General features: G+C 50.1%; 99 protein-coding genes and 2 pseudogenes (2 of these 101 only partly in view). 47 read left to right on the top strand and 54 right to left on the bottom strand.

The window, feature by feature from the left end:
- Positions 1-251, bottom strand: a pseudogene (locus tag AC4PME_RS05790) (Na+/H+ antiporter NhaC family protein) (its annotated part extends 40 nt beyond the left edge of the window); the annotation flags it as partial.
- A 227-nt stretch (positions 252-478) separates the two neighbouring features.
- Here AC4PME_RS05790 and AC4PME_RS05785 point away from each other — a divergent pair.
- Positions 479-916, top strand: coding sequence for a hypothetical protein (locus AC4PME_RS05785; protein WP_490707930.1), 438 nt, complete (start codon positions 479-481; stop codon positions 914-916).
- 83 nt (positions 917-999) lie between these two features.
- Here AC4PME_RS05785 and AC4PME_RS05780 read toward each other — a convergent pair whose 3' ends face one another.
- The 3 genes from AC4PME_RS05780 to hslR form a co-directional block, all read right to left on the bottom strand.
- Complete coding sequence (locus AC4PME_RS05780) at positions 1,000-2,562, bottom strand: phosphoenolpyruvate carboxykinase (protein WP_491044787.1); 1,563 nt, start codon at positions 2,560-2,562, stop codon at positions 1,000-1,002.
- Between the two features lie 417 nt (positions 2,563-2,979).
- Entirely contained in the window at positions 2,980-3,879 is a 900-nt protein-coding gene (gene hslO / locus AC4PME_RS05775) for an Hsp33 family molecular chaperone HslO (protein WP_303572402.1), read from the bottom strand.
- Positions 3,880-3,902: 23 nt separating this feature from the next.
- Positions 3,903-4,307: a ribosome-associated heat shock protein Hsp15 gene (hslR, locus tag AC4PME_RS05770; protein ID WP_491044788.1), complete on the bottom strand. Its 405-nt coding sequence runs from the start codon at positions 4,305-4,307 to the stop codon at positions 3,903-3,905.
- 113 nt (positions 4,308-4,420) lie between these two features.
- On the opposite strand from hslR, the gene gspC reads away from it, so the two are divergent.
- The 12 genes and pseudogenes from gspC to AC4PME_RS05710 all read left to right on the top strand — a co-directional run bounded on the left by gspC (position 4,421) and on the right by AC4PME_RS05710 (position 15,802).
- Positions 4,421-5,368, top strand: coding sequence for a type II secretion system protein GspC (gene gspC, locus AC4PME_RS05765; RefSeq protein WP_491044789.1), 948 nt, complete (start codon positions 4,421-4,423; stop codon positions 5,366-5,368).
- 21 nt (positions 5,369-5,389) lie between these two features.
- Positions 5,390-7,426, top strand: a complete 2,037-nt coding sequence (gene gspD / locus AC4PME_RS05760; protein ID WP_119503097.1) for a type II secretion system secretin GspD — start codon at positions 5,390-5,392, stop codon at positions 7,424-7,426.
- 2 nt (positions 7,427-7,428) lie between these two features.
- Positions 7,429-8,991, top strand: coding sequence for a type II secretion system ATPase GspE (gspE, locus tag AC4PME_RS05755; protein WP_491044790.1), 1,563 nt, complete (start codon positions 7,429-7,431; stop codon positions 8,989-8,991).
- Positions 8,992-8,994: 3 nt separating this feature from the next.
- Positions 8,995-10,215 carry a type II secretion system inner membrane protein GspF gene (gspF, locus tag AC4PME_RS05750; protein ID WP_474842111.1) on the top strand — a complete coding sequence of 407 codons (1,221 nt, stop codon included), beginning with the start codon at positions 8,995-8,997 and terminating at the stop codon, positions 10,213-10,215.
- Between the two features lie 8 nt (positions 10,216-10,223).
- Positions 10,224-10,649: a type II secretion system major pseudopilin GspG gene (gspG, locus tag AC4PME_RS05745; RefSeq protein WP_442858472.1), complete on the top strand. Its 426-nt coding sequence runs from the start codon at positions 10,224-10,226 to the stop codon at positions 10,647-10,649.
- 11 nt (positions 10,650-10,660) lie between these two features.
- On the top strand, positions 10,661-11,299 hold the full coding sequence (gene gspH / locus AC4PME_RS05740; protein ID WP_474848591.1) for a type II secretion system minor pseudopilin GspH: 639 nt from the start codon (positions 10,661-10,663) through the stop codon (positions 11,297-11,299).
- Positions 11,296-11,667: pseudogene (gspI, locus tag AC4PME_RS05735) on the top strand (type II secretion system minor pseudopilin GspI); the annotation flags it as partial. The gene gspH and the pseudogene gspI, both read left to right, overlap by 4 nt.
- A 95-nt stretch (positions 11,668-11,762) precedes the next feature.
- Positions 11,763-12,392, top strand: coding sequence for a type II secretion system minor pseudopilin GspJ (gspJ, locus tag AC4PME_RS05730; protein WP_491044894.1), 630 nt, complete (start codon positions 11,763-11,765; stop codon positions 12,390-12,392).
- On the top strand, positions 12,389-13,381 hold the full coding sequence (gene gspK / locus AC4PME_RS05725; RefSeq protein ID WP_474842117.1) for a type II secretion system minor pseudopilin GspK: 993 nt from the start codon (positions 12,389-12,391) through the stop codon (positions 13,379-13,381). Before gspJ ends, gspK begins: the two co-directional genes overlap by 4 nt.
- Positions 13,381-14,574, top strand: coding sequence for a type II secretion system protein GspL (gene gspL, locus AC4PME_RS05720; protein WP_491044791.1), 1,194 nt, complete (start codon positions 13,381-13,383; stop codon positions 14,572-14,574). Before gspK ends, gspL begins: the two co-directional genes overlap by 1 nt.
- Positions 14,574-15,047: a type II secretion system protein M gene (locus tag AC4PME_RS05715; RefSeq protein WP_119503552.1), complete on the top strand. Its 474-nt coding sequence runs from the start codon at positions 14,574-14,576 to the stop codon at positions 15,045-15,047. The genes gspL and AC4PME_RS05715 overlap by 1 nt, the downstream gene beginning before the upstream one ends.
- Positions 15,047-15,802, top strand: a complete 756-nt coding sequence (locus AC4PME_RS05710; protein ID WP_474842119.1) for a type II secretion system protein N — start codon at positions 15,047-15,049, stop codon at positions 15,800-15,802. Before AC4PME_RS05715 ends, AC4PME_RS05710 begins: the two co-directional genes overlap by 1 nt.
- Before the next feature lie 58 nt (positions 15,803-15,860).
- Here the strand turns inward: AC4PME_RS05710 and AC4PME_RS05705 are convergent, their stop codons facing one another.
- Positions 15,861-16,325: an HPP family protein gene (locus AC4PME_RS05705; protein WP_491044792.1), complete on the bottom strand. Its 465-nt coding sequence runs from the start codon at positions 16,323-16,325 to the stop codon at positions 15,861-15,863.
- A gap of 38 nt (positions 16,326-16,363) precedes the next feature.
- On the opposite strand from AC4PME_RS05705, the gene AC4PME_RS05700 reads away from it, so the two are divergent.
- A complete protein-coding gene (locus AC4PME_RS05700) occupies positions 16,364-16,975 on the top strand; it encodes a TetR/AcrR family transcriptional regulator (protein ID WP_491529515.1) in 612 nt (203 codons plus the stop codon).
- A gap of 54 nt (positions 16,976-17,029) precedes the next feature.
- Here AC4PME_RS05700 and AC4PME_RS05695 read toward each other — a convergent pair whose 3' ends face one another.
- The 3 genes from AC4PME_RS05695 to yrfG form a co-directional block, all read right to left on the bottom strand.
- Complete coding sequence (locus AC4PME_RS05695; protein ID WP_490707921.1) at positions 17,030-18,406, bottom strand: NAD-dependent succinate-semialdehyde dehydrogenase; 1,377 nt, start codon at positions 18,404-18,406, stop codon at positions 17,030-17,032.
- Positions 18,407-18,601: 195 nt separating this feature from the next.
- Complete coding sequence (gene yjjX, locus AC4PME_RS05690; RefSeq protein WP_119503107.1) at positions 18,602-19,147, bottom strand: inosine/xanthosine triphosphatase; 546 nt, start codon at positions 19,145-19,147, stop codon at positions 18,602-18,604.
- A gap of 1 nt (position 19,148) precedes the next feature.
- Positions 19,149-19,832, bottom strand: coding sequence for a GMP/IMP nucleotidase (gene yrfG / locus AC4PME_RS05685; protein WP_119503553.1), 684 nt, complete (start codon positions 19,830-19,832; stop codon positions 19,149-19,151).
- 70 nt (positions 19,833-19,902) lie between these two features.
- Between yrfG and nudE the strand changes: the two genes are divergently transcribed.
- The 3 genes from nudE to AC4PME_RS05670 are packed head-to-tail and all read left to right on the top strand — an operon-like array spanning position 19,903 to position 21,873.
- Positions 19,903-20,466: an ADP compounds hydrolase NudE gene (gene nudE, locus AC4PME_RS05680; RefSeq protein WP_491044794.1), complete on the top strand. Its 564-nt coding sequence runs from the start codon at positions 19,903-19,905 to the stop codon at positions 20,464-20,466.
- A gap of 4 nt (positions 20,467-20,470) precedes the next feature.
- The gene (gene cysQ, locus AC4PME_RS05675) at positions 20,471-21,307 is read left to right on the top strand and encodes a 3'(2'),5'-bisphosphate nucleotidase CysQ (RefSeq protein WP_491044795.1); all 837 of its coding nucleotides are present in this window, start codon (positions 20,471-20,473) and stop codon (positions 21,305-21,307) included.
- Positions 21,304-21,873 carry a YceI family protein gene (locus AC4PME_RS05670; RefSeq protein WP_119503110.1) on the top strand — a complete coding sequence of 190 codons (570 nt, stop codon included), beginning with the start codon at positions 21,304-21,306 and terminating at the stop codon, positions 21,871-21,873. The genes cysQ and AC4PME_RS05670 overlap by 4 nt, the downstream gene beginning before the upstream one ends.
- A gap of 62 nt (positions 21,874-21,935) precedes the next feature.
- Here AC4PME_RS05670 and AC4PME_RS05665 read toward each other — a convergent pair whose 3' ends face one another.
- The 3 genes from AC4PME_RS05665 to AC4PME_RS05655 form a co-directional block, all read right to left on the bottom strand.
- A complete protein-coding gene (locus tag AC4PME_RS05665; RefSeq protein ID WP_491044796.1) occupies positions 21,936-23,159 on the bottom strand; it encodes an NHL repeat-containing protein in 1,224 nt (407 codons plus the stop codon).
- A 159-nt stretch (positions 23,160-23,318) separates the two neighbouring features.
- Positions 23,319-25,325: a glucans biosynthesis glucosyltransferase MdoH gene (mdoH, locus tag AC4PME_RS05660; RefSeq protein ID WP_491044797.1), complete on the bottom strand. Its 2,007-nt coding sequence runs from the start codon at positions 25,323-25,325 to the stop codon at positions 23,319-23,321.
- Positions 25,312-26,958 carry an OpgD/OpgG family glucan biosynthesis protein gene (locus AC4PME_RS05655; protein ID WP_491044798.1) on the bottom strand — a complete coding sequence of 549 codons (1,647 nt, stop codon included), beginning with the start codon at positions 26,956-26,958 and terminating at the stop codon, positions 25,312-25,314. Before AC4PME_RS05655 ends, mdoH begins: the two co-directional genes overlap by 14 nt.
- A gap of 436 nt (positions 26,959-27,394) precedes the next feature.
- On the opposite strand from AC4PME_RS05655, the gene AC4PME_RS05650 reads away from it, so the two are divergent.
- Positions 27,395-27,937 (top strand): outer membrane beta-barrel protein, encoded by a 543-nt coding sequence (locus tag AC4PME_RS05650; RefSeq protein ID WP_119503113.1) that lies wholly within the window; start codon positions 27,395-27,397, stop codon positions 27,935-27,937.
- A gap of 177 nt (positions 27,938-28,114) precedes the next feature.
- The gene (locus tag AC4PME_RS05645; RefSeq protein ID WP_491044799.1) at positions 28,115-28,996 is read left to right on the top strand and encodes a LysR family transcriptional regulator; all 882 of its coding nucleotides are present in this window, start codon (positions 28,115-28,117) and stop codon (positions 28,994-28,996) included.
- A gap of 390 nt (positions 28,997-29,386) precedes the next feature.
- On the opposite strand, the gene AC4PME_RS05640 is transcribed toward AC4PME_RS05645, so the two are convergent.
- The 5 genes from AC4PME_RS05640 to AC4PME_RS05620 all read right to left on the bottom strand — a co-directional run bounded on the left by AC4PME_RS05640 (position 29,387) and on the right by AC4PME_RS05620 (position 33,361).
- Positions 29,387-29,587 (bottom strand): hypothetical protein, encoded by a 201-nt coding sequence (locus tag AC4PME_RS05640; RefSeq protein WP_474864910.1) that lies wholly within the window; start codon positions 29,585-29,587, stop codon positions 29,387-29,389.
- A gap of 130 nt (positions 29,588-29,717) precedes the next feature.
- Complete coding sequence (locus AC4PME_RS05635) at positions 29,718-29,951, bottom strand: YheU family protein (protein ID WP_303572428.1); 234 nt, start codon at positions 29,949-29,951, stop codon at positions 29,718-29,720.
- A gap of 7 nt (positions 29,952-29,958) precedes the next feature.
- Positions 29,959-30,978 (bottom strand): hydrolase, encoded by a 1,020-nt coding sequence (locus AC4PME_RS05630; protein WP_491044801.1) that lies wholly within the window; start codon positions 30,976-30,978, stop codon positions 29,959-29,961.
- Positions 30,979-30,981: 3 nt separating this feature from the next.
- The gene (locus AC4PME_RS05625) at positions 30,982-31,470 is read right to left on the bottom strand and encodes a TIGR02444 family protein (RefSeq protein ID WP_161599196.1); all 489 of its coding nucleotides are present in this window, start codon (positions 31,468-31,470) and stop codon (positions 30,982-30,984) included.
- Entirely contained in the window at positions 31,454-33,361 is a 1,908-nt protein-coding gene (locus tag AC4PME_RS05620; RefSeq protein WP_491044895.1) for an ATP-binding cassette domain-containing protein, read from the bottom strand. Before AC4PME_RS05620 ends, AC4PME_RS05625 begins: the two co-directional genes overlap by 17 nt.
- Positions 33,362-33,486: 125 nt before the next feature.
- Here AC4PME_RS05620 and AC4PME_RS05615 point away from each other — a divergent pair, with 125 nt between their 5' ends.
- Entirely contained in the window at positions 33,487-33,693 is a 207-nt protein-coding gene (locus AC4PME_RS05615; RefSeq protein WP_119503119.1) for a YheV family putative zinc ribbon protein, read from the top strand.
- A gap of 214 nt (positions 33,694-33,907) precedes the next feature.
- Entirely contained in the window at positions 33,908-35,050 is a 1,143-nt protein-coding gene (locus tag AC4PME_RS05610) for a DUF748 domain-containing protein (RefSeq protein ID WP_491044802.1), read from the top strand.
- A 41-nt stretch (positions 35,051-35,091) separates the two neighbouring features.
- On the opposite strand, the gene AC4PME_RS05605 is transcribed toward AC4PME_RS05610, so the two are convergent.
- The 3 genes from AC4PME_RS05605 to AC4PME_RS05595 form a co-directional block, all read right to left on the bottom strand.
- Positions 35,092-35,787 (bottom strand): transposase, encoded by a 696-nt coding sequence (locus tag AC4PME_RS05605; protein ID WP_150154341.1) that lies wholly within the window; start codon positions 35,785-35,787, stop codon positions 35,092-35,094.
- 122 nt (positions 35,788-35,909) lie between these two features.
- Positions 35,910-36,140, bottom strand: a complete 231-nt coding sequence (locus tag AC4PME_RS05600) for a SlyX family protein (protein WP_303572434.1) — start codon at positions 36,138-36,140, stop codon at positions 35,910-35,912.
- Positions 36,137-37,102 (bottom strand): WD40 repeat domain-containing protein, encoded by a 966-nt coding sequence (locus AC4PME_RS05595; RefSeq protein WP_491044896.1) that lies wholly within the window; start codon positions 37,100-37,102, stop codon positions 36,137-36,139. Before AC4PME_RS05595 ends, AC4PME_RS05600 begins: the two co-directional genes overlap by 4 nt.
- Positions 37,103-37,323: 221 nt before the next feature.
- Here AC4PME_RS05595 and fkpA point away from each other — a divergent pair, with 221 nt between their 5' ends.
- The gene (gene fkpA / locus AC4PME_RS05590) at positions 37,324-38,106 is read left to right on the top strand and encodes an FKBP-type peptidyl-prolyl cis-trans isomerase (protein WP_303572435.1); all 783 of its coding nucleotides are present in this window, start codon (positions 37,324-37,326) and stop codon (positions 38,104-38,106) included.
- 63 nt (positions 38,107-38,169) lie between these two features.
- On the opposite strand, the gene AC4PME_RS05585 is transcribed toward fkpA, so the two are convergent.
- The 3 genes from AC4PME_RS05585 to AC4PME_RS05575 form a co-directional block, all read right to left on the bottom strand.
- Positions 38,170-39,252, bottom strand: a complete 1,083-nt coding sequence (locus AC4PME_RS05585) for an alkene reductase (protein ID WP_119503125.1) — start codon at positions 39,250-39,252, stop codon at positions 38,170-38,172.
- Between the two features lie 15 nt (positions 39,253-39,267).
- Positions 39,268-39,831 (bottom strand): type 1 glutamine amidotransferase domain-containing protein, encoded by a 564-nt coding sequence (locus AC4PME_RS05580; protein ID WP_119503126.1) that lies wholly within the window; start codon positions 39,829-39,831, stop codon positions 39,268-39,270.
- 153 nt (positions 39,832-39,984) lie between these two features.
- Positions 39,985-40,275 (bottom strand): hypothetical protein, encoded by a 291-nt coding sequence (locus AC4PME_RS05575; RefSeq protein ID WP_119503127.1) that lies wholly within the window; start codon positions 40,273-40,275, stop codon positions 39,985-39,987.
- Positions 40,276-40,459: 184 nt separating this feature from the next.
- Between AC4PME_RS05575 and greB the strand changes: the two genes are divergently transcribed.
- Positions 40,460-40,945, top strand: a complete 486-nt coding sequence (greB, locus tag AC4PME_RS05570) for a transcription elongation factor GreB (protein WP_119503128.1) — start codon at positions 40,460-40,462, stop codon at positions 40,943-40,945.
- A 43-nt stretch (positions 40,946-40,988) separates the two neighbouring features.
- Here the strand turns inward: greB and AC4PME_RS05565 are convergent, their stop codons facing one another.
- Entirely contained in the window at positions 40,989-42,062 is a 1,074-nt protein-coding gene (locus tag AC4PME_RS05565) for an aromatic ring-hydroxylating oxygenase subunit alpha (RefSeq protein ID WP_202980684.1), read from the bottom strand.
- A 22-nt stretch (positions 42,063-42,084) separates the two neighbouring features.
- A complete protein-coding gene (locus tag AC4PME_RS05560) occupies positions 42,085-43,038 on the bottom strand; it encodes a PDR/VanB family oxidoreductase (RefSeq protein ID WP_491044803.1) in 954 nt (317 codons plus the stop codon).
- A 137-nt stretch (positions 43,039-43,175) separates the two neighbouring features.
- Here AC4PME_RS05560 and AC4PME_RS05555 point away from each other — a divergent pair, with 137 nt between their 5' ends.
- From AC4PME_RS05555 to AC4PME_RS05545, 3 genes are all read left to right on the top strand, one after another.
- Complete coding sequence (locus tag AC4PME_RS05555) at positions 43,176-43,637, top strand: MarR family winged helix-turn-helix transcriptional regulator (protein ID WP_202980685.1); 462 nt, start codon at positions 43,176-43,178, stop codon at positions 43,635-43,637.
- Between the two features lie 159 nt (positions 43,638-43,796).
- Complete coding sequence (locus tag AC4PME_RS05550; protein WP_491044804.1) at positions 43,797-46,139, top strand: Tex family protein; 2,343 nt, start codon at positions 43,797-43,799, stop codon at positions 46,137-46,139.
- 105 nt (positions 46,140-46,244) lie between these two features.
- Entirely contained in the window at positions 46,245-48,770 is a 2,526-nt protein-coding gene (locus tag AC4PME_RS05545) for a response regulator (protein ID WP_491044805.1), read from the top strand.
- A 33-nt stretch (positions 48,771-48,803) separates the two neighbouring features.
- On the opposite strand, the gene AC4PME_RS05540 is transcribed toward AC4PME_RS05545, so the two are convergent.
- From AC4PME_RS05540 to bioH, 7 genes are all read right to left on the bottom strand, one after another.
- A complete protein-coding gene (locus AC4PME_RS05540) occupies positions 48,804-49,667 on the bottom strand; it encodes a putative metalloprotease CJM1_0395 family protein (RefSeq protein WP_491044806.1) in 864 nt (287 codons plus the stop codon).
- 16 nt (positions 49,668-49,683) lie between these two features.
- Complete coding sequence (locus AC4PME_RS05535) at positions 49,684-50,016, bottom strand: hypothetical protein (protein ID WP_119503133.1); 333 nt, start codon at positions 50,014-50,016, stop codon at positions 49,684-49,686.
- 168 nt (positions 50,017-50,184) lie between these two features.
- Positions 50,185-56,325: a pectinesterase family protein gene (locus tag AC4PME_RS05530; protein WP_491044807.1), complete on the bottom strand. Its 6,141-nt coding sequence runs from the start codon at positions 56,323-56,325 to the stop codon at positions 50,185-50,187.
- Between the two features lie 98 nt (positions 56,326-56,423).
- On the bottom strand, positions 56,424-59,390 hold the full coding sequence (locus AC4PME_RS05525; RefSeq protein ID WP_491044808.1) for a TonB-dependent receptor: 2,967 nt from the start codon (positions 59,388-59,390) through the stop codon (positions 56,424-56,426).
- A 155-nt stretch (positions 59,391-59,545) separates the two neighbouring features.
- The gene (locus AC4PME_RS05520; protein ID WP_491044809.1) at positions 59,546-60,856 is read right to left on the bottom strand and encodes a pectate lyase family protein; all 1,311 of its coding nucleotides are present in this window, start codon (positions 60,854-60,856) and stop codon (positions 59,546-59,548) included.
- A gap of 5 nt (positions 60,857-60,861) precedes the next feature.
- Positions 60,862-61,602 (bottom strand): helix-turn-helix domain-containing protein, encoded by a 741-nt coding sequence (locus tag AC4PME_RS05515; protein WP_491044810.1) that lies wholly within the window; start codon positions 61,600-61,602, stop codon positions 60,862-60,864.
- A 154-nt stretch (positions 61,603-61,756) separates the two neighbouring features.
- Positions 61,757-62,554: a pimeloyl-ACP methyl ester esterase BioH gene (gene bioH / locus AC4PME_RS05510; protein WP_491223607.1), complete on the bottom strand. Its 798-nt coding sequence runs from the start codon at positions 62,552-62,554 to the stop codon at positions 61,757-61,759.
- A gap of 18 nt (positions 62,555-62,572) precedes the next feature.
- Here bioH and AC4PME_RS05505 point away from each other — a divergent pair, with 18 nt between their 5' ends.
- Entirely contained in the window at positions 62,573-63,298 is a 726-nt protein-coding gene (locus tag AC4PME_RS05505; protein ID WP_491044811.1) for a ComF family protein, read from the top strand.
- Here AC4PME_RS05505 and AC4PME_RS05500 read toward each other — a convergent pair.
- On the bottom strand, positions 63,287-65,875 hold the full coding sequence (locus tag AC4PME_RS05500; RefSeq protein ID WP_491044812.1) for a M14 family metallopeptidase: 2,589 nt from the start codon (positions 65,873-65,875) through the stop codon (positions 63,287-63,289). The two genes, AC4PME_RS05505 and AC4PME_RS05500, sit on opposite strands and share 12 nt — an antisense overlap.
- 126 nt (positions 65,876-66,001) lie before the next feature.
- Between AC4PME_RS05500 and nfuA the strand changes: the two genes are divergently transcribed.
- Together nfuA and AC4PME_RS05490 are read left to right on the top strand one after the other, a co-directional pair.
- The gene (nfuA, locus tag AC4PME_RS05495; RefSeq protein ID WP_119503141.1) at positions 66,002-66,580 is read left to right on the top strand and encodes a Fe-S biogenesis protein NfuA; all 579 of its coding nucleotides are present in this window, start codon (positions 66,002-66,004) and stop codon (positions 66,578-66,580) included.
- Positions 66,561-66,824 (top strand): hypothetical protein, encoded by a 264-nt coding sequence (locus AC4PME_RS05490; RefSeq protein ID WP_490707893.1) that lies wholly within the window; start codon positions 66,561-66,563, stop codon positions 66,822-66,824. Before nfuA ends, AC4PME_RS05490 begins: the two co-directional genes overlap by 20 nt.
- Here the strand turns inward: AC4PME_RS05490 and AC4PME_RS05485 are convergent.
- A complete protein-coding gene (locus AC4PME_RS05485) occupies positions 66,781-68,109 on the bottom strand; it encodes an MATE family efflux transporter (RefSeq protein ID WP_442858474.1) in 1,329 nt (442 codons plus the stop codon). The two genes, AC4PME_RS05490 and AC4PME_RS05485, sit on opposite strands and share 44 nt — an antisense overlap.
- A 21-nt stretch (positions 68,110-68,130) precedes the next feature.
- On the opposite strand from AC4PME_RS05485, the gene AC4PME_RS05480 reads away from it, so the two are divergent.
- Positions 68,131-69,216: a polysaccharide deacetylase family protein gene (locus AC4PME_RS05480; RefSeq protein ID WP_232373441.1), complete on the top strand. Its 1,086-nt coding sequence runs from the start codon at positions 68,131-68,133 to the stop codon at positions 69,214-69,216.
- On the opposite strand, the gene AC4PME_RS05475 is transcribed toward AC4PME_RS05480, so the two are convergent.
- Genes AC4PME_RS05475 through AC4PME_RS05450 form a run of 6 tightly spaced genes read right to left on the bottom strand, consistent with a single transcriptional unit; the run spans position 69,213 to position 73,664 of the window.
- Positions 69,213-69,815: a GNAT family N-acetyltransferase gene (locus AC4PME_RS05475; protein WP_303572457.1), complete on the bottom strand. Its 603-nt coding sequence runs from the start codon at positions 69,813-69,815 to the stop codon at positions 69,213-69,215. The genes AC4PME_RS05480 and AC4PME_RS05475 overlap by 4 nt on opposite strands.
- 5 nt (positions 69,816-69,820) lie before the next feature.
- On the bottom strand, positions 69,821-70,468 hold the full coding sequence (locus AC4PME_RS05470) for an SCO family protein (RefSeq protein WP_491044813.1): 648 nt from the start codon (positions 70,466-70,468) through the stop codon (positions 69,821-69,823).
- Positions 70,465-71,382: a heme o synthase gene (cyoE, locus tag AC4PME_RS05465; RefSeq protein ID WP_491044814.1), complete on the bottom strand. Its 918-nt coding sequence runs from the start codon at positions 71,380-71,382 to the stop codon at positions 70,465-70,467. Before cyoE ends, AC4PME_RS05470 begins: the two co-directional genes overlap by 4 nt.
- A complete protein-coding gene (locus AC4PME_RS05460) occupies positions 71,375-72,376 on the bottom strand; it encodes a COX15/CtaA family protein (RefSeq protein WP_119503145.1) in 1,002 nt (333 codons plus the stop codon). Before AC4PME_RS05460 ends, cyoE begins: the two co-directional genes overlap by 8 nt.
- 14 nt (positions 72,377-72,390) lie before the next feature.
- The gene (locus AC4PME_RS05455; protein WP_119503146.1) at positions 72,391-72,948 is read right to left on the bottom strand and encodes a redox-active disulfide-containing membrane protein; all 558 of its coding nucleotides are present in this window, start codon (positions 72,946-72,948) and stop codon (positions 72,391-72,393) included.
- A 5-nt stretch (positions 72,949-72,953) separates the two neighbouring features.
- The gene (locus AC4PME_RS05450; protein ID WP_490707890.1) at positions 72,954-73,664 is read right to left on the bottom strand and encodes an SURF1 family protein; all 711 of its coding nucleotides are present in this window, start codon (positions 73,662-73,664) and stop codon (positions 72,954-72,956) included.
- 30 nt (positions 73,665-73,694) lie between these two features.
- Here AC4PME_RS05450 and AC4PME_RS05445 point away from each other — a divergent pair, with 30 nt between their 5' ends.
- Entirely contained in the window at positions 73,695-73,904 is a 210-nt protein-coding gene (locus tag AC4PME_RS05445; RefSeq protein WP_119503148.1) for a DUF2909 domain-containing protein, read from the top strand.
- A 21-nt stretch (positions 73,905-73,925) separates the two neighbouring features.
- Here the strand turns inward: AC4PME_RS05445 and AC4PME_RS05440 are convergent, their stop codons facing one another.
- The 4 genes from AC4PME_RS05440 to coxB are packed head-to-tail and all read right to left on the bottom strand — an operon-like array spanning position 73,926 to position 78,143.
- Complete coding sequence (locus tag AC4PME_RS05440; RefSeq protein ID WP_119503149.1) at positions 73,926-74,804, bottom strand: cytochrome c oxidase subunit 3; 879 nt, start codon at positions 74,802-74,804, stop codon at positions 73,926-73,928.
- A gap of 21 nt (positions 74,805-74,825) precedes the next feature.
- Positions 74,826-75,416, bottom strand: a complete 591-nt coding sequence (locus AC4PME_RS05435) for a cytochrome c oxidase assembly protein (protein WP_119503150.1) — start codon at positions 75,414-75,416, stop codon at positions 74,826-74,828.
- A gap of 9 nt (positions 75,417-75,425) precedes the next feature.
- On the bottom strand, positions 75,426-77,048 hold the full coding sequence (gene ctaD, locus AC4PME_RS05430) for a cytochrome c oxidase subunit I (protein WP_119503151.1): 1,623 nt from the start codon (positions 77,046-77,048) through the stop codon (positions 75,426-75,428).
- A gap of 9 nt (positions 77,049-77,057) precedes the next feature.
- The gene (gene coxB / locus AC4PME_RS05425; RefSeq protein WP_491044897.1) at positions 77,058-78,143 is read right to left on the bottom strand and encodes a cytochrome c oxidase subunit II; all 1,086 of its coding nucleotides are present in this window, start codon (positions 78,141-78,143) and stop codon (positions 77,058-77,060) included.
- A gap of 408 nt (positions 78,144-78,551) precedes the next feature.
- Here coxB and AC4PME_RS05420 point away from each other — a divergent pair, with 408 nt between their 5' ends.
- Positions 78,552-79,124, top strand: a complete 573-nt coding sequence (locus AC4PME_RS05420; RefSeq protein ID WP_119503152.1) for a YceI family protein — start codon at positions 78,552-78,554, stop codon at positions 79,122-79,124.
- A 109-nt stretch (positions 79,125-79,233) separates the two neighbouring features.
- The gene (locus AC4PME_RS05415) at positions 79,234-80,373 is read left to right on the top strand and encodes a serine hydrolase domain-containing protein (RefSeq protein ID WP_491044815.1); all 1,140 of its coding nucleotides are present in this window, start codon (positions 79,234-79,236) and stop codon (positions 80,371-80,373) included.
- A gap of 101 nt (positions 80,374-80,474) precedes the next feature.
- Here the strand turns inward: AC4PME_RS05415 and lexA are convergent, their stop codons facing one another.
- Positions 80,475-81,101, bottom strand: coding sequence for a transcriptional repressor LexA (gene lexA, locus AC4PME_RS05410; RefSeq protein ID WP_119503154.1), 627 nt, complete (start codon positions 81,099-81,101; stop codon positions 80,475-80,477).
- An 84-nt stretch (positions 81,102-81,185) separates the two neighbouring features.
- Positions 81,186-82,055 (bottom strand): LysR family transcriptional regulator, encoded by an 870-nt coding sequence (locus AC4PME_RS05405; RefSeq protein WP_491044816.1) that lies wholly within the window; start codon positions 82,053-82,055, stop codon positions 81,186-81,188.
- Between the two features lie 102 nt (positions 82,056-82,157).
- On the opposite strand from AC4PME_RS05405, the gene AC4PME_RS05400 reads away from it, so the two are divergent.
- The gene (locus AC4PME_RS05400) at positions 82,158-83,093 is read left to right on the top strand and encodes an AEC family transporter (protein ID WP_491044817.1); all 936 of its coding nucleotides are present in this window, start codon (positions 82,158-82,160) and stop codon (positions 83,091-83,093) included.
- Here AC4PME_RS05400 and AC4PME_RS05395 read toward each other — a convergent pair.
- The gene (locus AC4PME_RS05395; protein ID WP_491044818.1) at positions 83,074-84,375 is read right to left on the bottom strand and encodes an MFS transporter; all 1,302 of its coding nucleotides are present in this window, start codon (positions 84,373-84,375) and stop codon (positions 83,074-83,076) included. The two genes, AC4PME_RS05400 and AC4PME_RS05395, sit on opposite strands and share 20 nt — an antisense overlap.
- A gap of 42 nt (positions 84,376-84,417) precedes the next feature.
- Positions 84,418-85,437, bottom strand: a complete 1,020-nt coding sequence (locus AC4PME_RS05390) for a LacI family DNA-binding transcriptional regulator (protein WP_491044819.1) — start codon at positions 85,435-85,437, stop codon at positions 84,418-84,420.
- Positions 85,438-85,813: 376 nt separating this feature from the next.
- Between AC4PME_RS05390 and AC4PME_RS05385 the strand changes: the two genes are divergently transcribed.
- The 5 genes from AC4PME_RS05385 to AC4PME_RS05365 all read left to right on the top strand — a co-directional run bounded on the left by AC4PME_RS05385 (position 85,814) and on the right by AC4PME_RS05365 (position 95,312).
- Complete coding sequence (locus tag AC4PME_RS05385) at positions 85,814-88,165, top strand: TonB-dependent receptor (RefSeq protein WP_491044820.1); 2,352 nt, start codon at positions 85,814-85,816, stop codon at positions 88,163-88,165.
- An 83-nt stretch (positions 88,166-88,248) separates the two neighbouring features.
- On the top strand, positions 88,249-89,913 hold the full coding sequence (locus tag AC4PME_RS05380) for a sulfatase family protein (protein WP_491044821.1): 1,665 nt from the start codon (positions 88,249-88,251) through the stop codon (positions 89,911-89,913).
- Positions 89,914-89,925: 12 nt separating this feature from the next.
- On the top strand, positions 89,926-91,590 hold the full coding sequence (locus AC4PME_RS05375) for a sulfatase family protein (RefSeq protein WP_491044822.1): 1,665 nt from the start codon (positions 89,926-89,928) through the stop codon (positions 91,588-91,590).
- On the top strand, positions 91,583-93,046 hold the full coding sequence (locus tag AC4PME_RS05370) for a sulfatase family protein (protein WP_491529513.1): 1,464 nt from the start codon (positions 91,583-91,585) through the stop codon (positions 93,044-93,046). Before AC4PME_RS05375 ends, AC4PME_RS05370 begins: the two co-directional genes overlap by 8 nt.
- Before the next feature lie 16 nt (positions 93,047-93,062).
- Positions 93,063-95,312 (top strand): tetratricopeptide repeat protein, encoded by a 2,250-nt coding sequence (locus tag AC4PME_RS05365; RefSeq protein WP_491044824.1) that lies wholly within the window; start codon positions 93,063-93,065, stop codon positions 95,310-95,312.
- Here the strand turns inward: AC4PME_RS05365 and AC4PME_RS05360 are convergent.
- Complete coding sequence (locus tag AC4PME_RS05360; protein ID WP_119503162.1) at positions 95,299-96,093, bottom strand: hypothetical protein; 795 nt, start codon at positions 96,091-96,093, stop codon at positions 95,299-95,301. The two genes, AC4PME_RS05365 and AC4PME_RS05360, sit on opposite strands and share 14 nt — an antisense overlap.
- A gap of 158 nt (positions 96,094-96,251) precedes the next feature.
- On the opposite strand from AC4PME_RS05360, the gene AC4PME_RS05355 reads away from it, so the two are divergent.
- The 3 genes from AC4PME_RS05355 to AC4PME_RS05345 all read left to right on the top strand — a co-directional run bounded on the left by AC4PME_RS05355 (position 96,252) and on the right by AC4PME_RS05345 (position 100,258).
- A complete protein-coding gene (locus tag AC4PME_RS05355) occupies positions 96,252-96,677 on the top strand; it encodes a DUF2177 family protein (protein ID WP_303572478.1) in 426 nt (141 codons plus the stop codon).
- Between the two features lie 114 nt (positions 96,678-96,791).
- Positions 96,792-99,242: a glycerol-3-phosphate 1-O-acyltransferase PlsB gene (gene plsB / locus AC4PME_RS05350; protein WP_491044825.1), complete on the top strand. Its 2,451-nt coding sequence runs from the start codon at positions 96,792-96,794 to the stop codon at positions 99,240-99,242.
- A 32-nt stretch (positions 99,243-99,274) separates the two neighbouring features.
- Entirely contained in the window at positions 99,275-100,258 is a 984-nt protein-coding gene (locus AC4PME_RS05345; protein WP_491044826.1) for a Kelch repeat-containing protein, read from the top strand.
- A 49-nt stretch (positions 100,259-100,307) separates the two neighbouring features.
- Here the strand turns inward: AC4PME_RS05345 and ilvA are convergent, their stop codons facing one another.
- From ilvA to AC4PME_RS05330, 3 genes are read right to left on the bottom strand one after another with little or no spacing between them, the layout of a single operon-like run.
- Positions 100,308-101,837: a threonine ammonia-lyase, biosynthetic gene (gene ilvA / locus AC4PME_RS05340; RefSeq protein WP_119503166.1), complete on the bottom strand. Its 1,530-nt coding sequence runs from the start codon at positions 101,835-101,837 to the stop codon at positions 100,308-100,310.
- Positions 101,834-103,684, bottom strand: coding sequence for a dihydroxy-acid dehydratase (gene ilvD, locus AC4PME_RS05335; protein ID WP_491044827.1), 1,851 nt, complete (start codon positions 103,682-103,684; stop codon positions 101,834-101,836). Before ilvD ends, ilvA begins: the two co-directional genes overlap by 4 nt.
- Positions 103,685-103,719: 35 nt before the next feature.
- The gene (locus AC4PME_RS05330; RefSeq protein ID WP_119503168.1) at positions 103,720-104,652 is read right to left on the bottom strand and encodes a branched-chain amino acid transaminase; all 933 of its coding nucleotides are present in this window, start codon (positions 104,650-104,652) and stop codon (positions 103,720-103,722) included.
- Positions 104,653-105,097: 445 nt separating this feature from the next.
- Here AC4PME_RS05330 and AC4PME_RS05325 point away from each other — a divergent pair, with 445 nt between their 5' ends.
- Positions 105,098-105,709, top strand: coding sequence for a trimeric intracellular cation channel family protein (locus tag AC4PME_RS05325; RefSeq protein ID WP_119503169.1), 612 nt, complete (start codon positions 105,098-105,100; stop codon positions 105,707-105,709).
- 78 nt (positions 105,710-105,787) lie between these two features.
- On the top strand, positions 105,788-107,308 hold the full coding sequence (locus AC4PME_RS05320; RefSeq protein ID WP_491044828.1) for a YifB family Mg chelatase-like AAA ATPase: 1,521 nt from the start codon (positions 105,788-105,790) through the stop codon (positions 107,306-107,308).
- Here AC4PME_RS05320 and ilvY read toward each other — a convergent pair.
- Positions 107,290-108,153, bottom strand: a complete 864-nt coding sequence (gene ilvY / locus AC4PME_RS05315) for an HTH-type transcriptional activator IlvY (RefSeq protein WP_491044829.1) — start codon at positions 108,151-108,153, stop codon at positions 107,290-107,292. The genes AC4PME_RS05320 and ilvY overlap by 19 nt on opposite strands.
- Before the next feature lie 155 nt (positions 108,154-108,308).
- On the opposite strand from ilvY, the gene ilvC reads away from it, so the two are divergent.
- Entirely contained in the window at positions 108,309-109,790 is a 1,482-nt protein-coding gene (gene ilvC, locus AC4PME_RS05310; RefSeq protein WP_119503171.1) for a ketol-acid reductoisomerase, read from the top strand.
- A 145-nt stretch (positions 109,791-109,935) separates the two neighbouring features.
- Here the strand turns inward: ilvC and AC4PME_RS05305 are convergent, their stop codons facing one another.
- Positions 109,936-111,900 carry an alpha/beta hydrolase family protein gene (locus AC4PME_RS05305; protein WP_491044830.1) on the bottom strand — a complete coding sequence of 655 codons (1,965 nt, stop codon included), beginning with the start codon at positions 111,898-111,900 and terminating at the stop codon, positions 109,936-109,938.
- Positions 111,901-112,128: 228 nt separating this feature from the next.
- Here AC4PME_RS05305 and AC4PME_RS05300 point away from each other — a divergent pair, with 228 nt between their 5' ends.
- The gene (locus AC4PME_RS05300) at positions 112,129-112,440 is read left to right on the top strand and encodes a hypothetical protein (RefSeq protein ID WP_491226063.1); all 312 of its coding nucleotides are present in this window, start codon (positions 112,129-112,131) and stop codon (positions 112,438-112,440) included.
- A 79-nt stretch (positions 112,441-112,519) separates the two neighbouring features.
- Here the strand turns inward: AC4PME_RS05300 and AC4PME_RS05295 are convergent, their stop codons facing one another.
- Entirely contained in the window at positions 112,520-113,734 is a 1,215-nt protein-coding gene (locus AC4PME_RS05295) for a multidrug effflux MFS transporter (protein WP_119503173.1), read from the bottom strand.
- A 420-nt stretch (positions 113,735-114,154) separates the two neighbouring features.
- Between AC4PME_RS05295 and AC4PME_RS05290 the strand changes: the two genes are divergently transcribed.
- Positions 114,155-115,343, top strand: partial view of an autotransporter assembly complex protein TamA gene (locus tag AC4PME_RS05290; RefSeq protein WP_119503174.1) — the 5' portion only. The gene runs 620 nt beyond the window's last position; only the first 1,189 of its 1,809 coding nucleotides appear in the window; its start codon is at positions 114,155-114,157; its stop codon lies beyond the right edge, outside the window.

The following is a 115,343-nucleotide window of genomic DNA, read 5'->3' as shown; positions in this document are numbered from 1 at the left end:
AGAAATATCAGCACCAGCAAGATAATGTTCTTGTTACCCGCCCCCTCGCAGAATTGCGCAATCTTCTCATTCAGAGTGAGCTTCTGATCCTTCGGGTTCAGCAGCAGGGCATATCCGGCTGCCAGGAAAAGGGCTACCAGAACTGGCATAGCGGTAATGTCGTCGCTGATAATGCCGGCAATCAGCATAGTGACAACAAAAAACAATATAGGCGTTAGCCCCAGAAATTGGGCAGGTGCTGACTTTTGCACGGGACCTCGTTGATTGTGCAGATGAATCCGGAAAGGATTTTATCGTAAACACGCTGTCCGGGTGAACGTAAAACAGCGGTAAAACAGATACTTTAGCCTATATTATTTCACGCTATCTTATGTAATCCTTCTGCATGACGATTTTCATCCGTCATACAGGCGAGCGGTAACCGGCATGGAGATACCCGGCTGGCACTGCACACAAGGAACAGAAGAAAAGGTGTAATATGAAGAAGTTAATCGGTGCTTTAATTATCAGCGCGTCGGCCCTGGGTGCCGCACCCGCGATGTCGAACGAATTAGGTAGTTGTCTGATCGATTCCTTAAACGGCAAAGAAAGAAAATCGCTGGCAAAATGGATTTTCTTTTCCATGGCCGCTCATCCTGAAATAAAAAGCTATGCCGAAGTATCGGAAAAAGACCGCCTTGAGTCTGATAAGGAAATCGGCGACCTGGTCACCCGCCTGCTCGCAAGCGACTGCCCGGCGCAGTTTAAAGTTGCCTCTGAATCTGATCCCATGGCACTCCAGCGTGCCTTCGAACTGGTTGGTCAGGTCGCAATGGGCGAGTTAATGCAGGATCCGGTGGTTACTGACGCTATCGGTAATTATTCCCACTTTATGGATCCGCAAGCCATTCAAAGCGCACTGGCCGGCGGGCAGTAACCGCCAGCCAGCAACTACATTGCAAAAAAAAGCCCGCAGACACACTGCGGGCAACAAGTCGACTAACGTCGGATAGAAAGCAGTCAGAAGCCGGGGCCGGCTTTCACGATGGCATCACTGACATCATATTTTTCGAAATTAGCTTTGAATTCCTGCACCAGATTTTCAACATAGGTTTGATAAGCCTGCTGGTCGGCCCAGGTTTCTGCCGGCACCAGCAATTTACTGTCGACACCCGGTACCGCTACCGGCACGTCCAGATTCAGACCATCAATATGGCGGGTTTCCACATTAGCCAGTTCGCCGGAAACGATGGCGTCGATTACCGCACGGGTAACAGGTATATCGAAGCGCTTACCGGTACCGTAGGGACCACCGGTCCAGCCGGTATTCACCAGGAACACTTTAGCGCCGAAACTCTTCACCCGCTTAATCAGTAATTCCGCATACACGCCGGCAGGACGCGGGAAAAACGGTGCGCCAAAGCAAGTTGAAAAAGTCGATTCAATATCAGCAGTGGACCCTATTTCTGTCGAGCCGACTTTTGCTGTGTAACCACTTAAGAAGTGATAGGCCGCAGCTTCTTCACTGAGCACAGAAACCGGTGGTAATACGCCGCTCACATCACAGGTGAGGAACACAACAGAGCGGGGCTCACCGCCCTTGTTCTCAGCCACACGCTTTTCGATGTGATCCAGCGGATAGGCGGCACGGGAGTTCTGTGTCAGGCTGACGTCGGCATAATCCGGGGTGCGTTTTTCATCCAGTACCACATTTTCCAAAATCGTACCGAAACGGATAGCATCCCAGATGACCGGTTCATTTTTCTGCGATAAATCGATGCACTTTGCATAACAACCACCTTCCAGGTTGAACACGCTTCCGGGCGCCCAGCCATGCTCATCATCACCAATCAGAAAGCGCTTGGGATCGGCAGACAATGTGGTTTTGCCGGTGCCGGACAGTCCGAAGAATAAGGTGACATCCCCTTGCTCTCCCACGTTGGCTGAGCAGTGCATGGGTAACACTTCTTCTGCCGGTAACAGGAAATTCTGTACACTGAACATGGCTTTTTTCATTTCACCGGCATAACGCATACCGGCGATAAGCACCTTTTTCTCAGCAAAATTCAGAATAACCACACCGTCACTGTTGGTGCCGTCACGCTCAGGATCGCAGATAAAACCGGGCACATTGAGGATCTGCCATGCCTCTTTGTTATCCGGATTCCACGTTGCGGGCTGAATAAACAGGTTGCGGGCAAAGATATGTTGCCATGCCGTTTGTGTTCGTACTTTTATTGGCAAAGCATGTGTAGGGTCAGAGCCAACCTGTAAATGAGAAAGGAAATGTTCCTGTGTATTTAAAAAAGCGTCTACGCGGTCCCACAATGCATCAAATTTATCTGCATCAAAGGGCTTGTTCACGTTACCCCAGTCAATGTCTGATTCCGTAGAAGGCTCTTTGACAATAAAGCGATCCGCAGGAGAACGACCTGTCCGGTGTCCGGTTTCTACTACCAGCGCACCATTGTCTGCAAGGCAGCCTTCGCCACATTTAAGTGCAATTTCTATTAACTCAGCTGACGTGAGATCAGTGAGCACGTTTACTGCTGTATCTGAATTTAAAAGTGGTGCCGCGGTCATTTTGGTAAGCCCTTTGGTAAGTTTACATTTTAACTTTCAAAAATCCTTTTCAATTCGATTGTATATAAAACAAGGGAAGAGACAACATCATAAATACAAATAGCAATTATTTTTTGATCTGAATGACGTTTTAAAGAAATAAACTTTCAGAATGAGTAAAGCATGAAAAAGTTGGAATGAAAAATAACTATTAATTTTCAATAAATTATGAAAATATCGAGGAGTTGTAACTTGATTGTAAAATCAAAAGACGGGTAACAAAATTTGGTTTACACACAATTAAACGTTGGTCGCCCTTTTCCGGAAGCAGGGCTTTGCGGCTGCGGCCTGAAAGCAGGACCTGCCGGGCTTAAGCGGCAGGCACTGTCGTATTTCCGTTTTTTTGCGAAGCGCTAACTCAGGCACTTCGCAGGGCTTTTACTGATCTTTACGGGTTTCCACAAACTGGCCATTGTGAATGGCTTCCACATCCACGCTGTCGAACAGATATTCAGAATGACAATACTGGCAGTGCATTTTAATGGCACCATCCTCTTCAATGATCTGCAGCAGCTCTTGTTTATCCACGTTTCTCAGTGCGTCAGCACTGCGCTGTTTGGAGCAGGAACAGGAGAATGAAACCGGGTGAGCCGGATACACTTCAACTTCTTCCTGGTGGTAAAGACGATACAGAATATCATTCACAGGCAGACCAAACATTTCATCTTCTTTCAGGGTTTCTGTCAGCTTGCAAACATGCTCAAAGTCAGTATCCTGCGCCACATTTGTTGCGGCAGCCTGACTGGGCAGAACCTGCAATAGCATACCCGCAGCACGGGCGCGGGTAGGTTCCTGCAAATCAGTCATCAGAATGATTTTCGTCGCCAGTTGTTCAGACTGCGTGAAATAGGCTTCCAGACATTCAGCAAGTGTAGGCTTATCCAGCCCTACAACCCCCTGATACCGTTCACCTTCTTCCGGCGTGATGGTAATCACCAGTACAGCATCTTTTACCAGTTCACCAAAGCTCTCAGGCAAAACCGTCAGCGTTTCATCCCAGCGGGCTACGCCACGAAGTTTGTATTCGTGGGTGGCGTTGATTACAGCGTAACTCACCGGCCCTTTACTCTGAATTTGCAAACCGATTTCGCCTTTGAATTTTAAAATTGCTGTCAGCAAACAGGTTGCCGCTGCCATTTCACTCAACAGGTGCTGGATTTGCACCGGATATTCCGTGCTGTGCACAATGGATTGCAGACTTTCTTCCAGCCTGACCAGCTCGCCGCGTACGTTTGCTGCATTCAACAAATAGCGATGTAATTCATCATAGTTGCTCATGAAATCTATCCTGTCTTAGCAGCTTACTGCTGCTTAAATTTAATAATCTGTCTGCGTTGTTTTTTGTCCGGTCTGTTGTCAGGACGCGGACTGTGAAACGCACTTAATTTGCGGGCCTGCTGATTGGATTCCCGCCGGGCAATACTTTCCGGTGTTTCCTCGTAAAGCGCTTCAGCGAGCGGTGCACTCAGGCGTTTATCACTCAGTCCCAGCACTTTTATTTCTTTTGTGTCCCATCCGGCCGGAACTTTTATCATGGCGCCGGGCTCTACGTTTCTGCCTGGCTTCGAACGCTGGCCGTTGTAATGCACTTTACCGGCCTGCACCATTTCCCGCGCCAGACCGCGGGTTTTGAACAGACGAACAGCCCAGAGCCACTTGTCCAGGCGGACATTTACGTCAGTATCGCTTTGATTACGATTGCTCATGTAATATTTTTGTCACTCTTTCGTTTTACTGTTGTGACCCCCGCCTCGACCGGGCTATGATGGGTCGGCTAGCTCTAAATCTATTATTAAAAAAGCAGTACCTTCGACAACGCATGACACTCGACAAATTGAATTCTCAGTCACTGGCACTTTTCTTCAGCCGGCATCAGAAACAAGTGCATCTCGCAATTGTTGTTTTGCTGAGCCTGTACCTGTTAGCGTTTGCTGCAAAACTCATCTGGCGAATTATACCCGAACCAGCCGGGCCTGCCACACCAGCCGGACTAACTTCACAGCCTGAACGCATTACCTCTGCGCAAGGTGGGGTCGATGTTGCCGGATTACAACAGTTGAACCTGTTCGGAACCGTCAACCGGACAGAACAGGCCGCAGACGAACAGCCGGTGACAGACGCGCCGGAAACAAAACTAAATTTAACGCTGACCGGCGTGGTAGTCAGTTCGCTCAAAGAAGAAGCCACGGCGATCATTGAAAACCGGGGCACCCAAAACGTATACGGTCTGGGCGAAAAAATAGAAGGGACTAACGCGACACTCGATCAGGTCATGAACGATCGCGTTATTATTAAAAACGGTATTCGCCGTGAAACCCTGATGCTTGACGGTGTGGATTACGACGAAGCAAACCGCCAGCGTACAGCACGCGCTGATGACAAACCCCGTGCCGCCGCCCCTGCGCCTAAACGCCGCATTCCGCCTCCGCCGCAAAATCAGGTGGAGCTGGATGAAGACGTCGCCTCATCATTACGGGAAAGCCCGGCAGATTTCATGGATTTCATCGCTATTACGCCCAAAATCGGTGATGGCCAGCTGGTCGGCTACGAAATCAAACCGGGTAAAAAACCAGATCTGTTTCAATCAGCCGGCCTGCAGGCGGGCGATGTTGTCATCCAAATCAACGGATTGGATTTGACCGATACCCAGCAATCAAAGGAAGCCATGAGTGAACTTCGTCAGGCCGATACCATAGAGCTGACGCTGACACGTGATGGTGAGTACATTACCTTGTATCTGGAAATCCCGGAGGCGGGTAATGACTAATAAAAACAGGAAGACAGACTCATGAGGCAAGAGAGCCGGACTTTATTCTCCCGGATTACTGCAGCTATCTGTGCTGCCGCGCTGTGCGTCTCTGCCACAGCCGCAGAGTACATGCCGAATTTCAAAGATACCGACATCAATGAATTCATTTCCATTGTTGGTAAAAACCTCAAGAAAACCATTATTGTCGAGCCCAATGTCAGGGGCAAAATCAGTGTGCGTTCATACGACATGCTCACTGAAGAACAATACTACCAGTTCTTTTTAAACGTACTGCAAGTCTACGACTTCGCTGTGGTAGAAATGCCCAGCGGTGTGCTGAAAGTCGTGCGCTCAAAGGAGGCGAAGACCTCCAATATTCCGGTTGTTGAAGGTTCGGCAATGGACGGTGACGAAATGATCACCCGCGTTGTACCCGTTTACAACGTCCCTGTGCGTGAATTAGCCCCAATCCTTCGCCAACTTAATGATCAGGCCGGTGGCGGCAACGTGGTTGCTCACGATCCGTCCAACGTGATGATGCTCACAGGCCGCGCGGCCGTGGTAAACCGCCTGGTGGAAATTATCGAGCGCGTGGACCGCGCCGGTGATGAAGAAGTGGAAATTGTTAAGCTGCGCTACGCATCGGCTTCAGAGATGGTTCGTATTGTCGACAGTATCAATAAATCGCAGGGCAAAGCCGCTAACACCGGCAAGTCAGAGCCCCGCGCTGTGGCAGATGATCGTACAAACTCAGTGATCGTCAGCGGTGATGCTAAAGCCCGTGCCCGCATTGTTAACCTGATCCAGCGTATGGACCAGGAGCTGGAATCAAGCGGCAATACCCGCGTTGTCTTCCTGAACTATGCCAAAGCAGAAGATCTGGTAAAAGTACTGCAGGGTGTATCTGCCAGCATTCAGGCTGAAGCACAGGGCGGCAACACACAAAGCCGTGGCAGTGCTAAACGTGATATCAGCATTGATGCCCATGAAGACTCCAATGCTGTGGTTATCACCGCTGAGCCGGACATGATGCGTTCTTTAGAAGAAGTTATCCGCCAGTTAGATGTACGCCGTGCGCAGGTACAGGTTGAAGCCATTATTGTTGAAGTATTTGAAGGCGACGGCGCAACTCTTGGTGTGCAATGGGTTACTGAAGAAGGCGGTGGCACCCAGTTTAACAATGGTGTTGTACCGGTTGGTTCACTGGCTGTGGCGCTGAAACAGGCAGAAGACACCACCACCACAGAAGCCTACATCACCGATGAAGGTAACGTGGTACAAATCGATTCCACCGAAGAGGGTGATTACACCGCCCTTGCAAGCCTGCTGAGCGGCGCCAATGGCCTGCTTGCCGGTATCATCAAAGACGGCTGGGGAGCCGTCGTTCAGGCAGTCAGTAACGATACCAACTCCAACGTACTGGCAACGCCTCACCTGACTACCATGGATAACGAAGAAGCCTTCTTTATCGTGGGTCAGGAAGTGCCTATCATTACCGGCACCACCACCGGCGATAATAATTCAAACCCTTTCCAGACCGTTGATCGTCAGGAAGTGGGTATCAAGCTGAAAGTCACCCCGCAAATTAACGAAGGTGATGCCGTTCAGCTGACCATCGAGCAGGAAGTATCCAGCGTCAGTGGCGCTACGTCTGTAGACATTTCTATTAACAAACGCCAAATCAAAACCACGGTCATTGTTGATGACGGCGGCACCATTGTACTGGGCGGCCTGATTGATGAAGATGTTCAGGAAAGTGTGTCTAAAGTACCGCTGCTGGGTGATATCCCAATTTTAGGTCACCTGTTCAAGTCTACCTCTACCAGCAAGCGTAAGCGTAACCTGATGGTGTTCTTAAAGCCTACCATCGTTCGTGACGGTGTGCGTATGAATGAAATCAGTCACCGTAAGTACAACTATATCCGTGCCCAGCAACTGAAGCGCCACTCTGAAGGTGTGTCGCTGATGCCATCACAGGAACAGCCTTCCATGCCGGAATGGGATGATGCGCTGGCGCTGCCTCCCTCTTTTGAAGATTACATTCTGGAAAAAGAGAAGAACAAGGATAACGATTGATCATGGCTGCGAATGAAGACCCGCTAGAGCAGGCTATCGCAGCACAGGAAGAAGCTATGGATAGCCTGCCGGATGATGAACTGGCAGAAGCAGCAGGCCCCCGCCAGCTGAGTTTCAGCTTTGCCAAGCGGCATCATGTGTTGCTGGAGACGAATACGGATCCGGCCACCCTGTATTACACCGAAGCCACGCCATTTGCGGTATTTGCTGAAGTGCGCCGCTTTTTCGGTGAGCCGTTTACCTTAACAGAAATTCAGCAGGACAAATTCGAAGGCTTGCTGACACAGGCATTCCAGCGTGACTCCTCGGCCGCCAAACAATTGATGGAAGATTTGGGGAATGAGAGCGATTTGTTCTCATTAGCCGAAGAATTACCGGATACCGAAGATCTTCTCGACAGTGAAGACGATGCGCCAATCATTAAACTGATCAACGCTATGCTCGGTGAAGCTATTAAAGAAGGCGCCTCGGATATTCACATCGAAACCTTCGAGAACCAGCTCATAGTGCGTTTTCGCGTTGACGGGGTATTGAGGGAAATTTTACGTCCCAACCGCAAGCTGTCTTCCATGCTGGTTTCCCGTATTAAAGTTATGGCCAAGCTGGATATCGCCGAAAAGCGCGTCCCTCAGGATGGCCGTATTACACTGCGCATAGCCGGCCGTGCGGTTGACGTGCGTGTATCGACCATGCCGTCCAATCACGGTGAACGGGTAGTACTGCGTTTATTAGATAAGAACAATGCCCGCCTGAATCTTGAAGATTTGGGCATGACCAAACGCAACCGGGATATCTTTTCATCGCTAATCCGTAAGCCTCACGGCATTATCCTGGTTACCGGTCCTACCGGTTCCGGTAAAAGTACCACCTTGTATGCGGGTTTAACGGAAATCAACTCGAAAGACCGCAACATCCTCACCGTTGAAGATCCTATCGAATTTGATTTACCCGGCATCGGCCAGACTCAGGTAAATCCCCGTGTAGATATGACTTTCGCCCGCGGACTGCGTGCGATCCTTCGTCAGGATCCGGACGTGGTGATGGTTGGTGAAATCCGTGATATTGAAACCGCGCAAATTGCGGTTCAGGCCAGTTTAACCGGTCACTTAGTGCTTTCAACACTGCACACCAATACCGCTGCCGGTGCCATTACCCGTCTTGAAGACATGGGCATCGAACCGTTTCTGATGTCTTCCAGTTTGCTTGCCGTGCTTTCCCAGCGCCTGGTCAGAACACTGTGTCCTGAATGCCGTATTCCGGTGAAGCCAAACGAACAGCAGGCGGAATTACTGAATCTGCCCGCCGGTGAGCCACTGCCGACCATTTATCAGCCCAAAGGCTGTACCGCCTGTAATCAAACCGGTTATCGCGGCCGGACAGGTATTCACGAACTGCTGCTGGTTGATGAACCTATCCGCGGCATGATGCACGATGGTAAAGGTGAGCAGGCTATCGAAAAATACATTCGCCAGACCACCCCCAGTATTCGCGAAGACGGCTGCCATAAAGTGCTGGCCGGTAAAACGTCGCTGGAAGAAGTGTTGCGCGTGACCCGCGAGGATTAATCCATGGCAGCGTTTTCATACAAAGCGGTTAACGCCAGTGGTCGCAACAAACAGGGCGTACTTGAAGGCGATAATGCCAGACAGGTACGTCAGCAATTGCGTGAAAAAGGGCTTATCCCCTTAGAAGTTGAACTGGTAGCGGAGAAATCCGGCGGGAAATCACAGGGCTTTTCTCTGTTCCGTCCGCGTATTTCAGCCGCGGATCTGTCGTTGATCACCCGTCAGCTCTCTACCCTCATTGAATCTGCCCTGCCTATCGAAGAAGCGTTACTGGCGGTGGCGGAACAAAGTGAAAAACCCCGTCATAAAAATATGATGATGGCAGTTCGCAGTAAAGTTGTAGAAGGTCACGGCCTTGCGGATGCCATGAACCAGTTCCCCGGGGTATTCGACGAACTCTACCGCGCTATGGTGGCAGCCGGTGAAAAATCCGGTCACCTTGACGTAGTATTAAACCGTCTTGCCGATTACACGGAACGAAGACAGCAAACCCGCAGTCAGATAACCCAGGCGCTGGTGTACCCGTCCATTATGCTGGTATTTGCCATTGGTGTTATTTCACTGCTGCTGACCATAGTCGTGCCTAAAATCGTGGGTAACTTTACCAACATGGGGCAGGAGCTGCCGGCCATCACTCAGTTTCTTATCGATTTGAGTGAATGGATGCAGAGTTACGGTCTGGTTGTTTTACTGCTGATTTTCATTCTGGTTGCCGTGGGTAACCGGCTTGTACAACAGCCCGCCATGAAGTTGAAATATCATCAGTTGATATTACGCTTACCCGTGGTCGGAAAAGTCAGTAAAAGCCTGAATACCGCGAGGTTTGCCCGCACATTGAGTATTTTGACATCCAGTGCGGTTCCGCTGCTTGAAGCCATGCGCATTTCAGCGGATGTACTGCAAAATCAGCATATCAAGAATCAAATTAACGAAGCTGCGGTCAATGTAAAAGAAGGCAGCAGTTTACGGGCAGCGCTGGATAACACCCGGATGTTTCCTCCGATGATGATGCACATGATTGCATCCGGTGAGAAATCCGGTGAATTACAACAAATGCTGGGCCGCGCTGCGGATAACCAGGAACGGGAATTTGAGACACAAGTCAGTATTTCCCTGAAAATTTTTGAACCTATGTTGATTGTGGTGATGGCTCTTGTGGTGCTGTTCATTGTAATGGCCATCCTGCAACCGATTTTAGCTATGAACAAAATGGTGAATATCTAATGAGAAAAATGAGAAGACATGCCGGTTTTACCCTGATTGAAGTCATGATCGTACTGGTGATCATCGGCATCATCGCTTCAATGGTATTACCCAACGTTATCGGCAACCAGGAAATCGCTCAGAAGAAAAAAGCAGCGGTAGACATTCAGCAGCTTGAAGGTGCTATTGCCATGTATAAAATGCAGGCAAACCGCTTCCCGACCACGGAACAGGGCCTTGAAGCACTGGTTCAGGCTCCGACTATCGAACCGATTCCGAAAAACTATCCCAAAGGCGGCATCATTCAGCGCCTGCCGGAAGATCCGTGGGGCAATCCTTACCAGTTCATGAGCCCGGGCGAAATGGGTGACTACGACATTTACTCTAACGGTCCTGACGGCGAACCGGGTACAGATGATGACATCGGTACATGGAACGTAAACGAATACCTGTAACGACTACGTGCATGAAACAGCCCCGGCATACATTACAGCGGCATTTGCAGTGCGGGTTTACTTTACTCGAACTGATGCTGGTAATGGCATTAATGGGGCTGGCTGCCACTTATGTGGTATTCAATGTTTTTACTGTCAGTCAGTCTGATCAATTAAAAAAAGAAGCTCAGCGCCTGCAAGTGCTGGTTGATATGGCCAGCGACTATGCCGTACTGAACCAGCGCCAGTTGGGATTACGCATCGAGCAGGCGGATCATGAATACTATTTTGTGTTTCTGAACGACGAAGACGAATGGCAAAAAATCGATGATGAGAAGCTGTATGCGCCTCATACCCTCGCGGAACCTTTCACCTTTGCACTGAACCTGGACGATCTTCCCTGGGATACAGAAGATCAGTTATTCGACCGTGAAGTATTCGATGAAAATTTCTCACTGGATGACGCCGGTGTGGAAATCGGAAACGAGGAAGATAAAAAGTTGCCGCCTCCGCAGGTTCTCATTATGTCCAGTGGTGAAATCACGCCGTTTACTCTGGTGTTCAGTTATGAACCCTCCTTCAGCACCGACGCACCGGCGTATTTTCAGTTATTAAATCAGGATGTGCCGCCGCTTACGCTTAATGGTCCGCTGGAGCAGCCACCAGAATGATCACACCGGTAAAACAACGGGGTATGACCCTGCTGGAAGTTATGGCGGCGCTGGTGATTTTTGCACTGGCCGGTACTGCGGTAATGAAATCAGCAGCGGAACATCTGAGCAGCGTGAGCAGAGTGGAAGAAACCACTTTTGCTACCTGGGTGGCCAATAACCGCTTAAATGAAATGAAACTCACCGACAAATGGCCGCCTGCGAATAACGCTAAAGGCACCATGGATATGGCGGATCGTACCTGGTACTGGCAGCAGAAAGTTACCAAAACCACCGATAACGATTTACGTGCCGTTGAAGTCAGCGTCGGACTGGACGATCAATACGAATTTTTTGAAACCTCGGTGACCACCTTTGTGGCAAAACCTGCTGAAATTGCAGCAACAGCCGGAACATCAAACTCCCGCGCCAACGGAACCAGCGGAACCAGCAGCGCCTCAGACGATGATAACGGGACACCATGATGCAACGGGGATTCACGCTGGTTGAAATACTCATTGCCATCGCTATCTTTGCCTTTATCGGCGTGGCGTCTACGGCAGTGCTGACCACGGTTATCGACAGCGATGAACTGTCTTCTGCCCGGTTCGAAAAGTTTCAGCGCCTGCAACGCGCAGTCACCACCATCGAGCGGGATATGCAGCAGGCTGTGCCACGGGCTGTACGCACCGACGGTCAGACAAACACCATTGTTATGCGTGGCGGTGAGTCAGATGAAAGCGATAATGACGGCCTCGCTTTTGTGCGCAGCGGCTGGCAAAACCCGCAAATGATGTTGCCGCGAAGTACTCTGCAGGCCGTGGCCTACCGTGTAAGAGACGGCAAACTGGAACGGCTGTACACCAATTACGTGGATAACGTAGTGGGCACAGAGCCGAAAGTGCGCGTGCTGCTGGAAGATATCAGCGAATTTAAAATTGAATTTATTGCTGATATTGATGAAGAGGAAAACTCCCTGTCAGACAACGACGAACTGAACTGGCGTGAGAGTTTTGTCGGAGCCACCCTGCCCAAAGCCATCGCGTTTGAATTTGTCAGCAATGATTTTGGCCGCATCCGCCGTGAATTTACCCTCAGCGGAGCCAGCCTATGAAGGGGCTTCAAAAGCAGCGTGGCGTAGCGCTTATCATCGTATTTATGATTGTGGCTATCGTCGTGGTTATAGCTACAGACATGGGCTCCCGCCTGCAAATACAAATTCAGCGGGCTGCTAACTTAAAAGATAACAATCAGGCTTACTGGTATGCCATGGGAGCAGAAGCCTTTGCCCGCAAGTCGATTAAAACCATTTTTGATGAAACCGGCGATAAAATTGTCATTACCCAGCCATGGTCGCAGAAATTTGCTTATCCGCTCGACAATGGCGGCATTGAAGCGCAGCTTGAAGACGCCCAAAGCTGCTTCAACCTGAATGCGCTGGGGGAAAGTGACGATAACAACAATCAGAGCAGTGCGACGCAAACCACTGAAGCCATGGAAGCTTTCGGCCGTATGCTCGAGGCCACCGGCGATAACATCGACAATTACACCGCAGAAACTGTCCGCGACAGTCTGGCTGACTGGCTCGACAGCGATACGCGCATGCGTACCTACGGTGCTGAAGACAGTGAATATGAAAGTCGTGAGCATCCTTATCTGGCTGCCAACAGCTTAATGACCAATCAATCGGAGCTGAGGCTTATAAACGGTGTCAGCCCGGTGTGGTTAAATGCTATTCTGCCTCTTGTGTGCGTACTGCCGGAAGATACCGCTCTGGCTATCAATGTGAATACGCTCACAGAAGAGCGGGCGGCTATTCTGGCGGGACTCACCGGACTGGATATGTCTCAGGCCACCAGCCTTATCAGCAGCCGGCCACAGGATGGCTGGGCCGACGTTGACAGTTTTCTGGGTGAGCCCGTGCTGGCGGCACTGGATTTAAGTGATGAACAGCGGAGCTGGTTCACCGTGACCACCGGATATTTTATTTTGCATACGAAGACCAGCTACAATAAAGCCACTTTTTCGCTCAGTACGCTGTTTAAAGCTCAGGGTGGAGAGAACGTAAGCGTTATCCGACGTGAATTTGGAGGAGTAAAGTAATGGAACAATTACTGGTCAGGCTGGGCTCCCGGCATGAAGATCCGGTGCAGTGGCTGGTATGGTCGGGCGGTGAACAGGAGATCATTGCGTCCGGCGAATTACCTGATGCCTCGCAACTTACCACCCTGAAGGAACGCGCAGGCCAACGTGCCGTTATTGCTCTGGCACCTGCCAGTGACGTGTTATTGCGTTGGGTGACACTTCCTCCCCGCGCCAGCCGTAAAGTACTCACTGCAATCCCTTTCATGCTGGAAGATGAGCTGGCACAGGATATCCACAAACAGTTTTTTGCCATGGGTCCGAAAAAAGGTGACCAGCAGGCAGTTGCTGTTGTCAGCCGTGAGAAAATGGATGAATGGCAACAATGGCTGAGTGACGCAGGGTTATTTTGCGACAAACTCATTCCTGATGCTCTGGCTGTCCCCCATACGCCGGGTGCCTGGAGCGTACTGACTATCGGTGATGCATTGCTGGTCCGTGAAGACGAATGGCAGGGGATGCAGGGGGAACTGAGCTGGTTGCTTCCGGCGTTCGCAAGCCAGTTACGTCGTTCAGATACCCTGGTGCCGGTGAAAAACTATTCCGACATCGATTTAGTCTCAATACCAAATGCAGATATCCAGCAAACAGAGCTGGAATTGCCCATGCACATACTGGCAACGGAAGCCGTTAAGACAGACTTTAATCTGTTTCAGGGCGATTACCGCATTAAACGTAAAAAGGCCGGTCAGTGGCATCAGTGGCGGGTCGCCGCAGTACTGGCGGTTGTCGCTCTGACCACCAGCCTCATTGACAAAGGCGTGAGTATTTATCAGCTTAAGCAGGAAAATGCCCGCCTGAGTGCACAAATCGATCAGGTTGTTAAGGCCGGATTTCCCGGGCTGGGTCCTTACCGGGATCTCAGGCTGAAGATCCGCAGTGAAATGGCATCGATGGAACAGGGAGGCGGTGGCGCTTCCATGCTGGTGATGATGGATCAGCTCACTAATGCGTTCTCCTCATCACAAATCAAACCGCAAACGTTGCGTTTTGATGCCTCAAGAACGGAAATCCGTATGCAGGCACAGGGCAGAAATTTTGAGTCGCTGGAGCAGTTCCGCAGGCAGGCTGAGACCGCCGGATTCGAAATAGAGCAGGGTGCAATCAATAACCGCGATGATATGGTCATCGGTACAGTCGCGATACGGGGTTGATCATGAAGTTAATGGATAAATACCGTGCATTGAGTGAGCGTGAGCAGCGCCTGGTGATTATTACCGGTGTGGTCATGATTATCGCAATGTTCTACTGGCTGATCTGGCAACCCTTATCTGACGGATTAGCGCAGGAGAAAGCCCGTCTTGATAACCAGCAGGAGCTGCTGTTGTGGGTGCAGGAAAATGCAAACCGTGCACAACAACTTCGTCGCAGCGGCGGGATTAAAACCTTTAATGGCTCACTGCCACAGGCGGTCAATACTACCTCGGCCCGTTTTAAAATCGCCATAGCCCGTATGCAGCCCCAGGACGAGCAGATTCAGGTAACGGTAGACGAAGCGCCGTTCAATGATGTGCTGGCATGGCTGCAAACCATGGAAGAAATGGGGATCCTCATTCTTCAGGCCGACCTTGCCGAAGGTAACGCCCCCGGCATGATCCGCATCCGTCGACTGCAATTGGGTAAATAATGAAATCGAAAATACTCTGGACCCTCGCTGCTGTTTTTGTGTTTCTTTTCTTTGTGGTGGCTTACATGCCCGCCGTCCACCTTATACAGAGTCAGACACTCCCGAAAGGCGTAAAGATTTATGGTGTCAGCGGTACTGTCTGGCACGGTAAAGCGCAGGCGGTAGTTGTAGAAGGCATTCCGGTAACCAACGTGGAATGGGATATTGCGGGCTTACCCATGCTGATTGGCAGCGTGCACGCCGACATTAAAGGCGGCAATTTACGTGATTCCGACGAAGTGTCGTTTAAAGGCGAACTGCGCACCAGCCTGCTGAATCCTGAAACCGTGGAGTCGGATGACTTTTTGCTGTTTCTGCCGGTAGACCGTGTGTTAGCGGAAGTGCAACTGCCACTGCCGGTTAACGCCGGCGGCCGGTTCAGAGCCAGAGTCGAAGCCTTATCTTTCGGTCCCGACTGTAACGAACTCACAGGCTTCGGCGACTGGCTGAATGCCACCGTAGCCGGCACCCGTGGCCCCATCGACTTTGGTAACTATTCCGCACAGCTACGCTGCGAAGGGAAAGGTATCGGTATTACCGTTAAAGAGCCCAACATGCTGGGTCTCTCTCTGGATGCGATCCTGGAACAGGGTTTTTCAAACTTCTCAATTAAAGGCAAGTTTAAACCCGACCCGTCATTACCTGAAGAAGTGCATCAGGCCGCCGCCATTTTCGGCGCTCCCGGGCCTGACGGGTATACTGAAATTCAGCTTTAAATATCAACATTAACTGAATACGTTGAGGCCACACGGCTTCAACGTATCTCCCCCTTACTCACGACGCTCCTGTCACCAACTTATATTTTGCAACGATCCTCTTCTGAGCCTGAGCAACCAACACAATAGAAATGGCGCCAATCAGTACGGGTGTAAAAAGAAATCCCCATCCCTGACCAGACAGCATAATTAACATTGGATTCGCACCGGCCGGCGGATGCGTAGTTTTTGTAACCAGCATCACTGACACGCCAATGCCAGTGGCCAGCGCCAGAGTAAATGGTGATACTTCCCACCAGTGCAAAAAGCACAAGCCAACAACGGAAGTCATAAAGTGTCCTGCTATCACGTTCTTCGGTTGAGCCAACGGACTGTCGGGTACCCCAAACACCAAAACCACAGTAGCACCGAAAGGTGCCATCACCAGAGCAATATCAGACAACGTTTGCTCAGAAAACGTCAGTAAAGCTATTGCCAGAAAAGCTCCGGTACCGGCTAATGTTGCATTCCAAAAAGATTTCATTCTGTTCCCACCAAAGTAGACCGACTTGTCTACTTGCAATGGTAGACAAGTCGGTCTACTCTTGTCAAACCCTAAAACCTGATGTTTTAACAATGAGTGACAAACGAGAAGAATTAACCCATACCGCATTACAGCTTTTCTACGACAACGGTATAAACGCTATCGGTATAAACGAAATACTGACCCGCTCCGGTATTGCAAAAAAGACGCTGTACAGCCACTTCAAGAGCAAAGAAGCACTCTTGCTGGCAGCGTTGCAGTTAAGACATGAAAAGTTTATTAGCTGGCTTGAGGAAAATTTAAGAGAAGCGACATCAGATACCGATGCAGTTAACCGGTTGTTCGGTGCGCTTGTGCGTTGGTTCAATGATGAGGAGGCTGCTCTGGGCCATTTCAAAGGATGTTTTTTTATTAACACCTCCGCAGAATTCAGCAATGATGACAGCCCTGTATATCAGTTCTGCAGCCAGCATAAGAAAAGGGTTAAGGAAGTCGTCGGGCGTTATCTGAGGGCAAACACCGATACCCTGGATATCGTTTGCCTGCTCGTGGAAGGCGCTATAGTCACCGCATTTGTCTCAGGCGAAACAGAAAAGCCTTCCAAACTGGCTTTGACCTTACTGAGCTCTATGCTGAACGAAAATAAATAGGCCCCGGCGGAGCATTGCCTCACCGGGGCCTGTCGGTTCGTTCTTTTTTACAGTTTATTCAGCGATGAAAATCGTTTTTTCGTTAACGAATTCACGCATACCGAAACCGCCGTGTTCACGGCCGTAACCGCTGTCTTTCACGCCGCCAAACGGTAGGTTAGGCTGCGCCAAAGAATAACCGTTAATGTTCACCATACCCGTATCAAACTCTTCTCGGGCCAACCGGATAGCTTTCTCTTTATCCGTGGTGAAGATACCGCCGCCCAGGCCGTAACGGGAGTCATTGGCAATGCGCATGGCATCCGCATCGTTTTTCGCACGGATAAATGATGCCACAGGGCCAAACAGTTCATCATCATACGCTGGCATGCCCGGTTTGATATTTTCCAGAATAGTGACGGGATAGAACCAACCCGTGGAGTCAGGGATTTCGCCGCCTAATGTGACTGTAGCACCGTTTTTCACTGACTCCTCCACCTGCTCGTGCAACTTGTCACGCAAATCTTCACGGGCCATCGGGCCAAGATCGGTTTCCGGATCGGTGGGGTCGCCTACTTTCAACGCTTTAAATGCCGCGACGAATTTCTCACGGAAGGCATCATAAACACTGTCAACGATGATAAAACGCTTAGCCGCTACACACGTCTCGCCGTTATTGACGATTCGCCCCTGAACACAGGCTTCCACCGCGGTATCGATATCCGCATCAGATAACACCACAAAGGCATCGTTACTACCCAATTCCAGCACGGTCTTCTTCGACAGGCCGGCTGCGGTTTCTGCAACAGTTTTACCTACGTTATCGCTGCCAGTGAAAGTCACACCGCGTACTTTGTCATGTTCAATTAATTTGCTGGCAGTTTTGCCGTCAATCAGTAACGACTGATATACGTTTTTCGGGAAACCGGCATCCAGATACAGTTTTTCAATAAATTCTGCCATACCAAACACATTGGCGGCATGCTTCATCACCGTTGTATTGCCCGCCATGACATTGGCTGCGCTATAGCGGATGACCTGATAAAGCGGGAAGTTCCAGGGCTGGATACCCAAAATAACGCCTATCGGCTGGAAAGTAATAATGGCGCTGCCACCGTCATATACCCGGTTTTCATCTTCCAGCACCTTTTCGCCGTTTTCAGCGGTGTAGCGACAAATAGAAGCGCAGAGCGCAATTTCCTGCTTACCGTGTTCAGTCACCTTACCCATTTCTTTGGTCATCAAATCAAGAATGGTGTCCGCGTTATTCTCAATCTGATCAGCGAGGTTATTCATCAATTTAGCCCGCTCGTCGAAACTGGTCTTCTTCCATGACAGAAAGGCTTCATGGGCATTATCAACGGCTTGATTCGCGTCCGCTTCGGACATCAGCGTATATTCGGCAACGGTTTCTTCTGTTGCAGGATTAATCGTTTGTACTTTATCAGACATGCTCTGTCTCCTGTTTTCAACATGGACAGATGACAGTGCAAAGGTGAGGCCAGGGAAAGATTAAATTATTAAATTTATTTATTTTCAGCCAGTTAGCGCTTAGGGAGAGGCAATCATCATCAAAGGCAAGTGATAACCAATTAACAGATAAGGAATTTTTTTCACATCCGTTTAAGTAAACTTTCCAGCGGTTTATTACGCAGAAAACAAATCTGGGTAATTGAACTTCGCCATGGCCAGTGTGATGGCGAGTTCGTAAACACTCTGGCGGGTGGCGAGGTGGTTGGTGAGCAGACCGATTGCCCCGCCTTTCTGTTTAATGTTGTCCGTATCAAACAGCTTATCCATCAACGGGCCCAATTCTTCACCGGCCTCTAGTGCAGTGAAGACTGACGGAGGCAAAGGCAGGTTTGCACTGCGTCCCACAGACCAGATGCCCTGATGATAAATGGCAACAAAAGCAAACGTGGCCGGGCCGTCGTCAAACATATCGACACCGCCTTCAATGGCGATGAACCAGTCCTGCGCTTTTGACCGCTCGTCCGCTTCAGCGAGACAGGCTTTGACCCTGTTTACAGCACCGTCGCGGGTTTGCGCAGTATTTATGGGCTGGTCCGGCACACCACTTGGCACATTCACGCCAATAGCTTCAAGGGCAGGCAATTGCAGGGATAAACTCAACGCATTACGGGCTGCATTCAGTTTTACCGGATTTTTCGAACCCACAATGCAAACCGTCATGTTATTTCTCCACCGGAAACTGGCGAATTTCGTCCAGCAAGGTGCGGTAATCGGTTACGGCTGGGAATGCTTCAATGTCACGAACAGGTTGCTGACTGTCGGGATTACTCACGGCCAGCAGGTGGCTGATCCCGAACTTTTTCGCAGCCTGCAAAATAGTGATGCTGTCATCGACAAATAATGTGCGGGCGGGATCAAACTGTAATCTGGCCTGAAGCTGCTTCCATAAGTTCTGAGACTCCTTCGTCACACCAAACTCATGGGTACTGATCAACGTATCAATGTGAGCATCCAGCCGCGTATGTTCCACCTTTAGTGAGAGGCTGTCCGGATGAGCATTGGTTACTAGCACCACATTCCGGCCGGTTTCATGAAGGGCATCAAGGAAAGGCAGCGTATCATCGCGCATGGAAATTAAGTGCTCAACTTCCCGTTTGGCAGCCATAATATCCATGTTTAACTGCTCAGCCCAGTAATCCAGACAATACCATTGGATCTGCCCCATGACACGCTGATAATGCGCCATCATTGTGGCTTTGCACTCTTCAACGGGCTTTCCGCTCCGTTCAGCGATTTTCTTTGGTAAATGTTCGATCCAAAAGTGATTATCGAAGTGTAAATCCAGTAAGGTTCCGTCCATGTCGAGCAGAACTGTGTCGATTTCACTCCAGGGTAGAAATGGCAAGCGATTTTCCTTCAAATACATTAAGCTTAAGCATTGGTTGTCATCATAACGAAAGTTGTAACGGATAAACATGAGTAAAATCGATCCCGCCAAAACATTGCCGCAAATCAAACACCGGGAAATTGTTGCCCGCAGTCGTTTATTTAAAGTCGAAAGGCTGGATCTTACTTTCTCAAACGGTGCCGAGCGTCAGTTCGAGCGCATGGCTGGTAGCGGCCGTGGCGCTGTGATGATTGTGCCGATGTTAGATGACAATACTATGGTGCTTATCCGCGAATATGCGGCGGGTACGCATACCTACGAGCTGGGTTTTCCGAAGGGTCTTATTGATCCGGGTGAATCCCCCGTTGAGGCAGCAAACCGTGAGCTCCAGGAAGAAGCAGGTTACGCCGCCCGCGACCTGAACGTAATTCATACCGTCAGCATGGCCCCCACATTTTTCAATGCAGAAATGACCATTGTTCTCGCCAGGGATTTATATCCGCAAACACTTGAAGGTGATGAACCGGAGCCGCTGGAGGTGGTCAACTGGCCTCTCAGCCAGGCAGATGAACTTCTCGGCCGGGAAGATTTCAAAGAAGCCCGCTGCGTCGCCGCCTTGTTCTTAGCTCAGAAGTGGTTAAAGGAGCAATAACATTATGCCAGACGACACCCGCGCCTCCTTACTGGAGATAGCCAAACGCATTGCTGTTGAAGCCGGCGAAGCGGTACTTAAAGTTTACGACAAAGGCGATTTTGACGCCTACACCAAAGATGATGAGTCACCGGTAACCAGTGCCGACTACCTCGCCAACGACATCATCAACAAGCGCCTGCTTGAAGCTACCCCTGACATTCCGATCCTGTCTGAAGAAAACAAACACGCCAGCCTTGCTGAGCGCGAAACATGGCAGCGTTACTGGCTTATCGATCCCATTGACGGCACGCAGGAGTTTATCGCCCGAAGCGGTGACTTCGCCGTGAATATTGCCCTTATCGAGAACAATGAACCTACTATAGGTGTCATATTCTGGCCTCCCGGACAATCACTTTATTACGCCAGCAAAGATGCCGGCGCATTCAAGGAAAGTCCGGATGAGCACAAACAGATCCACGTCAGGAAGCTGGATGATCCCCATGAAAGTGTGGTGATGATTGCCATCAGCCGCCGTCAGTCACGGGACAAAGTGTTTTCCCGCATGTGTGCGAAACGGGTTTATCAAACGTTACCTTTGGGTAGCTGCTCGTTGAAATCATGCTTTATTGCCGAAGGCAAAGCTGATGTATTCATGCGTATAGGCATTACCGGCGAATGGGATACAGGTGCATCGCAATGCATCGTGTCGGAAGCCGGTGGCAGCATCCTGGCGGCAAACTTTGAGCCACTGACTTATAACCAGCGTCATACACTGGAAAACCCGGACTTTGTGGTGCTTGGTGATCAACGGGTCCCCTGGCAAGACATTGTCCAATATGAAAAAGGAGCGAAGGAATGATGAAACGAACGTTACTGGCATTATCGGCGTGTATTGCTTTACCGGCCTCAGCGGCATGGACGTTAGACAGCGATACGTCCAGCCTGCATTTTTTATCTACCAAGAATGCCCAGATAACGGAAGTTCACAGCTTCGATGAATTATCCGGCACACTCAGCGATGGTGGTCAGTTATCTGTTACCGTTCCGCTGACCAGTGTGAACACCAGTATTGAATTGCGTGATACCCGCATGCAGGAAATGCTGTTTGATACCACGAACTTTGCTAATGCCACCTTCACTGCAGATGTTCCTGCTGAACTGATGAAGCTGAAAAAAGGAAGCAGCACGACGGGCTCTGTAACCGGTGAACTGGATTTACACGGCGTAAAAGCGCCGGCTACCTTTCAGGTGATTGTCAGCAAGCTGGCCAATGACAAGTTAACGGTATCTACCACAGCCCCGACTGTGATTAACGCTTCTTCTTTTAAACTGGAAGGCGGTATTCAGGCACTTCAGGATGTCGCCAAGTTAAGCAGCATCACACTGGCTGTCCCGGTGACATTTTCGGTCACGTTTGAAGAGTAACATTCTCTTTTTGCCATTAATAACGGACAAAGCCGGCAACACGCTTTGTCCGTTACCATTATTTACGCATCTGGCTTACTGAACCCTGTCAGAACAAACTTCTGCACCCGCTGTCCGGTAGACACTTCGGACGTATACAGATTACCGTCCTTATCCGTCTCAATGCTGTGTAACCAGGTAAACTCACCGGCATAACGACCGTTCCTGCCAATACTTCCCAATACCTCGTAGGTGTCGTGCCAGAGGATCCAGATACGCCCGTTCATCATATCTGCCACGTAGAGATACTTATTGTCGGGAGAGAAAGCGACAGCTGTGGCGGTGCCCAGACCGCCTGTTTCAGCGGCAATTTCCAGATTTTTTTCGAACAGAACCTGTCCTTCATCATTTTTTCTGAAGATCTGAAGTCGGTTGTTTCGCCGGTCGCACACATAAATTCTGCCGTCCTGAGACTTATCTACACAGTGGACAATGTCACCAAAATGCTCAGCCCCCGTGGACAAATCTCCGTTTCCGGATGCTGCCTGAGAAGTATCAAAACTTCCTTCACGGGTACCGCCGCCGGGCGCGTTACCCCATGCCCCCCAGGCCTGTTCAAAGTCCAGTTCCTGTTTACCTAGCCTGACTACACGCTTGTTAATATAACCATCAGCAATCATCACATCCGTGTCATCAACCACAATGTCTGCCGGGTTGCCAAGATAGTGTTCAGACGTATTACCATCCGTTTTTCCTGCTTCCCCGAACGCCTTTACAAATTCACCGTCGCGGGTATAGCTGAAAATTTGATGATCGCCTTTCCCATTGCCGCCTATCCACACTTTGCCCTCAGCATCGACATATAAACCATGCACATTCTCAGGCCAAGGACGGTCGCCTTCCGGCCCTCCCCATGAATTAAGTAACTTACCTTCAACAGAAAACTGCATGACGAAAGGTGCCGGCTCACAACAACTGGCAGAACCATTTGTCAGACCCAGTGACAGATTTGGAATAGATGCCGGGCGGTGCAGTACCCAAACGGTGTTATCACGTTTGTCCACAGCCAGCCCCGCCACCTGTCCTGTCAACCAGGTTTCCGGTAACGCCGGCCAGGCGGGATCCACTGCAAATTGAGGAATGGCATAACCGGAAGAAACATTTTTTGAGTGACTGACAACGGGTATTGTCGTCATGCTTTCACTTTCTAACGGCTCTGCCTGAACACTCATCCAGGCGCCGCTGAAAGCCCATAGCATAGCCGCACGACGCAGCTTTACAGGTGATGAAATTGAAACAGCTCTCATAAGCACACTCCCCGGGGTTGACGAATTTTTAGCCTAAGGGTTCAGCCTGCTATTGTGTACAAGAATTCGACGAGTAGCCGGTTTCTTCTGCTATTTTATGAGTTTACTGTCTTTGATAACGGAAGGGTTACCAGGCAGTAACCCCCGTCAGAAAGGATATCAGGCTGCGTGTTTCGCCTTTGGCCGGCTTTGAGCAAATTCTGCAATCTGGCCGTCTGTTAAGCGTTTTGGTAAAGGCGGAGCTTTGAGATCCTGCACGAACATGGTCTGATGGGTTTCGTCGGGCAAAACCGGTTGCAGTGCAGGATAACCTGCAATTTCTTCTGCTGAGATAGTTGCCATGTGCTCACGTACTTCCACCAGCACCGGGGCTTCTTTTATCTCTTCCTGAATCACAAAGATCCCCAACCTACGGCAGGTTTTGCCAAACGACAAGCTGCTGGTTAAACGGATAATGGGCGCTGCAAACACCATACCGGTTAATACCGGCAGCAACCACAGGAACAGCGAAGGCGTGAAATAGAAAGTCACACCGGCCCAGATTAACCCCAAAGTGGTCATTGTTGCGGCTTTAGAAATAGCGACTTTCCATGGCACCATACGTCCTTCACGGGTTTGCGCTTCCCACTTTACCTGGTGACCAATGAATACGCTGATCACGAAGTAACTGTGGAAGAACATCATCATAGGCGCGATAAGTACGGCCATAAACAGCTCGATAAGCGCACCGGACATGAGCCTGAAAGCACCACCAAAATCTTTTCTGCGCTGTATAAGCGCCAGAATAACGCCCAGCATTTTCGGCATGAACAGCAAGGCAATGGTGCCGTAAAGCGTGGCTATCATTAACCCCTCGTGGACAATTTGCCATTCGGGGAATAATTGGTGGGCAGAAGTAAAATACACCGGGTCGATAAGCGCTTTAACCAGCGCATCGGCAGTCCCCGCCATGAGCATCATAAATAACAGCAGCGACGACATGTAAGCAAAGGCACCGAAAGCAAAGTGCAACCGGTTCGTAGCTTTAAGTCCCTTAGTGCTTAACAATCCTAAGTGTTGAATATTCCCCTGCACCCAGCGACGGTCGCGGATAGCGTAATCTACCATGTTGCCGGGTACTTCTTCGTATGAGCCGTCAGTGTCGGTGATGAGATAACACTCCCATCCGGCACGGCGCAATAGTGCCGCTTCCACAAAATCGTGACTCAGTACATCGCCGCCAAACGGTGCCCTGCCTTTGAGGGTAGGTAAGCCACAGTGCTGCATAAAAGGCTGCACACGGATGATGGCATTGTGACCCCAATAATTCGCGCTGTCTGTCTGCCAGAACGACAAACCGGTGGCCAGCATCGGGCTGTAGAGGTGCGCAGCAAACTGCACAAAACGCCCGAAGAATGTGTCCTGACGTACAGGCATGGGAATAGTCTGAATCATTGCCGCTTCAGGGTTAGCTTCGATACGGCGGGTCATATCCAGCACGCGGTGAGCAGACATAACACTGTCGGCATCCAACACCAGCATCGATTCGTACTGACTGCCCCAGCGCTCACAAAAATCGGTGATGTTACCTACCTTACGGCCCCAGTTATCTTCGCGGCGGCGATAAAAAATTTGTTGGCTTTGTTCGCCAAGACGGGAAATAAGACGCTGCCAGGCTTTAAGCTCCGCTTCGGCTTTCTCCTTATCCTGGGTATCGCTCAACATATAAAAATCGTATTTGTCTGCGTACGGGGTATCAAGAATGGCTTTCACACACGCTTCGAAGCCAACGATAATGCGATCAGTATCTTCGTTGTACACCGGCATGACGATAGCGTGGCGTTGGGTGACGGGCGCCTGATCATCAGAGGCTTTCAATTCCCGGCGGAGTGATAACGGGTCGATATGAAAAAGCTTCAGCAGAAAGCCGATAACAGAGGTCCAGAATGACCAGGTCAGCCAGATGAACAGCACCATACTCAGTGCCAGCTGTATCATTTCCAGCGGGGTAAACCGGTTGGGCCGGAAAATTTCAAACAGGCTGTAACCGGCAAGGGCCGTAGACACTATGGTCAACAGCCCCATCAGTACCAGCCGCCAGCGGCGGCCGTTTACTTTTAATATTTTGTCTTTCGTGGCTACGTTGTCCGGTGCCACGGTGTTTTCCCCGGGATCATTGTGGCTCATACACATAGCTCCAAATTTCGCTCATTTGCGTTTCGTTCTGATTTAAAAACATGCGCATATCGACAACCGCTTCGCCGTCGGGAATGACCAGAAATGTCACGCGAACACTTTTATCACTATCTACCTTATACACTCTGGCCTGCTCGACCTTGCCGTTAGTGGCGTCTAAAATCAGATCCACCTCATCAGGATTCAGCTTCATACCTTCCGGTAAAGTGAAATCAACAACAAACCGGCGTACATTTCGCTCTTCAGTAGTTTCAAAGCCGGGCAGCTGACTGATACCCTGACGGGTTCTTTCCACTGTCGCCAAACCATAAGGCATTGGCTGCTTTTCAACCGTCTTCAGTTCATATTCAAAGTAACGGTTTTCACCGGCATTGAACGGCTTCTCAGGCACCCAGTAAGCCACGATATTGTCGTTCACTTCTGAGTCAGTAGGAATTTCCACGATTTCCAGCTTACCTTTGCCGAACCCTTTTTTCGGGGTTACCCACAAGCTCGGGCGCAGATGATAGTTCGCCTCGGCATCGAGATAATTAGCAAAGTCTGTATCCCGCTGCAGCACACCAAAGCCTTTGGGAGCCACATCGCTCAGCGACGTGATTTGTAATTTTGTTGGGTTAGTCAGAGGACGCCAGATAATTTCCCCGCTATTGTTGAGCATCATCACCCCGTCACTGTCATGCACTTCAGGGCGATAGTCATCGCGGCGGATTTGCGAGTTTTCGCCGTAAAGGAACATGCTGGTAAATGGTGCGACGCCAAGCTTACCCACATTCTCCCGGGCAAATATCCAGCTTTTTACCTGCATGGTGGTGTCTTTACCCGGCATGATTTCAAAACTGTAAGCACCCGCAACAGACGGGCTTTCTAAACGGGCATAAATCTTAATGGGCTGACCTTCACGGGGCTCAACCACCCAGAACTTGGTAAAATGAGGAAATTCCTCGCCATCCGGCATCGCCGTATCGATGGCAAGGCCGCGGGCTGAAATGCCATAAACCTGATTTTTGCCTACTAAACGAAAATACGAAGCGCCGAGAAAAACGGCGAATTCGTCTTTGTATTCTTTGTTTTTAATAGGGTAATGCAAACGAAATCCGGCATAGCCGGATTTTGCATCGGTCAGACCGGCCAGCGGCTCTGCATTCTTTTCATAGATGAAATTTTTGCTGTCAAAGGGTACGGTATGTTCACTGTTGTCCGGAGCAATGGTGACCACTGTGACAGGTTGCTGATAGAGAAAGCCCGGGTGAAAAAATTGCATTTCATAATCATGCTCACCGTGCCACAAGGATTTCTCAGGGTTAAAGCGAATTTGACGATAGGTTTCGTAACCGATGTTTTTCAATTCGTCTGCCAGATTGTGATCATTAACCACATAATCACGTGTAGCATTTTTTTGCGCCGATTCAATAACGCGATTCAAAATAGGTTTGCCTTCAGGCAGGTTTCCGGTAGCCGTTTCATCCGCCAGGCTTAATGTACTGAAGCCCACACAAATGCAATATACAAAGGCGCGCATTACCGCGGGACTGATTGAGAAAAAAGCGCAAAATGATGCGACGAATGAAGTAAAAGATGGTGTCGTAATTTCCGTGTTATTCGCTAACTGTAATTGCGGCAGCATGGTTGACTGACTCCGGTTCAAATTTTCCTAACGGGAATATTCCGTTTCTTATTGACCGGATGAGTGCAAAAGGTGATCCAAGTCGTTAGGATCACATATTTGCGATATTTTTCATAACCTTACCGAATCCGTCCGTAAAAGTGTGTAGAGAGTGCACAGCAAGTATTACAGACCACCGGGTAAAACAGGGGAACCTGTCTGCTCAGACAGACACTAAGGTAGTATGAACATTGAACACCATGCTTCAGACTGAGACGATCCCTCCTGACCTCACGTTAAAACACCAGCCTCGCGGTAATTAATATTGATATATAAAACATAGTCTTACTGAATTATACAAGTAGAAAATAGCGCCAACGATGACCGGATTGGCAAAAAGATTGCTGAACAGGCCACTGACAGTGGATTTTCTTTTTGCATATTTAAGGAGTTTTCTATGCGCTTCACTAAAACTTTTACCGCTTTTGTTGCTGCAACCACACTATCTTCTGCGGCAATGGCTGCATCACCGAACTGGCGCTTCGCTGAGGGCGGGTATACAAATGCCGAAATTGGCCGCGCAGATTTTGACGGACTTGACCTGGGTGCCACATATTTACTGGAAAACAATATTTATGTTACCGGCGATTACAGCATGCTGGATGAAAGTGGTACCGATCTGGACTTACTGACATTGGGTGCTGGTTACCGGCTGCCTCTGAACAGTTTCACCGATGCCTATTTCGGTCTCAACTATGAACGTGCAGAGGTGGAAAACAACGAAGACAGCGGTTACTCCCTGAATGCCGGTGTGAGATCCATGGTAACTGAACAGGTAGAGCTGCAGGGTGAACTGGGTTACTACGATATCGATGACGGTGATGTCACGGTAAAAGTTGGTGCTAATTACTACTTCTCACCCCGCTGGGCTGTGGGTGCAAGCTATGAAAAAATTGATGATTTGGATATTACACAACTGAACGCCCGTTATACGTTCTGAGTATGAACGCCGTTTGAAAGGAAGGACGTGTTTTCACGTCCTTTTTTATTATGTGCAGTACAAAATCTCCTGACCGTTCAGTTATGTGAATGACTCAACAGGGGCATCGAATTGGCGTAGACAAACATTTTGTTATTAATTAATCTAACTCTAATAACAACCAATTATTGAACTACCGTGTTAAATCCTGTCTGGTTAGAAACATTTCGTACACTTATCGACATCGGCCACTTCACACAAACTGCTGAAGCCCTATCTATGACGCAACCGGGCGTGAGTCAGCACATCCGCAAGCTGGAAGATGCCTGCGGCTATCCGCTTCTCAAGCGGGACACCAGACATTTCGTGATGACAGAGCAGGGCAGACAAATCTACGAATATGCCTGCGCTAGAAAGGCTGAAGAAACAAAGTTAATGGCGAGTCTGAACGCAGATGATCCGTATTCGGGGGTGTGTAATCTCGCCTGCTCAGGTGCACTGGCTATGCACCTTTACCCGTCAATACTTGCCTTACAGAAAGCTCATCCGGGGTTAATCACCCAACTGGAAGCCGCACCGAATAACCGTATTCTGGAAGGGATCCATTCGGGCTCACTGGATATTGGCATTGTTACCCGGCTACCCGATCCACATCTTTACGACGCAGAGAGCTTCGGCAAAGAACATCTTTCTCTCGTTCTTCCCGTTGAATACGAAGGAAGTCAGGTAACCGCTGCATTACTGAATAAAATCGGCCTGATCAAACACCCGGATGTATACCATTACCTCGGCCTGTTTTTGTCTGCCTGTGGTGATGAAGAACTGAGTAAAATCAAACCGGACAGCATTACCGCCTCCGGCTATGTGAATCAGATTGGTCAAATTTTGTTGCCCGTTACCTTTGGGCTGGGATTTACAGTGCTGCCACATTCAGCCGTAAAACCGCTGGCCGATGCTGGAAAAGTCTATGTACCGGTGATGCCCGAACCGGTTTTTGAGCCGCTTTACTGGATTTGGCAGCATCAGCGCAACCTACCGGCGAGATTTACAACCCTGTTTACGAGCCTGAAAGATGCGTGAGGACCTTTGCTGTTCTGCGCCTTGTGATTATTAACGCGAGCATTAGCACTGCACCTGCAGCGGTAGCCAAAATATCCATGACGTCGAATGTTCTTTCCGGAATGTAAGGCTGGATACATTCATAAATAATAAGACCGGCGGTTACACCTGAAAGACTTTTAAATTCCTGCGAGGGGTAAAGTAAAAGATATAAGGACGTGGTAATAACCACAGCACAAGCATTCGGCAGGGAATTGAGAAATAGAGATGAGCTGGTCTCACGCAGCGAATAACCATATTCGCAGCAGTGCCAGGCAACTAGCCCTGTCAGAAAATACCACAACCTGAAAGCTGATAGTTTTGAAAGAGAGGCCGAAAGCACCTCTCTGTAAAGCATGCTCAACTTCACCTTTAAGCAAATGCCTTCCGCGCTCTGCCAGACCAGTAATTGATACTGGATTTAGCTGAATCCCAGCTGTTCCGGAAATAGCGATCGATGCCTTCCTTGCCACCCATCGCATCATACATGTAAGCGCCCACGAGCCCTAAAGCGAGGGCTGGTAAAACTGCGCCTGATACTGTTTGTACTTCATCTTCCTTAAGCTCTCTCATTGATATAATCCTTTAAATTGAAATTAGAAAATCAGTGATATCCGGGTAGATGAGCAGTTCATCTTTTCACCGCGGATAAGAGGAGAATATCAATTGCTTCAGAGCGGTTAAACCGGGCGGACGGACAGCTTCAGGCGTCTTCTTCACTTTCCCGGTAATCACCTTTTTCGCGGATATTTACCGAGTCGTGGAGTTCTGAATAAACCAGCACAACGTCACCCTGCTTCAGTGCTGCCAGTACCTGTTCCACTTTGTCTTCAAAGCTCGCTTCAACCTCGCCGTAATCAGTACCTTCGCGAAGCACAAAGGATTCGACAATGTTACGCAGCGTGTCTTTCTCTAACGCGTCAATGGGGATAATCATGCTTGCCTCACTTTGCTGGCTGAACTGGCAGAAACTCAGAAAAATAGTCTACGGCGCGCTGCTGCAGCCAGACCACCGGTCGCAGAAAGCCGCCCTGCATAAAGCCTACATGGCCACCAAACTCACTGAGTTCAAGGGTTACATTGCGGGACAGTGCAGTAGCATCCGGCACAATCGACGGACTCATAAAAGGATCGTCCAGACTGTGGACAATTAACGTGGGACAATGAATGGCACTCAGGAAAGGATACGCACTGCATTTCTCGTAGTAATCCTGCGCATCCTTAAAGCCGTGTAAGGGTGCCGTCACTTTTTCATCGAACTCCCGGAACGACGACAGCTTGCCTGCCTGCTCAACCGTCAGCGATAACAAATCTTTGTAGTCCAGCTTACGCATTTTACTTGTCAGCGTAGCCTTCATACTCTTTAACAGGTAGTTCTGGTAAACCTTCGAAAAACCCTCGCCAATGCTGTCACTGCACGCATCCAGCTTTACCGGCGCCGACACAGCCATGGCGGCCTGCAGCCATTTCTGACCGGGGTTTTCACCCAGCAATTTAAGTAACATGTTGCCGCCCAGCGAGAAGCCGATGGCGACTTTCGGCACGTCCGGGAAACGCTTGTCCAGCCAGTCTAAAAAGAACGCCGGGTCTTCTGTTTCGCCGGAGTGATAAGCGCGGGGCTGACGGTTGACTTCACCACTGCAACTCCTGAAGTGCATCATAACCACCTGCCAGCCCTGTTCGCTGAGCGCGGCCATCATGTCGTTGGCATAGTGAGAACGGATACTGCCTTCAAGGCCGTGAAACATCACAACCATGCCCTGCATATCTTGTGGTTCAGGTCCCCAGGCGAGATCAAGAAAGTCGTCGTCGGGCGTGTTTATCCGCTGCCAGGTGTATGAAACCGGTCTGCGTTTCTGAAAAAATCGCGGCCAGATAGTTTGAATATGACGGTTACGGGCCCACCATGATGGTTCGAAATGACTGCGGCGAACAACGCCATGACCATGTTCAGGTGTATGCATGAATTACTTCGCGGTGCTGTGCAGAGACTGAATCACTGACGTAAGGTATTTAACCGCCTGAGGTTGCTGGCGCAACTTGAATAAATTCACAAAACTGGCAATGCTGCCGTTCACCCCCTGAACCGGCACATATTCTACAGACAGCCGGTTGTACATGGTAGTAAGTGCTTCCTGCTGCTGCATTTCAAGATCCAGTTCTTCCCGTTTCAGGGCGTCATAGGCTTTTTCATTAAACGGACTGGCCTGTCTTGCTGCACGGCGTTTTTCACGGTGAGCCACAAGTAAACTCTCAGTTTCAGCGATAGCCGCATGCAGCACCTGCCACTGGTTCAATGTAACAATACCGCCGTTGTCCATACACCAGCACAACAGCAGCAACATATTCACGTTTACGCCGAAGTCATCCTGCAACGCAATCGCTGTGGCAGCGACGTTATCCCGTCCGTAAACATCTAAACTGTATTGCCAGAAGGTGTCAGTATTCAGATTCATAAGTGGCTTTTGCCGCCTCCATTGCTTCCTGGGCGTCGAGCCATGCCATTTCATGCTCTTCCATCGCCTGTTTCAACGTTGTCTGTTCATCAAGCAGTGCCATCAGCCTGGCCTTGTTTTGCTCTTCGTATAACGTGGTATTGCTTAACGACGTTTCCACGTCAGAGAGCTTGGCTGACGTGGTTTCCATGGCTTTTTCATGCTTTTCAATCGCCTTTTTCAGCGGTGCGACTGACTGACGAAACTCAGCTTCACGACGTTTTTCCGCTTTGCGATCTACCTTCGGTTTATCGGTTTGCTGCTTCGCCGCTTTCTCTTCATTTTGCTGGGATAAAATCCAGCTGCGGTAATCTTCCAGATCACCGTTAAAAGGCTCAACCTGACCACTGTCGACCAGATAAAAGTCTTCACAAACAGAGGTCAGCAGGAAGCGGTCGTGTGACACCAGTACCATCGCGCCTTCGAACCCCTGCAAGGCCATGTTCAGTGCATGACGCATTTCCAGATCGAGGTGGTTGGTCGGCTCATCGAGTAACAATAAATTGGGCTTCTGATAAACGATCAACGCCAGTACCAGACGTGCTTTCTCGCCGCCGGACATAGGTGCAACAGGTTCCAGGGCCTGGTCACCATGAAAACCGAAGCCTCCCAGGTAATCCCGTAACTGTTGTTCGGTAGCCTGCTTATCTAACCGCTGAAGATGCAAAATAGCAGAGGCTTTGGGATCCAGTGTTTCCAGTTGATGCTGGGCAAAATAGCCCACGTTAAGCCCTTTGGCAGTGGTAAACGAGCCTTGCATCGGATCGTGCACACATGCGAGCAGTTTGATCAGTGTCGATTTCCCCTGACCATTGCGTCCCAGCAACCCGATGCGACTGCCCGGCACCAGATTCAGTTTGACGTTGTTAAGAATAACCTTGTCGCCATAGCCCAGTTGAATATCCCGCATCTGAATAAGCGGGTTCGGCAGACCGGTTGGCTCAGCAAATTCGAAATTAAAGGCACTGGCAGCATGTGCCGGCAAAATTTGCTCCATGCGCTCGAGTTGCTTGATACGGCTTTGCGCCTGTTTAGCTTTACTGGCTTTGGCTTTAAAGCGGGTAATGAAAGACTCAAGATGAGCGATTTTATCCTGCTGTTTCTGGTATTCGATATTCTGTAAGCGGAGTCGTTCTGCACGCTGCTTTTCGTAGGAAGAGTAATTGCCTGTGTAGGCAATAAGTTGTTGCTGTTCGACACTGACGATTTGCGCCACAGTATTATCAATAAATGCCTTATCGTGAGAGATAAGAATCAGCGTTCCTGAATAGCGTTGCAGCCATTTTTCTAACCAGATAACGGCATCTAAATCGAGGTGGTTGGTCGGTTCGTCCAGTAACAGCAAGTCAGAAGGACAAAGCAGCGCCTGCGCCAGATTGAGCCGCATGCGCCATCCACCTGAAAAATCAGTCACCGGTGCTGACAGCTGAGCGGTTGAAAAGCCCAGACCCGCAAGAATGGTAGCCGCCCGCGCTTCTACGTCGTAAGCGCCTGCATGTTCCAGCTGACCATGCAGTTGTCCCATAGCTTCGCCATCCTGCTTCGCTTCGGCTTCAGCCAGTTTAGCCTGTAACCCGCGCAGTAATTTGTCACCGTCAATCACGTAATCTATCGCACAGCGGTCGGTGGCCGGCGTTTCCTGCGCCACGCTGACGATGCGCCAGTGTGCAGGCACCTGACAATCGCCGGCATCAACCTGTAATTCTCCGCGAAGTAAAGCAAATAAACTCGACTTACCACAGCCATTGCTGCCGATCAGAGCGGTTTTGTGTCCGGGGAATATTTGTGTACTGGCGTTTTCAAGTAGCACTTTGCTACCACGCATCAATGTAACGTCAGATAAGGTGATCATGCCTGCGCAGTTGTCCTGTGATTTAAGCGGCGTATGATAGCAAACTCCCCCGGCGATGGCTTGTATTTCACTCATTAGTCGCCATAATCCAGCAAGAAGAAATTGTTGTAACCTGCGGAGTAATCATGGCTGAACGCAAAAGAAAACGCTTTATCGCCGGCGCAACCTGTCCCAAGTGTCAGGCATTGGATTCCATCATGTTGTTTTTTGAGAACAATGTGGAAAAACTGGAATGCGTTAAGTGCGGATATTCGCAATCGCAAACCGACGACAAAGTAGAAGCGAAAACCCGATCTGATGAAAATGTGATTGGTGTATTTAAGCCACACTGATTTGTTAAAGTTACCCGCCGGAGCAGGAAAAGGGTGAGCGTTTATGCTGCACGGACCTGCCCGACTGCCCGATTTGAGCTCATGTTTCCTTCTAAAACAAACTGTTAACTCTATAACCCTGTAGCATTTCCCTCTTTACATTCGCTGGCACGCCACTTGAATCGATAATAAATACCTCCGGATTATTTATTTTTCATTTAAGCGCGGACTGATCATGGCCAGACATAAAACCAGAACCACATTAAAAGCACTCGCGATCCTCGCCGGGCTGCTGATAATTGTCCGCATCAGTTTGCCTTTTGCAGCTCAGTGGTACATCAACGACGTACTGGATGAAGGGGAAGAATTTACCGGTAGTGTTGGTGATGTGGACATTATGCTGTGGCGCGGCGCTTACAGTCTGGATGACGTGGTTATTCTGAAACGGACCGGTGAGGTAGAACAACCGTTCTTTGAAGCAAAGCAGGTAGAATTCAGCCTGTTGTGGAATGCCCTGCTGGATAAAGCACTGGTAGCGCAGGTCAATCTTACCGCACCGGAGCTAAATTTCGTAGACGGTAAAAGTGATGCTGAAAGTCAGTCAGGTGAAAATGAAAACTGGCTTTATCTGGCGGATCAGTTAGTGCCGCTTAAGGTTGACCGCTTTGAAATCCGCCGGGGTATTGTCCGGTTCATCAACCCGGATTCAGAGCCCGCCGTTAACATTGAGCTGCACGATATTCATGCTGTAGCAAGAAATCTGGTTAACAGCCGCTCTTTGTCAAAAGATCTCATTGCCACCATCGAAGCCAGCGGGAATACAGAGCAACAAGGCACCATTACGCTGTCAGGCTCACTGAATCCGGCAACAAAGAATCCGACCTTCGATGTCAATCTGCAGGCCAACGATGTGGCGCTGGTGAATTTTAAAAACTTCCTCGATACCTACGCCCCCTTCGATTTAGAAGCCGGTACATTAGAACTGGCGCTGGAGCTGGCCAGCGACGACGGAGAAATATCAGGCTACGCCAAGCCTATTCTGCATCAGGTTGAGGTTTTTTCATGGAAAGGTGATATCGAAGAAGATGACGATGGCTTCTTTCGCGGACTCGCTGAAGCACTGTCAGCTTTCATTGCGGAATTATTCGAAAACCAGAGTGAAGATCAGATAGCCACACGCATTCCCATTTCCGGCTCATTGAATGATGTGGACACACCGGTTCTCGCGACGATTGGTGGCATTCTGAAAAATGCATTTATTCAGGCTATTAACGGTAACCTTGAAGACAGTGTGCAATGGCGTGACGCCGAAGAGGCAAAAGAAGAGAAAGAACAGGAAGCCGCCGGTGAAGAAAACCCGCGCCCTGATCCACAGTAACCGGCAGGGATGAGTCAGCTTACCACCACCCGCTCAGCTGCTCAGGACGTCACAGCCTTCTTGCGCGGACGTCCGCGCTTACCTTCCGTCAAACGACGACCGGTAACCTGTTCAATGCGTTTGATGAAACCGGGATCTCCCATAGCCAGTCCCATTTTCAGTGACTTGGCAATATCCGCATCCAGATCGTTATTCTGGTGCTGCAAGTGCTGCAAATGCAGTGCTCTTCGTTGTTCCGGTTGTTTTGCTGTTCGTTCGTAAGCACTGTGAGGTGTTACCATGGTGTTGGGTAACCCCAGCGCATTGGTACTGACACTTGACCAGGCGTATTGTTCAGGTGTGCTGCACAACGCTTCATTTACCGGCTTCTGCTCTATGAAGCGGTACACCTCCAAAAGCAGCTCATCATCTAAAACCAGTGCTGATTTATAACGATCACGCCAGATTGCCCCGCTGGTGCCATACCGCTGGTGAAAGTACTGCGCATAAAGTCGCCCGGTTGCCTGCAGCATTAATGAGATACCATCACCGGCCGCGGGGGTGCACAGAAAAAGAATGCTGTCTTTACCTGCAACCCAGGCGTGCATTGCCACTTTATAACGCTGTGCATAACGGCCGAGATAATCGAGATAGGTCAGCCTGTCAGTGTCATCCCGAAACGGGGACACACCTTTTCGTCCTGTTCGCTGGACGAGTTGCGGAATACCTGCCGGAGACGTTCTTAACTTTCTGGCCATGAAAAGTGCTTCGTTATGTCATTTAACGGGTCGTTTTCTTAGCTTAGACAAGATTCAGGCAATTATCTAAAACAATCAACAGATTATTTCACTGCCTGCACTGACAGGTGTTGCAGACAGGCTTAATAGTGAGGAGGCGGAGTTTCGTCTGACAGCTTAGCAATATTAGACGGTTCAAAGCCTTTGACTTTCTCCATCATAAAACGCAACTGTACCTGCATTTTCTCGATTTGATATTGTTGAGACGTCAATGCTTCATTCAACGTATCAATTGTATGTTCCTGGAACGCTACCTTGGTCTGCAATTCCTCAATTTCCTGCATGGCGTGTTCCAGCGTAAGTGTGTCGCTCATTCTTCAATTGCCCATAATTCAGCTAAACCACTGCTGCTCTCAGACAGCAGTGTATTGTTACCCATAAACCCGACGGCATACACCACAGCGGTTGCCGGTCTCGTACCTTCTTTCGCCGCTACTTTCCATTCGCCGGTCTGCTCACCGGTTCTGACGTCCCACATGTAGATACTGCGTGAAGGTGAACCGGTAAGTAAATGCTTACCATCTTCAGAGAAAACGGCATCAGTAAATATTTTCTGGCGCGCAATATACTTCAGGTTGCTGATCTGCGCACCTGTTTGTGCATCCCACACCTTAGAGCCTTGTTTACTGTCTGCAGTAAATACGTAGCGTCCGGCATCGTCCAGCGCCACTTTAGAAATACGGCTGCTGTGAGTAAAGGTATGGATAATTTGCCCGGTCTGCGTACTCCATAGATACGCCACATAGTCGTTACCACCGGTAAGGGCATATTCACCGTTGGGTGAAATATCCACAGAGTTGATGCGTTCCTGGTGACCCAGAAACTCAAGTCGCCGTCCGGTTTCCGGCTCAAAGTACATGACTTTACCGCTGGAGCGGCCAACGAGGATCCCTTTGCCATTATTGGTTACCGCCACATCGCGGATTGTCGATTCATCAATGCGCCAGAATCCTACCGGCTCACCACTTTCAATGCTCCATAACGCAAAGGCTTCGCGGTCTGATGTCACCACAAATTTATTGTCAGCGGAAATATGAATAGCCAGAACCAGATTGTTACCTTCGCTCTGGTGCTGCCAGTGAAACAGCACATTGTCATCTAAATTGTGCCAAACGTTGATACCGTTATCGACACCGGATACCACGCTGTACTCACCGTTCGGGGATATGTCTGCTGCATAAGCGCCGTCTTCTGCATGCCACCACTGGTTAACCGGGGTGGTATCAGGCACAGTACATGCGGTTACTGAAAAAAGTAAAAACGCCAGTAATGGCATTGTTTGGAACAATCGTCGATGAATCATGTCTTACAGGTTTCGCTTTATATGCAGCCGTGTTTACCATAGCATGGAACAGTTAGGGTCGGATGACCTTAATATCAATTTAGCAAAATGATTTTACTTTGATCGGTTTGCTAAATTGATTAGTTTATACCTTATAACACAAGCCAGTCGTCCCCGTGCGGTGCGACGAACATAATATTAGAATGGAGAAGTTTATGCGTAAGTCGCTTGTCGCCTTATCAACCGTTGCTGCTTTAGGTCTTTTTGCCTGTCAGCCAAATACAAATGAGCAGTCTAAAGAAGCTGCGGCAAAAGAAGCACCTGCACAGGGTACAGCCGCTGCGGACATGACAGACGAACAAAAGCACGCCTACGCAATGGGTGCAAGCATGGGCGTATTCATCACGACCCGAGCAAAGCAGCAGGAACAGGTTGGTTTACCGCTGGATATTGAAACGCTGAAACAGGGTTTCACTGACGCTCTGGGCGAAAACATGAAGTTCAGCCGTGCTGAAATTCAGCAATTTGCTCAGGCCGGTGAAGAAGCCATGCGTGCCAAGCAGCAGGAAATGGCAGCAAAAGCAGCAGAAGAGAATATTCAGCTGGGCGCTGATTACCTGGCAGAAAACGCTAAGAAAGAAGGCGTGACTGTGACTGATTCAGGTCTTCAGTACGAAGTGATTGAAGAAGGCACCGGTAAGAGCCCTGAAGCCACTGACACAGTTAAGGTTCACTACCACGGTACGTTGATTGACGGTACTGTGTTCGATTCTTCATACGAGCGTAATGAGCCGGTTACTTTCCCGCTTAACCGCGTTATTCCCGGCTGGACCGAAGGTGTTCAGTTAATGAAAGAAGGTTCAAAATTCCGTTTCGTTATTCCAGCGGAACTGGCCTACGGCGAACGTTCTACCGGTCTGATCACGCCTAACTCAACGCTTATCTTCGATGTTGAGTTGATTGAAGTAGTGGACACTGAAGAAGGCGAAACAGAGTAATTTGTTTCTCTCTCCGGCCACGCCGGAAACAGAATTGAAAACGGCCCTTAACGGGCCGTTTTGTTATTCACTGTAAAACGGATAATCGATATATCCCTTTTCTTCACCTGCGTAGAATGTATCCGGATCCGGCTCGTTCAACGAAACGCCTTTTTCAAGACGCAATGCCAAATCGGGGTTAGCGATGTAAGGCCGGCCAAAAGCAACGGCATCTGCGTAACCTGATTCCACAGCCTGTTTGGCTGACAGGTAATCATAGTCCCCGTTAGCGATATAAAATCCCTGCCAGTGTTCCCGCAATGTGACAAGCGTCGCAAGATCTTCGTTACTGGCGGGCATACCCGGGAAGCGCTCAACCATATGCAGGTAAGCCAGATTCAACGGATTTAAGAAGTTTATCACCTCTCTGAATGTCGCCAGCGGATCGCTGTCAGCGATATCATTTTGATTACCAACCGGTGACAGCCGGATACCCACCTGCGACGCATCCCAGACTTTGAGTACCGCACGGGTGACTTCTTTTAGAAAGCGCAGTCTGTTTTCGATACTGCCGCCATATTCGTCGTCCCGCAAATTCGTCTTATCACGGATGAATTGATCAATCAGATAGCCGTTGGCAGCATGTATTTCCACGCCGTCGAAACCAGCCTCACGGGCATTCTCAGCAGCTTTCTGATAATCAGCAATGGTTGACTGAATGTCGCTGACAGTCATCGCCTCCGGTTCAGACGCCGGACGCTTTTCGCCATCAAAAAACACATCAACATCCGGTTTTACCGCTGACGGAGCCAGCGGCTTCTGATTATCAGGCTGAAAGTGGCTGTGGCTGATACGGCCTACATGCCACAGCTGAAGAAACACTTTTCCTCCCTCAGCGTGCACAGCTTCTGTGATTTCCCGCCATTTCGATACCTGGTCAGCGCTGTAAATGCCGGGAGTCCGGATGTATCCCTTACCCTGCGGATTGATTTGGGTGGCTTCGCAAATGATGAGTCCTGCCGTTGCACGCTGCTGATAATAAGTCAGCGTCATATCTGCTGGCACATCGGTGGTATCGTCAGCGCGACTGCGGGTGAGCGGCGCCATAAAGATGCGATTATTCACATCCACATTGCCCATACGGGCAGATTCAAATAGTGATTTCATATTAGCTTCCCTGAATTACACGTGTTGCTGGTCGTGTTTACCTTCCCGCAATTCTTCAATGATTTTTTTATTGAAGGCTGGCAGGTCATCCGGTGTTCTGCTGGTAACTAACGCCTGGTCGCACACCACTTCTTCATCAACCCAGATGCCTCCGGCATTTTTTATGTCTGTTTTTAAACTGGGAAATGACGTTACTTTACGGTTGTGAAGTACATCAGCTTCGACAAGCATCCACGGGCCATGACAAATAGCAGCTACAGGTTTGTGCTGTTTAAAAAAGTCTCTTACAAATGATACAGCGGCGGTGTCGGTTCTCAGCGTATCAGGGTTTTGAACGCCACCCGGAAGAATAAGACCATGATAATCACCGGCTTTAACGTCAGCGACTAGCTTGTCCACTTTAAATTTGTCACCTTTTTCATCATGGTTCATACCCTGAATTTCACCGCTTTCCAGAGATATGACCGAGACCTCAGCACCTTCAGCTTCCAGTGCTTCTTTGGGCGAAGTCAGTTCAACTTGCTCAAATCCGTCCGTTGCCAGAATAGCAACGTGTTTGCCTTGTAACTTCTTAGTCATTGATAGTTCTCCTTATCAGATAGTAATTTCCCTACGCACCTGATCATCGGGAAGTTTAGTTACAAACATTAAATCTGCCGGCGGCCAGAACGAAACAACCCCCTCACGAAGGAGGGGGTTGTTGTATCAAAAGTTACCTCTGTCAGCTCTGTATCAGCTGTTATCTGACAATAAATGTCTGCGACGCTCCGGTCTCTTCCTTAACGTAGCGTAGTGGCGGATCATCATATGACCAACTTTATAAGCGGCGATACCACCCACCAGCAACGCTGCAGTTTTCACACTGTTAATGTGAACTAAAATATCTATCATCCCGATGGAGAACAGAATAACGCCGGTGAGAAACAGCAGAAAGCCGGCAATAGTAATACCGTTTGACGTGAAGGACTGACCACCACGTTTTACTTCTGTCTGAGTTTGCTCATGCTGCATAATGTTATTCACTCGATTTATTCCATGTTAATAATGGATATTACTACGACATTTCATTTACAAATTTGTTCAATATTCATGCAAACAATCTGCATAAGCTTGTAAAAGTTATGCACAATTACCACATTGCAAACTAGTTATCGACGTAATTTTAGTTTTGATTAGCTGAAAAAACAAAAACATAGCGAAAAAGCAAATGCGAACACCGCTTATTACCCGGAATGGGTACCGAAAGTTACAGGCAGAGCTGGATCATCTCTGGCGTGAAGAAAGACCGGAGACAACACGCAAAGTCACCTGGGCAGCGAGCCTCGGAGATCGTAGTGAGAATGCTGACTATCAGTACAATAAAAAACGTCTGCGGGAAATCGACCGCAGGGTCCGCTACTTGCGTAAGTGTCTGGAAAATCTGAAAGTTGTGGATTACTCGCCGCAACAGGAGGGCAAAGTGTTTTTTGGTGCCTGGGTCGAAATTGAAAATGAAGACGGCAAAACCATGACCCTCCGCATTGTCGGCTATGATGAAATTTTCGGCCGCAAGGACTATATCTCGGTGGATGCGCCGATGGCCCGCGCACTCATCGGAAAAGCCACCGAAGATGAAATTTTTGTCAAAACCGAAGCAGGCAACTTTGAGTGGTGGATAAATAAGATTTGGTACGACAAGGACGACCGGATATAGGCTTTCAGACGCATTACGGGCCGGCTTATGCCGGCCTGTCCTGCTAAGCCTGTTTCAGCGACTCAATAATACGCCTGGCTCTGTTAGGTGCTACATCCACATGAATATCGATGTGTTTCTTCACGCCGAATCGCTTCATGTTCTTATATTGCGTTTCGATAATTGTTTTATCCTCGTCAAACGTAAACTTCGTTTGATCAATGACCTTTTGCATTACCTCATCGCAATTGGATGTGGGGTTACTCGCCATAGTCCAGATATAAAAACAGCTTTCTTCTGTTTCCGGTGTCAGCGCATGAAAGCCCCGCATGTGAAAGCCACCGCGTCCGGGATCATCAACGGCTTCAGTATTATGCTCAACAGCACCAGTCCAGATTTCCAAATGTGAAGGATGGAAAACAATTTCCTGCCACCGGTCGATGGTCTCACCAAAAGGATAAGCAGCACTGTAGGTGGGCGGCGGTACTGAATTGAGCATATGCCTGACAACTTTTACGCTGTTTCCTTGCTGGGTTACATTCATCTCTGCATTCATGTGAATTTTGGCATTTCCACCAATGGTTTTCAGATGAACATAACCCAGATGGCTGAGATCCAGCAGGTTGTCATGGACAAGTTGATAAGGCGCATCGTAGTGGTAAATATCACCGCCAAACATAAAATCAGGATGATGATGAAATTCATAGGAAGGAGGCGGTTCAACGGGCTGAGAATGCTGCGCATCACCAAACCAAATCCATATCAGCGCATCTTTTTCAGCAATATGGTATTGCATGACTTTTGCCCTCGACGGAATTTTTTCCTGTCCGGGAATTTCGATACACTTTCCATCGCCATTGAATAACAGACCATGATAACCACAGCGTAAACCTTCAGGTTCCATGGTTCCGGAAGATAGTGGCAGCGACCGGTGACAACAGCGATCTTCCAGAGCATGTGCTTTTCCGTCTTGTGTCCTGAACAATACCACCGGCTCATTTAACAACATTTTGGCTACCGGCTTATCGTCAAGTTCACTGGACAAAGCAGCGACATACCACATGTTTAATGGAAATGCGTGCCGTGTACCGGTGACAGAGGTATCAGAATTTTCAGGGTGGTGCATTTGAACAGACATAGTTTTATTCCGGTTAACAGGATTAAAGGTCAATAGAAAGTGACGGGGTTAACGCCCGGGAACAACAAGGCGTAAAACGGTCATTTGCTGATTTTTCAGCATCTGTCAGCCACGCGTCCCTGTGGTCAACTTTTCCATCAAGAACACGCAATACACATGTGCCGCAAATCCCCTGTTCACAACTGGCATCCACTTCAATACCGGCTTCATCCAACGCCTCGAGGGCTGTTTGCTCTGTGCTTACATTGATGTGAATATTTGATTGAACAAGGTGCATTGTGAACGCCGTATCAGCGCCGGTTGTGGAAATGTCGTGACTGAATTTTTCCTGATTCAAAGCAAAATCAGGCCAGCTTTTCTCTCTGGCAATCTCATTAACTTTAGACATAAAGCCATCAGGACCGCAGGTATAGAGACCGCAGCCGTCTTCGAAAGCAGGGATAAGCTCCCGCAGTCGTTTCACTATTTTCTCACGACTTTCTGAAGGGATTAAAATGACTTTTCCGGTGTTAACCCCTGCCGCGAGTTCCTTATCGAACGGAATTTGTTGTGCCGGCTTATGAACATAAAGCAATAGATATTGCTTCCCAAGGTCATCAAGACTTTTCATCATTGAAATAAGTGGCGTAATGCCGATCCCCCCGGCAACAAGAATGACTTTTCCGTCATGCTCCCCAAGCGGGAACAAATTTTTCGGTGCGGAGATCTGCACGGCCATCCCTACGCGGAAAGTATCGTGAATGGCTACTGAGCCGCCTCTGGAATGACTGTCACGCAATACAGCGATACTGTACTCATTGACATCTCTGGCAGACCCACAAAGTGAATACTGGCGGGTGATATCTTCATTAACCTTCACATCAACGTGAGCACCGGGTGTAAAGGAGGGAAGTGCATTTCCGTCTTCAGCAATAAAACTGATTTTGGCAACTGAAGCGGCAATTTTTTCAATTTTAGAAATCTTCGCGTTTATCAAAAGAATTTCCCTGTAACTAACATCTATGTAACAAACAATACGAAACAATTAGTTGATATGTCAACTATAGAGATTATCTGATCAGTTCACTAAGTGATAAAATGTTGATTTAGTAACTAATAAAAAGAGAGCAGAAATTGCAGAATCCACAATTTCTAGATTTGGCACGGTACGTACCTGCACTCATTACTTTTCTGGCTAACAAACTTTCGGCCAGCGCTTCGGGTCAGTACCGGAAGATGTTTGGCGTAGGGATAGTTGAATGGCGTGTCATCGCTCTGCTGGCCGTGGAGCCGGAAACAACGGCGAATTCTGTGAGTAATGTCATCGGTCTCGATAAGGCGCTGGTAAGCCGGACAGTGAAAAAGCTCAAAGAGCTGGAAATCATCACTATTTCAAAGAGTGAAAAAGATGGCAGACATCAATATCTGTCACTGTCACCAAAAGGAAAAGCACTCCACGATGAGATTCTGACGGTTGCACTTGAACGGGAAAGTAAATTGCTGGAGGTGTTATCGCAAGACGAGCGTGAATTGCTTATCAGCCTTCTTCAGAAGCTTAACAATCAGGTAGGAAAACTCGACATGAAGTCAGAATAAATTGAGACAAAAGCCCTTCTGACATAAGCCATCGGTGATATACTTACGCCTCTTTTTTGCACCCTATTTAGGTAACAGCTGGCAGCGACACGGGGCAGAGTGCTCATCCCCCTTTTTTAATCCAGCAGGACACAAATTAAAACGCCACAGAGCTTATTTATGATTATCAACAAAATTGCCGAAGAACTTGCCGTTAATGCCAATCAGGTGCAGGCGGCTGTTTCATTACTCGATGAGGGTGCTACGGTTCCTTTTATCGCCCGTTACCGGAAAGAGGCAACGCAAGGACTGGACGATACTCAGCTTCGTAACCTCGAACAGCGGCTGACGTACCTGCGTGAATTAGAAGATCGCCGCAGCGTGATTTTAAAGTCCATTGAAGAACAGGGTAAGCTTACCGATGCGCTGAGAAAGGACATCACCACGGCGGACAGCAAAACGACGCTGGAAGATTTATACCTGCCCTACAAGCCACGTCGTCGCACTAAAGGTCAGATCGCTATTGAAGCCGGGCTTGAGCCTTTAGCTGATAAACTGTTTAACGACCCGTCGCTGACACCGGAAGCCGAAGCAGAAGCATTTGTTTCTGCTGACAAAGGCGTAGCCGATACCAAAGCCGCACTGGAAGGTGCCCGCTTTATCCTGATGGAACGGTTTGCCGAAGACGCTTCTCTGCTGGCGAAAGTACGCCGCTATCTGAATGACAATGCCTTCGTAACCAGTACAGTGGCTCCCGGTAAAGAGCAGGAAGCCATTAAGTACAAAGATTATTTCGACCATCAGGAAAAACTCAAAAGCGTGCCGTCTCACCGTGCTCTTGCCATGTTCCGTGGCCGTAATGAGGGCATGCTGCATATTCAGCTGAACGCAGATCCGCAGAATGAAGATGCCACGGCACCGTCACACTGCGAATTCATCATTGCTGATCACTACAATATCAGTGACAAAGGCCGTGCTGCTGATGCGTTTTTAAAGCAGGTTGTACAGTGGACCTGGAAAATCAAAATTGCTCTGCACATGGAAACCGAACTGTTTTCGGGCTTACGTGAGCAGGCTGAAGAAGAAGCCATCAGCGTATTCGCTAAAAACCTCAATGATCTGCTAATGGCGGCGCCGGCCGGCGCGAAAACCACCATGGGTCTGGATCCGGGTTTGCGTACCGGGGTCAAAGTCGCGGTGGTAGATAAAACCGGTAAGGTGGTGGCCACTAATACGATTTTCCCCCACGCGCCGCAAAACGCCTGGGACAAGTCTATGCGCAAACTGATTAATGTGTGCAAACAGCATAAAGTAGAGCTCATCAGTATCGGTAACGGTACCGGCTCCCGCGAAACGGATAAACTGGTTGCTGAAATGTTGAAAGCAGCGCCGGAGCTGGGCGCTCAGAAAATCATGGTCAGTGAAGCCGGTGCATCAGTGTACTCAGCGTCGGAACTGGCATCGAAAGAACTGCCGGATATGGACGTATCTCTGCGTGGCGCTGTATCAATTGCCCGTCGTCTGCAGGATCCTCTCGCCGAACTGGTAAAAATTGAGCCGAAGGCTATTGGTGTTGGCCAGTATCAGCACGACGTAAGCCAGAGTCAGTTAGGCAAATCACTGGATCGCGTTATCGAGGACTGTGTAAACGCCGTAGGCGTCGACCTGAACACCGCGTCTCCTGCACTGCTGTCTTATGTATCGGGCCTGAACAAAACCCTGGCACAAAATATCGTTGCATTTCGCGATAACAACGGCGCTTTTGGTGACCGTAAATCCTTATTAAAGGTTGAACGGTTAGGTCCTAAAGCCTTTGAACAGGCAGCCGGCTTCCTGCGTATCACCGCAGGCACAAACCCGCTGGATGCCTCCGCCGTTCACCCGGAAGCCTATCCGGTTATCGACAGCATTGTTGACCGTACGCAGGTCGCCGTAAACGACCTGATTGGTAACACCGATCTGCTGCGTAAGCTGGCACCGGAGGACTTCACCAGTGAAGCATTCGGTTTGCCAACCGTAAAAGATATCCTGAAAGAGCTGGACAAACCCGGCCGTGACCCCCGTCCTGAATTTAAAACAGCGACCTTCAAAGAAGGCGTTGAAACCATCAGCGATCTGAAGCCGGGCATGATTCTGGAAGGTGTTGTCAGTAACGTGGCAAACTTCGGTGCTTTCGTTGACGTGGGTGTGCATCAGGATGGTCTGGTTCACATCTCGGCACTGACCAACAAGTTCATCTCGGATCCCCGTGAAGTAGTAAAAGCCGGTGATATCGTAAAAGTGAAAGTGCTGGAAGTAGACGTACAGCGTAAGCGTATTTCCTTCACCATGCGCCTTGACGATACCCCTGCACCGGCCGCCGAAAAGCGCCAGAGCGGCGCCGGAAAACCTGCCGGGAAGCAAGGTAAAGGACGCCAGCCCGGCCGCAATGGCGGTGGCAATAACCGTCAGGCGCAAGCGCCGGCTAATGCAGCCATGGGCAATGCGTTCGCGGATGCATTTGCTAAAGCAAAGCAGAAGTAACCCCGGACAGAACCTTCAGAAAGCCGGCATGATGCCGGCTTTCTTGCTTTTACCCGCCGCTCTGAGTAAATTTAATAAAACATTCAGGACAGGCTATATGTCACTGTGATCACCATTAAATTTATCTGGCGCCCGCTGGCTGTTGCGCTCTGGTTTATCAGCCTGACTGTATCTGCCACCAACCTGACTTCAGAACTGGAAAGCTATGAGCAAAGACTCCGGCAGGAAACCCCTATGCCGGTCGGTGAAGTGCTCGACACACTGGAATCCCGGTTACTGAGCGACGACTATACTCAGACAGAAAAAGCCCGCATCGGGGCACTTTACGTCGTTTATATGCTAAAGATTCATCATTCTGCGTCTGATAACGTGCTCGCGGTGCTGGAATCTGTCTCACAGGACAACGAATCCGGCCCGGTTATCCGCGTGGGCCTGGCCAGAATGTATGGCATCAATGCTGAATACAGTAAGAGCTATTACCTGTTCGAAGGACTCCTGAAACAAGCTTCCCTTGCACCTGACGTCCGCGCACTCGCCATCGCCTACCTGATTGTGACCTACAGCGAAAACCAGGTATTTGCCTCTAACGCCAGGCTCATTAATACGCTCAGCGAGCTTATATTCAGTAATCAGCTGGAACAATTACTCCCCCTGCACAATTACATGGTTGCTGATTACTATCATTCCATTAATTCACTGGATATAGCGCTGGAGTATTATGAGAAGTCTCTCAACGGGGCGCTCAGTCAGCATGACTGGCTGCTGGTCAGTGACAACTTGTATGACATAGGGATACTGCACCGTAACCGGGGCAACTACGATGCCGCCATCAGCTACTTCAAAAAAGCGGAGGCTAACGATAAGAACATCGATATCAATTACTCTGAATACCTTGCTCTGTATGGTATGGCAACGACCTATTTCAATTCAGGACAATACGATCTCGCACTACCTCTTTCGGAAGCCGTTACCTCTCATCCGCTGACATCCGCATTTTACGATACCGAAATTTATAAATGGCGGGCAAAAGCGTTTCTGGATATGAAGCAATATGAAGAGGCTGAAGAGGCTCTGGATATTTCCCGTAAAATGTACGACGAAGACAGAACTGCTGAGCAGACGACCTGGCGTGCGGAGCTTGAGCAGATTGCTGCTCATATAACGGCGGCCAGAGGAGATTACAAAACCGCATTTGCTCAGTACGAACAGTTTCATGAAGACTATCTGGATGCAAAGAAGTACGAAGACCTGGAATTAATTGAAAGTGCGAATCTGGTACATCAGATAGAGCAGGAAAGAGAGAAAGCCAGTGAACTGGAGAAAGAAAACGAGTCTATATCGGCACTTCTCACGGCCATAGAATCGGCCAGAGCAACCCAGCAACGTTACAATCAGTGGTTAGTTGTGGTTATCGTTCTGGGTATTGTCACACTGCTCATCATTCTCTATCTGCTTCGCAAATCACGCCACACTAACCAGTTATACGCAGACGCAAAAGCCAAAGCTGAACTTCAGGACAAGCTGAAAACCGATTTCCTGTCGAATATCAGTCACGAAATCCGTACTCCGTTAAACGCTATTATCGGTTTCGGTCAGGTGCTGACCGAAAAACTGGATAATCCGAAACATAAACGCCTGACGAATCAGATCGTAAACTCTTCAGAAATGCTGCTGCAATTGATTAATGACCTGCTCGACTTCTCTAAAATTGAAGCCGGCAAACTTGAGCTTGATGCCGAACAGTACAACATTCGTCACAGCCTGAAAAAACTGGCGGATATCTTCCACGGTCAGGCTCAGAATAAAGGGCTAAAGCTGGTTTTCTCTATCGATCCTGAGTTGCCTCCGGTACTGATATTCGACGAATTGAGATTCAAGCAGATCCTGGCGAATTTGATCAGTAACGCCATTAAATTTTCATCTGAAGGCAAAATTGAAATCAGGCTGAAACTACTGCGTATTGATGAGGAAAGCTGCACATTTGAAGCCGGTGTGAAAGATACCGGCATCGGTATCAGTGAAGCACAAAAAGAAACCCTGTTTGAACCCTTTATTCAGGCTGAAAGCTCAACTGCCCGCAAATACGGCGGCTCAGGTCTGGGACTGCATATCTGTAATCAGCTGTTGTCGCTGATGGACTCTAAGCTTGAACTGGAAAGTGAAACAGGCAAAGGCTCTGACTTCTTTTTCACCGTCACCATGCCTTACGCAACACAGATAAAGCCCGTTAAACCGGTGACAAAAACGTCAGACAATACTTTTTCGGGGCAGCGGTTACTGCTGGTAGAAGACAACGATATTAACGTGGAAGTGATTCTGGCTATGCTTTCAACCACCAGCCTTCAAATCACCCGCGCTGCTAACGGCCGTGAGGCTGTGCAACAGATGGTAGACAACACCTTTGATATTGTACTGATGGATATTCAGATGCCGGAAATGGATGGCTATGAGGCAACCCGTCATATCAGACAGGAAATGGGTATTAGCACACCGGTTATTGCCCTGACGGCAAACGCCATGAGTCAGGACATTGAAGCATGCCGTGCGGCGGGTATGAATGACCACATCAGTAAGCCGGTGCAGAAAGACACCTTACTGGACACCATAATGAAGTATCTGAGCAACGACTGAATGCCGGTTAAAAATAAATACCGGTAAAACGCATCAGGCGCTGGCGGAGAAACCACCTGCTTTCGGGGTCACAGTGGCCTGATAGAATTGCTGAATTACGCCAATACGTGACTGTATAGCCGGAGACTGGTAAGCATCGCCGCCAATTTCCAGCGAACGGTCAGCAACAGCATCAACAGAAAATGCTTCTGTATTATCCCCGCTTTCAGACTCTGTTGAGCCCGGGCTACCACCGGATGACAATTCCTGACGGGCTTCATTTGCTTTGCGGGACGCCTCTGCGGCCACTTTTAGATCTTGCGAAGATGGCTCAGCCGGCGCTAGAGCGGCAGCGCGCACCTGCTCCATTTTCTGAACGGTCTGCTCAGGCGTTTCAGCATCGGACACATCAATGCTGACTTCCCCGTCAGTTACGTATCGCTGACCGTCCGGGCCTGTTTCATACTGATATTGGGGAGAACCTGCATACTGACCACCACGGGCTGCATGAGCCTGCTCGTGCTGACGCACTTCCTGGTCACGGGATTTTAGCTCTTCAACTTCCTGCTGCTGAGCCTGCTGTTGCTGCTTCTCTTCCGCCGATTCTTTACCTGCGCTTTCCTGATTAGCGTTATCGGTGGCAGCTTCAGGGTTGTCTGCATTTTCATTCTGCTGTAGTGCATCAGCACGGGCATCAACCTGAATTTGCGGGCGCTCATAGGTAACAGGAGCAGGTTTCTGACCGGGCAGTCTTGCACGGTCTGATTCAGAACCTAATCCTTGCTCAGACGCACTCTGATCTGCATCTTTAGAAGGAGGAATGGTGTCTTTCAGTAAGTTGTCACGACGTGCAGACTCGGTGTTCACATTTGCTGTGGTGAACACTAACGAAGTCGGAACAGGCGTGACAATATTCATAATATTGAAGCTGTGATCAGGTCAGCGTATCGATAATGGTGCCGACGGTATCAAACGCCGTATCGACCACTTTTGCAGAAGCAAGGGCATTGTTGCGATTGTACTGCAATGACATTAAATCAGACGTCAGGCTGTCACCACCGGTGGGCAGTGTGTTGCGGATATTCGACAAATTGTTCAGCGATGCATTAGTCAGCACCTGACTGGTGCCATTTAATTCAACACTGGTTTGCGCTGCGCGCTGGGCAATATTCACGGATGCCTGTGTCATGCCCTGATAGGCATTCTGAATGCCGCTCATGCCAGACACGATCGCCGAATTGATATTATTACCAATAATACTCGACATGACTGATACCTCTATTTTGCATATTGGCTACCACACCAATCTGCACCTCATACTCTCTCACGGTTAATTATTGACCAAAATGAGTAAAATGAGAAGTACCGGAGATAAAAAAACGCGCCTCCTGTAAACCGCCGGAGGCGCGTTTGCCACTAACATGTTGATAGTAAATTAATCTATTGCCGGAATAGCCTCAGCGTCCTGGGTAATTTTACCCACACCGGAATGATTAATGACTTTCACTTTTACAGAATCCGCATCGTCCAGCGTGTAATCGTACGGTACGGTGTAACTGGAAGTCGGTTCAGCGTCCGGTCCGGCTGATACATCACCGGCATCAGGTTCTGTCCAGATGACACCGGTTCCGAATACGTTTCCGGCGGTATTCCAGTATCCAATCACGTCAGAATAAAACGACACAATGGGGTTTTGCGTTTGCTCAAATACATTGTTCTCGATTTGCAGTTCTGCACCGATACGGGAGTTAATGGCCGTTGAGGAAATACCGTTGTAGTAGTTGTTGTACAGGTGTCCGTAGCCATAACGGAACAGCGGTAAACGGGACTCAATATTTTCAAAACGGTTATGATGGAAAGTGATAAAGCGGTCGGTGTTATCACTGTCCGTATCACTTTCGGTATGACCATGCAGGGATGCTTTCCAGTGATCATGCAGATAGTTGTACGAAATGGTGATGTTTTTCGCGCCACGTTTACTGTCTACCAGACCATCATAGAAGTCTTTATCCACCGATAACGTGCTGTACAACTCGTTGTGGTCAATCCAGATATTACTGGTCGTCGAACCGTCATTATCACCCTCGATGCCAATGGCGTCTTTGCCTTCGGTTAATACGTGATGAATTTTCAGGTTTTGAATAATCACGTTGTTAGCCCGTTTGATGAGAATACCGATACCGTCAAACTCGCCACGGTCGGCCACACCAATAATGGATACATCGTTCATATCACGAATTTCAATGGGGCTACCTGTTCCACCCGTGTTAGCGTCGGTGATGACACCATCTACATACACTGTCACCGGCGTATTGGTTGATGCTGCGGTATCCAGTGCGGCCTGTAGGTCAGCGCCGTTATCTACAGTAACAACCGAACCTCCGGCACCGCCGGTGAGCGTGTAGTTATAAGCTGCAAAGCCGTTGGCTAACGCCTCAGGTTCCGCTGCGATAACCGGTGCGTTTAACGGCGACGGTGTCCAGCCTTCATTGTTATTGTAGTGAGCGAAGATACTGTCGCGATCCGTCAGACCTGTCACGTCACCGGCAGTCAGCACGTAGCCAAACTGACGGGAGGAGAGATCCAGCGGATTGCCCTGCATGTCCATGCTGCCGTATTCCCGCCAGCCGGCTGATGCCGTTGCCGGATTCGGGTTAGACGCAGGCTGGCTGTTGATACCTTCACCGGCCCAGCCGATATCCGCTATGTGTGTGTCAAAGCGGTTATTGATCAGCGTGATGTTATCAAAATATTCGCTGCTACCACCGCTTCGGGCGATGTAAGTGGAGTTATCCAGCACGTCGTTACCGATGGGTCCCGGACCATGGGTAAATTCACTGTTTAAGAAAATGAACCCTTTATTATTGATGTCCGGTACACGGGCCTGCAGTACATAGCCGCCGGAAGTATCCTGAGTCGGATCGCCGTTTTTGGAATCACCGATGGTGCGGATTTCGCTTTCTTCAAACAGAGCAGTGTTCACATAACCCCAGATGAAGTCCACGTTGCCGGCAACAAGCGACTGATAGAACCAGCTGTACCCTTTCAGCAGCAGGGTATCCTGCTCACTGATGAAGTTCATGTTGGTAGCAGTCAGACGGCCGTTGTCACTGTTGAAGTACAGGGTTTCAGCCTGATTAGAGTATTCATTGCTGCGGATATGGCTGTTTTTCAGCGTAAAATTATTCAGCACCAGATTATCCACGCCCTCAATCAGGAAAACGCTGCGACCACCTGATGGTGTGCCGGTGCCCGGCGCTTCACTCTTACCGCTGCCACTGTTGAAGCTTTCAAAGTTATTGTAATACACCACGGTATTGTCACGATCTTCCCCTTGTAAGGTGACGTTATCGTGGTCCCGCAGCAGCATCATTTCCTCGTACTCACCGGCCATGATAGTGATGGTGGCAGCTTCATCTGAAGGTACACTCTGCATCACGTAGTTCAGTGCGCCCTGCACGGTTCTGAAGTCAGCTTCACCATCGTCATCTACCACCAGCGCATTACCTTCCGGTGCAGCTTCGCGGGTGGTAAATGTCCAGCCGTACGTTTTACCCAACCCGGTAAACACTTCGCCATTAAGGGTTCCGCTGGTTACAACGTTTTCACCAATCGCCACATAGTAGTCTTTGCCGTATTCCAGCACATGATTATGGGGTTTGATCAGTAACGTATTGCCGTCTACCCGAACTGGGCGGTAATACACTTTGCGCTGACGTTCCTGACCGGCGTAACCGATAAAGTCCTCGTCCACACCTACGTTAATCACATCAACCACAGTATCGTCGCTGGCATCGTAAATACGGATTTCGCCCACGTCACCTAACACGGGCACATCATCAAATGTCAGCGCCAGAGACGTATCGATGTGGGCGTTTTGCTTACCGGCGTAAGGCACGGTGTCACCGGTGAGGCTGCCATACGCGCCTGCCGGCATCACAAAACCTTCAGCAACGTCTACAGTGATGGTTTTAACCAGTGTACTGTCTGAACCTGAAGTAAACGTTACCGTGGCAGAACCGGCTGCCACAGGTGTCAGCACCACTGTCGGCCCGTCGATTTCAACATCAACAACTGCTGTGTCACTGCTTGTGGCTGTAAAGGTGTCGTCAGTAACACCGTCATTTTGCACCGCAGTCACATACACATAGAGCGGATCACTGCTGGTGGTCGTTTCCCAGCCCGGCTCCTTATAATCCAGCGTCAGTTGTACCGGTTTGACGGTGGGATCACCAATCTTAATATCATCGATTTCAAACGAACGGTTATTGGTGAACATGCCAACCAGGCCTTTTGCGGAATACTGGCTGTCTGCCACCGTCCCCATGTTTTCGCCATCAAGATAAACCGTCAGGTTTTCACCCTGCATTTCAAAGCGCACCCGGTACCAGGTGCCGTCTGTTCCGTCTTTCTCACCCAGCAAAACCGGCGATTTCTTCTGTACCGGGCGGGAAATACTGCCACCGGTACTGGTTGCTACTTCCACCTGCGTGCTGGAAGAGGAATTCTGCACATTCAGACCACCACCATACCAGTTTCCGGCACTGTCGTAGCGACCCAGCAGGAAGATCTGCTTATTCCGGGTGGTACTGTTCTGACGGGGCCGTATACGGGCTTCAACAAAGTAATCGCCGGAATCCGGCACACCGGCCATGGCCGCGTCTGTCAGCAGAAGGATTTCGCCACCCTCTCCGCCGGCGGTATAACGCAGTACGTTGTTGCCGTCATCATCCAGAATATCGAATACACCCTGAGGCCCGTTACTGCCCTCAATATTGGAAAGCAGATTAAAGTTCTCCGTCGAGCCGTCAGCGAAATCATCACAGAAGTACAAATCCGGCTCGTTGTCACAACTGAATACCTGCGGTGACGCTGCATCGCCGGTATACGACAATACCAGGTTATCAATAACCACTTTGCCCCCGCTTTCAGTCCGTAACTGCAGGAACGAGGATGATGTAGCAATGAAGCCTTCTACAGTAAGCCGCTCTCCCGGTATGAGACTGGTAAGCGGTTCACTGAAGAACTTCGATGCGCCGCCATGCACTGACTTACCGCTGCTGCTGGTGTTGTTATCAGCATAGATAATGAAGTTGTTATTGCCTTCCGCATCCTCAACAGACACGATATCCATGCTGATGGTGTACTCACGGCTTAAATCCAGAACACCCGTTGTGACGGTATCCGCATCGGTGGTTTCAGTATCCGGCGTGGTATTACCCAGCGTAAACCGCGCACTGTCGATGGACAGTTCGCCATCTGTAATGGCCAGACCGCTGCCACCGCCGGTAATGCTGTAGAACGGCACACTGCCGTCGCCACCGGTACTTTTGTATTCAGCAGAAAACAGGCTGGTGACATCCGTTTCAAATTTCTCTTCCAGCAACGTATTTGCCTGAACATACTCAATGCGAATATTGTCGATAACGACAATTGAGCCGCTTTCAGTGCGGAACTGAAGATATGAATTCTGGCCGGCGATTTGTCCGGGCACACTCAGTGTTGTGCCTGCTGTTAATGTTGTCACCAGCTCATTGTAGAACCGGGAATCACCGCCAAGATAAGAGTTGGCGCTGCCTGACGTGTTGTTGTCGACATAAATCTGGAATTTGTTGTCTCCTTCACTGTCTTCCACGTAGACGACATCAAACACCACGTTATAAGGACGACTCAAGTCCAGCGCACCGCTGGCAGTAGTATTGTCTGCCGCACTGAGGTTATCAGGATCGGTATTCCCCAGTGTAAACCGGCCGCCATCCAGCTGAATGCCGTTTTCAACCAGGGTGACTGAACCACCGGTATTGACGAACATAGGCACAGACTCACCGGCAGCGTTTTCGGCAGCCGCAAAACTGACGGAGAAAATATCCTCGTTAGTGCCGGAAAAGGTATAGCTCAGTGGTAAATCTACCCGCGGAATGGTTACGGGTACTTCCGGCTCTTCCGGTTCCACCGGCTCTTCAGGCTCAACGGGTTCCACAGCATCGGCCACGGTTTCTATACGTAAGTTATCCAGCGTAATAGACGCACTTGAGTCTGTACGTAACTGGAAGAAGCTGTTGGTCACAGCCGCATTGAGGATCTTCGCACCCTCTGCAGCAGGATCGCCGCCGCTGATATCTGCGCCCGGTTCATAGGTATAACTGAAGCGGGTTCCCGGCGCTAAACCGTCGCCGTCCAGACCAATGCTGACAAACTTACTTGCAGCACCGTGAACAGAATTGTCCTGTCCGGTGGTATTGTTATCCACATACAACGAGAACGTGCCTGCGCCGTTATGGGCGATAACGTCAAAACTGATAGTGAAACCTTCACTGAGGTTATAAATGCCCGTGCCCACGGTGTCAGAACCTGACGTATTGGCTAACGGATTTGCAGCCGCATTACCTATACTGAAACGATCACCTTCTAAAATAAGATGTCCGGTAGCAGGATCAACAACAGGGCTGCCGCCGGTTTTCACATACAGCGGGCCGGAATCAGGATCATCAGACAAACGCTTGTAGGATGAAGAGAAGAAGGTGGCGGTATCGGTATCGAAGTTCTCTTCCAGCGCCGCCTGAACAGCATTGGCCGCTTCCACCAACCTTTCGTTTTCTGCCTGCGCCTGAGATTCGCTGAATGCAAATACAGCGCTCATAGGATCGTCTTCAGCCAGGCATTGCTCCACTAATTCCACCATCGACGGTCCGTCAGTGGTCATTTCCCCCTGACACAGACTGTAAACCTGATTAACGGTGTTGAACGCTCGGGATATCAGCCAGGTTTCGCTGTCACCGGATGTGAGTACCAGCACTTTACGTCCGAAAGCAAAATGATATTCGCCGCTGACCTCCCCGTCTTCAAGGGTTTGTGTGTAGGTGCCGTTTAAGTTGGTCTCATCCGCAGGGGTAAAATTATAAGATGTTTGCGTCACCGTACGACCATTTCGCACTGGCGCATAAACCGAACCGGTGAATAAATCCACATCGAAGGTATTGGGAAACAGCGTACCCCGTTCTGTCTCCAGGTAATTCACGAAATGGGTAATCGCCTCGTACTTACTGATTAAGGTGCTGCTTGCACCGCCCGCAGCACCCAGCCATGCTTCCACATCAGCCGCAAAGTCTGTATCAGACTGGGCAAAGAAATCCTGTGCGGTTTCGCCATCTCCCAGTAACATTTCTGCTGCCGCGGCTGCACTGCTGCTTAAGGTAATTCCGTTTGACGGATCACCATCGGTATCCAGTGATTGTAATAAGCGCAGTGTGTTCACTACCGACTGATTAAACGCGTTGTCGGTAGCGAATAAGTCCAGCGGCGAAATCACGCTGGAGGCCGGCGCATCCGGAAAAACCAGCTCACCGATAAAGAAAGTCAGTTGTTCACCACGGAAGTAAGAAAACTCTCCGTCAGCATTAGTTGTGCCGTCGCTTACCGATTCAGAACGGTACCCCAGACCGGCAACCGGACTGTCAACAAACACACCGGTTAACGCCGGATCGGGTGGCAATGTTACGTTAGTTGTACTTTTTTCTCCGCAAGCGGATAGCAGCATCACGCCACTCACTACGGTGGCTATTTTTGTGAGTTTCATATCACTCAATCTCCGTTTATCTGCCGGGCGCACGTTCCCTGACGATTGTCCGCACCAGCTAAAATAGGCTCTGCCGGTGCAAGCACCGGCGCAGACAATTAGTAGAATTTCACGTTCATACCCAGCTGATAGCTGCGTCCGTATTCTTCTTTCTGGTAAAGAATATTGCCGCCGCTTTGCTCATTACCCTGGAAGTAGCGCAGATCAGCCTGGTTAGTGAGATTAATGGCGTCAAAGTAAAGCTGCACAGTGTCGGTGACGTCATATTGCAATTTGAAATCGAGGCTCTTCACATCGGCCTGATATTGATCACCCCAGATTTTGCAGGACTTAGCATCATCCAACGACGCAGACTCAGGACAGGAACCAATCTGCTCAAGGACATCCGAGCGGATATTACCGATAAGACGGGCGGAGAAAGTCTGACTTTCCCAACCGAACACCAGGTTAAACGTGGTGTCGGCCTGATCGGGTAACGCCACACTGCCCTGACGAATCGAACTGTCGAGGGTCGCCTTACTGTCGAGTAATGTGGCATTACTTTGCAGGAAGAAGCCGTTGTCGAAATACTGGTTGTAGCTGAGCTCAATACCGTACACTTTGGCTTTATCGCCGTTGATGGTGATATTGATTTCGTTGAGATACAGGTTCTGCGGGATCACAAACTCCGTCACCTGATTAACCGGCAGCGTGAGCGGCAGATTGTCGATAGACATGCCGATACCGTTCACATCAACAATGAAATTCTCGATATCTTTATAGAAAATGGCGGCTTCCATAAAGAGATCTTCATCAGGATACCAACCGATTGACGCATCGTAGTTAACCGACGTCATCGCCAGCAGGTTCGGATTCCCCACATCCAGCGCATTGTCTGAACCTAAAACATACTGGCTCAACTGCTGTAATGAGGCTCCGCCCTGACTGTCATCACAGTCGTCACTGCCGGGCGGACAAAGCTCAATATCACTGTCGAAAATCGCATAGGCACGGGCCTGCTTAAACGAAGGACGGGTAAAGCTGGTCCATACCGCCGCACGCACCAGAATATCTTCAGAGGCTTCCCACTTTAAGTGTGCACTGGGGAAAAACTCGCTGTAGGTGATAGAGGCTTCCGGTAAAGGGATCGCAATATCGAGTGCACCGGCGCCGGCACCGTTAAACTCAAAGTCATCATTTTCCAGCGACATATAGCCGGTGGAAGAAAACTCAGTTTCGGTCCAGCGCACACCGGTGATGAGGGTGGCATCCATGCCTATGGGAAATTCAACCATGCCGTAAATGGCTTTGGTGTCTTCAATGATGCTGTAATCCCCTTTGGTACTTTCAATGGAGACTTCATCGTTGGTTGCAACAGCCACGGTCTGACGTGTTGCATTCACGATATCATCCACCGTTGAGCGGCTTTCAAAGGGAAGCTGAAACTGACTGCCTGCAGGAATACTGCTGTCGTAGTCAGCAAGAGTGGAATTAACTGCAGTGATACAGGCATCATCGCTGCAATCGGCGGCGGAGGGGTCGAAGCTCCAGCGGTCTTTGTCCCGCACGTGATCCCGCTGCGTCACCTGGCCACCTACTTTTACGTAGTTTACCCAGTCATTGAACACGTCCGCGCGCAGATTAAGATTAACGGTTTTGATTTCGTCAGTCCTGAGGCCGTCCTCTAAGAATAAGTTATCAAACTGATAATTGGACAGATCTGAGCCATCGCCACTGCCTGACGTACCGAAAATACTGTCTTCAGGATCGTAAGTAAGACCGGCTATATCTGCCGCCTCACCGGGTGAGAGCACTCTGGCACGGATGTTATCCCGCAGACCCTGACCGTAAACAATTAGATCACGCTCACGGAACTGCACACGGCGGTCTCCGCGGGAGTCTTCTTCAGAACGGGACTGGGCATATTCATAATCCAGCACGAACCTTTCCGCAATGCGGTTTTCGCCACCAAAACTGAACGTGATGGTTTTGTTCTCACTTTCCTGAATAAATTGCTGATGGAAGACATCAATATCGCTGAGGATGAACTCGTTGGTATCACTGTTGACGTAAACGATTTCGCCACTGCCCACAGACCCCGCATCCTGAAAGTCATAAAACTCCCGTAGCGCAAGGTCATCATCTTCGAACTGGGTGTAAGTGCCTTTTGCAAAGTAATAAGCATCGGGATTTGGCTTATACTCGATATTCAGCGCTGCGGCCTGACGGGTCCGGCCAGCCACTTCACGGCGATATTCCAGCTGTGACGGCGCGAGTATTTCATCTCCGGCAGCAATTTCCTCTTCGGTTTTACCCAAATCCGCCGTGTAGAACTTCATCTCATTAGTGCTGTGGTGACGGGTTTCATCGATAAGGGTTTTGCGATCTTCATGGGAAATGGCAAAACCCACACCGAGGGTTTCATCTAAAAAGAATTGTGTGCCGTCAAAACTGAATTTTGGAGAGTGCTCTTCACGGTTTTCAGAGTAGGCATCCTGAATCCGCATTTTCAGTGTGTTCTTACCGCGATCAAATGCAGAAATAGCTTTAACGTTAACCGTACCACCAATAGAGTTCAGGTTCTGGTCCGGCGTCAGAGTTTTCAGTACTTCTATCGTGCCGAGCAGGTCGGCGGGCAGGGCATCAAGACCCACTTTACGCTCTTCCCCGGCACCCGACATCTGCGATCCGTTCATGTTCACAGAAACAAAGCCCGGCCCCAAACCCCGCACGGTAACAAACTTACCTTCACCTTCTGAACGTTGCAGGGTAACCCCCGGCAAGCGTCGTAACGATTCCGCGACGTTCTGATCAACAAAGTTGCCTAAATCGTCGGTGGAGATCACCGAACTGAAGCCGTTTTTCATCCGTTCTAAATCACGGGCTTTCAGATCGGCTTGTTTAACCCCTTTAACCTCAACAATTTCAATATCGCTGTCCTGCGCCGTATTTTCTGCGGCCTGATTGTCACTTTGCTGAGTGGTTTGCCGGCCATTTCCGGCCTGTTCTGTGTCTGCGGTTTGTGCCAGAGCCGGCAGCGCTGAAGATATCGCCACTGCCAGAGCTGTCCATTTAAACACTCTCATGTCCTGCACTCCTTAATTCGTTTTTATTGTCGCGGCTTTATTAAACTGCGAATGCCACCGGTAGCATTATTACGAAAAAGGGAGTGCAGATCACATTGTTTTTAACCTTTATTTCACAAAATATTAAAATATCAACATTGAGTAAGTCGGGCTTATCAAAGCGCGAGTTTACGCCACTGTTCCGCTGACAATTCTTCTGTTTCAGCGGTATCAGCAGAAGACAATTCCGCGCGGTATTGCTGCCAGTCAGTCACTTCCAGTTCACTGTCGATAATGCCGTCTTTACCGGCGTAAGACCCTGAACGGATAGCTGCGAGGATCCGCCGGTCAGTGCTGTCGTGAGCATTATGTCCACGGCGTAAAAAACTGCCGGCATCTGCATTTTCTATTAGCGCCACATATGCCTGTTGCGCAGTCAATGTTGATTCCTGTAACGCACTGATTGCCCCTTGCCGGAAAGGCTTATCTGCCAGGCTCGCGGCTTTGATAGCAGCAGCCTGCTGCGGATTTTTCTTTGCCCCTTTTACTTTGATACCCAGCGCGTTGCTGGCAGACATTTCAGGGTGGTCATGCATCACATTGCCACTGACATACAGCAGCGCGAGGGGGCGGTCGTCTCCCCAGAATTCAAAGAACCTTGCGGATTTTGTGGCAGGACCCGGCAGGAAATAGTTAGCCGTGAAATTCGCTTTTCCACCCTCACCGCCGTAGCCGGACGCATCCTGCCAGTTCACAATAACGTTGTTGCTGATATCAACGAATTCATCTTCCTGCGGATAGGGCGATTTTAACCGCCAGCCGTTGATACGGGGATTCCGGCTGATATGACTTACCAGTACATTTCGCAGAAATGAAGCGTCTCTGCCTCCCCAAATCCCGCCGTAGCCGTGACTGCCTTTGTGATGTCCGGCTTTATTCAGGCTCTCTGCAATAATGCTGTTCTGCAGGGTAAAGCGGGTATTGTTATAAAACGAGGCTACTTCGTCATTCGCCCAGCTCAGGGAGCAATGGTCAATAATGATGTCTGAATGATTCCGCGCACTCAGCGCATCACCTTCCTGCAAAAAATGGCCGGGGCGGAAGGCCATATGACGGATGATAACCTGATCGGCTTCAATTGACGTTGATGCTCCTGCCACCACGATTCCGGCCGGTGAAGTGTGGCCGGCGATGGTGATGTGCGGCTCTTTGATTTCGAGTGTTTTTTCCAACTGAATCACACCGGAAATGGCAAATACGATCAGTCGCGGGTAGGGTTGCTTCACAGCCCAGCGTAGCGTACCTTCCTGCGGATCTTTACTGTTATCAGCCAGACTGGACACAACCAGTACCTTGCCCTCATTTCCGCCGGTGGTGTATTTACCAAAACCGCTTGCCCCGCTGAATGCCAGTGCTGGCTGCTCTGCTCTGATCCCCTGCGAGATAAGAAGCAGCATAACAACCACACTGCCCCGGAAGTACTTCATGAATCTCATCCGGCTTCCTTTTTATTTTGTGTACAGGTGGCTGCAGGTAATGCCGCCACAGGTTTCAGTTTGCCCGCCCAGTGGCTGAGCAGCTCTGCATCACCATGATGCTCATCCAGTTCAAGGCACAGCATCGCCAGTAATTCACCGTCGCTTGCCAGCACCGGCACTGACACCAGCTGACCTTTTCCCGCCGGCGCATCGGACACAGCAAAACCCCGGGTGCAGGTTTGCGCTGCAAGCTTCATGACTCTGCGCGAGTCGAGTTCGGCAATGTTCAGGCTGTTTTCATCCCGGTAGCGGGGATGATAAGCCAGCATAATGTGACCCGGCGCCGAGCCGGTAAGTGACAGTTGCATACCCGGCCGGATAGCAGACAGGCGGTAACTGTTAGAACAGAATACATCTGCAGCTACCGCGCAATTGTCGGCAGGCACACATAGAATTGCTGTGTGAGTCGTATCGCCGGTGAGGGCAGTGAGTGGTGCTGCCAGCAAACGTTGAAATTTTTGTAGTCTGGGTGCCGCCCCGCCAATTCCGTACATGCCGTTTGCCAGATAGTAGCGGGTACCGCGCTTTTCTATCAGCCGCTCACTGCATAAGGTTTTAAGCAGGCGGAAAACGGAGGATCGGGGCAGTTGCAACTGCTCTTCCAGTGCCAGTGATGTCATGCCATATTCTGCGTCACCTAAGGTGCGGCAGAGCTGAATGGCCTGGTAAACGCTTGGAATAATGTAACGTTTCATAATGCATCCCTTCAGAGAAAATCAAATTATATAACGCACTTTTAACATTTCGTTAATTATTTGCCACCGGTGGCAAATGTCAAGTGTTTTTGCAAATTTAGTATATAAACCAGAGGGAATATAAAGAACGGGCGAGCCTTGTGGCCCGCCAATTTCAGAAGGTTGCTACCAGAAACTGACGAATAATATCGGCAGACTGTTGCGGATGAGAAATAAAAGGGGCGTGAGATGCGTGAGGCAATACAACCGTGTCACTTTGCGGGTGCAGCTCGCAGATGCGGTCAATGCCGCTGGTCGGTACCAGACTGTCCAGCCGTCCGTATATCCGTAATGTCGGCTGCCTGATACGACCGATATGTTCGCGGAGATCTTCACTGGAAAGCAGCGCCAGAGAAGCTTTCAGCGCCTCTTCTGCCGGTGAAGGCCATGCGGTAATACTTTGTCTGATGGCTTTCATATCCTGGCGGGCGGTATCACTGCCCATGGCCTGAATGGCAAGAAACCGCTCCAGGGTTTTGCCGTAATCTTTTGCCAGCTGCGTTTCAAACTGGGCAAGCAATTCGGCATCAATACCCGGCCAGCAGGGACCGTTAACAAATCTGGGCGTTGAGGCTATAGTGATAAGGGCACTTACATGTTCCGGTAAATCCAGAGCCAGTTGCTGTGCAACCAGACCACCCAGTGACCATCCTGCGACCACGCAGTTTTCCGGCAGATACGGCGTGATCATCTTCGCCACAGATGCCACGGTATAAGGCTCTTCCGGCAGCACACCGTTGTTTTCACCAAAGCCCGGCAAATCAATGGTGGTCACTCTGAATTCGCTTTCCAGCAACGGAATGAAGTGCTCAAACACACCACTGTTCATGCCCCAGCCGTGAAGCAAAACCAGATCTTTTCCTGTACCCCGGGTACGGCTGACGAGATTTTCTGAGACGTTAGCATTTAACACTGATGACATCCTTTGACTATGCCTGCAATTTTGCCGCTGCAGAGCACCACTGCCGGGCTGACAGAGTACTTAACCATGCGACTTCCCAACTTAGCTTGTTTGCTGTGTAATCAGTACAGTGACGTACCTGTGTGTACGTTCTGCAAATTTGATACCCGCTTTTTGTTACAGCTTGGCTATCAGGGTAATTTACTGCGCTACAAAAAAATCAGCCAGCAATTTTTACCGCCCTCCTACAGTGCATTAAGGGCCTGCGGAGAATATCGCTGGCCATTTGACCAGCTTATCAAAGCCATGAAATTCCGGCGCTGTCAGATAAGTCCGGCCATTCTTGGCAACTGGTTCACCTCACAGTGTATCGATGAAGACACACTATTACCGGATGCCTTACTCCCGGTTCCCGTACCACTGCACCGTTTTTTTCGCCGGCAGTTCAACCAGGCAACAGAACTGGCCCGTCACATCGGCCGCAGAATAGAAAGACCGGTCATCGCTGACTGGGCCCGCCGCACGGGAGGACGATCACAACACACGCTGAAAAAGGACCACCGGATGCATAACCTGCACAGCGCTTTTCAGGTAAAGCCCTGCAAGGAGCTGCGCCACGTAGCCATCATTGATGACGTTATGACCACAGGCGCGACGGCTAATGTGCTCGCCGGTCAGCTGCGTCAACATCACCCCGACCTCATTATTGAAGTCTGGGTGATGGCGCTGACCTGCCGGTCCCCCTTAGCGGACTAAGTGGCCTGACTGATAGATCGCGTTTGACATCAGCTTACCGGTACCATACCAGTAGCCCCGGAAAAGCAGGTTGTCAGTAAAGCCAATTACCACGCCACGACCTTTCGGCTGAGTCAGCACAGATGCCGTGCCGCCAATCATGGTTTCCAGTTGTTTTGCACTGAATCCGGCCATTAACGGACTGTCGGAATAGTGACCGGGCCTGGTGAACGGGTCGGCGTCAGCATGCACAATCATATTACTGGTTTTAAATACCGGAAGTGTTTTACCCGTGTAACCAAAGAAAATTGGATGAGTCGGGTCAATATCAGTTTCGTATACCGCACCGGCAATAATTTTACTGGCACCCAGCGCAGATTTATCTGCATAGGTCAGCTTATCCACCGGAAAAACACTGTCGACTTTATCGCGGGATACGATTTCCGCATCCAGCCAGCCTTTTTGTGCAAAGAATTTTACCGCCGATTTCTGTCCAATCAGCACGCCGCCATTATTCACCCAGTCACTGATATCATTGTTGAGCTTGTCGCTCAGACCACTGTAAGTGCCACTGACGAAAATAATATGGGAATAGTCAGCCAGGCGGATAGTGTTTAAACGGTCCTGCTCCACAATGACCGGCGCTGTGCCTACACGGGTGTCCAGATAGTGCCAGATTTCTCCGGCTTCCGATGAACTGGTGCCGTTACCACCCACCAGCAGAATTGATGGCGCTTTTACCGGCGCAAGGGTACGACCGCCAAGATCAGAACCCTGCGGTGTCAGGCCGCTTTTTATCCCGAACACTTCCACACCGGTTAAGGCCGATGCATCCTGTAACAGGCTGAGCAGATCATCAGGCTGTGATAATGGCGTGGGCACAATAATGGTTCCGGCTGCGAAATCATGATTCCGGCCATCAGTCAGTGTGGCGGTAAAGGGGGTTTCAGCACTGCGCACTGTGGCCCCGTTTTCCAACAGTTGTTGCAGCATCGCCGGCGCATAGTAACTTTTCCATTCAAATGCATAGGCGTACGCTTCACCATCAACGAGCGGTACCGGCATTTTCACCGGCCCGGCTTCCGTTTTGATGCCACGCCCGGCGCGTTTGCTCAGCACGTCGTAATCAAGATTGAACGCCAGCGCGATATTCCAGTTAGACACGTCATAGAAGGTGTTCTCAGCAAATTGCTGACGGGTAGAAAACAGGCTCTTTACCAGGCGGTATTTTGGCTGATTAAAAGGCACAACCAAACTGCCTTTGCTGTAGCGCTTGTTATCAATTTCCTCGTCATCTCTTGCGTAACTGTATTGGATCTCATGTTGATTGAGGATCGACAGTAAAGCCTCTTTACGGCCACTGTCATCCGGCATAGCCACAATCGCCCCGAAATGTTCATCTTTATCAATCGCGTCAGCCGTCTCAGAGAAGAATGTATTCTGGTAATTCAGAATAGCTGGCTTGTTGGCCAGCGAACCGGCAATCGTACTCAGACTGGTCGTCACATGGTTCTGGATAGTCTGTGCAAAGGCCAGCTCTCCGTTCACCGTATCCTGCACGTGTCCGCGGCTGCTTGCCTGTTCAAACAGAATACCGATGCTGCCCATAGAATCGGGATACGATGAGCCTTTCCCGTAGTAAAAATCGTCAAAACCTTCTTCCGAGAAGTATAACTGGCCTGCGTCATCAAACGCTTTGGCGTGAAAAGCTGCCAGCGCTTCTGTAAGCCTCACATTGCCGTCAGGCGTATTCGGATTTTTCCGCGACGGCACACCGGGCTGGAAGAAATAGGTGCTGTCCGGCCCCATCTCATGATGATCGGTCAGTACATGAGGACGCCATTTCTGAAACTGCTTGATCCGCGCCTGTGACTCAGGATGGGTCAGCAATAACCAGTCACGGTTTAAGTCGAACCAGTAATGATTCGTTCTGCCGGAAGGCCAGTCTTCCTTGTGCTCCCGGTTTTCTCCGTCAGCGACAAGGTTTTTGCTTTTATGCATGTTTGCCCACTGTGCGAAACGGGACAAACCGTCAGGATTGAATGAGGGATCCAGCAACACGACGTTTTTGCTGAGCAAATCTGTTACCGTTTCATCCTGCGCTGCAGCCAGGTAATACGCCATGACCAGTGCAGCGTTGCTTCCGGAAGGCTCATTACCATGAATGCTGTAACCCATGTACAGAAACAGAGGCGCATCTTTTGCGGCTTTAGCCCCGCTGTTCACTGTTTTGAGATGGTTTTCCCGCCATTGCGGTAACTTGCTGCGGTTTTCCGGTGCAGTAATGGTGAGCAGTAATAACGGACGGTTTTCATGGGTGCGGCCGGTTTCTTCAATGCTGATGCGGTCAGACGCTGCTGCCAGGGCATACATGTACCCGGCCAGCTGGTCATGGCGTACATGCCAGGTACCCACTTCAGTACCAAGATAAGATTCAGGGGTCGGAATAGCAGGGTCATAGCTGGTATTTGCCGGCAGGTAAGCAGTAACCGGTTTACCTCCGGTATCTTTAAATACCGGTGCTGCTAATGCTGAATACACGACAAAAGCAAAAAGGGCGAACACCCATTTTCCTGCGCGTCTGAAACTTGAATCCATTTTTCTTTTTCCTGTTGTTTTTTGTACTTTTGACCACACCTGTATAAAAGCATGCAATACTTGACTGTTTTAGTCAGGTAAATTTGTTATTATATGCGCTATCACGATGCAACGTAGGATTTGTTAATGATCAATATATCAGAAGACGCACAGGCTCACTTCGCAAAACTGCTGGAAAAACAAGATGCCGGGACGAACATCAGAGTGTTCGTAGTTAACCCCGGAACCTCAACAGCGGAATGCGGTGTGTCTTATTGTCCTCCGTCTGCTGTTGAACCCGGCGACATCCGTTTAAACTTCAACGGATTCGACGCCATTGTTGACGCAGAGAGTGCGCCGTTTCTGGAAGAAGCAGAGATTGACTACGTGACGGACCAGATGGGTTCTCAGCTCACTCTGAAAGCGCCAAATGCAAAAGCCAGAAAAGTGGACGACAATGCGCCTCTGGTTGACCGTGTAAGCTATGTCATTGAGTCGGAAGTTAACCCGCAACTGGCCAGCCACGGCGGTAAAGTAGTATTGCTTGAAATCACTGAAGAAGGTTTCGCCATTCTGCAATTTGGTGGCGGCTGTAACGGTTGTTCAATGGTCGATGTTACCCTGAAAGAAGGGATTGAAAAGCAGTTGCTTGAACAATTCCCGGGTGAACTGACAGGTGTGCGTGACGCCACCGAGCACGAAGCCGGTGAGCACTCGTATTATTAATCCGTCTGACGCGTCGCTGACTGCACTACACCGCAGCTGGCGACGGTTCAAAACAGGCCTGGCACTCTTCATCGCGGGTGCCACGGTGCTGATGACCATCAGCACTTACCATCCCGCGCTGTATTTTATCTCGCTTATTGTTCTGTTCAGTGGTTTTGTCATCGCCATGAGTGGCTATCTGGCCATACTGTGGCAACGTCTTAAAGTGATGAATCCCGCCGCCAGAAAACGAAACCGAGAGTGATCCCTCTGGCCAGCAGGAAAGCCAGCATGGCATACCAGAGCGCCACGTTCCCCTGCGACTGACACACCCACCAAACCGGAAAAAACACAAACGCCGCACTGACAAGCATGGTATTACGCATGGCGTCTGAGCGGGTAAGCCCCACAAATACGCCGTCAAAGAAAAAGCACCAGTGTGCCACCAGCGGCAACAACACCATGAGGGGCAAATAAGCCTGCGCAGCGGTTTGTAACGCAGCAATCCCCGTCAGTGATGCGATAATAAAATCTCCGGCAAGGTAAAACAAAGCGGCATACACCAGGGCAAAAACCGAAGACCAGAATAATCCCCGCTTCACATGCCCGCCCAGGCGTTCCTTGTCTTTTGCGCCGGCCGCTTCGCCGATGAGCGCTTCAACAGCATAGGCAACGCCGTCCAGCCCCAGTGCAATTAACACGAAAAACTGCATGAGAATAGCATTCACCGCTGCCGCTGTTTCACCAATCCTCGCCCCCTGAATGGTCAGAAACGCAATACAAGCCTGAAGCGCCAGGTTCCGGATTAACATATCGCTGTTAAGCTTCAGCAGAATTTTTTGTGCTGCGCGGTTAAACCAGTCTGCCTGCGGACGCCAACCTGAAGTGAGCTTAAGGGCGCACACCGCGCCCGATAACATCATGGTGTATTCAGCCAGCACACTGGCCAGCGCCACACCACCAACTGACATATCCAGGCCATACACAAACAGAATATCCAGCGCGGCATTCAACAGGTTGCCTGCCACCTGTATCCATAACACATGACGAGTTTTCTGTTGACCTACCAGCCAGCCGGTTAATGCCATGTTGAGCATCGCCGCCGGTGCGCCCCATACCCGGATATTAAAGTACTCCCGGGTATAAGAAGCCACTTCAGCACCGGATGAGGCTAACGCAAGCCCTGCCTGCAATACAGGCACTTGCAGAGCAACGATAAGTAAGCCGGCGGCGAGGGCAACCGCGCCTGTTTGCCAAAGTACTTTTGCGGAGAGTAAGCCGGGCTGTTCTGGATCGCCTTTTGCCTGTGCACTCAGGCCAGTGGACGACATTCTGAGAAAGCCGCACACCCAGTAGATTTGCGTGAGGATCAATGTTCCAATAGATGCACCGGCCAGCATGGCAGATGAATCCATATGCCCCATTACGGCCGTATCAACCAGCCCGAGTAAGGGAGTGGTAATATTGGCCAGAATCATAGGAAAAGCGATGGCCAGTAAGGTTTTATGGGCTGGCCAGCCAGCATTGGCGGTCGTGGTCAAAACGGAAATAACTAAGTTTAAGGAATATGCATGCAGCTTATCAGAAACCGCGCAATGAAGTGGGGAAAAGGTGTGTTTGCCAGCGTTGTGACGCTGTTAGTGATGGCACAATCTGCGGCCGCTGCCGGGCAGGACAGTGCAGTGGTTTTACTTTACCACCACGTATCTGAAGACACGCCGGCAAGCACCAGTGTTACACCTGAACAATTTAAAACCCACATGACCTGGCTGGCGGAAAACTACAAAGTCATGCCCCTTCAGGACATTACAGAAGCGCTGAAAAACAAGCAGACATTGCCGGAAAATGCCGTTGCGGTCACCTTTGATGACGGTTACCGGAATATTCTTGAAAACGGTCACCCTGTGATGCAGTCATTGAAACTTCCCTACACCGTATTTATCAATCCTGATGAAATTGGCCGACTGAAAAACCAGTTAAGCTGGGATGATGTAAAGGCCATGCACAAAGACGGTGTGGATTTTGCCAACCATACACTGGACCATTTGCACATGCTGGACCGTCATCAGGATGAGTCCAAAGAGGCCTGGTTAGAACGGGTATGGCAAAATGTTGAAGAAGCGGAGAAAAAACTCACAGCACAAACCGGTGAGTCACTGAAATACCTGGCGTATCCCTTCGGTGAATACAATAAAACACTGGCTGATAAACTGGCAAAAGAGGGATACACCGGATTCGGACAGCATTCCGGCGGCATCAGCAGTTACAGTGATTTTACCGCACTACCTCGCTTTCCCGCGGCTGGTCGTTTTGCCAATATGGCGCCCTTGAAAGTGAAGATTGCAAGTTTGGGTATGCCGGTGACACACAACGATATCGATAACCCTGAGCGCACTGCCAGAGTTATCGATGAAACATTGTCGTTCACCACCAACAGCGATGATGTGGGCTTACCCCGTGCCGCCTGTTACTACCAGGGTGAATCACTGCCGGTTAACATTAACGGCAAAACCTTATCATACACGCTGAATACCGTGCTGCCGGTTGGCCGTTCACGTATTAACTGTACCGCACCGTCGAATTCGCAGAACGGTCGCTACTATTGGTTTTCGCAACCGTTCTTTATTTCCGGCGAAGACGGCACCTATCCGGATTAAGTGATAACCGGCGCAATACCTTTGGTGAATTGAATGAAAGGCGGGATCCCCTGCCTCGATTTAAAGCCCATAGATTTATAGAAATCGATGGCTCTTGTGTTGTGTTCCTCTACGTCCAGGACGAGAGATAATTTGCCCAGTTCACGTGCCATGTTTTCCATGTACCTGACGAGGATGGTGGCAACACCACTTCGTCTGGCTCCGGCTGCTACAGCCAGATGTCCGATGGACATTTCCAGCACCATAGGCGGGTTAAGCGCGATGGTGTAAGTTTGACTTCGCATCACCACATCAATAGCCTCATCAAGACCAAAGAAATCGGTAATCGATGTCAATGTATCCCGATCAAAGTGCTGCGGAAGGCTGTCATGCCAGCATGAAATAATGCCGACAATTTCGTCTTCTATACACGCCAGCCAGTGATTGGCAAAACCATATTGTCCCGTGCCGCGAAGCCAGGCCGCTGAAAGGAAAGCAAACGCCGTATCACGGTCGCCGTCCCCATATATTTTCGTAAGTAAATGCTCTCCCGCATCCAGTAACAACGGCACCGCATAAGTCGCATCCCTTGCGGTTGCCTGACGTACTACTACTGTCATGAATACTACCGGGTGATAACCACCTTAGGCATATCTGCAAGAATTTGCTCGCTGTCTATGATCGCTAACTTCCCGGGCTCCATTATTGGTTTGAACCTTCCGAGCACTTCCGCTTCGGGGCTGATGAGAACCACCGACGCGCTATGATCGACCAGATAGTCAGCTTTATCAGTGTCCTCAGTTAATGAGTACATCAATCCCATGTTCCTGACAAGAGGGAATATTTCGGCGTGCGGACCGGTTGCAGCGATGAAGTCTTTATTAAAAAAACTTATATAACTTTTAAGTCTTTGAAAAGTATCCCTTTTGGGATCCACAGACAAAAATAGTACTTGAGTATTAGCCCCGGATTTTATAGACGAAAGTTTAGGCCATATTTTATTTAAGGACGCCATCGTTGTGGGGCACACATCCGGACAATAAGTGTAGCCTAAAAATACTAATGTCCAGGCACCGGTCAGGTTTTCCCTGGTAAATGGTTGTCCGTCAGCATCTGTGAGAGAAAAATCAGCCAGTGGTTTGGGCAGAGGATAAGCCTGAAAGTACTCCGGTACCCGGCTTTCACCGGAAGGCGGAGCGATATAAAGGGCACCGGCGATGCCGGCGATCAACGCTACCACAGCGATGATGCCGGTTAAGGTTCTTTGAGTCATAGTGTTACGGGTAAGTAGTGGTCAATTAAGAGCACCACAAACAATAACATGAGATGGTAAATAGAATAGCGGAATGTTTTCATTGCCGTGTCGGGCTTAGCCGCAAACTTTAACCTGCATGCCCACAAACAGAACCCAGCATTCAATACCAGCGATCCCGCCAGATAAATTAGGTGAGACATACCGGTAAGGTAGGGCAGCAAACACACCAGAACCAGCAGCACGGTGTAAGCCAGCACCGAGGTTTTGGTGAACGATTCCCCGTGGGTAACCGGCAGCATAGGCACGTTTGCCCGTGCGTAGTCCTTTTGCCTGTGTATCGCCAGCGCCCAGAAGTGAGGGGGAGTCCAGGTAAAAACAATTAATACCAGCAGCAAAGCATGGGCGTGGATCTCGCCGGTTACCGCGGTCCAGCCCAGCAGCGGCGGTGCTGCACCTGCCAGTCCGCCGATAACAATATTCTGAGGCGTCGCCCGCTTGAGGAACATGGTGTAGATAACCGCATACCCGACCAGACTGGCCAGTGTGAGCATGGCGGTAAGGGCATTCACGAAAAACCACAGTAGTGCGAATCCGGCGAGCCCCAGCACAGCGGCAAAAAACAACGCCTGAGATACACTCACCTTCCCCTTCACGACCGGGCGGTTAACAGTACGGGCCATCATACCGTCAATGCGGTGGTCAACCACATGATTAATCACCGCAGCAGAGGATGCCAGCATACCAATCCCCGCCATACCGGCAATCAGAGCATTTGCCGGCACCAGCGACTCTGTGGCCAGGCACATACCCACCAGGGCTGTGAGCAACAGCAGCATAACCACCTTAGGCTTGGTTAACTCATAATAGTCACGCCAGTTGACCGGCGGAGATGTCGCCAAGCGGCGCTGATGAACAGAAACAGATTTAGCCATGTGCTCCTCCCTGTTGCGGATCACCCTGATAGCGGGACACCTGATAAGTGATCCATACCATTACCAGTAATAAACAGGCAGCGACGATGTTGTGAGCAACGGCCACAATGACGGGCAGACTCAGCACGACATTGCTTACGCCCAGTGTTACCTGAATCATCAGCACCCCGATGAGCAGCAGCGCGGCACTTTTCACCGGCGCAGCCACCTCCCGGCTGTACAGCCTGAAGCCGAGCCAGAGTAAATATAAAAACGTAATGACCGCGCCGGCTCTGTGCACAATATGCATTGTCATGCGTTCACCGTATCCGTGGGCGCCATATTCGTAGGTTTCGGCATAAGGCACACTGAAAGCACCGGAAAAGTCGAGCCTGGAGGCCCAGCCATCTTCACACACCGGAAAGTCAGTGCAGGCAAGAGCGGCATAGTTTGCTGATGTCCATCCCCCGAGGCCAATCTGCATCAACAGAATAGCCATGCCCAACAGCGCAAATTTGGTGATGCTGTTAATACGCCGGGGCTTTCGTTTACTCTCCCGTAATTTGAGATGCAGTAAAAACAGGCACGCCAGTATGGTGAAGCCGCCGAGCAGATGCCCCATTACCACAACCGGCAGTAAATTCAGCGTCACCGTCCACATGCCCAGGGCTGCCTGAAAGATAACCAGTGCAACAAGCAACAGTGGCAGGCGTACGGTACGGCCGCTGTGACGCTGCTTCACAGCGATGGCAGCGATAGTAAAAATACATAAACCCAGTGCACCGGCAAAGTAACGGTGAATCATTTCATTCCAGGCTTTAGCCGCTTCTACCGGACGTTCGGGGAAAGCGGCATTCGCCGCCTCAACATGGTGGTCTTCCAGCGGAACGGTCAGCAACCCGTAGCATCCCGGCCAGTCAGGACAGCCCAGCCCGGCATCGGTGAGCCGCGTATAGGCACCGAGAATAATAACAACCACCGCGAGGATCAGACTAAACAGGACTAACTTTCTCATGCTTGCCTCCCGGATTATCCGATACGTGACAGTTTCAGCAGTTTTTTCACGTCAGCCAGAATGTCCCGGCTATGCTGTATTGCCATTTGCTTGTCGGTAAAGGTGGGGTAACGAAGCATGGCATTATTCAGGGTGTCGACGAGCAAAATAGACCCTGCATCACTCACATTAAGTGCTGCCTGCTGACGACTGTCTGCCACCTTTACAACATGCAGGTTTTGTTCTGACTGCAACTTCTCAGCGATGGCGGCATCACTGTTACCGGTAAGCAGTACCGTTGCCTCCACCCGGTCAGTCTCCCGGCCAAGGGCAATCCACACCTGATGAATACTGTAAATCGCATTCTGGCAGGCGGCATCACACTGCTCCGGCACAGAGTACACAATGCGCCATTTAGGCTTTTCAGCGGCAAACACCGGGGTCAGATCCCTCACAGGCTGCAGCAGCTCTCCCTTGTTAGTGGCTGCATTGGTAAACCACTGATTATCCAGAGCCAGCTTTGCCAGCATGACCGGAAGTACAAATACGGCGGCAACGCCTAACATAGTCAACTTGCTATTTTTTCCTGCCATACTGATCATCCTTTTTTATTCGAATTCATTGAAAAGTAACTGACTGCAGCCGCAGCGATGGCCAGCCCGAACCATTGAATGGCATAACCCAGGTGCTTTTGCGGCGGCATGACAACGGGCTGCCAGTTGCGGACAAACGCACTTTCTTCCGGTGCAGTTAACTCAACCACAAAGGGTTGCAGAGGCTGTCCGGTCAGGCGGCGGATAAAGGGGATATCCAGCGCCTGCACCACCACGGGAAACGTAGCATCAGACGACAACGTTTCGCGCACCACCGGGTTGTGTCCCGGCATGGTTATGCGGCCATGGAAGTGCTGAAACTTGCTTTCCACATCCACTCCGGGCAGTTCATTCCGGCTTAGCGGCGCCTCCACCCATCCAAAATTCACCAGCACAGTGCCTTCACTGCTATGTACAGGCACGATAACGTCATACCCCACGCGCCCGTTTTCCACCCTGTTATCCAGAAACAGGATCTGAGATGTATCAGCGCGGCCGTTAAACCCCACCTGATAATCACGGATATCTTCCCGCACAGGATCCAGCTGACTGAGAGAGATTGACCCTTCGCTGCTTTTTTGCGCTATGCTAGCCAGACGCTGTTCTTTCTGGTGCATCCGGTCGAGTTGCCAGAAGCCCAGCGAAATCATGCAGATAACCGCTGTAAGTACCACAACAGCGAGAGGTAAGGAACGGAACCTGTTTGCCTGATTCATAATTGGCTCCCCTTATTGACGGAGAAAAAAATGATTATAAAAATCGTCCTTGTATGCTTAGTGATTTACATGATCGCTAACTTGTTTCTCGCCATGCGGGTAATGATGAAAGATGACCCGGACGGCGAACCTATGAGCAAATACATCGGCCGCCGTGTCTTAACCTCTGTCATCATTGTTACCCTGATCCTTATCGCACTGGCTACCGGACTTATCAGTCCGAATCCCGCCCCTTACTGAGGCGGTCCGGTGCGCTGTCACTTAAAGCACATACACAAACAGATACAGCATTACCCAAACAACATCGACGAAATGCCAGTACCAGCTGCCGGCCTGAAACGCGAAGTGGCTTTTGGGTGTAAAGTGCCCTTTCAGCACCCTTAAAAACAACACAATCAGAATGATGGTACCCAGCGTCACATGCATTCCGTGGAAGCCGGTGAGCATGAAAAAGGTGTTGCCGTACACGCCGGACTGCAGTGTCAGACCCAGCTCCTGATAAGCATGGATATATTCTTCGACCTGCAGTGTCAGAAAGCCCAGTCCAAGTAGTATGGTTACGCCCAGCATGACGGTCAGCTGTTTGCGTTTGTTCTGTTCAAGACCCACGTGAGCAAAGTGCAGGGTAACGGACGAAATCAGCAGAATAATGGTGTTAATGGTAGGCAATCCGGCAGCACTCATTTCCTGAGTAGTCGTGCCCCCGGGCGTGGTAACAAGGGGCCACATGGCTTCAAATGCCGGCCACAACACGTCATTGGTCATCGCATTGTTCGAGGCGCCTCCGAGCCAAGGCACCGAAATCATGCGTGCGTAAAACAGTGCCCCGAAAAAGGCGGCAAAAAACATCACCTCAGAGAAAATAAACCAGCTCATCCCCTGACGGTAAGAGCGGCCAAGCTGATCGCTGTATAACCCGCCCATGGATTCATCAATCTGATTTTTAAACCAGCCAAACAGCATCACCAGCAACGTGACGATGCCCGCCGCCAGAACATGCGGCCCGTACCCGCCTTCCCCTTTGGTGCTTTCAATGACGGTGTTGCCGGCTCCCACCGCAATCAGAAATAAGGCTACCGCCCCGACAATGGGCCAGGGACTTTGTGCAGGCACATAATACCGTTGATATTCTTGTTGCATGGCTACTCTCCTTCCGGCCTGTCAGCGGCTGCCGCTTACAGGCTGTCGTAAATAAGGGTTATCACTGCCGCTCAGATCGCCGGCCCTGGCGGTCACGTCGTACAGTGTGTATTGCAAGGTAAAATAGGTAATATCTTCCGGCAGCCCGGCATCCACGTAGAACGACATAGGCATCCACGCTTCCTGACCAGCCTGTAAGGGCTGCTGGTTAAAGCAAAAGCACTCGGTTTTATTCAGATAGAGGGCCGCCTGTCCCGGACTGACAGAGGGAATTGCCTGAGCAATGATGTTACTGGCAGCCGGGTTTCTGACGTAAAACGCCACGGTATTCACTTCTCCGGGGTGCACCTTCACACGCTGTGTTTCTGCACGAAATTCCCAGGGCATGCCGCTGTTTGTGCGGGTAATAAATTCCACGGTCACAGTGCGGCTGGTATCAATATCTTTGCCCTGCCACACTGCGGCCCGGTTAGCCGTTTTTCCGTTGATTCCGGTGATATCACAGAACACGTCATACAAAGGCACCAGGGCGAAACCGAAGCCAAACATACCCGCTACGACCACAAGCAGTCGCAGGGTAAGGGTGCGGTTACCGGCTGCGCGGTTGTCCATTTTGGTAACTCACTTCACAACCGGAGGCGTTTCAAACGTGTGGTAAGGAGCAGGAGAGGGAATTTCCCACTCCAGACCTTCTGCACCTTCCCACACCTGTGACGTAACCGGTTCGCCCTGCTTTTTGCAGGCTTTAATGAGCAGTACCAGGAAAATCAGCTGGGATAACCCGAAAGCAAACCCGCCGATACTGATCCACTGGTTGTAATCAGCAAATTGCAGTGAGTAATCAGGGATCCGCCGTGGCATACCCGCCAGCCCCACAAAATGCATAGGGAAGAACAACACATTCACGGAAATCAGTGAGCACCAGAAATGCCACTTGGCCAGCGTGATATCAAACATCTTACCGGTCCATTTAGGCAGCCAGTAATACACCGCCGCCATAATAGAAAACACCGCGCCGGTCACCAGAACATAATGGAAATGAGCCACGACAAAGTAGGTATCGTGGTACTGAAAATCCACAGGTGTAATGGCCAGCATCAATCCGGACAAGCCACCGATGGTGAACAGCACAATGAATGCCAGAGCAAATAACATGGGGATCTCAAAGGTCATGGAACCCCGCCACATGGTGGCCACCCAGTTAAACACTTTCACGCCGGTGGGTACGGAGATCAGCATGGTGGCGAACATAAAGAACATTTCAGCAAACACCGGCATACCCGTGGTAAACATATGGTGAGCCCAGACGATGAATGAGAGCAGGGCGATGGAGGCTGTGGCGTACACCATGGAGGCATAGCCGAACAGGCGCTTGCGGGCGAAGGTCGGCACAATCTGCGAGATAATGCCAAAAGCCGGTAATATCATGATGTAGACTTCAGGGTGTCCGAAGAACCAGAAAATATGCTGGAACATAACCGGGTCACCGCCGCCGGCAGCATCAAAGAAACTTGTCCCGAAGAATTTGTCGGTAAGCACCATGGTCACTGCACCGGCCAGTACAGGCATTACAGCAATCAGCAGGAATGCAGTAATAAGCCAGGTCCAGACGAACAGCGGCATTTTCATCCATGTCATACCCGGCGCACGCATATTAAAGATAGTCACGATTACGTTGATTGCGCCCATGATGGAAGAAATCCCCATAATATGGACTGAGAACACAAACAGCGCGGTACTGTCGCTGCTGTATGTCGTCGACAGCGGCGCATAGAAGGTCCAGCCGAAAGCCGGGCCACCACCTTCCATGAACAGTGAACCTAACAGCATGGAAAATGCAAACGGCAGGATCCAGAAGCTCCAGTTGTTCATTCTCGGTAATGCCATATCCGGTGCGCCGATCATCATGGGGATCAGCCAGTTAGCCAGACCGGTAAACGCCGGCATGACAGCACCGAATACCATTATCAGGCCGTGCACTGTGGTCATCTGATTAAAGAAATTCGGGTCTACGATTTGTAAACCGGGCTGGAACAGTTCGGCGCGGATCACCATCGCCATCGCGCCGCCGGTAAGAAACATGATGAAGGCGAACCACAGATATAACGTACCGATATCTTTGTGGTTAGTTGTCAGCACCCAGCGCATCAGGCCTGCCGGTGCGCCGTGTCCGTGGTGATCATCGTGATGTTCATCATGTGCCGCAGTGTGCTCCGGCGTCATAGTTTCAGTTGCTTTACTCATCGCACGCTCCTATTTACCGGTTGCTACTGCATTAACGTCTTTAGGCTGGATCACATCGCCGGTGTTATTTCCCCAGGCATTCCGCTCGTAGGTAATCACGGCGGCGATATCTTTCAGGGACAGCATCTTGCCAAACGCCTGCATGGCCGTGCCTGCTTTACCGTTAAGCACAATATCGATGTGCGCTTTCTGATCCTCCAATACCATCTGACTGCCTTTAAGTGCAGGGAAAACGCCCGGCAACCCCTGACCGTTAGGCATGTGGCAGGCTGCGCATGTCGCGTTGTACACTTTCTCGCCGGTACTCATCAGCTCTTCTTTGCTCATGTTCATGGCCAGCAGACGCTGTTCTTCTTCTTTCGCCTGTTTCACAATGGCTTCCTGCTCTGTCATCCAGGTTTTATATTCATCCGGGCTCTTCGCAATCACCACTACCGGCATGAAACCATGATCCTTCCCGCACAGTTCAGCGCACTGTCCACGGTAAATACCGGGCTCATTCACTTTGGTCCACGCCTCATTGATGAAGCCAGGGTTAGCATCTTTCTTCACTGCGAAATCGGGCACCCACCAGGAATGGATAACGTCGTCAGAGGTGATCAGGAAGCGGACTTTTTGTCCGGTAGGAATGACCAGAGGACGATCTACCTCAAGCAGGTAGTTTTCCCCTTTTTCGAATTTGTTCTCAATCTGCTCACGCTGTGTAGCCATGATGGAGTAAAAGGACACATCGCTGTCCATGTACTTGTAATGCCATTTCCACTGGGAACCGGTGACAAGAACCGTCATTTCAGGTTCACTGGCATCTTCCATCGCGATGAGGGTTTGTGCTGCCGGGACGGCCATAAAAATCAGGATCAGGAAAGGAATGACTGTCCAGGCGATTTCTACTTTCACGTTTTCGTGGAAGTGCGCCGGTTTGGCGCCCCGGGATTTACGGTGCTTGAACATGGAGTAAAACATCACACCGAACACCACCACGGCGATGGCCACACAAATTGAGAACATCAGCATATGCAGGTCGTAAACCTGTCCACTGATGTCTGTGACACCTTGTCTCAGGTTGATTTCACCTGCCCGGTCTGATGTTGCCATGGTTTCTGCTTGCAGCGATGCCGGAATAACAGACATCGCTAACCCCCAAACCATCATTGCGTTACATACGAGTTTCTTCACTCAACACCTCCGTGATGGAGGATCTTGTGTAATACCCTGCTCACAGGACCCTGTCGTATCAGGCTAGCCGCCTGTTAATTTTTATCTTTTTTTTGTTATTTTTTCGTTAACAACGGTATAAGAATTAAACAGATTTCATCTTGTGTCTAGTCTTTCTGAAAAAATAAATGGCCGGGGTAGCCTCAGAAACAGGGTCAGAGCACTTCATTCTGATATTTCGAATGTTTCGTTCAGATCTTCGACACATCCGTATTTCAGGAACGCCGTATTATAGGTAAGTAAATCGTCCTCACACTTGTGACATCAACGTTATGAAAGGAATGTGTAATGAATAAATTTATCCCGGCAGTATTAGTTTCAGGTTTAATCAGTGCAGGCGCATTCGCGGCGCCTGTCAGCTACCAGATTGATCCTACTCACACCAGCGTTATCGCTTCATGGAATCACTTCGGATTCTCTAACCCGACAGCCGCTATCAACGGCGCTGAAGGCACCATCGTGTTTGACAAAGACGCGCCGGAAGACAGCAAAATCGATGTGTCTGTGAAAATTGATACCATTGATTCATTTGTTAAAAAACTGAACGAAGAATTTGTCGGTGCTGACTGGTTCAATGCAGCGAAGTTTCCTTCTGCAACATTTACCAGCACAGATGTTGAAATGACAGGTGATAAGACGATGGAAGTGACCGGCGATCTGACGATCAAAGGTGTGACTAAGTCCGTCACTATGGATGTCACTCTGAATGGTTCAGGTGTACACCCGATGACACAGAAAGAAGCGATTGGTTTTGATGCAATGACCACCATCAAGCGTTCTGACTTCGGGATTGATATGTACGTACCGAATGTAAGTGACGAAGTGACGTTACACATCACCACAGAAGCACAAGCTAAATAAGTTTTCGCATCACCGTCCGGATGCCCGGCCCGCGCAAGCGGGCTTTTTTATTGGTAGCGGCCTGTTAACTGCGGTAGTCTGATTGTTTTTATTGTCAGGGATTGCTTCTATGTTGCGCCGCGCAGTTTTCTCCTCTTTTCTGTTATTTTTAACACCCTCTGTTTTTGCCAAAGATCTTCCTTCCGGCGCTATTAACGCTCTGTTTGAAGAAGCGGTAAGTCGTGACACAGTGCCGGGTATAACCATGGCGCTCGGTAACGATAAGGGCATGCTGATGGCTAAAGGCTACGGTTTTGCCGACGTTGAAAATCATGTACCTATGACGACAGATCACAAGGTGCGTATCGGCAGTGTCTCTAAACTCATCGCCACCGCCGGATTAATGCGTCTTGCGGAAGCGGGCAACATTGACCTGGATAAACCGGTCACTGAATACGTCAGCGCATGGCCTGCTGATAAACCGGTCATTACTTTGCGCCAGCTTACCTCACATACAGCCGGTATCAGGCACTACAAAGAAGGGGCCAATGAATTTCTTCTGAATGAAAGTTATCCGGATATCGACAGTGCACTGGCAATGTTTAAAGATGATCCTCTGCTGTTTGCACCCGGCACAGATCACCGTTATTCAACGTTTGCCTGGACACTGGTCAGTGCCGCAATGGAAGGGGCTGACCCGTCCAGGAATTTCCGCGCCATCATTAACGAAGAAGTGTTTGCGCCGCTGAAACTGGACAACACGGTATTTGACGACCAGTACACCATCATCGATCACCGGGCGAGACCTTACACCGTACACGAAGGTGAGCTGATTAATGCGCCACAAACGGATCACAGCTATAAATGGGCCGGCGGCGGTTTTATTTCTACGCCGTCAGATATTGTCCGGTTTGCTGTAGCCCATGTTGCAAGCGATTACCTGAAACCAGAGACTACCCGCGCCATGTTTACTCCAGCCAGGCTCAATAATGGTGAAACCGTGGGCTTCGGCATAGGCTGGAAAACCGGATTTGGTGATTACAAACAACGTAAAGCGTATAAAGACAATGCCAGCGCGCTGGCTTTGATGGACGATATTCCTGATGCTGTGATGCACTCAGGTGGCAGTATGGGCGGCATTACAATGACCATTCTTTGCCGTGAACATAAAACAGCGGTTACTGTAGTAAAAAATGTCAGTGGTGAAGACAATGCTGATGTTTTTCTGCTGGCGCTGAAGACACTGCACTTTGCACATACCAGCCAATAGTAAAGAAAAAGGGCGATGATGGTTCACATCATCGCCCTTCCAATTTTCAGTGCTGTGGCCAGCGCACACAATAGTTATTGCACCGCGCTTAGCGAAAAGACTTACATCCAGTCAGCATTGCGGATAACACCTACAGCCAGACCTTCAATGTTGAATGGTTCAGCAGCAAGATCCACCTTGATGGTATCGAATTCTTCATTTTCTGCATGCAGCCATACTTCGCGGCCGCGTTTTTCCAGACGTTTTACCGTGACATCCTCATCAACCCTGGCAACAACTACCTGCCCATTGTGCACGTCAGTAGTACGGTGAACGGCAAGTAGATCACCATCCAGAATACCGATATCTTTCATACTCATACCGTTTACACGTAACAGGAAATCCGCACGGGGGTGGAACAGATCAGGATCGACCTTGTAATGCATTTCCACATGTTCCTGCGCCAGAATAGGTTCACCTGCCGCAACACGGCCGATTAACGGTAAGCCTGCGTCTTCATCGTTTTCTGCTTCCAGCGGAATATTCAGCTTTATACCCCGTGAGGTACCCGCCAGAATTTCGATTACACCTTTACGGGCCAGCGCCTTTAAATGCTCTTCTGCTGCATTAGCTGATTTAAACCCTAATTGCTTCGCAATTTCCGCACGGGTGGGCGGCATGCCGGTTTCCAGCATGGTGGTTTTGATCAGTTCGAGAACTTCCGTTTGTCTTGGAGTAAGTGGACGCATAAACAGCCCTGTTTTTCTATACAGTTCCTGTGAGTATATACAGTTGCGCTGGTTTGACAAGAGCTGCCGGCGAAATTATTACGGTTATTCCGTGGCGCACTCAATAAATCGTGCCAGCGCCGGGTTGCTGTTGTCCTGCTGCCATACCAGCACATATTCCACCACCGGCGCTCTGTTCAGCGGCAGCAGAACCACATCCGGCGGACACACCTGCTTCAACGGTTCAGGCACAAGCGCAATCCCTACTTCACTGGCCACCAGCGACACGATGGTTTGCTGTAACTGGGTTTCTAACACCACACGGGGCACAAAGTTCGCTCCAGCACAGTACTGTTCAATGGTGTTACGCAGCTCCGGCGCCACATTGTGGGGCGTAACAATGAATTTTTCGTCAACTAAATCCTCTGCGCAGACTTTTTTTGCCACGGCCAGCCGGTGGTGTTTGTGCACTGCCAGACAGAGTGCTTCAGTGCGCAAAGACAGCATTTCCAGTCCGCGGGAGGTCGCCGGCTTTAACATGATGGCGGCATCAAACTGCGCAGAAGTAACGCCGTTAATTAACTCAAAGGGAATAACTTCCTGAATATGAAAGGACACAGCGGGATAGCGGGACATAAACTGTCTGGCCAGTTCAGGCACAATGTTATAAGCCGCATGCATCATGAATCCCACAGACAAGCTTCCCGACTTTCCGGCACCGGTCGCTCTCGCCCGTTCCGCAGCTTTGCTGACCGATTGCAATATGGTTTTGCTGTCGCGGTAAAACTGCTCTCCTGCGGCAGTCAGGCTCACGCCTTTCGGGTGACGGCTGAACAATGCCGTACCCAGCTCTTCTTCCAGCAGTGCGATCTGTCGGCTGAGAGGTGGCTGAGTGATGTTTAGCCGCTGCGCAGCCCGACCCACATGACCGGTTTCTGCTACCGCAATAAAATATCTTAAGGGTTTTATATCCATTACGATTCAATACTTGTATCAGAATTAACTCAATTCTATATTGGATTGAATGATAAGACTAAAGGTAATCTGACCGCCGGTTCCCTGATCACCTGTCATTTCATGTTGTCTGTTTTCACGCTCATATTCCCCATATTTGCCCTCATATTCCTTGGCTGGTATTTACGCAAAAGGGATTTGCTGAACGACTCTGCCACTACACAACTCAATAAATTTGTTGTCTGGCTGGCGTTGCCTGCGCTGCTTTTTGACATCACAGCAACGTCTGCCATTGCGTCTCTCTGGCAACCGGGTTTTGTTTTGAGCTTCACCCTCGCCGTGTTTGTCATTTTTACGCTTACTGTCGCAGTACAAAAGAAACGTAATATGTCGTTATCAGAGAGTGCAATAGACGGGCTAAACACCAGTTACGCCAATACCGGATTTATGGGCTTTCCCTTGCTCATGGCGGTAGCAGGAAGCGAAACGCAGACGCCAGTGCTCATTGCGACAATCATCACCGTTTGTGTTTTATTTGCTGTTGCCATTGTGCTGATTGAGATTGATCTCAGTAAAGCAGTAAGCCTTCGTAGTCTGATTGCAGATGTAAGTTCAAAGCTTCTGAAAAATCCGGTGGTGATTGCACCACTGGCCGGGGTAATGTTTCCGGCTTTTGATATTGATGCTCCGCAACCATTGCTGACCACGGCATCGTTGCTGGGTCACGCTGCAGCCCCCTGCGCACTGGTGACTATAGGATTGTTTATTGCCGGCAGTCATACCTCAATGAAAGGCAGCAGCGCTTCCGTTATCAGCTTTGTGCTCACTAAACTACTTATCCACCCGGCGCTGGCATACGTAATCGCGGTGTTGATCATGCCTGATAACGCGACAGGGATTTTTTACGTGGTTTTACTCAGCGCGTTACCTGCAGGTACAGGCCCGTTTATGCTGGCAGAGTATTATCAGAAAGAGGCGGGAAAGGTCTCTGCGTCGATCCTCATCACTACCGTAATGTCGCCGTTTACCCTTGGCGTCATTATTTATCTTTTTCAGTAGCTAACGCGTTATGCACCGCCCGGGTGAGAGGATAAAACCAGAGCACCACAGCCCCGAGCAGACAGCCTGCGCTGGCTACCAGCGTAATGATTTCGACGAACAGCACAGACTCAATATCAGCGTTTGCACTTTGCGCCGCATATTCCAGCGCACCGGCAATCACAGCAAAAGACAGACCGTCGCTTATCCGCATCACCAGATGAAATGCGCCAAAGGTAAGCGCCTGATTAGGTATCCCCTGATCCCTGGCACCGTATTCAATGGTGTCTGGTAATGCTGACCACACCAGTACCAGCAGTCCGCCTGAGAAAAAACCACAAACAACGAAATAAACACAGGCGCCGGTCATCGTGGCCGGGATCAGCAGAAGAAAGCTAAGGAAAGTCACAGCCAGCCCGGCCAGCGCAAGGATCATGGCATGATGCTTTTCCATGCGCTGTGAGAGATGGTTAAACCAGGGTAGCGCCACCAGCTTTCCTGCCGCCAGACTCATAATGAGCCAGGTCGTCAGCTTCTCGTCGTGAAAGAGCATGCTTGCGAAGTAAACGCCGGATTTGTAGAACACCGGAATAAAGATACACGGCAGCAATGAATATAACGCCAGTACCATGAATGCCTTATTTCGCAGGAGTGCACGGAATGCTTTACTGAGCGGAGGCGGGTGTTTGACCGCTGTCAGATTACCTTCCCGCCAGACCGGCAAAATACATAAATAAATATTCACCAGCATGAACACGCTTGCCGTGATAAGCAAGATAGTCCGCATCCCGTTATCCTGTGACTCCAGCATGGCAAGTGTATCGCCGGCATATGCGGCGAAGAGCAGGATTGCACAGGAATTATAAAAAATGCGGGATGAAGACAGACGTGTCCGCTCATGGCTGTCTCTGGTCAGTGACCCCATCATCGCGTTGTGAGGTATGTCTACCAGTGCATAACCAATGCGAAAGAGGATGGTCACCACAAGATAAAAAGTAAACAGATAGTCCGCACCGGCTGGCAGGGGATAAAACAAAATAGCGAACGACAGTACTGTCAGCGGCGCACCTGAGGCGATGACTTTCTGGTAGTGCAAATTATATCTGTCGAGAAGCAGAGACAGCGAGATATCCAGCACGCCGGAAACAAGCAGAGACACCATCAGGATCAGGCCCGCTGCCGCTGCCCCCAGTCCCTGTATATCGGCAAAATAATAAAGCAGCAGTAAATCAGTAAAGTTCCAGAGTGTACTTTTAGTAAAAGCGCCGGATGCATAGGCCTGTCTCTGGAAAAATGTCAGCATGAGCAGCTTCCGGAGGGCGGGATAGCAACCGGCATATTCATATCAGAGCAGCGGCCCGCAGGAGCTTCGCTGCACGTATTTACACGTCAGATCTTCTTTCTCTTCATAGGGACGATGCAACACAAGCTGTTGGATCAGCTTCCCGGCCGCTGCGCGCCCCAGATTGCCCACCGGCTGGTGCACAGTGCTGAGTGGTGGCCACAGATTCTTACTGGAAGGGTCGTCATCAAAACCTATCACCGATACATCGTAGGGGATCCGCAATTTCAGCTGGCTGGCCACTTTGTAAACCAGAGTGGCAAGATAATCATTGAAGGTAAAAAATGCGGTGGGGCGCTCGTCCCCGGACAGCAGGCGACGAATAATCTTTTCATATTCTTCATCTGACGACATAGGGCCCTGAAAAACCAGCGATGTATCAATAGGAATATCAAAATCGCGGTGCGCTTCTTCATAGCCCTGATAACGCAGTAAGCCACCGTGTACATTGTTAAAATTAATGATCGCAACACGGCGGTGCCCCAGCGTAAGTAAATGACTCACCGCCTCTTTCACGCCGGCCACAATGTCACAGGAGACGCAGCTGTTGGCGTCCAGTGACATAGGCAGAATTTTAACCGCCGGTTTTTGTTCAGCTTCGATGACTGACAATACTCCCTGATCATCACACAGTGGTGGCGTAAGAATGTAACCGTCAGGGTTTGAACGTTCCGCCAGTGCCTTAACCTGTTCGGCCAGCGAGGTTCTGTCTTTTACCGGCCGCACCAGTAAATCGTAGCCGGCTTCGTCACACACTTCGATAGCACCGGATGTCAGTCTCGCCGAATAGGAGTTCGAGGCATAGTCCATATATAACAGACAAATAAGATAAGACTGTTTAGTGCGCAGGCGCCTGGCATTGAGGTCCGGCCGGTAGCCGGTTGCGGCCACTGCACTGAGCACCTTTTCTTTATTTTTATCTCTGACTGTCGGGTCATTATTTAATACACGGGATACCGTTTTAATTGATACACCGGCAACCCGGGCGACATCATGTACCGTGAGATTCTTATCCGTCTTCATTATGGCGAGCTTCATTTATTTATGAATACATTGTGCCACAGAAGGCACCTGACAGAGAATCCATCAGGTTGTAAAAAGTTCCGCAAATAGACAACGATGGCATATATTTAATACAAATAGCTTTATAACCATTAAGAATATATAAAATAAATTCAACTAAAATCATCAAATTAAACTTATTTGATTTAACAAACACCAAAAAGACAACGATAGACTTTTTAAATATCAACGTAGTATGATTATTAAACATTTAACAGATATTAAACATTTGCCGCACCGGATTTTGCTGTACCGGTGAATGATAAAAATAAAAACCGTTAATTTGCCGGGTGCTGATAACAGCCCCGAAAGGACTACACTCTGAGGAGAAAATCCGATGTTTAACAAAAAACCACTGAATCGCGCATTGTTGCTCGCACTGGGCACGATGACATCCACTTATGCCGCCGCTCAGGACAACACCAGTGATGACGCGAAAGCGAACTCACAACTGGAGGTCATTGAAGTCACCGCACAGAAGCGGGTACAGGGCTTCATGGAAGTACCGGTTGCCGTTACCACAGTATCCGGCGAAATTTTAGATGCCGCTCAGGCCACAGAATTCCAGGACTTAGTTCAGGTAAGTCCGTCGGTGACATTTAACCAGTCCGGCGATATGCGAGGTTCCGGTGTGAACATTCGCGGGATTGGTACCACCGCGTTCCAGACCGCTGTAGAACCTACTGTCAGTACAGTCATTGACGGTGTCCCCCTTGGCCGTACGGTACAGTTTTTGTCGGATCTGGCAGATATTGACCGGGTTGAAGTATTGCGCGGACCGCAGGGCACCTTGTTTGGTAAAAATGCTTCCGGTGGTGTACTGAGTATTTTTACTAAACGTCCGGAAGATTCATTCTTTGGTGAAGTCCGCCTTACGCTCACTGATGATGACGCCTGGGGCATGATGGGTCAGGTGACCGGCCCGATCAGTGACAATGTGCGCGGACGGTTGTCTTTTTATAACCGTGATTTCGATGGTTTTGTGGAAAATGTTACTAATGGCGACACCATCAACGGAGACGAAAGTAAAGGTGTAAGAGGTAAACTCGATATCGATCTGGGCATGAATGACAACGTTTATATTATTGCCGATTATTCGAAGCAGGAAAGGGACTGCTGTACGCCAGTTTTACAAAGTATTGGCCGGGGTTCACTGGCAGACTTGCATCAGTTAGGAGAAGACTATGCCGACGTGGATGTATCCTGGGGTAACAACAAGGTCAAGATTGCCAGTCCGGCATATTCAAACACTGAAACCGGCGGGATCTCAGTTGAATACAACCACAGCTTTGAAGACTTTGCGCTGACCTCAATTACTGCTTATCGCGGCTTCACCCTGGAAACAGCTCAGGATGCAGATATCAATCCGTACACGTCGCCGGTAACAGGCCATGTACTGTTCACCAAAAACGGCGCTTCCGGCGGCGGCGATCAGCAACAAACCCAGTTCTCACAGGAACTGCGTTTATCCGGCCAGGCCACTGATAATATTTTCCTGACAGCGGGTGCATTCTACTGGGAGCAAACCGTTGAGCGTTATTTTGAACGTGAAGTGATGCGCTGCGCCGATGCCTACGATCCGGCTGTGGGCACTGTCGCCTGTTCAGAAGAAGGCTCAGGCATCGGTTTTGCTGCGATGGACTCAAAAGTTGATACCCGCAACTACGCATTCTTTGGTCAGGCAGACTGGGATGTAACCGAAGATTTTACTGCGTCATTGGGCCTGCGCTACACCAAAGATGAAATATCTTTTGATTTCGCCCGCGGCGCTGCAGTCATTACCGGCCCGTTCTCAGGATTACCGGCACTGCCTGCGTCAGCCGGCTATTTCACCAATGAAACCGAAGACGACGCACTGACAGGCCGCCTGGCACTGTCGTACGATATCAACGATACCACCATGATTTTCGGTAGCTATGCCGAAGGTTACAAAGCCCCTGCCTTCGACTTGATTTTCTCGCTGAACGAAAGCCGTACCGCACCTGTACCGGCGGAAACAAACAAAGCCTGGGAAGGCGGTGTGCGTTCAGAGTTTTTCGACCGCAGACTGCGTCTGTCTGTCACCGGTTTCCACACTACCTTCGAAAATTTCCAGGGTCAGGCTTACAACCCGGAAACGGTGACCTTCTCACTTACCAGCGCCGGTGAAGTTATCACCGAAGGTCTGGAAGTAGAGTTTAACGCCAAGCCTGTCCCTGAGTTACTGATCAGTGGTGGTGTCGCCTTTATCGATGCAACCTACGGAGAATTCCAGGATCAGCAATGCTATTTCAATCAAACAGCAGCACAAGGCTGTATTGACGGCTTCCAGTCGATTACCGGCGGAGATGTGCCTAACTCTCCGGATACTAAGTTTACATTGTCCGGCAAATACAACATCTACCTGGACGGCGACATGGATATGTTCGTCAGCGCCAATTACCGCTGGCAGGATGAAACCCAGATGAATCAGAACCAGGCACCGTATCTTGTTCTGCCAAGCTACAGCGTATTGGATCTGACTGTCGGTCTGCAGGCTGATGACGGTAAATGGGTCGCCAGTGTATTTGCGAAAAATGCACTCAACGACACCTATGTTGCTCAAATCGGTACGGCTATCTTTGATCAGAGCAACATTAACGCGCAGCTGACCAGAGACTTCCAGCGTTATATGGGTGTTGAATTTACATATCGCTTCGGCGCTTATTAACCCGGTGATACATTTCGCGGATAAAAGACAACGTTGCTTTTGTCCGCACTTTTTCACTTTTCACGAATACGGAATAAACAACCATGCCCGACACATTCACTAAGAAGCTGTTAACTGCTGCCAGCGCCATCGCCTTAAGTTTGTCGATGAATGCCGGCGCTGCAGAACAACAGCGTAACGTTATTTTTGTACTGATGGATGACCTTCGCTACGACGGTATGGGTTTTCTGCAGGAAGAACTGCAAACCCCGAACATTGATAAACTGGCTGAAACCGGTGTGTATTTTCCCAATGCGGTAGTGACATCTTCACTTTGTTCACCCAGCCGCGCCACCATTCTTACCGGCATGACCGCCCGTAATCACAAGATTGTTGATAACAATAACTCCAGTGAAGAAGGCCTGACCTTCTTTCCGAAATACCTGCAACAGGCAGGCTATCAAACCGGTTTTTTCGGTAAGTGGCACATGGGCAGCCATTCAGATATGCCCCGTGACGGATTTGATAAATGGGTCAGCTTTCCGGGACAGGGAGCGTATTACCCGACTGACGCCATTCCGGCTCCGATGCTGGCGAAAGGTATGGTGAATCAGCTCAACGTGGACGGTAAACACGTTAACCAGAAAGGCTACATCACAGACGAGCTGACGGATTACGCACTGGACTGGCTGAAAAATGATGTGAAAGGAAACCAGCCATTTTTCATGTACCTGAGCCATAAAGCCGTGCACTCCGATGCCACGCCGGCAGAACGCCATAAAGGACAGTACGATGATGTGGATTTCAAATTACCGGACTCAGCGGTGGTGACAGAAGAGGACGCGAAGAACAAGCCCATGTGGGTACATAACCAGCGCAACAGCTGGCACGGCACTGACTTTTTCTATGCCAGCGACCGCACTATGGAAGCATACCTTAAAGAGTATTACGCCACCTTGTCAGCCGTTGATGACAGCCTGGGCGAGTTAGTGCAGTACCTGAAAGACAACGATCTGTACGACAATACCATGGTGGTATTTTACTCTGACAACGGCTTTCTGATTGGCGATCACGGCCTTATCGATAAGCGCAATGCTTATGAAGGCTCAGTACGTGTTCCTCTTGTGATCAGCGCGCCTGGCCTGCTGCCACAAGGTGCGACCAACGAGGCACTGGTGAGAAACCTGGATATGGCTCCTACTTTCCTCGAACTGGCGGGCGCGGCGCAGCCTGAACAGTTTGAAGGAAAAAGCTTTTTACCCGTGGCATCCGGCAAGGTAGCAGAAGAAGACTGGCAATCGCCTGATTTTGTTTACGAGTACTACTGGGAATGGTCTTTCCCCATGACGCCTACCACCTTCGCCATTCGTCGCGGCGATCTTAAATACATCCAGTATCACGGTGTCTGGGACATCGAAGAACTTTACGATCTGAAAAACGACCCGGAAGAAATGCATAACCTTATCCGCGATCCGAAATATGCTCATGAGTTACTGCCACTGCGTCAGGCGCTCTACGCCGCTCTGCGTCCTGCTGATAACAGCAAGCCCTCGGTACCCTTTAACGCAAGGCTGGCTGAAGGTATGAACCTGCGTAAGAAAGACGGGTTGAAGGCCGCTCCTTTCCCGGACTGGTGGCTGGTTGAGCCCAACCGCAAAGACATGTACATGGGACTGTTTCCTGATACGCCGATGAAAATCGATATGCAGCGTAAAGGTGAAATGTACTTCCCGTGGATGGAAAAAACGGCTGACAAGCCGCGTCACTAAGGAGTTTGGTAAATGCGAATGTTACGCTGGTTAACTTTCACCGTTGTTGCCGGTTTATCCCTTACCGCATGGGGAAAGCAACCCAACATCTTGTTCATCGTTGCCGAAGATCTGAGTCCGCGCATAGGATCGTTCGGCGATGAGATTGCTAAGACCCCAAATATTGATGCACTCGCTGAGCAAGGCATTCGCTTTACCAACGTTTATGCAGCGGCCGGCGTGTGTGCGCCGAACCGCTCTGCACTCATATCAGGTATGTACCCCATTTCTATGGGAACCCATCAAATGCGTACCTCCCAGTTACCTTTGCCAAATGGTAAAACCGGATACGAAACCGTTACTCCCGCGCAGATGAAAGCATTTCCTGAGCTGCTCCGGCGGGCCGGTTATGAAACGGTGAATTTCGCCAAGAAAGATTACCAGTTCGGCACACCTTCAACCCTCTGGGATAAAGATATTGGTAACTATTTTTCGCCACTGAAAGCAGATTTATGGAATGAACTCTCCGGCGGGAAACCATTCTTCGCGATGATAAACCTGATGTCGACTCACGAAGGACACCTGTTAACAGAAGACGGCAAAGCCGCAGAAAAATTTAAGGGCTTTACGGATTTAATCAAAAAAGATCTGGCAAGGGTGCAGGCAGTCACCGATCCGGCCTCCGTCACCGTGCCCCCTTATTACCCTGACACACCTGTGGTACGCCGGTCCATCGCACAGCACTATGACAATATTCATTATATGGACAGCCAGGTAGGAGAGATCCTTGCTGCACTGAAACGGGACGGCCTCGATGACAACACCATTGTTGTATGGACCACAGATCACGGTGATGCGCTGCCCCGGGCCAAACGCTCAGTTTATGACACCGGCCTGCATATACCACTGATTGTGCGGTTTCCCGACAGACGCGACGCCGGTACACAAAACGACAGGTTAATTTCTATGGTGGATTTTGCTCCAACGTTTTTATCCTTTGCCGGTGCACCGCTCCCTGATTTTTTGCAGGGCACCGGAATTTTTTCCGTCGAACAGAGAGAGTATATCTACGCAGCCAGAGACCGCATGGATATGGTGCCTGATAAAGTACGCGCCGTAAGAGATCTCCGCTTTAAATACATCAGAAATGACATGCCTGAACTGCCGTACTTCAGACCACTGGTTTTCCGCGACATGTTTCCTGTGATGATTGCCTGGTGGGAAGGGCTGGATAAACAAAGCCTTAATCCCGCACAGCAATTTTACTTCGAGGCTCCCAGGCCCGGTGATGAACTTTACGATACAGACAATGATCCCTGGGAAACCCGCAACCTGGCAGACGATCCGTCACAAAAAGCACGCCTGAGCCGGATGAAGAAGGCGCTGAAAAACTGGGAGGTACAGGTTCATGATAAAAGCACTGAGCCGGAAACCGGTATGGTCGGGGCCATGTGGCCGGGGTTTGAACAGCCGGTGACCGCCAGCCCGCAATTTAAGCTGACTGAATGTCACCGGCAGGTGTGCGTTGCGATTACCTCGTCCAGCGACAATGCATCCGTTGCCTGGCGAATGGCAGCCGGGGAGCCCTGGCAACTGTATACCCAACCCGTTCCTGTCCAACCTAACAGTTATATCGAAGCAAAAGCCGTCCGCTACGGCTATCAGGAAAGTAATGTGGAGCAATATCATCATGACTAAGTTTTCTGTAGCAACACTGTTATCTGCCACCATCGGCGCAGCATGTTTGCTACCTGCCTTTTCAGCCAGCGCAAAAAGCACTGAGCAACCCAATGTCATTATCATTTTCGCTGACGATATGGGCTATGGCGACATGAGCAATAACGGCCATCCCACACTCACCACGCCTAATCTGGATAAAATGGCGATGGAAGGACAGAAATGGACAAATTTCTACGTGGCTGCTCCGGTGTGTTCCCCCAGCCGCGCCGGTCTGATGCTGGGACAATATCCCGTTCGTGCGGGACTGGCATCATCCACGCCAATGCGTCAGGTTTTCCGCGAAGACTCCTTGGGAGGCATGCCGGACAGCGCAACTACCATACCTGAAGCACTCAAAGCACAGGGCTACGACACGGCGATGATTGGTAAATGGCATATTGGCCATCTGCCACAATACCTGCCGGTCAATCACGGGTTCGACAGCTGGTTTGGTATTCCTTACTCCAACGATATGGATCAGGATTTTGAGAAAATTCAGCAGTTGAATGGCCCGGACTGGAGCATAAAAAACTGGAATAAAGGCAAACAGTGGACTAACCCCAAATCAGAATACTTCCGTGTGCCACTGATGCAGGGAGAGGAAGTCATTGAACGTGCGCCCGACCAGCATCAAATTACCAAAACCTATACCGCAAAGGCACAGGATTACATTAAGTCTCATAAAGACAATCCGTTCTTTTTGTATATCGCCCATGCGATGCCTCATGTGCCACTGTTCGCATCAGAGGAATTCGAAGGACGCAGCACACAAGGTCTTTACGGCGATGTGATAGAAGAACTGGACTGGTCAGTAGGTCAAATTCTGCAAACATTGAAAGATGAAGGCATCGATGACAACACGCTGGTGATTTTCAGTTCAGACAACGGCCCCTGGTTGTGGTTCGAAACCATGGGCGGCAGTGCCGGACTGCTTCGCGGTGGTAAAGCCGACGTTTTTGAGGGGGGAATGCGTGTTCCCGGCATCTTCTGGTGGCCCGGACATGTCAAACCGGGGATCCGTCACGATATTGGTTCCACCATTGATTTACTGCCCACACTGGTGGATTTAGCCGGTGGTGAAATTCCCAAAGACAGCGACGGTTATTCAGTCAAAAGCACACTTCTGGACGGTGAAGATGCAGTCCGTGATGTGTATTTTTACTACCGCGGAGCAAAAGTGTTCGCTGTCCGTAAAGGCCGCTACAAAGCCCACTTTATTTACAAAGAAGGCTACGGCGGCAACCCCGGAGAAACACTGGCAGAGCCGTTATTGTTTGACCTGAACGCCGATCCTTCCGAGAAATACAACATTGCTTCAGAGAACAAAGCCATTGTTGCAGAGCTCGCTGTACTGCGGGAACAGCACGCGGCAAGCATTAAACCGGTTGAAAACCAGCTGGATAAGTGTCAAAAAGGGTCGCGACTTTGTCAGTAACGAAAAGCAGATCATAGTGAACAACCTGATAAGGGGCTGCCTGGCAGCCCTGTTTTTATGCATTACCTTTACCGCCACAGCCAGTAGCGACAAGCACTACACCGGTGCGGAAACCTGCCTGTCCTGCCATCAGAAGGAAGGGGACGCCTGGCGTCAGTCTGATCACTATCACAGCATGCTGCCTGCCAGTGACGAAAGCGTGCTGGGAAACTTTAACGACATGACTTTCAGTGCGGGAGCCCGCACTACCCGTTTCTTCAAAGAAGGTGATGCTTACTTTGTCGAAACGCTGAACGGGCAGGGAGAAAAACAAACGTTCGACGTGGTTTATACGTTCGGCTTCAAACCACTGCAGCAGTATTTATTGCGGACAACCGGCGGACGGCTGCAAGCCTTTGATGTGGCATGGGACAGCCGGCCGGCAGAGCAGGGCGGGCAGCGCTGGTATCAGTTGCAGAACGATGAAGTCACCGATCCGGAACATCCTTTTTTCTGGACAGGATACTACCAAAACTGGAACAGCCGGTGTGCTTCCTGCCACTCGACCAATTTACAAAAGCACTATGACCCCGTTAATAATACGTTCGATTCTACCTACTCAGACGTTAATGTGGCCTGTGAAACCTGCCATGGCCCGGGCAGTGAACATATCAAACTGGCCGGCGAAGGCACGTTAAGCGCAACCAACACTGGTCTTAAGGCATTGGGCAAAGCCATCGCTTTTCATTTTAAGCCTGGTGACGCCATAGCACGGCCTCAGTCTTCTCCAGCCCCAATCAGTGAACTTGCCCTGAATACCTGCGGAGGGTGCCACAGCCGCAGAGCAGAATTAGGTGAACCTGATCTGACACAACCATACCACCAGCAATTCCAGTTAGATGCCATCGACGAACCGCTATATTTCAGTGACGGTCAGATCCGTGATGAAGTTTTTGTGCTCGGTTCATTTATGCAAAGCAAAATGGCGCAGGCTGGTGTTACCTGTATCCATTGTCATGATCCCCACTCGGGCAAAACCCGCCTGCCCGGAGCTCAGGTATGTGCAACATGTCACCGTCCTGACGTATTCATGGCCGACACCCATACCTTGGGGCATAAAGACGCTAATTGCCTGGACTGTCATATGCCGGCACGCACCTACATGGGCGTGGATGACAGACGGGATCATAAATTCCACCGGCCTTCTGCCCTGAATGAAGACAGTGTACGACCCTGCGCCACCTGTCATGAAGACAAATCCACGGCCTGGCTGCGCGATGCGGTTGAAAAATGGCCAGCCCGTGACGGCGCATCGCCGGATACCTCAGGTGAATGGGCAAAGTTAAATGCGGCATTAACCACGTGGGATCCTGCAGCCATTGCTGAATCCGCATCACTGCTTACCGACCCAAAAATTACGCTGCCTGATTTACTCACCAGTGCCCTCACCAGAAAAGTGGCCGCTCAGGCGCCGCAGCAAGCCGTAAAACTGATAAAAGCTCAGGCGGCTTCGCCATCTGCAGCGGTACGCCGTGGCGCTGCTATGGCAGCACCGTCTTTATCAGCTCAGCAACAGGCAGCTGTACTGGCTTCACTTGCAGATGATCCGGCATTGTCTGTACGCAGTGAGGTGGCAGCGGCACTGCTGAATGCACCGGCAGACAGTATTCTGCCAGAGGCGCAAATCAGCCCTCTTTTGGCAGAATATGAAGCCACACTGCTGGCCACGCGGGATCATCCCGGCGCCAACACCGGTCTCGCCCAACTGGCTTTGCGTAAAGGAAACATCATCGACGCAAAAATGTATTACGAGGCAGCGCTTCGCATTGACCCGGCCAACTTACCGGCTCTGCTGAGCTTTGCCGATTTTTTACGCAACATGGGTAATGAGGACGGCGCGAAAAGATATCTGACAAATGCACTGACCATCGCACCGGATTCCGGAGCCGTGCAGTTTGCCTACGGACTCATGTTAGTGCGGAACAAGCGTTATGAGGAATCGACGACGCATCTGGAAAAGGCCGCCCGGGCAGAAGATGCCAGCCCGCGTTTTGCCTTTGTTTACGGCGTATCCTTGTGGCAGCTCAAACAACCCGAAAAAGCACTCACGGTGCTGGATGACGCGGCGGCAAGATGGCCGGGCGATTATGATTTGCTGACAACCCGCGCTAAATACGCCTATCTAAGCAAAAACGCCGTGATGCTCCACAAAGCAGTCACGGCGCTGGGTAAGGTGTATCCGCAGGACAGCGTATATCTGCAGTTAAAACCGCTTATTCAGCCTTAGCGGCAGACGGTGCCTCAATGTGATGTGCCGTTACCCCTGCCGGATACAATAAACTGCGACGGAAAGTCGATGTTACCGTTACATCACCAAATCCGGCATCTTTCAGTACAGCTTTAATGGACTTGTTCGAATAGCAACGCAGGCTCGACACAATGCCATCCCACAATAACATTAGCGGTACTACCGGGATCAGATAGGTGAAAATGGCAGTCACCAGCAATAACCGGCGCTCGGTGATAAACGGTAACATGATCATCGCCACCAGCGGGCCTAACAGCATAGACACGTAACTCATAAAGGAGTTATCACAATACTCCAGCACCAGCACATCATCACCGTGTGACAGATTGAGCTTGAAGATCTGCGCCACCTGTTCGTTGTCAAAGTGGTGGAAAGAGTTAATAAAGATTTTCGGGCAGCGGAAATCCGGATTGTCTTTCAGCACGTCAATGGGTTGTTCCAGATAATGAATACGGTCATCACCCAGATTGTTAATGCGCTCACGGAATTCCGGGTTTTTATCAATCATGAAATCCGACAGGTAAAAACGCAGATCTTTCTTATTCAGCTCCTTCATCAACAGTTCGTTGACATAGCCACTGCCGGCACAAGGATCCATCACTGTGCCTCCGGCTTTGTTGATAAAGCGGTTCAGTTCAGGCAACCATAATCTGTGATAGCCGAATACTTTATACAATGCGCCCATAAAGCGACGCAGAAAGGCGTGATAAAACTCCGGAACCCAAAATAAATCACCGAATTCAAACAATTTTTTCTGCATGGTATCCCCGCGTTCTGTCCTTTTATCGTTGTAGGGTGAACAGTAAATAAACCTGTCATCGCCACAGGGTAAGTCTGTTTAGTATGGCTTATGTTGCGATAAACGGTTGAGCTATTTTTTCGCTGAACCTTTTACCCGCTTTTTCCGTTTATGATCTTATGCATTATTCTTTTAAAACACTCACCGGCGCATACATCGCCGTACTACTGGCTTTTGCCTGCCTGGACGCAGTCTGGCTGGGCGTTATTGCTATGCCGTTGTATCGTGAAGCGTTTGAAAGTCTGTTGCGACCGCAATTTATTACCTGGCCATGGATCGCATTCTATCTGCTTTACTGTGCTTCGGTCGTCTGTTTAACGATACGTCCTTATGCCGGAAAGAACCTGATTCATACTTCATTAGCGGGTCTTGCCCTGGGGGCTACCGCCTACGGCACCTACAATCTGACCTGCTATTCCATTATCCGGGACTGGCCATTGAATATGACTTTGATTGACTGGATATGGGGAACCGTGGCCACAGGAATCATTGCCACCTGCGGCGGTTTTGCAGCACAAAAAATCAGCGATAAACTGGCGCACTGAGGGTGACTCAGGCCCAAAGACCCCCTATCATGGTAACCCCGTCTTATGTTCATCTGGATCGCAGTAAATTTATGGTAGACTGCGCCCGTTTTCTCAACACAGGATTCCATTTTCATGTCGTGGATGCGCAAAACGCTTTTGTCAGTGTTTCATTATCCCGTAAAGTTGCTGGTGAAAGACCACAACATTCCCGCGAATGTCGAAAAAGAACTGGGTATCGACCGTACTAAGCCGATCATTTATCTGCTGCCCACCAACTCTGTGACCGACCAGCTTGCGCTGCGTATGTGCACACAGCGGTTAGGTTTGCCCAGCCCTGTGAAAGATGTCGAACTGGCCGGCAAAACCTATCCCGCCTGTGTCTTTCTGCGTAAAACGGAACCCTTGTTCGGACAGCCGTCCCAGACGGATGTAGAATCAATATTCTCAGATCTTTTCCACTTGCATCGTGACCATGAAGATGTGGATGTGCAGGTTGTCCCGGTTTTCGTTACCTGGGGACGTGCGCCGGGTAAAGGCAAACCCGGCCTGAGTGATTTAATTGCCCATCATGCCTCACCAAGCTGGCTGCGAAAATTCTTTATCGTGATGTTTCTGGGCCGCGATAACTTCATCAATTTTAGCAAAGCCGTATCAGCGAGAGAAATGTCGACCCAGCGGGGTACGGATGACTCGATTGCTCACAAACTTGTGCGCGTAGCAAGTACTCACTTCCATCGTAAGCGCCAGAGTATGACGGGCCCCACTTTGCTCGAACGTCAGGAGTTGCACAATGCAATCCTGGGATCGGAAGCAGTTAAACGGGCCATGGCTGAAGAATCTGCGTCGAAAAAGGCGAAGAAACAGGATCCTAAAGAAGCTGTCAGAGAGTACATTGATGAGATTGCCGCAGACTACCGTGAAGGCCTGATCCGGTTCGGTGATCGCATCCTTACCCGTATCTGGAACAAGATTTATAATGGTATCAGTGTGGGTCACAGTGAGCGGATCCGTGAACTGGCTGCCAACGGTCATGAGATCATCTACGTGCCCTGTCATCGCAGTCATATGGATTACATGTTACTGACCTATGTGATTTATCACGAAGGTATGGTGACGCCTCACATTGCTGCGGGTATTAATCTTAACTTCTGGCCGGCGGGTCCCATTTTCCGTCGTAGCGGCGCCTTCTTCCTGCGCCGCAGTTTTGCCGGTAACAAGCTTTACACTGCGGTTTTCCGTGAATATCTGGAATTACTGTTTAATAAAGGCTATTCCGTTAAATATTATCCGGAAGGTGGCCGCAGCCGCACAGGTCGTCTTATCCCGCCTAAAACCGGTATGCTTGCCATGACTATGCAGGCAGTACTTAAAGGTGTTCAACGCCCTGTGAGTATTGTGCCCGTGTACATCGGGTACGAAAACGTGATGGAAGTAAAAAGCTATCTCAGTGAACTGAAAGGCAGCGGCAAAAAGAAAGAATCTAATTTGCAGGTGTTTTCTGCCATCAGAAAACTGAAAAATTATGGCCACGGTTACGTAAACTTCGGCGAGCCGATTCAGTTGAATCAGTTCCTTGAACAAAGCGTTCCTGACTGGCGTGAAACCTTACCTGCAGACCCGGAGAAAAAACCAAACTGGCTGACGCCACTGGTTAACGATCTGGCCCACGAGGTAATGCTGCGCATTAACCGCAATGCCGCCATTAACGGTATGGCGCTGATTTCTTTATGTCTGTTGTCATCTAAAACCCAGACCATGACGGAAAAAGAGCTGGTCAGGGTGATGGACAACTACCTGGCTTTGCTGCGCAGTGCACCATACAGTGATGACGCCACCATTCCCGCCAGCAATGCCAGAACCATGTTGGAAGAAACCCTGGCGTTGAAGCGCTTTGATATCAGTCAGGATGGCTACGGCACGATGATCGCGCCATTAAAAGATGCCGCTGTATTCCTTACATATTACAGAAATAATATTCTTCATTTGTTTGCCTTGCCCGGCGTGATCCTTTCAGCAGTCTTCGGCCGGCCCGGCATTCACCGTCATGAGATATTACGCCTGATGGCAGCACTATATCCTTTGCTGCAACGGGAGCTTTTCATCTACATGACTCAGGATGAGGCGCTGGCTTACACCGACAAGCTCATCACCACTTTGCTGGAACAAGGCATGCTGACAGAGATGGAGCAGGGACTGTTGCATCCGCCGGCATCATCAGACCGGGCGTTCCATTCAGCCTGGCTGCTGAGCCGGTGTATGCAGGAAACTTTCCAGCGCTACGCGGTGGTACTTACCATTATTGAGCGTGAACGGGTGATAAGCCGCAATAGTCTGGAGCGGACCAGCCGGCAGGTGGCGGAACGTCTGTCGACCTTATACGGCATGAACTCTCCGGAGTTTTACGACAAGAATGTGCTTTCTTCTTTCATTTCTGCCCTGCGGGAGAACCACTGGCTGGATTCTGCGCCGGATGGCAGTCTGAAGTATTCTGAAGAAAGCGATGCGCTGCGCCAGGATGTGTTGTCTCTGGTGTGGCCTGAAATTACCCAGCACTTGCAGAATGTGGAAGCAACGTGCGGGTAACGGATCCACGTGTAAAAGTGAAAAGGAAAGTTATGATACAGGGCACTTGTCGATATTTATTTGCCTTCGCAGTGATGCTGATGCTGGCGTCATGTTCATCTGTGCCGGATATCAGCGAATACCGGAAACCGGCAGGGTTCAAGCTGGAAAGTCCCCGTCTTGGAGCCGGTGCAGCTACCGATCAGAAAACCATATTTGTGTTTGGTGGCAGTAACCAGAAGGGTCTGCTGAATGATGTGGAAATTCTCGACCCGGCGACCAAAAACGTGCAGGTGCTGAAAAACCATATTATTCCCCGCCGCTATTTTTCGTCGGTTTATGATGACAATAACCACGTGTATCTGATTGGCGGGATCTCTGCGTCAAAACAACGGGCAAACTATGAAAGCACCGTTGAAGTGTTTAATACCATTACCCGTAAAGTGACTAAAGCGGCGACATTACCTTACCCTACGCGTACTAACACAGCAGTTTATCTGGATGGCAAAATCTATGTGCTGGGCGGCTCTCACCACGACTGGCAGACCCGCAAGCTTAAACCTACAGCACTGATGGCAGTTTATGATATCAGCAAGGACGAATGGTCTCTGGGCGCGCCGATGCCCACAGCCAAGTCCACCTCTGCTGTCACATGGCAAAACAAAATTTATGTCGTTGGTGGTTACACCGGTGAAGAGCAACTGGATGTGTTTGAACAGTACGATCCGGCGACTAAAAAGTGGAAATCTCTGCCTCCGCTGCCGGTGCCTGTCAGTGCACATACCACCACTGTGTGGCGTGATTACCTGATAGTGTTTGGTGACTACAACAATCTTGATGCTGTGTGGACTTACGACTTTAAGGCAGGCACCTGGCATCAGAGCGACTTATCCATGACCGGTGTCAGACACGCAAAAGCGGTTACCTACAACGACGCTGTATATTTGATTGGCGGTAATCAGGACTCACCGGGTCCTGTGCTCGACACTATTCAGATATTTGATGCGAAGCAATTGCGTCAGGCCGTTGGAAAATAGCCTGATCCAATTCATTCAGACATAAAAAAGGGGCTGTTCAGCCCCTTTCTTATGACAGGAAGAATTTATACGCGGGGTCGTCTGTGACCTCTTTAAACTCGTAGCTTAACTGCTGCAAGTGAGCATTAAATTCATCACGGCTTTCCGGTGGTATTTCAAAACCGGCAAGCACCAGGCCTTCAGCAGCTCCATGATTACGGTAATGGAACAGCGTTATGTTCCAGCGTTCACCCAGTGTTCCAAGGAATTTAAGTAACGCCCCCGGGTGCTCAGGAAACTCGAAAGTGAACACCGCTTCGTTCAGCAACGCTGGTGGTCTGCCGCCAACCATATGGCGTACGTGCAGCTTCGCAAGCTCGTTGTCGCTCATATTGAAGCAGTCGTAACCCTGTTCAGTCAGCGAGTCATTCAGCGCAGCAAACTCCTGCTTACCGCCTTTAAGATTTACACCCACAAAGATGTGCGCGTCTTTCTCGTTAGCAAAACGGTAATTGAATTCGGTGATAGCTTTACCGCCAAGGACTTCACAGAATTGCTTGAAAGCCCCCTTACGCTCGGGGATCTTCACTGCAAAAACAGCTTCTTTCTGCTCACCTAATTCACAACGCTCAGACACATAACGCAGCGTGTGAAAATTAATGTTGGCACCGCACAGAATACCACCCAGCTTCTTGCCCTTGATATTGTGCTCTGCCACATATTTTTTAATAGCCGCCACAGACATGGCACCGGCAGGCTCTGCGATAACACGGGTGTCATCGAAAATATCTTTGATTGCCGAACATATTTCGTCATTGGTAACAGTGATCACGCCGTCCAGCAATCTTTCACACAGACGGAACGTTTCTGTACCCATAGTTTTTACCGCAACACCGTCGGCGAAAATGCCCACCGAAGGCAGTGTCACGATTTCACCGGCTTCCATGGCCGCCTTAAAGCAGGCTGATTCTTCCGACTCAACACCGATAATTTTGATGTCCGGCTTCAGTTGCTTCAGATAAACCGCAATACCCGCAGCCAGACCACCGCCGCCGATAGCCACGAACAGAATATCCAGATTAGGATTCTGCTCCAGCAGCTCCCGGGCTACAGTTCCCTGACCGGCAATGACATCAGGGTCATCAAACGGAGGAATAAAGGTGTAGCCGTGGGTTTTCGCCAGCATCTGTGCGTGCTTGCTGGCCATATCGAAATTCGTGCCGTGGAGCACAATGTTGGCGAAGTGCCCGCCGAAGCGGCGTACCGCATCCACCTTGATATCCGGCGTGGTTTCCGGCATCACGATGGTGGCATGTACGCCTTTCTTCTTTGCACCATATGCAAGACCCTGAGCATGATTACCTGCAGATGCTGCAATAACACCAGCATCCAGTTGCGCTTTGCTCAGCGCACTTAATCTGGTGTAAGCGCCACGCAGTTTGAATGACTTAACCGGCTGCTGATCTTCACGTTTCAGATAAATATCATTACCTGTCAACTGCGAGAGTCTGGATAACACAGACAACTCGCTGTTAACCGCAACTTCATAAACCGGCGCTAACAAGACCTTTTTGAGGTATTCGTGATCGCTGACGGTCATATGTCTTCCAGTTTAGAGGCATCCCGCACAGCACCCTTATCTGCACTGGTAGCCAGCATGGCAAAGTTCTTCAGTGACAGAGACACTTTACGTTCGCGGTTCTTCGGTTTCCAGGGCTTGTCGCTGGCTTCCATCGCGGCACGGCGGTGAGCCAGTTCTTCGTCAGAAATCGCGATGTTGATAGTCCGGTTAGGGATATCAATTTCAATCTTATCGCCGTCTTCCACCAGACCAATGCCGCCACCGCTGGCCGCTTCCGGTGAACAGTGACCAATAGACAAACCGCTGGTACCGCCAGAGAAACGTCCGTCAGTGATAAGGGCACAGGCTTTACCCAGCCCTTTCGATTTCAGGTAGGAGGTCGGGTACAGCATTTCCTGCATGCCCGGGCCGCCTTTCGGACCTTCGTAACGAATGATAACCACATCACCGGCTTTCACTTCGTCACCCAGGATGCCTGCTACCGCATCATCCTGGCTTTCGTAAATTTTCGCAGTACCGGTAAATTTGAGGATAGATTCATCCACACCCGCCGTTTTCACAATACAGCCATCAACCGCCAGGTTACCGTACAGAACCGCCAGACCACCGTCCTTGCTGTAGGCATGTTCAAGATCGCGGATACAGCCTTCGCTACGGTCGGCATCGGCTTCATCCCAGCGACAATCCTGACTGAATGCCTGCGTAGTGCGGATCCCTGCAGGGCCTGCACGGAAGAAAGTATCAGCATCTTTGTTTTCAGGATTAGTGATATCCCACTCGCTGATCACTTCCGGAAGCGTCTTACCGAGAACATGATGCACGTCCTGATTCAGCAGACCGGCTTTATTGAGTTCACCAAGAATACCCAGTACGCCACCGGCACGGTGCACGTCTTCCATGTGATATTTAGGTGTAGACGGTGCCACTTTACACAAATGCGGGACTTTCCGTGACAGACGGTCGATATCTGCCATGGTGAAAGGCACTTCACCTTCCATTGCCGCTGCCAGTAAGTGCAGGATGGTGTTTGTAGAACCGCCCATGGCGATATCCAGACTCATGGCATTTTCAAATGCCTTGAAAGATGCAATGTTGCGTGGCAACGCAGTTTCATCATCATTCTTGTAGTAACGCTCACACAACTCGACTATCAGCTTACCCGCCTGCTTAAACAGCTTCTCGCGGTCAGCGTGAGTAGCCAGCATAGAACCATTCCCTGGCAGGGACAGACCCAGCGCTTCCGTTAAACAGTTCATCGAGTTTGCGGTGAACATGCCCGAGCACGAACCACAGGTCGGGCAGGCAGAACGCTCAATCTGGTCTGTGTCTTCGTCGCTGACGCGGTCATCGGCAGCAGCAACCATGGCATCAACCAGATCCAGCTTTATCAGTTGGTCTGACAACTTGGTTTTACCGGCTTCCATGGGGCCGCCGGACACAAACACCACGGGAACATTCAGGCGCATAGACGCCATCAGCATTCCCGGGGTGATTTTGTCGCAGTTAGAAATACACACAATGGCATCAGCACAATGGGCATTCACCATGTATTCAACGGCATCTGCAATGATTTCCCGTGAAGGCAGGCTGTACAGCATACCGCTGTGGCCCATGGCGATGCCGTCGTCTACCGCGATGGTGTTGAACTCTTTAGCAACACCACCGGCTTCTTCGACACTGCGGGCAACAAGTTGTCCGAGATCTTTTAAATGCACATGCCCTGGCACAAACTGCGTGAAGGAGTTGGCAATAGCAATAATCGGCTTACCGAAATCAGTGTCTTTCATACCGGTAGCGCGCCACAGCGCACGTGCGCCGGCCATATTTCTTCCCTGGGTGGAGGTTGCAGATCGTAACTTGGGCATAATGCTTTCCCGTTTCTTAATTCAATTCAAAAAAATTACTTATAAACCGGCGTTAACCAGTTCCATTTATCTTCAGTCTTGCCGTTGAACAAGCCAAAGAACATATCCTGTACTTTCTCAGTGATCGGACCGCGGGCACCGTTACCTACTGAAATACCGTCAACGCTGCGAACCGGCGTTACTTCAGCTGCTGTACCGCACATCAGAATTTCGTCAGCCAGGTACATCGCTTCACGGGGAATATTTTCCTCACGGACTTCATAGCCCATTTCTTTCAGAAGGGTGATCACTGTGTCACGGGTGATGCCGGGCAGAATGGCTGCAGTCTTCGGTGTGGTGGATACGATACCGTTGCGGATAACAAAGATATTCTCACCGGCACCTTCTGAGATATAACCGTTACGGTCCAGTGCAATACCTTCACCGTAACCATGACGACGGGCTTCCATAGAGATAAGTTGTGAAGACAGATAGTTACCGCCGGCTTTTGCACCGGTAGGGATGGTGTTAGCCGCCAGACGGTTCCATGAAGAAATACCTGCATCCACACCATTCTTCAGTGCTTCTTCACCTAAGTAAGCTCCCCATTCAAAGGCAGCAATGGCTAACTCAGTTTCAGTACCGAAAGGTACAGCCAGACCCATACCGATATCGCCGTAATAAGCGATTGGACGAATATAAGCTGATTTCAGTTCGTTCTTACGAATGATATCCATCGTTGCTTCATTGATTTGGTCCAGCGTATAAGGAATCGTCATGCGGTAAATTTTCGCAGAGTCCAGCAGACGCTTGTTGTGCTCGTCCAGACGGAAGACGCAGGTTCCTTTATCTGGCGTGTTGTACGCACGGATCCCTTCAAAGACAGATGAACCGTAATGAATAGCATGTGTCATTACATGCACAGTTGCATCTTTCCAATGCTTGATTTCACCGTTAAACCAAATAAATTCTGCTGGTTGCTTAGCCATGTTAATTCCTTCCTGTAGCAGGCTGTTCGCCTGAAACCGTTAGTTCGGTACAAAATAAGTGACAAGACAAATGTCTTAAGACGAATGATACATGACCGCAGTGAAGTGCCCAATAACCTCTCCGGACTCTGCTTGCGACTGGACAGGAATATTTACACCTTTTGTAAGGTTGCAGACACACCTGTTCACGCCTGATTTCGCCTGTAGGTCGACACAGAAAAGGATAGTCCCTGAATACGGACTTGTTATGACTGGATTGTTGATAGTTCGGAATTTTATAAAGGGCCGGAACAGGCCCCCGGATCGTGGCTGGCTGACCACGAATCTGTATGGTGCGAAGAAATAGCATGAAACCCATGCCATAATCAAGTATTTTGCGCCCTGAACGCCGATTTTCCGTTTAACCGGCGTGGGTGTTAAGCAATAAAAAAAGCTGAGTAAAGAAATGACAGACTGGTTTCACTGGTTAAACCTGGCGGGTGTGGCTGTTTGTGCCATTTCCGGCACCTTAATGGCTTACCAGAAAAAAATGGACGGCTTCGGGGTCGTCGTACTGGCATCGGTGACCGCGATTGGTGGCGGTACGCTGCGGGATATCATGCTCGATTTGCCGGTATTCTGGATTCAGAATACAGATTACATCTATACCACTTTAATTGCTGCGCTGGCGACCATTGCGTGGCTCAGAGTCAGTCCGCGATTCCCTTATCACTACTTATTGATCGCCGATGCTTTCGGTCTGGCGTTATTTAATGTCGTGGGCATGGAAAAGGCACTTATTCATGAAGCGCCCATGTCTGTGGCCATTGCCATGGGGACGATTACCGGCGTTTTCGGCGGCCTGCTGCGTGATGTTATATGTCGCGAAGTCCCGCTGGTACTGAACGGAGAGCTTTACGCCATTACCTGCATTACCGGCGGATTAAGTTACGCATTGCTGCTTTATTCCGGCTTTGATCAACATTACTGCCCCTGGGCTGCTTTGCTTGTCACCGTCGTCATGCGCCTGTGTGCCATGCGGTGGCACTGGCAACTGCCGGTATTTAAGCCCGACTGAGAACTGTTCACCGGTTCAGTTATTCCCGTTCCGCCACCTCTGTAAACTGCACAGCAGAAAGAACACAGGAGTGCGGACATGGGAATGGCAGTGGTAAAAACCCGCGCCGGTACGGGAATCGATGCCCCGCTGGTAAGGGTGGAAGTGCATCTGGCAAACGGATTGCCGGCATTTCAACTGGTGGGTATGGCAGAAACTTCAGTAAAGGAGGCCAGAGACAGGGTTCGCAGTGCGCTTATTAACAGCGGCTTTGAATTTCCGGCCAGACGGATCACGGTAAACCTGTCTCCGGCAAGTATTCCCAAGCAGGGCGGCCGTTACGATCTTGCCATCGCGGCAGGTATTTTAATGGCACATGGCCAGCTTAATGACAGCGCCTGTGACGGAATGGAATTTACCGGCGAGTTATCGCTTACCGGCGAGCTGATGGCTGTCAGTGGCATTATTCCTGCTGTCATTGCCTGCAGATCCGCAGGCCGCACACTGTTTCATCCCGCTGCGAACAAAGATGAAGCCGCACTGGTTGACGGTGCAAACCGCTTTGCTGCAGATTCTTTAATTTCCGTTTTTCTGCACCTGGCAGGGCTTGAGCCCCTTGCCGCTGATGAGAACCATCCGGTAAAGCCTGTTCATGGCTCCGCGCAGCCCGTGTGGGAAGGTATTCATGGCCAGCATCAGGCAAAACGGGCACTTATGATTGCAGCGGCCGGCGCGCATAATCTGATTTTCACGGGGCCGCCGGGCACCGGCAAAAGTTTACTTGCCAGCCGGCTGCTCCGCTTACTGCCGCCACTGTCAGCGGATGAGGCTCTGGATGTCGCGGCGTTGTATTCAGTCAAACATACCGTTACCCGCGACATCATTGCCGGTTGTCGTCCTTTCCGCTCTCCCCATCATACCAGCTCAGCCGTTGCACTTACCGGTGGTGGTGCATCACCGGCTCCCGGGGAAGTGTCACTGGCACACCACGGCGTATTATTTTTAGATGAACTGCCGGAGTTCGGCAGGCGGGCGCTGGATGTACTCCGCGAACCGCTTGAAACCGGTGAAGTGCATATTTCAAGGGCATCCGGGCAGGCCACCTTCCCGGCACGTTTCCAGTTGATAGCCGCAATGAACCCCAGTCCTACCGGCGATGCCGAAGATGGCCGTACGCCACCGGACCAGATATTGCGATACCTGAGCCGCATATCCGGTCCGCTGCTTGACCGTATCGACATACAGGTGGAAGTGCCCCGCTTACCGGACTATCAGTTAACTTTGACCCCGGAAAACCACGAACCGGAAGACATCCGTCAGCCACAGCAGAAAGTAAATCGGGCGCAGACTATACAGTACGCCCGCCAGGGAAGCCTGAACGCCATGTTGCCGGTAAATACACTGGCAGAAATCTGCGCGCTGTCTGCACAGGACACGCAATTTATTCAGATGGCGGCAGAAAAATTGTCACTCTCTATGCGGGCATTTCATCGTGCTCTGAAGGTGGCCAGAACCATTGCCGATCTTGAAGGGCAGGATACGGTACAGCGCAATCATCTGTCAGAGGCACTGGGCTACCGTGCGCTGGATAATCTGCTCCGTCAGCTTAGCGGGATCTGAAATAAAGCATCAACCAGCGGCTCGTTCCGGCGGGAAGACAAACAGCTGATCCCCAGCTCATAAGCTTCAATATCGCCAACCTGTATTTTGCTGACACTGCCTGCCATAGAGGAGTGATCCAGCACAACCTGAGGTACAAACCCCACACCGCATTCCAGTGCTACCATGCTCACAATGGCTTCATTGCCTCCCACAGAAGCATACACGTTAGGTCTTATCCCGTGTTCTGCAAACCAGTGATAAGCAATCCGTCGCGTGGGTCCGTGTTCCGGCATGATCACCTGATGCCGCCGCCAGTCTATCTGAGCCAGTTCAGTAAGCCGCCAGTCACGGGGAGCAATCAGCACCAGCGGCACTTTATCCAGTGGAGTAAAAGTCATGTCGGTGGGGAAGTCCGGAGCATGAATAGCGATCGCCACATCACATTCCTTATGCTTCACCTTTTCATTAGCCAGCGCCGGATCACCGGTCACCAGCCTGATATCCACACCGGGATAGCGGGAGCGGAACTGCCTGAGCAGGGCCGGCAGATGGCTCTGGCTGGCAGTTACCGAGCAAAATACACTGAGCTCTCCTTGTAATGCTTCGCTGTCATCGTGCAGTTCACGTTGCAAAGATTGCCAGTCTTTCAGTACTTCCGTAGAGAACGCCAGCAGCTTATGGCCGGCATGGGTAAGGACCACAGAACGGTTATTCCGCTTCAGCAACACTGTACCGCACTCTTCTTCAAGCCTTTGAATACAACGACTTAGCGTGGACGGCGACACATACATCGCCTCAGCGGTGTCACCGAAATGTAAACTGGATGCGAGATGATTGAAAAGTTGAAGTGAACGGAAATCCATAAATATTGCAAAAAATGAAATACTGTTTTGCGAATATATCATTTTCCAAAACAAAAGTGATCAAGTAATCTTCGCAGCAAGTCGTCATCGACGAGGTCATCGACTGGCTTTGAGCCCGTTGATAATGACTAGATTAATGATGTTCGGAATTTTATATGGCTAATTATTTTAATACTCTGTCTCTACGTCAGCAACTCGACCAGCTAGGTCGCTGTCGTTTCATGGAGCGCAGCGAATTCACAGACGGTTGTGAGTTCTTGAAAGGCAAGAAAGTTGTTATCGTCGGCTGTGGTGCTCAGGGCCTGAACCAGGGTCTGAACATGAGAGATTCAGGGTTGGATGTTGCTTACGCATTGCGTCAGGCAGCAATCGACGAAAAACGTGATTCTTTCCAGCGTGCAAGCAGCAACGGATTTAAAGTTGGTACCTATCAGGAACTGATCCCTGAAGCCGATCTGGTATACAACCTGACGCCTGATAAGCAGCACGCAAGCGTTGTTGAAGCGGTAATGCCGCTGATGAAAGAAGGTTCTGCATTAGGCTATTCTCACGGTTTTAATATCGTTGAAGAAGGTCAGCAAATCCGTAAAGACATCACGGTAGTGATGTGTGCACCTAAGTGTCCGGGTACTGAAGTACGTGAAGAATATAAGCGTGGTTTCGGTGTACCTACACTGATTGCGGTTCACCCTGAGAACGATCCGAAAGGTGAAGGCTGGGATATCGCAAAAGCACTGGCAAGTGCTACTGGCGGTGACCGTGCAGGTGTTCTGGAATCTTCTTTTGTTGCAGAAGTTAAATCAGACCTGATGGGCGAGCAAACCATTTTATGTGGTATGCAACAAGCCGCCGCTATCCTGGCATTTGAAAAAATGACTGCTGATGGCATCGACGCCGGCTATGCCGCTGCGTTAATTCAGTATGGTCTGGAAACCATCACCGAAGCACTGAAAATCGGTGGTGTAACAAACATGATGGACAGACTGTCAAACCCTGCGAAAATCAAAGCGTTTGATTTGTCTGAACAACTGACCGATCTGTTACGTCCACTGTTTGAAAAACATCAGGACGACATCATCAGCGGCGAGTTTTCCCGCACGATGATGGAAGATTGGGCAAACGGTGATGCCAACCTGCTTAAATGGCGTGAAGAAACTGGTCAGTCTGGTTTTGAAAATGCACCTAAGTATGATGGTAAAATCACTGAGCAAGAATTTTTTGACCACGGCATCCTGTTAGTTGCCATGATCAAGTGCGGTGTAGAAGTTGCCTTCGACGTAATGGTTGAAGCAGGTATCTTACCTGAGTCTGCCTACTACGAATCACTGCATGAAACACCATTGATTTCAAACACTATCGCTCGTAAGCGTCTGTATGAAATGAACGTGGTAATTTCCGATACTGCTGAGTACGGTAACTACCTGTTCGCAAATGCTGCAGTACCGCTGATGCGCGAGAAGTTTATGCCGTCTATCGATACCAGTGTTATCGGCAAAGGTTTAAATGTCAGCTCTAATCAAGTTGATAACCGCCGCCTGGTAGAAGTAAATGATGCCATCCGTAATACCGGTGTAGAAGCTATCGGTAAAGAATTACGCGGCTACATGACGGACATGAAAGCCATCATTGGTGTGTAACGATTTCTGTCGTTAGGTGCTTAACCAAGCCCTCTTGCCCGGCCATTTTGGTCGGGCTTTTTTATGCCTGAAATTCCGTATCAGCAAACAAAAACACCGCCTGAACGCCGGCGCTTGAATTTAGTAAGCCATACCGCTGCGCTGATTATTTACCTGGCCCTGCAATATCGATTTCCGGTAACGGCTCGGCAGTGTTAAAGCCCAGCACCTGAGAATAGAAATACAGCTCAGCATTCAGGGCTGTCACAATATTCTCAGACTTTCTGAAACCATGCCCTTCACCTTCGAACGACACGTAAGCTGTCGGAATGCCTTTGTCTTTCAGTGCTTCGAAAATCATCTCTGACTGATTTGGAGGTACCACTTTGTCTTCCAGACCCTGTAGCAGCAGTAGCGGCGCATTGAAGCCATCGAGATGATGGATGGGTGAGCGTTCAATGTACAGGTCCTTTCGTTCCGGATACGGTCCGATCACCTGGTCAAGATAGCGGGATTCAAACTTGTGGGTATCTCCCGCCAGCGCCTCAAGATCGCTGACACCATAATGACTGGCGCCCGCTTTGAACACGTCACTGAATGCCAGGGCCGCAAGCGTCGTGTAGCCACCGGCACTGCCACCGCGAATAATGAGCTTTCCGGCATCTGCCAGCCCCTGATCCGCCAGCCACTGCGCGCCGGCTACAGCATCTTCTACATCGGTTACACCCCATTCACCGTAAAGTGCATGACGATATTCACGGCCATAACCCGTACTGCCGCGATAATTAAGGTCGAGAATACCGAAGCCCCGGCTGGTCCAGAAATACTTACTCACTGAATAGGTGGGTGACGCTTTTGATGTCGGCCCGCCGTGGATCATCACAATGAGTGGCGGCGCACTGCCTTCAGGTGCTGTCACGTCCGGATTCGCCGGCGGGAAATACGTGCCGTATGCTTTCGCGTTGTCACCCACCGGGAAACTCACTTCCTGAATGGCTGGCACCCACGCCGGGGACAGCGTGGAATCACTGGAGGTTGTGATCACACTGACTTCAGGGGAGTCAGCGGTTAAACCAGATAAGGCAATCAGTTCAGCCGGCCGGGTTTGCGGATCCTGAATGACATACAATGCAGAGTCCGACTCAACAAAGTCTTCAATAGCCGCACTTTCCGGTGTCAGCACCCGCATTTCGCCGGTTTTACTGTCTAACAGATAAAGCTGGCCAATGGCTCCCTGAACCACATTCGCCAGAATGGAGCCATCCTGACGGATGCGGTAGTAATGCTTACCCACCTGCCAGGCCGGTCCGCCTGTCTCTGAATTCTCCGGCTGCGGTGACAACAGAGTAAATGCAGTGCCTGACACCTGATACAGTGACCACCAGTTATTCCGGTCGCTCAGCACGTACAGGTTGCCTTCTGCATCCCACTGGGGATCGATAGCCGATTCACCGGTATCCGGGTTATGTTCTGTCAGCCCTTCAAGCTTGCCGCCGGCGGCAAAGTCAGCCGACCAGAGCGTTGTGTTATCCCAGGGCATATCCGGATGATTCCACGCGATAAAGGCAACGGATTTGCCATCCGGAGACAGGCCGGGTGCAGACACAAAGCTGCTGCCTGAAAAAAGCACGTCGCCTTCTGACATCCCTTCAAGGGGAATGGCGACCAGCGTATTCTCCGGCTCACCGGACACGCGATGGTCTTCGCGGATACAAATCAGCCGGTGACGGGGCGCATCAAGCTCAAAGGCTCCAAAACGAACGTTTGCTGCCGGAGTGATAGCCACCGGCGCTTCGCCAATGACCATGCGGTAAACACGCTGATCATTAAAATGCGTAAACCAGACCACGCCGTTATTAACCAACATGGAACGGCCACCGTATTCGTGTACCCGTGTTCTTGCATTCCACGGTGCAGGCAGCACCTCTTGCGGCTCACCTTCACTTTGTCCCTTTTTTCTGCGCATGATGGTACACCGGCCACCTTCTTCAGGCCGGGACTCAACCCAGTAAACAAAATCACCATCGACGGCCAGAGAGGACAGACCGCGACTACCCTGCACAACCGCCTGAGCGGAGACAGGAGATGGCCAGCCACCATATCCCGTGGTGTGAGAAGAAGATGTGTTCATAAATTCCTCATCTGATTTAGTGCTTCTGATTGATTTTCCGGTAATGTAACTCACCTCATCCTATATCACCATGAAACCAGACAGCATTCACTGGCCCGTAATTTGCTGTCCAACACATATGTAGTTATGCAAAAACAGCTTTGCAAATTTCGGCCCGGCGCGCTCATCAGCAATCAACCTCTATGGCTGGCGGGGGCGTTACGGCAACTAAGAGAGAGGAAGTTCCTGATGAAGTTTTTAAATTGCTCCCTGCTGATTGCCAGTGCGACACTTATTTCATACACCGCACAAGCTAAAAATGATAATAAAGAGAAGTCTTTACCACCGGGGCTACAGAAAAAAGTAGCGAATGGGGAACCTCTCCCACCCGGCTGGCAGAAAAAACTGCAAAGGGGCGATATTTTATCCCGTGATATCTATGAGCGCAGCCGCGTGGTCATCCCGGTAGATGATAAAGGGATAGTTTCAGTACAGATAGATGGCACCATTTTGCGGCTGTACCGCGACACCAGAGAAATCATTGATATATTGAGTCGCTGAGCACAAGTAAAAACGGGGCAGATGTTTATGCCCCGTGTCCTGATTTAGCTGGAGTAAATTCAGAACTTTTGATAAATCATTAGTGCACCGACTTTTCTGCAAATCTCACGCTCACAAAAGCAAGGGAGAAGAAGATCAGGAAGCCAAATCCGATAGGATATAAGGTGCCGTTTAAGAAACTGTCGATAGACAATGCGATAGGAACAGAGAATATACTCGACATGGATCCGATGATAGCTGCGCCAAGGCCGGCCATCTGTCCCAGAGGCTGCATTGCAAGGGCGTTCAGATTACCGAACAGGATACCCACAAAGAAGAATCCGCAGAACATAACCGGCAGAAGCAAGGTCAGAGGAGGTAATCCGCTGAATGCCGTGATAAGCGCCAGGAAAACGACAGAGAAACTCACAACGCCGTATAACGCAATACCCACCAGCTTTTTCATACCAAAGCGTACTACCATCGTGCCGTTAAAGAACGATGCCAGACCGATGGAGAACGCGAGGAATGCAAAGATAAACGGGAACATGGTACCTGTGTCGTAATATTCCTGAAAAATGGTCTGTGAAGCGCTCAGGTATCCCAGGAAAGCACCGAACATAAAACCCATAGCGACGGTATAACCCATCACGTTTCCGTGGGTCAGAATAAACTTCGAAGACTGGAAAAATTTAGACCAGGCGAAGCGGCCCCGCCGGTCAGCTGGCAGTGTCTCCGGCTGGCGGGACAAAAACCATGTGCCGGTGAACACAGAGACAATCAGAAACAGCGTAAAAATATGCGTCCAGTGGAAGAACGTCAGGACAGCCTGACCCACCATCGGCGCAATCATCGGCACCAGAATGAAAACCATCATGATAAATGACATCACTCTGGCCATTGCATCACCCACATACAAATCGCGGATGATCGCCATTGCAGCCACACGGGGGCCGGAAACACCGAATGCCTGTATTAAACGGCCGGCCAGCATGGTAGACATGTCGTCTGCCATCATACAGACCACTGTGCCTACAACGAAAATCGAGATGCCAAGTAAAATGGCTTCCCGCCGGCCACGGGTATCAGAATAAGGGCCAAAAAAGAGCTGACCAAAAGCCATGCCGCCGAAGAAAATAGACACAATCAGATGCGCATCATGGGGATCGTCTGCATGCAGCGCTTCGCCAATCTGGATCAGAGCAGGCAACATCGCGTCGATGCTCAGGGCAACCAATGAAGTCATTAACGCCATCAGAGCAACAAACTCGACAAGGCCCAGCGTTGGCTTAATTGGGGAAGGGTTTTCTGACATGTGTGTTGTCTACTCTAGTCGACATAAAATAAAGGGCGCATAGTATAGCCTGAATTTGCCGGAAATTGCGTCAGTCTTTACCGCCGGAATGTAGAAAATTTACACCTTTTAAAGCATAACCGGTTTGATAAAACGCATACCCCGGCAAAATAGCGCCTTTTGAACTTTGCAGTCCGGGATATACTCTAACGCCTGTGATAATGGAGCTTTAGTTTCAACGGCAATTTTACGCAGTTTATAGCGTCTGAAAGATGATCGTTTTGCATCGTTTCTACGAATACCATTATCATTGTACGACCGTTTTTTTAGGGTAGGCATCCATCAATACTGTTTTCCGGCTTTTGCAAGAGAGCCTTTCTATCACGGGGCTTTAATGCACACTTTCCATCTGCACCACAGGAAAAGGAAATTCGCCCGGTTATGATTCACCGTTTTACTGTTAACGCCTGGCAGCGTTTTGTGCTGTCCTGCGCCCTTGTGTTACCTGCATTTTGCACCTTCGCCATCGATGTGGATATTGAAGGCGTAGAAGACGGGAAACTGGAAGATAATATCCGTTTACACCTTAACAGTCTGGATATCAGCAAAGATGTGTTGTCAGACCCGTTCTGGCAGGATGAGCTGGGTGCGACAGTGTCAACAGCGGTTGAGCCTTTCGGCTATTACAACAGCACGACGACCGTAGAAGTATCCGGCGATGATGTGATCCTTCATGTGAATCTGGACACGCCGCTGACAGTGACCAATGTTACCCGTGAGATCATCGGTACCGGCCGTGAAGATAAAGATTTCCGTGACCGCTTTAATGCCTTTTCGCTGAAAAAAGGCGATGTACTGAATCAGCCGGTATACGAAAACTTTAAATCGTCCATGTTTAATTACGCGTTGTCCCACGGTTATTTTGACTTTAACTGGCAGGCAACGCGGCTCGACCTGGTCAGGGAAGAAAGAGCAGCCAATATTCTGCTTATCGCACAGAGCGGCCCCCGCTATAAGTTCGGTGAAGTAAAGCTGATTGGCGATCAGAAGTCTGAAGCCATCCTCAACCGGTTAAAGCCCTTTGAATCCGGCGAGTATTACTCGTCGGCGAAACTGACCGAATTTAACCGCCGTCTGAATCAGTCGGGTTACTTCTCACGAGTTATTGCCCGTCCGGTGGTCAGCGAAGCGGTGGATCTGACTGTGCCCGTTGAGATTACACTGGTACACAAGCCCCGGGATACCTTTAACGTGGGCCTGGGTGCGGCTACAGATACAGGTGCCCGGTTGCGGTTAAAATGGGAACGGCCATGGATCAACACACGGGGACACTCGGTTACCTCTGAACTGTTTTTATCTTCTCCGGAGCAGTCGTTTACGGTGGACTACCGTATTCCAATGCAAGATATCACCAATGACTACCTTAGTATTGAAGGCGGTTACCAGTTTATTGACTACAGCAATACCAATACCGAGGCTGAAACCCTTACCGTTGCCGCGCACCGTTACTGGCAGGAAGCCAATTCCCCCTGGCAGCAGGACGGCTCGCTGACTTATCTGCGGGAAAATTACACCCAGGGTACGAGTGTGGAACAGACAACCCAGTTGGTAATGCCGGGGTACGCCATAC

Source organism: Alteromonas sp. (genome assembly GCF_984505615.1).
Note: the sequence above shows the minus strand (reverse complement) of the source record. Positions and strands in the feature narration are given on the sequence as shown.

Coding starts and splice junctions, on each gene's coding strand:
- AC4PME_RS05785 (WP_490707930.1), top strand. CDS start 479: ATGAAGAAGTTAATCGGTGCTTTAATTATCAGCGCGTCGGCCCTGGGT.
- AC4PME_RS05780 (WP_491044787.1), bottom strand. CDS start 2,562: ATGACCGCGGCACCACTTTTAAATTCAGATACAGCAGTAAACGTGCTC.
- hslO (WP_303572402.1), bottom strand. CDS start 3,879: ATGAGCAACTATGATGAATTACATCGCTATTTGTTGAATGCAGCAAAC.
- hslR (WP_491044788.1), bottom strand. CDS start 4,307: ATGAGCAATCGTAATCAAAGCGATACTGACGTAAATGTCCGCCTGGAC.
- gspC (WP_491044789.1), top strand. CDS start 4,421: ATGACACTCGACAAATTGAATTCTCAGTCACTGGCACTTTTCTTCAGC.
- gspD (WP_119503097.1), top strand. CDS start 5,390: ATGAGGCAAGAGAGCCGGACTTTATTCTCCCGGATTACTGCAGCTATC.
- gspE (WP_491044790.1), top strand. CDS start 7,429: ATGGCTGCGAATGAAGACCCGCTAGAGCAGGCTATCGCAGCACAGGAA.
- gspF (WP_474842111.1), top strand. CDS start 8,995: ATGGCAGCGTTTTCATACAAAGCGGTTAACGCCAGTGGTCGCAACAAA.
- gspG (WP_442858472.1), top strand. CDS start 10,224: ATGAGAAGACATGCCGGTTTTACCCTGATTGAAGTCATGATCGTACTG.
- gspH (WP_474848591.1), top strand. CDS start 10,661: ATGAAACAGCCCCGGCATACATTACAGCGGCATTTGCAGTGCGGGTTT.
- gspJ (WP_491044894.1), top strand. CDS start 11,763: ATGCAACGGGGATTCACGCTGGTTGAAATACTCATTGCCATCGCTATC.
- gspK (WP_474842117.1), top strand. CDS start 12,389: ATGAAGGGGCTTCAAAAGCAGCGTGGCGTAGCGCTTATCATCGTATTT.
- gspL (WP_491044791.1), top strand. CDS start 13,381: ATGGAACAATTACTGGTCAGGCTGGGCTCCCGGCATGAAGATCCGGTG.
- AC4PME_RS05710 (WP_474842119.1), top strand. CDS start 15,047: ATGAAATCGAAAATACTCTGGACCCTCGCTGCTGTTTTTGTGTTTCTT.
- AC4PME_RS05705 (WP_491044792.1), bottom strand. CDS start 16,325: ATGAAATCTTTTTGGAATGCAACATTAGCCGGTACCGGAGCTTTTCTG.
- AC4PME_RS05700 (WP_491529515.1), top strand. CDS start 16,364: ATGGTAGACAAGTCGGTCTACTCTTGTCAAACCCTAAAACCTGATGTT.
- AC4PME_RS05695 (WP_490707921.1), bottom strand. CDS start 18,406: ATGTCTGATAAAGTACAAACGATTAATCCTGCAACAGAAGAAACCGTT.
- yjjX (WP_119503107.1), bottom strand. CDS start 19,147: ATGACGGTTTGCATTGTGGGTTCGAAAAATCCGGTAAAACTGAATGCA.
- nudE (WP_491044794.1), top strand. CDS start 19,903: ATGAGTAAAATCGATCCCGCCAAAACATTGCCGCAAATCAAACACCGG.
- cysQ (WP_491044795.1), top strand. CDS start 20,471: ATGCCAGACGACACCCGCGCCTCCTTACTGGAGATAGCCAAACGCATT.
- AC4PME_RS05670 (WP_119503110.1), top strand. CDS start 21,304: ATGATGAAACGAACGTTACTGGCATTATCGGCGTGTATTGCTTTACCG.
- AC4PME_RS05665 (WP_491044796.1), bottom strand. CDS start 23,159: ATGAGAGCTGTTTCAATTTCATCACCTGTAAAGCTGCGTCGTGCGGCT.
- mdoH (WP_491044797.1), bottom strand. CDS start 25,325: ATGAGCCACAATGATCCCGGGGAAAACACCGTGGCACCGGACAACGTA.
- AC4PME_RS05655 (WP_491044798.1), bottom strand. CDS start 26,958: ATGCTGCCGCAATTACAGTTAGCGAATAACACGGAAATTACGACACCA.
- AC4PME_RS05650 (WP_119503113.1), top strand. CDS start 27,395: ATGCGCTTCACTAAAACTTTTACCGCTTTTGTTGCTGCAACCACACTA.
- AC4PME_RS05640 (WP_474864910.1), bottom strand. CDS start 29,587: ATGAGAGAGCTTAAGGAAGATGAAGTACAAACAGTATCAGGCGCAGTT.
- AC4PME_RS05635 (WP_303572428.1), bottom strand. CDS start 29,951: ATGATTATCCCCATTGACGCGTTAGAGAAAGACACGCTGCGTAACATT.
- AC4PME_RS05630 (WP_491044801.1), bottom strand. CDS start 30,978: ATGCATACACCTGAACATGGTCATGGCGTTGTTCGCCGCAGTCATTTC.
- AC4PME_RS05625 (WP_161599196.1), bottom strand. CDS start 31,470: ATGAATCTGAATACTGACACCTTCTGGCAATACAGTTTAGATGTTTAC.
- AC4PME_RS05620 (WP_491044895.1), bottom strand. CDS start 33,361: ATGATCACCTTATCTGACGTTACATTGATGCGTGGTAGCAAAGTGCTA.
- AC4PME_RS05615 (WP_119503119.1), top strand. CDS start 33,487: ATGGCTGAACGCAAAAGAAAACGCTTTATCGCCGGCGCAACCTGTCCC.
- AC4PME_RS05610 (WP_491044802.1), top strand. CDS start 33,908: ATGGCCAGACATAAAACCAGAACCACATTAAAAGCACTCGCGATCCTC.
- AC4PME_RS05605 (WP_150154341.1), bottom strand. CDS start 35,787: ATGGCCAGAAAGTTAAGAACGTCTCCGGCAGGTATTCCGCAACTCGTC.
- AC4PME_RS05600 (WP_303572434.1), bottom strand. CDS start 36,140: ATGAGCGACACACTTACGCTGGAACACGCCATGCAGGAAATTGAGGAA.
- AC4PME_RS05595 (WP_491044896.1), bottom strand. CDS start 37,102: ATGCCATTACTGGCGTTTTTACTTTTTTCAGTAACCGCATGTACTGTG.
- fkpA (WP_303572435.1), top strand. CDS start 37,324: ATGCGTAAGTCGCTTGTCGCCTTATCAACCGTTGCTGCTTTAGGTCTT.
- AC4PME_RS05585 (WP_119503125.1), bottom strand. CDS start 39,252: ATGAAATCACTATTTGAATCTGCCCGTATGGGCAATGTGGATGTGAAT.
- AC4PME_RS05580 (WP_119503126.1), bottom strand. CDS start 39,831: ATGACTAAGAAGTTACAAGGCAAACACGTTGCTATTCTGGCAACGGAC.
- greB (WP_119503128.1), top strand. CDS start 40,460: ATGCGAACACCGCTTATTACCCGGAATGGGTACCGAAAGTTACAGGCA.
- AC4PME_RS05565 (WP_202980684.1), bottom strand. CDS start 42,062: ATGTCTGTTCAAATGCACCACCCTGAAAATTCTGATACCTCTGTCACC.
- AC4PME_RS05550 (WP_491044804.1), top strand. CDS start 43,797: ATGATTATCAACAAAATTGCCGAAGAACTTGCCGTTAATGCCAATCAG.
- AC4PME_RS05540 (WP_491044806.1), bottom strand. CDS start 49,667: ATGAATATTGTCACGCCTGTTCCGACTTCGTTAGTGTTCACCACAGCA.
- AC4PME_RS05535 (WP_119503133.1), bottom strand. CDS start 50,016: ATGTCGAGTATTATTGGTAATAATATCAATTCGGCGATCGTGTCTGGC.
- AC4PME_RS05530 (WP_491044807.1), bottom strand. CDS start 56,325: ATGAAACTCACAAAAATAGCCACCGTAGTGAGTGGCGTGATGCTGCTA.
- AC4PME_RS05525 (WP_491044808.1), bottom strand. CDS start 59,390: ATGAGAGTGTTTAAATGGACAGCTCTGGCAGTGGCGATATCTTCAGCG.
- AC4PME_RS05520 (WP_491044809.1), bottom strand. CDS start 60,856: ATGAAGTACTTCCGGGGCAGTGTGGTTGTTATGCTGCTTCTTATCTCG.
- AC4PME_RS05515 (WP_491044810.1), bottom strand. CDS start 61,602: ATGAAACGTTACATTATTCCAAGCGTTTACCAGGCCATTCAGCTCTGC.
- AC4PME_RS05505 (WP_491044811.1), top strand. CDS start 62,573: ATGCCTGCAATTTTGCCGCTGCAGAGCACCACTGCCGGGCTGACAGAG.
- AC4PME_RS05500 (WP_491044812.1), bottom strand. CDS start 65,875: ATGGATTCAAGTTTCAGACGCGCAGGAAAATGGGTGTTCGCCCTTTTT.
- nfuA (WP_119503141.1), top strand. CDS start 66,002: ATGATCAATATATCAGAAGACGCACAGGCTCACTTCGCAAAACTGCTG.
- AC4PME_RS05480 (WP_232373441.1), top strand. CDS start 68,131: ATGCAGCTTATCAGAAACCGCGCAATGAAGTGGGGAAAAGGTGTGTTT.
- AC4PME_RS05475 (WP_303572457.1), bottom strand. CDS start 69,815: ATGACAGTAGTAGTACGTCAGGCAACCGCAAGGGATGCGACTTATGCG.
- AC4PME_RS05470 (WP_491044813.1), bottom strand. CDS start 70,468: ATGACTCAAAGAACCTTAACCGGCATCATCGCTGTGGTAGCGTTGATC.
- cyoE (WP_491044814.1), bottom strand. CDS start 71,382: ATGGCTAAATCTGTTTCTGTTCATCAGCGCCGCTTGGCGACATCTCCG.
- AC4PME_RS05460 (WP_119503145.1), bottom strand. CDS start 72,376: ATGAGAAAGTTAGTCCTGTTTAGTCTGATCCTCGCGGTGGTTGTTATT.
- AC4PME_RS05455 (WP_119503146.1), bottom strand. CDS start 72,948: ATGGCAGGAAAAAATAGCAAGTTGACTATGTTAGGCGTTGCCGCCGTA.
- AC4PME_RS05450 (WP_490707890.1), bottom strand. CDS start 73,664: ATGAATCAGGCAAACAGGTTCCGTTCCTTACCTCTCGCTGTTGTGGTA.
- AC4PME_RS05445 (WP_119503148.1), top strand. CDS start 73,695: ATGATTATAAAAATCGTCCTTGTATGCTTAGTGATTTACATGATCGCT.
- AC4PME_RS05440 (WP_119503149.1), bottom strand. CDS start 74,804: ATGCAACAAGAATATCAACGGTATTATGTGCCTGCACAAAGTCCCTGG.
- AC4PME_RS05435 (WP_119503150.1), bottom strand. CDS start 75,416: ATGGACAACCGCGCAGCCGGTAACCGCACCCTTACCCTGCGACTGCTT.
- ctaD (WP_119503151.1), bottom strand. CDS start 77,048: ATGAGTAAAGCAACTGAAACTATGACGCCGGAGCACACTGCGGCACAT.
- coxB (WP_491044897.1), bottom strand. CDS start 78,143: ATGGCAACATCAGACCGGGCAGGTGAAATCAACCTGAGACAAGGTGTC.
- AC4PME_RS05420 (WP_119503152.1), top strand. CDS start 78,552: ATGAATAAATTTATCCCGGCAGTATTAGTTTCAGGTTTAATCAGTGCA.
- AC4PME_RS05415 (WP_491044815.1), top strand. CDS start 79,234: ATGTTGCGCCGCGCAGTTTTCTCCTCTTTTCTGTTATTTTTAACACCC.
- lexA (WP_119503154.1), bottom strand. CDS start 81,101: ATGCGTCCACTTACTCCAAGACAAACGGAAGTTCTCGAACTGATCAAA.
- AC4PME_RS05405 (WP_491044816.1), bottom strand. CDS start 82,055: ATGGATATAAAACCCTTAAGATATTTTATTGCGGTAGCAGAAACCGGT.
- AC4PME_RS05400 (WP_491044817.1), top strand. CDS start 82,158: ATGTTGTCTGTTTTCACGCTCATATTCCCCATATTTGCCCTCATATTC.
- AC4PME_RS05395 (WP_491044818.1), bottom strand. CDS start 84,375: ATGCTGACATTTTTCCAGAGACAGGCCTATGCATCCGGCGCTTTTACT.
- AC4PME_RS05390 (WP_491044819.1), bottom strand. CDS start 85,437: ATGAAGACGGATAAGAATCTCACGGTACATGATGTCGCCCGGGTTGCC.
- AC4PME_RS05385 (WP_491044820.1), top strand. CDS start 85,814: ATGTTTAACAAAAAACCACTGAATCGCGCATTGTTGCTCGCACTGGGC.
- AC4PME_RS05380 (WP_491044821.1), top strand. CDS start 88,249: ATGCCCGACACATTCACTAAGAAGCTGTTAACTGCTGCCAGCGCCATC.
- AC4PME_RS05375 (WP_491044822.1), top strand. CDS start 89,926: ATGCGAATGTTACGCTGGTTAACTTTCACCGTTGTTGCCGGTTTATCC.
- AC4PME_RS05370 (WP_491529513.1), top strand. CDS start 91,583: ATGACTAAGTTTTCTGTAGCAACACTGTTATCTGCCACCATCGGCGCA.
- AC4PME_RS05360 (WP_119503162.1), bottom strand. CDS start 96,093: ATGCAGAAAAAATTGTTTGAATTCGGTGATTTATTTTGGGTTCCGGAG.
- AC4PME_RS05355 (WP_303572478.1), top strand. CDS start 96,252: ATGCATTATTCTTTTAAAACACTCACCGGCGCATACATCGCCGTACTA.
- plsB (WP_491044825.1), top strand. CDS start 96,792: ATGTCGTGGATGCGCAAAACGCTTTTGTCAGTGTTTCATTATCCCGTA.
- AC4PME_RS05345 (WP_491044826.1), top strand. CDS start 99,275: ATGATACAGGGCACTTGTCGATATTTATTTGCCTTCGCAGTGATGCTG.
- ilvA (WP_119503166.1), bottom strand. CDS start 101,837: ATGACCGTCAGCGATCACGAATACCTCAAAAAGGTCTTGTTAGCGCCG.
- ilvD (WP_491044827.1), bottom strand. CDS start 103,684: ATGCCCAAGTTACGATCTGCAACCTCCACCCAGGGAAGAAATATGGCC.
- AC4PME_RS05330 (WP_119503168.1), bottom strand. CDS start 104,652: ATGGCTAAGCAACCAGCAGAATTTATTTGGTTTAACGGTGAAATCAAG.
- AC4PME_RS05325 (WP_119503169.1), top strand. CDS start 105,098: ATGACAGACTGGTTTCACTGGTTAAACCTGGCGGGTGTGGCTGTTTGT.
- AC4PME_RS05320 (WP_491044828.1), top strand. CDS start 105,788: ATGGGAATGGCAGTGGTAAAAACCCGCGCCGGTACGGGAATCGATGCC.
- ilvY (WP_491044829.1), bottom strand. CDS start 108,153: ATGGATTTCCGTTCACTTCAACTTTTCAATCATCTCGCATCCAGTTTA.
- ilvC (WP_119503171.1), top strand. CDS start 108,309: ATGGCTAATTATTTTAATACTCTGTCTCTACGTCAGCAACTCGACCAG.
- AC4PME_RS05305 (WP_491044830.1), bottom strand. CDS start 111,900: ATGAACACATCTTCTTCTCACACCACGGGATATGGTGGCTGGCCATCT.
- AC4PME_RS05300 (WP_491226063.1), top strand. CDS start 112,129: ATGAAGTTTTTAAATTGCTCCCTGCTGATTGCCAGTGCGACACTTATT.
- AC4PME_RS05295 (WP_119503173.1), bottom strand. CDS start 113,734: ATGTCAGAAAACCCTTCCCCAATTAAGCCAACGCTGGGCCTTGTCGAG.